Source organism: Streptomyces sp. 7-21, assembly GCF_016741785.1.
In the GTDB taxonomy this organism is placed as follows: Bacteria; Actinomycetota; Actinomycetes; order Streptomycetales; family Streptomycetaceae; genus Streptomyces.
The window spans coordinates 1-93755 of record NZ_JAERRL010000019.1 but is presented as its reverse complement, the minus strand read 5'-3'; the positions used below and the strand labels follow the sequence as shown (position 1 = coordinate 93755).

Annotated in this window: 93 protein-coding genes and 3 pseudogenes; 48 read left to right on the top strand and 48 right to left on the bottom strand. The window is 72.4% G+C overall.

The window, feature by feature from the left end; genetic code table 11:
* The first annotated feature begins 692 nt into the window (after window positions 1-692).
* From JK356_RS20335 to JK356_RS20320, 4 genes are all read left to right on the top strand, one after another.
* The gene (locus tag JK356_RS20335; RefSeq protein ID WP_093841768.1) at window positions 693-902 is read left to right on the top strand and encodes a helix-turn-helix domain-containing protein; all 210 of its coding nucleotides are present in this window, start codon (window positions 693-695) and stop codon (window positions 900-902) included.
* A gap of 132 nt (window positions 903-1034) precedes the next feature.
* Window positions 1035-1133, top strand: coding sequence for a 30S ribosomal protein bS22 (locus JK356_RS20330; protein WP_003948845.1), 99 nt, complete (start codon window positions 1035-1037; stop codon window positions 1131-1133).
* Between the two features lie 72 nt (window positions 1134-1205).
* Window positions 1206-2237, top strand: coding sequence for an NAD-dependent epimerase/dehydratase family protein (locus JK356_RS20325; protein WP_201870125.1), 1032 nt, complete (start codon window positions 1206-1208; stop codon window positions 2235-2237).
* Window positions 2230-3231, top strand: coding sequence for a lysophospholipid acyltransferase family protein (locus tag JK356_RS20320; RefSeq protein ID WP_201870124.1), 1002 nt, complete (start codon window positions 2230-2232; stop codon window positions 3229-3231). Before JK356_RS20325 ends, JK356_RS20320 begins: the two co-directional genes overlap by 8 nt.
* 46 nt (window positions 3232-3277) lie before the next feature.
* On the opposite strand, the gene JK356_RS20315 is transcribed toward JK356_RS20320, so the two are convergent.
* From JK356_RS20315 to JK356_RS20305, 3 genes are all read right to left on the bottom strand, one after another.
* Complete coding sequence (locus JK356_RS20315) at window positions 3278-4570, bottom strand: DUF5667 domain-containing protein (RefSeq protein WP_201870123.1); 1293 nt, start codon at window positions 4568-4570, stop codon at window positions 3278-3280.
* A gap of 204 nt (window positions 4571-4774) precedes the next feature.
* Entirely contained in the window at window positions 4775-5569 is a 795-nt protein-coding gene (locus JK356_RS20310) for an ECF subfamily RNA polymerase sigma factor, BldN family (protein WP_201870122.1), read from the bottom strand.
* 317 nt (window positions 5570-5886) lie between these two features.
* Entirely contained in the window at window positions 5887-6822 is a 936-nt protein-coding gene (locus JK356_RS20305; protein WP_201870121.1) for an HAD family phosphatase, read from the bottom strand.
* Window positions 6823-6904: 82 nt separating this feature from the next.
* Between JK356_RS20305 and JK356_RS20300 the strand changes: the two genes are divergently transcribed.
* From JK356_RS20300 to JK356_RS20260, 9 genes are all read left to right on the top strand, one after another.
* Window positions 6905-7186, top strand: a complete 282-nt coding sequence (locus JK356_RS20300) for a glutaredoxin family protein (protein ID WP_201870120.1) — start codon at window positions 6905-6907, stop codon at window positions 7184-7186.
* A gap of 240 nt (window positions 7187-7426) precedes the next feature.
* Entirely contained in the window at window positions 7427-8323 is an 897-nt protein-coding gene (locus JK356_RS20295; protein WP_201870119.1) for a redox-sensing transcriptional repressor Rex, read from the top strand.
* The gene (locus JK356_RS20290; protein WP_201870118.1) at window positions 8320-9840 is read left to right on the top strand and encodes a glutamyl-tRNA reductase; all 1521 of its coding nucleotides are present in this window, start codon (window positions 8320-8322) and stop codon (window positions 9838-9840) included. Before JK356_RS20295 ends, JK356_RS20290 begins: the two co-directional genes overlap by 4 nt.
* A complete protein-coding gene (hemC, locus tag JK356_RS20285; RefSeq protein WP_201870117.1) occupies window positions 9837-10820 on the top strand; it encodes a hydroxymethylbilane synthase in 984 nt (327 codons plus the stop codon). Before JK356_RS20290 ends, hemC begins: the two co-directional genes overlap by 4 nt.
* On the top strand, window positions 10817-12505 hold the full coding sequence (locus JK356_RS20280; protein WP_201870116.1) for a bifunctional uroporphyrinogen-III C-methyltransferase/uroporphyrinogen-III synthase: 1689 nt from the start codon (window positions 10817-10819) through the stop codon (window positions 12503-12505). The genes hemC and JK356_RS20280 overlap by 4 nt, the downstream gene beginning before the upstream one ends.
* Window positions 12502-13518: a porphobilinogen synthase gene (hemB, locus tag JK356_RS20275; protein ID WP_201870115.1), complete on the top strand. Its 1017-nt coding sequence runs from the start codon at window positions 12502-12504 to the stop codon at window positions 13516-13518. The genes JK356_RS20280 and hemB overlap by 4 nt, the downstream gene beginning before the upstream one ends.
* A gap of 7 nt (window positions 13519-13525) precedes the next feature.
* On the top strand, window positions 13526-13855 hold the full coding sequence (locus JK356_RS20270; RefSeq protein WP_201870114.1) for a YnfA family protein: 330 nt from the start codon (window positions 13526-13528) through the stop codon (window positions 13853-13855).
* Between the two features lie 100 nt (window positions 13856-13955).
* Window positions 13956-14732 (top strand): SDR family NAD(P)-dependent oxidoreductase, encoded by a 777-nt coding sequence (locus JK356_RS20265; RefSeq protein ID WP_201870113.1) that lies wholly within the window; start codon window positions 13956-13958, stop codon window positions 14730-14732.
* The gene (locus tag JK356_RS20260; RefSeq protein ID WP_201870112.1) at window positions 14716-15828 is read left to right on the top strand and encodes a serine hydrolase; all 1113 of its coding nucleotides are present in this window, start codon (window positions 14716-14718) and stop codon (window positions 15826-15828) included. Before JK356_RS20265 ends, JK356_RS20260 begins: the two co-directional genes overlap by 17 nt.
* Here the strand turns inward: JK356_RS20260 and argS are convergent.
* A complete protein-coding gene (argS, locus tag JK356_RS20255; RefSeq protein ID WP_201870111.1) occupies window positions 15825-17609 on the bottom strand; it encodes an arginine--tRNA ligase in 1785 nt (594 codons plus the stop codon). The genes JK356_RS20260 and argS overlap by 4 nt on opposite strands.
* Window positions 17610-17723: 114 nt before the next feature.
* Here argS and lysS point away from each other — a divergent pair, with 114 nt between their 5' ends.
* A complete protein-coding gene (gene lysS, locus JK356_RS20250) occupies window positions 17724-19451 on the top strand; it encodes a lysine--tRNA ligase (protein WP_307815792.1) in 1728 nt (575 codons plus the stop codon).
* Between the two features lie 87 nt (window positions 19452-19538).
* On the opposite strand, the pseudogene JK356_RS20245 reads toward lysS, so the two are convergent.
* Together JK356_RS20245 and JK356_RS20240 are read right to left on the bottom strand one after the other, a co-directional pair.
* Window positions 19539-19676, bottom strand: a pseudogene (locus JK356_RS20245) (SDR family oxidoreductase); the annotation flags it as partial.
* 6 nt (window positions 19677-19682) lie between these two features.
* Window positions 19683-20531: an SDR family NAD(P)-dependent oxidoreductase gene (locus JK356_RS20240; protein ID WP_201870109.1), complete on the bottom strand. Its 849-nt coding sequence runs from the start codon at window positions 20529-20531 to the stop codon at window positions 19683-19685.
* A 326-nt stretch (window positions 20532-20857) separates the two neighbouring features.
* On the opposite strand from JK356_RS20240, the gene JK356_RS20235 reads away from it, so the two are divergent.
* Both JK356_RS20235 and JK356_RS20230 read left to right on the top strand, forming a co-directional pair.
* Window positions 20858-21265, top strand: coding sequence for a hypothetical protein (locus JK356_RS20235; protein ID WP_201870108.1), 408 nt, complete (start codon window positions 20858-20860; stop codon window positions 21263-21265).
* Window positions 21262-23403: a hypothetical protein gene (locus tag JK356_RS20230; RefSeq protein ID WP_201870107.1), complete on the top strand. Its 2142-nt coding sequence runs from the start codon at window positions 21262-21264 to the stop codon at window positions 23401-23403. Before JK356_RS20235 ends, JK356_RS20230 begins: the two co-directional genes overlap by 4 nt.
* Window positions 23404-23629: 226 nt before the next feature.
* Here the strand turns inward: JK356_RS20230 and JK356_RS20225 are convergent, their stop codons facing one another.
* The 3 genes from JK356_RS20225 to JK356_RS20215 form a co-directional block, all read right to left on the bottom strand.
* Window positions 23630-24481, bottom strand: a complete 852-nt coding sequence (locus tag JK356_RS20225; RefSeq protein WP_201870106.1) for a hypothetical protein — start codon at window positions 24479-24481, stop codon at window positions 23630-23632.
* A 98-nt stretch (window positions 24482-24579) separates the two neighbouring features.
* Window positions 24580-25266, bottom strand: a complete 687-nt coding sequence (locus JK356_RS20220; RefSeq protein WP_201870105.1) for a DUF3558 domain-containing protein — start codon at window positions 25264-25266, stop codon at window positions 24580-24582.
* A gap of 80 nt (window positions 25267-25346) precedes the next feature.
* Window positions 25347-25919: a hypothetical protein gene (locus tag JK356_RS20215; RefSeq protein WP_201870104.1), complete on the bottom strand. Its 573-nt coding sequence runs from the start codon at window positions 25917-25919 to the stop codon at window positions 25347-25349.
* Window positions 25920-26070: 151 nt separating this feature from the next.
* On the opposite strand from JK356_RS20215, the gene hemL reads away from it, so the two are divergent.
* The 6 genes from hemL (at window position 26071) to ccsB (ending at window position 32622) form a co-directional block, all read left to right on the top strand.
* A complete protein-coding gene (hemL, locus tag JK356_RS20210) occupies window positions 26071-27396 on the top strand; it encodes a glutamate-1-semialdehyde 2,1-aminomutase (protein WP_307815790.1) in 1326 nt (441 codons plus the stop codon).
* Between the two features lie 74 nt (window positions 27397-27470).
* On the top strand, window positions 27471-28115 hold the full coding sequence (locus tag JK356_RS20205) for a histidine phosphatase family protein (RefSeq protein ID WP_201870102.1): 645 nt from the start codon (window positions 27471-27473) through the stop codon (window positions 28113-28115).
* Window positions 28116-28258: 143 nt separating this feature from the next.
* The gene (locus JK356_RS20200; protein WP_201870101.1) at window positions 28259-28852 is read left to right on the top strand and encodes a TlpA disulfide reductase family protein; all 594 of its coding nucleotides are present in this window, start codon (window positions 28259-28261) and stop codon (window positions 28850-28852) included.
* A 52-nt stretch (window positions 28853-28904) separates the two neighbouring features.
* The gene (locus JK356_RS20195; RefSeq protein WP_201870134.1) at window positions 28905-29615 is read left to right on the top strand and encodes a cytochrome c biogenesis CcdA family protein; all 711 of its coding nucleotides are present in this window, start codon (window positions 28905-28907) and stop codon (window positions 29613-29615) included.
* Window positions 29616-29620: 5 nt separating this feature from the next.
* Window positions 29621-31492 carry a cytochrome c biogenesis protein ResB gene (locus JK356_RS20190; protein ID WP_374100689.1) on the top strand — a complete coding sequence of 624 codons (1872 nt, stop codon included), beginning with the start codon at window positions 29621-29623 and terminating at the stop codon, window positions 31490-31492.
* Window positions 31489-32622: a c-type cytochrome biogenesis protein CcsB gene (gene ccsB / locus JK356_RS20185; protein ID WP_201870099.1), complete on the top strand. Its 1134-nt coding sequence runs from the start codon at window positions 31489-31491 to the stop codon at window positions 32620-32622. The genes JK356_RS20190 and ccsB overlap by 4 nt, the downstream gene beginning before the upstream one ends.
* A gap of 216 nt (window positions 32623-32838) precedes the next feature.
* Here the strand turns inward: ccsB and JK356_RS20180 are convergent, their stop codons facing one another.
* Window positions 32839-33312: a PLD nuclease N-terminal domain-containing protein gene (locus JK356_RS20180; protein WP_236671641.1), complete on the bottom strand. Its 474-nt coding sequence runs from the start codon at window positions 33310-33312 to the stop codon at window positions 32839-32841.
* Between the two features lie 50 nt (window positions 33313-33362).
* Here JK356_RS20180 and JK356_RS20175 point away from each other — a divergent pair, with 50 nt between their 5' ends.
* Window positions 33363-34814: a menaquinone biosynthesis decarboxylase gene (locus JK356_RS20175; protein WP_201870098.1), complete on the top strand. Its 1452-nt coding sequence runs from the start codon at window positions 33363-33365 to the stop codon at window positions 34812-34814.
* Window positions 34811-35734, top strand: a complete 924-nt coding sequence (gene mqnP / locus JK356_RS20170; protein ID WP_374100688.1) for a menaquinone biosynthesis prenyltransferase MqnP — start codon at window positions 34811-34813, stop codon at window positions 35732-35734. Before JK356_RS20175 ends, mqnP begins: the two co-directional genes overlap by 4 nt.
* Before the next feature lie 16 nt (window positions 35735-35750).
* On the opposite strand, the gene JK356_RS20165 is transcribed toward mqnP, so the two are convergent.
* Together JK356_RS20165 and JK356_RS20160 are read right to left on the bottom strand one after the other, a co-directional pair.
* On the bottom strand, window positions 35751-35981 hold the full coding sequence (locus JK356_RS20165) for a DUF397 domain-containing protein (RefSeq protein WP_201870096.1): 231 nt from the start codon (window positions 35979-35981) through the stop codon (window positions 35751-35753).
* Window positions 35982-36055: 74 nt separating this feature from the next.
* A complete protein-coding gene (locus tag JK356_RS20160; RefSeq protein ID WP_236671640.1) occupies window positions 36056-36709 on the bottom strand; it encodes a sensor domain-containing protein in 654 nt (217 codons plus the stop codon).
* Between the two features lie 264 nt (window positions 36710-36973).
* Between JK356_RS20160 and JK356_RS20155 the strand changes: the two genes are divergently transcribed.
* Together JK356_RS20155 and JK356_RS20150 are read left to right on the top strand one after the other, a co-directional pair.
* Window positions 36974-37144 (top strand): hypothetical protein, encoded by a 171-nt coding sequence (locus tag JK356_RS20155; RefSeq protein WP_201870095.1) that lies wholly within the window; start codon window positions 36974-36976, stop codon window positions 37142-37144.
* A gap of 57 nt (window positions 37145-37201) precedes the next feature.
* Complete coding sequence (locus tag JK356_RS20150; protein WP_201870094.1) at window positions 37202-37489, top strand: hypothetical protein; 288 nt, start codon at window positions 37202-37204, stop codon at window positions 37487-37489.
* 70 nt (window positions 37490-37559) lie between these two features.
* On the opposite strand, the gene JK356_RS20145 is transcribed toward JK356_RS20150, so the two are convergent.
* The 7 genes from JK356_RS20145 to JK356_RS20115 all read right to left on the bottom strand — a co-directional run bounded on the left by JK356_RS20145 (window position 37560) and on the right by JK356_RS20115 (window position 41358).
* Window positions 37560-37679: an SDR family oxidoreductase gene (locus JK356_RS20145; RefSeq protein ID WP_374100690.1), complete on the bottom strand. Its 120-nt coding sequence runs from the start codon at window positions 37677-37679 to the stop codon at window positions 37560-37562.
* 14 nt (window positions 37680-37693) lie between these two features.
* Complete coding sequence (locus JK356_RS20140; protein ID WP_201870093.1) at window positions 37694-38326, bottom strand: GyrI-like domain-containing protein; 633 nt, start codon at window positions 38324-38326, stop codon at window positions 37694-37696.
* Between the two features lie 38 nt (window positions 38327-38364).
* Window positions 38365-39291: a sorbosone dehydrogenase family protein gene (locus JK356_RS20135; RefSeq protein WP_201870092.1), complete on the bottom strand. Its 927-nt coding sequence runs from the start codon at window positions 39289-39291 to the stop codon at window positions 38365-38367.
* Window positions 39292-39597: 306 nt separating this feature from the next.
* On the bottom strand, window positions 39598-39918 hold the full coding sequence (locus JK356_RS20130) for a hypothetical protein (protein WP_201870091.1): 321 nt from the start codon (window positions 39916-39918) through the stop codon (window positions 39598-39600).
* Window positions 39919-40006: 88 nt separating this feature from the next.
* Window positions 40007-40204: a DUF397 domain-containing protein gene (locus JK356_RS20125; protein ID WP_201870090.1), complete on the bottom strand. Its 198-nt coding sequence runs from the start codon at window positions 40202-40204 to the stop codon at window positions 40007-40009.
* Window positions 40205-40250: 46 nt separating this feature from the next.
* On the bottom strand, window positions 40251-40445 hold the full coding sequence (locus JK356_RS20120) for a DUF397 domain-containing protein (RefSeq protein WP_307815788.1): 195 nt from the start codon (window positions 40443-40445) through the stop codon (window positions 40251-40253).
* Window positions 40446-40458: 13 nt separating this feature from the next.
* A complete protein-coding gene (locus tag JK356_RS20115; protein WP_201870131.1) occupies window positions 40459-41358 on the bottom strand; it encodes a helix-turn-helix transcriptional regulator in 900 nt (299 codons plus the stop codon).
* Window positions 41359-41470: 112 nt separating this feature from the next.
* Between JK356_RS20115 and JK356_RS20110 the strand changes: the two genes are divergently transcribed.
* Both JK356_RS20110 and JK356_RS20105 read left to right on the top strand, forming a co-directional pair.
* Window positions 41471-41908: an ATP-binding protein gene (locus JK356_RS20110; protein WP_236671651.1), complete on the top strand. Its 438-nt coding sequence runs from the start codon at window positions 41471-41473 to the stop codon at window positions 41906-41908.
* A 74-nt stretch (window positions 41909-41982) separates the two neighbouring features.
* Window positions 41983-42927, top strand: a complete 945-nt coding sequence (locus JK356_RS20105) for a sorbosone dehydrogenase family protein (RefSeq protein ID WP_201870087.1) — start codon at window positions 41983-41985, stop codon at window positions 42925-42927.
* Between the two features lie 22 nt (window positions 42928-42949).
* On the opposite strand, the gene JK356_RS20100 is transcribed toward JK356_RS20105, so the two are convergent.
* On the bottom strand, window positions 42950-47365 hold the full coding sequence (locus JK356_RS20100) for an ATP-binding protein (protein ID WP_201870086.1): 4416 nt from the start codon (window positions 47363-47365) through the stop codon (window positions 42950-42952).
* Complete coding sequence (locus JK356_RS20095; protein ID WP_201870085.1) at window positions 47362-48582, bottom strand: hypothetical protein; 1221 nt, start codon at window positions 48580-48582, stop codon at window positions 47362-47364. The genes JK356_RS20100 and JK356_RS20095 overlap by 4 nt, the downstream gene beginning before the upstream one ends.
* 136 nt (window positions 48583-48718) lie before the next feature.
* Here JK356_RS20095 and JK356_RS20090 point away from each other — a divergent pair, with 136 nt between their 5' ends.
* A complete protein-coding gene (locus JK356_RS20090; RefSeq protein ID WP_201870084.1) occupies window positions 48719-49720 on the top strand; it encodes a bifunctional lytic transglycosylase/C40 family peptidase in 1002 nt (333 codons plus the stop codon).
* A 57-nt stretch (window positions 49721-49777) separates the two neighbouring features.
* Window positions 49778-50680: an alpha/beta fold hydrolase gene (locus JK356_RS20085; RefSeq protein WP_201870083.1), complete on the top strand. Its 903-nt coding sequence runs from the start codon at window positions 49778-49780 to the stop codon at window positions 50678-50680.
* Between the two features lie 14 nt (window positions 50681-50694).
* On the opposite strand, the gene JK356_RS20080 is transcribed toward JK356_RS20085, so the two are convergent.
* Together JK356_RS20080 and JK356_RS20075 are read right to left on the bottom strand one after the other, a co-directional pair.
* Window positions 50695-51618 carry a serine hydrolase gene (locus tag JK356_RS20080; protein ID WP_201870082.1) on the bottom strand — a complete coding sequence of 308 codons (924 nt, stop codon included), beginning with the start codon at window positions 51616-51618 and terminating at the stop codon, window positions 50695-50697.
* On the bottom strand, window positions 51615-52514 hold the full coding sequence (locus JK356_RS20075) for a LysR family transcriptional regulator (RefSeq protein ID WP_201870081.1): 900 nt from the start codon (window positions 52512-52514) through the stop codon (window positions 51615-51617). The genes JK356_RS20080 and JK356_RS20075 overlap by 4 nt, the downstream gene beginning before the upstream one ends.
* A gap of 124 nt (window positions 52515-52638) precedes the next feature.
* Between JK356_RS20075 and JK356_RS20070 the strand changes: the two genes are divergently transcribed.
* On the top strand, window positions 52639-54522 hold the full coding sequence (locus JK356_RS20070; RefSeq protein WP_201870080.1) for a penicillin-binding transpeptidase domain-containing protein: 1884 nt from the start codon (window positions 52639-52641) through the stop codon (window positions 54520-54522).
* A gap of 97 nt (window positions 54523-54619) precedes the next feature.
* Here the strand turns inward: JK356_RS20070 and JK356_RS20065 are convergent, their stop codons facing one another.
* The gene (locus tag JK356_RS20065) at window positions 54620-54802 is read right to left on the bottom strand and encodes a hypothetical protein (protein WP_201870079.1); all 183 of its coding nucleotides are present in this window, start codon (window positions 54800-54802) and stop codon (window positions 54620-54622) included.
* 137 nt (window positions 54803-54939) lie between these two features.
* Between JK356_RS20065 and JK356_RS20060 the strand changes: the two genes are divergently transcribed.
* Window positions 54940-55683 (top strand): phosphatase PAP2 family protein, encoded by a 744-nt coding sequence (locus JK356_RS20060; protein WP_201870078.1) that lies wholly within the window; start codon window positions 54940-54942, stop codon window positions 55681-55683.
* A 25-nt stretch (window positions 55684-55708) separates the two neighbouring features.
* Here the strand turns inward: JK356_RS20060 and JK356_RS20055 are convergent, their stop codons facing one another.
* The gene (locus JK356_RS20055) at window positions 55709-55909 is read right to left on the bottom strand and encodes a hypothetical protein (RefSeq protein WP_201870136.1); all 201 of its coding nucleotides are present in this window, start codon (window positions 55907-55909) and stop codon (window positions 55709-55711) included.
* A 111-nt stretch (window positions 55910-56020) separates the two neighbouring features.
* Between JK356_RS20055 and JK356_RS20050 the strand changes: the two genes are divergently transcribed.
* Window positions 56021-56872, top strand: a complete 852-nt coding sequence (locus JK356_RS20050) for a hypothetical protein (RefSeq protein WP_201870077.1) — start codon at window positions 56021-56023, stop codon at window positions 56870-56872.
* Window positions 56873-56885: 13 nt separating this feature from the next.
* Here JK356_RS20050 and JK356_RS20045 read toward each other — a convergent pair whose 3' ends face one another.
* Entirely contained in the window at window positions 56886-57266 is a 381-nt protein-coding gene (locus JK356_RS20045; RefSeq protein WP_201870076.1) for a metal-sensitive transcriptional regulator, read from the bottom strand.
* A 190-nt stretch (window positions 57267-57456) separates the two neighbouring features.
* Here JK356_RS20045 and pstS point away from each other — a divergent pair, with 190 nt between their 5' ends.
* From pstS to pstB, 4 genes are read left to right on the top strand one after another with little or no spacing between them, the layout of a single operon-like run.
* Entirely contained in the window at window positions 57457-58575 is a 1119-nt protein-coding gene (gene pstS / locus JK356_RS20040) for a phosphate ABC transporter substrate-binding protein PstS (RefSeq protein WP_201870075.1), read from the top strand.
* 26 nt (window positions 58576-58601) lie between these two features.
* Window positions 58602-59579: a phosphate ABC transporter permease subunit PstC gene (gene pstC / locus JK356_RS20035; RefSeq protein WP_201870130.1), complete on the top strand. Its 978-nt coding sequence runs from the start codon at window positions 58602-58604 to the stop codon at window positions 59577-59579.
* Window positions 59576-60664, top strand: coding sequence for a phosphate ABC transporter permease PstA (gene pstA / locus JK356_RS20030; RefSeq protein ID WP_201870074.1), 1089 nt, complete (start codon window positions 59576-59578; stop codon window positions 60662-60664). The genes pstC and pstA overlap by 4 nt, the downstream gene beginning before the upstream one ends.
* A gap of 24 nt (window positions 60665-60688) precedes the next feature.
* Window positions 60689-61468: a phosphate ABC transporter ATP-binding protein PstB gene (pstB, locus tag JK356_RS20025; protein ID WP_201870073.1), complete on the top strand. Its 780-nt coding sequence runs from the start codon at window positions 60689-60691 to the stop codon at window positions 61466-61468.
* Window positions 61469-61525: 57 nt separating this feature from the next.
* On the opposite strand, the gene JK356_RS20020 is transcribed toward pstB, so the two are convergent.
* From JK356_RS20020 to JK356_RS19995, 6 genes are all read right to left on the bottom strand, one after another.
* Window positions 61526-62521 (bottom strand): inorganic phosphate transporter, encoded by a 996-nt coding sequence (locus tag JK356_RS20020; protein WP_201870072.1) that lies wholly within the window; start codon window positions 62519-62521, stop codon window positions 61526-61528.
* 7 nt (window positions 62522-62528) lie between these two features.
* Window positions 62529-63149 carry a DUF47 domain-containing protein gene (locus tag JK356_RS20015; protein WP_201870071.1) on the bottom strand — a complete coding sequence of 207 codons (621 nt, stop codon included), beginning with the start codon at window positions 63147-63149 and terminating at the stop codon, window positions 62529-62531.
* 103 nt (window positions 63150-63252) lie between these two features.
* Window positions 63253-63588, bottom strand: a complete 336-nt coding sequence (locus tag JK356_RS20010; protein ID WP_201870070.1) for a DUF2516 family protein — start codon at window positions 63586-63588, stop codon at window positions 63253-63255.
* Between the two features lie 86 nt (window positions 63589-63674).
* Entirely contained in the window at window positions 63675-64289 is a 615-nt protein-coding gene (locus tag JK356_RS20005) for a hypothetical protein (RefSeq protein WP_201870069.1), read from the bottom strand.
* Complete coding sequence (locus JK356_RS20000; protein WP_201870068.1) at window positions 64273-64701, bottom strand: helix-turn-helix domain-containing protein; 429 nt, start codon at window positions 64699-64701, stop codon at window positions 64273-64275. The genes JK356_RS20005 and JK356_RS20000 overlap by 17 nt, the downstream gene beginning before the upstream one ends.
* Before the next feature lie 65 nt (window positions 64702-64766).
* Window positions 64767-65348 (bottom strand): hypothetical protein, encoded by a 582-nt coding sequence (locus JK356_RS19995; RefSeq protein WP_201870067.1) that lies wholly within the window; start codon window positions 65346-65348, stop codon window positions 64767-64769.
* Window positions 65349-65549: 201 nt separating this feature from the next.
* On the opposite strand from JK356_RS19995, the gene JK356_RS19990 reads away from it, so the two are divergent.
* The 5 genes and pseudogenes from JK356_RS19990 to JK356_RS19970 all read left to right on the top strand — a co-directional run bounded on the left by JK356_RS19990 (window position 65550) and on the right by JK356_RS19970 (window position 70300).
* The gene (locus JK356_RS19990) at window positions 65550-66182 is read left to right on the top strand and encodes a TetR/AcrR family transcriptional regulator (protein ID WP_201870066.1); all 633 of its coding nucleotides are present in this window, start codon (window positions 65550-65552) and stop codon (window positions 66180-66182) included.
* Window positions 66179-67379: pseudogene (locus JK356_RS19985) on the top strand (GDSL-type esterase/lipase family protein). Before JK356_RS19990 ends, JK356_RS19985 begins: the two are co-directional and overlap by 4 nt.
* Before the next feature lie 299 nt (window positions 67380-67678).
* The gene (locus JK356_RS19980; protein WP_201870065.1) at window positions 67679-68599 is read left to right on the top strand and encodes a hypothetical protein; all 921 of its coding nucleotides are present in this window, start codon (window positions 67679-67681) and stop codon (window positions 68597-68599) included.
* A gap of 43 nt (window positions 68600-68642) precedes the next feature.
* Entirely contained in the window at window positions 68643-69080 is a 438-nt protein-coding gene (locus tag JK356_RS19975) for an Rrf2 family transcriptional regulator (protein ID WP_201870064.1), read from the top strand.
* 2 nt (window positions 69081-69082) lie between these two features.
* Window positions 69083-70300: a globin domain-containing protein gene (locus JK356_RS19970; protein ID WP_201870063.1), complete on the top strand. Its 1218-nt coding sequence runs from the start codon at window positions 69083-69085 to the stop codon at window positions 70298-70300.
* A gap of 7 nt (window positions 70301-70307) precedes the next feature.
* Here JK356_RS19970 and JK356_RS19965 read toward each other — a convergent pair whose 3' ends face one another.
* From JK356_RS19965 to JK356_RS19940, 6 genes are all read right to left on the bottom strand, one after another.
* The gene (locus JK356_RS19965; protein ID WP_201870062.1) at window positions 70308-71798 is read right to left on the bottom strand and encodes a hypothetical protein; all 1491 of its coding nucleotides are present in this window, start codon (window positions 71796-71798) and stop codon (window positions 70308-70310) included.
* Entirely contained in the window at window positions 71795-72469 is a 675-nt protein-coding gene (locus JK356_RS19960) for an ABC transporter ATP-binding protein (RefSeq protein WP_201870061.1), read from the bottom strand. The genes JK356_RS19965 and JK356_RS19960 overlap by 4 nt, the downstream gene beginning before the upstream one ends.
* A 72-nt stretch (window positions 72470-72541) precedes the next feature.
* Window positions 72542-73735, bottom strand: a complete 1194-nt coding sequence (locus JK356_RS19955) for an MFS transporter (RefSeq protein ID WP_201870060.1) — start codon at window positions 73733-73735, stop codon at window positions 72542-72544.
* Window positions 73736-73796: 61 nt separating this feature from the next.
* On the bottom strand, window positions 73797-74270 hold the full coding sequence (locus JK356_RS19950) for an Rrf2 family transcriptional regulator (protein WP_201870059.1): 474 nt from the start codon (window positions 74268-74270) through the stop codon (window positions 73797-73799).
* A gap of 81 nt (window positions 74271-74351) precedes the next feature.
* Window positions 74352-75038 carry a DUF4328 domain-containing protein gene (locus tag JK356_RS19945; RefSeq protein WP_201870058.1) on the bottom strand — a complete coding sequence of 229 codons (687 nt, stop codon included), beginning with the start codon at window positions 75036-75038 and terminating at the stop codon, window positions 74352-74354.
* 390 nt (window positions 75039-75428) lie between these two features.
* Window positions 75429-76010 (bottom strand): TetR/AcrR family transcriptional regulator, encoded by a 582-nt coding sequence (locus JK356_RS19940; RefSeq protein WP_201870129.1) that lies wholly within the window; start codon window positions 76008-76010, stop codon window positions 75429-75431.
* A 100-nt stretch (window positions 76011-76110) separates the two neighbouring features.
* Here JK356_RS19940 and JK356_RS19935 point away from each other — a divergent pair, with 100 nt between their 5' ends.
* Entirely contained in the window at window positions 76111-77757 is a 1647-nt protein-coding gene (locus JK356_RS19935; RefSeq protein ID WP_201870057.1) for an MDR family MFS transporter, read from the top strand.
* A gap of 38 nt (window positions 77758-77795) precedes the next feature.
* A pseudogene (locus JK356_RS19930) lies at window positions 77796-78247 on the top strand (RNA-binding S4 domain-containing protein); the annotation flags it as partial.
* Here JK356_RS19930 and JK356_RS19925 read toward each other — a convergent pair.
* From JK356_RS19925 to JK356_RS19915, 3 genes are read right to left on the bottom strand one after another with little or no spacing between them, the layout of a single operon-like run.
* Entirely contained in the window at window positions 78214-78630 is a 417-nt protein-coding gene (locus tag JK356_RS19925; protein ID WP_201870055.1) for a hypothetical protein, read from the bottom strand. The pseudogene JK356_RS19930 and the gene JK356_RS19925 sit on opposite strands and share 34 nt — an antisense overlap.
* On the bottom strand, window positions 78627-78929 hold the full coding sequence (locus JK356_RS19920; RefSeq protein WP_201870054.1) for a hypothetical protein: 303 nt from the start codon (window positions 78927-78929) through the stop codon (window positions 78627-78629). Before JK356_RS19920 ends, JK356_RS19925 begins: the two co-directional genes overlap by 4 nt.
* Before the next feature lie 45 nt (window positions 78930-78974).
* On the bottom strand, window positions 78975-79448 hold the full coding sequence (locus tag JK356_RS19915) for an ankyrin repeat domain-containing protein (RefSeq protein ID WP_201870053.1): 474 nt from the start codon (window positions 79446-79448) through the stop codon (window positions 78975-78977).
* A 90-nt stretch (window positions 79449-79538) separates the two neighbouring features.
* Here JK356_RS19915 and JK356_RS19910 point away from each other — a divergent pair, with 90 nt between their 5' ends.
* Window positions 79539-80771 carry a sensor histidine kinase gene (locus JK356_RS19910; RefSeq protein WP_236671638.1) on the top strand — a complete coding sequence of 411 codons (1233 nt, stop codon included), beginning with the start codon at window positions 79539-79541 and terminating at the stop codon, window positions 80769-80771.
* A gap of 40 nt (window positions 80772-80811) precedes the next feature.
* Here JK356_RS19910 and JK356_RS19905 read toward each other — a convergent pair whose 3' ends face one another.
* From JK356_RS19905 to JK356_RS22455, 4 genes are all read right to left on the bottom strand, one after another.
* On the bottom strand, window positions 80812-83550 hold the full coding sequence (locus tag JK356_RS19905; protein WP_307815782.1) for a KGGVGR-motif variant AAA ATPase: 2739 nt from the start codon (window positions 83548-83550) through the stop codon (window positions 80812-80814).
* 10 nt (window positions 83551-83560) lie between these two features.
* A complete protein-coding gene (locus JK356_RS19900) occupies window positions 83561-83962 on the bottom strand; it encodes a hypothetical protein (RefSeq protein WP_201870052.1) in 402 nt (133 codons plus the stop codon).
* A gap of 182 nt (window positions 83963-84144) precedes the next feature.
* Window positions 84145-85209: an aldo/keto reductase gene (locus tag JK356_RS19895; protein ID WP_201870051.1), complete on the bottom strand. Its 1065-nt coding sequence runs from the start codon at window positions 85207-85209 to the stop codon at window positions 84145-84147.
* 50 nt (window positions 85210-85259) lie between these two features.
* Complete coding sequence (locus JK356_RS22455; protein ID WP_307815781.1) at window positions 85260-86810, bottom strand: aldo/keto reductase; 1551 nt, start codon at window positions 86808-86810, stop codon at window positions 85260-85262.
* A gap of 315 nt (window positions 86811-87125) precedes the next feature.
* Between JK356_RS22455 and JK356_RS19885 the strand changes: the two genes are divergently transcribed.
* The 3 genes from JK356_RS19885 to JK356_RS19875 all read left to right on the top strand — a co-directional run bounded on the left by JK356_RS19885 (window position 87126) and on the right by JK356_RS19875 (window position 89799).
* Complete coding sequence (locus tag JK356_RS19885) at window positions 87126-87803, top strand: response regulator transcription factor (protein WP_201870050.1); 678 nt, start codon at window positions 87126-87128, stop codon at window positions 87801-87803.
* 89 nt (window positions 87804-87892) lie between these two features.
* Entirely contained in the window at window positions 87893-88840 is a 948-nt protein-coding gene (locus JK356_RS19880; RefSeq protein WP_201870049.1) for a hypothetical protein, read from the top strand.
* Window positions 88837-89799, top strand: a complete 963-nt coding sequence (locus JK356_RS19875) for a hypothetical protein (protein WP_201870048.1) — start codon at window positions 88837-88839, stop codon at window positions 89797-89799. The genes JK356_RS19880 and JK356_RS19875 overlap by 4 nt, the downstream gene beginning before the upstream one ends.
* A gap of 586 nt (window positions 89800-90385) precedes the next feature.
* Here the strand turns inward: JK356_RS19875 and JK356_RS19870 are convergent.
* The 3 genes from JK356_RS19870 to JK356_RS19860 form a co-directional block, all read right to left on the bottom strand.
* A complete protein-coding gene (locus JK356_RS19870; RefSeq protein ID WP_201870047.1) occupies window positions 90386-91057 on the bottom strand; it encodes a hypothetical protein in 672 nt (223 codons plus the stop codon).
* Complete coding sequence (locus JK356_RS19865) at window positions 91054-93183, bottom strand: DUF6571 family protein (RefSeq protein ID WP_201870046.1); 2130 nt, start codon at window positions 93181-93183, stop codon at window positions 91054-91056. The genes JK356_RS19870 and JK356_RS19865 overlap by 4 nt, the downstream gene beginning before the upstream one ends.
* A 129-nt stretch (window positions 93184-93312) precedes the next feature.
* Window positions 93313-93755 (bottom strand): hypothetical protein (locus tag JK356_RS19860; RefSeq protein WP_236671637.1); only part of this gene is annotated, 443 nt, incomplete at its 5' end.

The window sequence follows — 93755 nt, the reverse complement described above, 5'->3', positions numbered from 1 at the left end:
CTATTTCGTGCTGTCTGGAAACGCCGTCACGCTGGGCGGACCTCTCCGGTCGGCCACCCGCGGCCGGCGCCCCGGTCTGGGCGGTGCCGGAGGGGGCCCAGAGCCCAGGAAGCCGTCCAGGAGGTGAGGCAGCCGTGCGGTGCCGCCCCGAGGCGGGGAGATCTGTCGACTTAGCGACGAGATTCGGCCGAGTTTCACGCACCGTGGCGTCGTCGTTGCGGCGGGGCGAGAGGCTGTCCCTCCGTGCCGCTGACGTCGCGTCTCAGCCCGGCCGGCCGCCAGCCCGCCAGCCCGCACGGCCGGCTGACCGTGCCTCAACGCTCCGCCGGGCGCGGTAGATTTCCTGTTCGGACGGCCCTTGCGGTATTGGCGCCCAGGTCACCTGGGTATGCAGTCCTGTGCAGACCGATGCGCGTGAGCTTGTGGTGCCCTCCGGGCTGGCAAGTGGGCAGAGGTTTGCCGTGACGCCGAGTGCTGACGTTGCGCGGTAGCGCGGCTACAGATGGCGCATGTTCGATGTCCTCAAACCACCTTCTCTGTCACCGTAAATGGCTGATTGTAGTGAAATGGTGGTTGGGGCACCTCTTCCCCACTCGCACCACCCGCCCCTAACCTGGAGAGGAGCGCACATGCGAGAGGGAGTCACCGGAGGGGAAGCCGGTGTCCGACATGTGCGGAAGGTCAGGTGTGACATGGCTGCTGGTGAACGGCTTCTAAGCGAGGCCAAGTTCCTGACCGTGGCGGAAGTCGCCGCGGTGATGCGCGTCTCCAAGATGACGGTGTACCGACTGGTGCACGCTGGACATCTGCCTGCGATCCGGGTGGGAAGGTCCTTCCGGGTACCGGAGCAGGCCGTCCACGAGTACCTCCGAGAGTCCTTCGTCGGGGCCGAAAGCGCCTGACGGCAGGACGGATGACAGGGTTAAGGCGCCCTCGGTTCACTCGTCCCACCCGGTGCCCGGTAGTCTGGTGCCATGTAGGTCGTGTGGGCTCGGACGCCCCGCACCGAGTAATCGAAGTAAGCGAGGGTAGTCGTGGGCTCTGTCATCAAGAAGCGGCGGAAGCGGATGGCGAAGAAGAAGCACCGTAAGCTGCTGAAGCGCACTCGCGTCCAGCGCCGCAACAAGAAGTGACTGAGCGGCACTGACCGGCCCTCCCGTCCGCGTGGCGGGAGGGCCGTCGTATCGGTGCCGCATGGGGGTAGCGTGGGGAGGACCGTTCTCGTCACCGGCGCCGCCCGCCAGCTGGGAGGGCGGTTCGCGCGCCACCTCGGGCGGGCGCCCGAGGCGAGCCGCGTCGTGGCCGTGGACACCCGGCGTCCCGCGTCCCCGCTGCGGGGCGCGGAGTTCGTGCGCGCCGACATCCGCGGCCCGGACCTCCTCGGCCTGCTGGTGGAGTACGGCGTGGACACGGTCGTCCACCTGGACGTGCACGGCACCCCGGCGGCGCCGGGTGCCGGACGGGCCGCGGTCAAGGAGAGGAACGTCCTCGGCACGCTGCAACTGCTCGGCGCCTGCCAGCGGCTGCCCGGCCTGCGCCGCGTGGTGGTGCGCTCCAGCACGCGGATCTACGGCGGGTCCGCCCGCGGCCCCGCCGTGTTCGGCGAGGACGCGCCGCCCGCGTCCCCCGCGAGCGGCTTCACCCGGGATCTCGCCGAAATCGAGGAGTACGTCCGCGGTTTCGCCCGCCGCCGGCCCGACGTGGCCGTGACGGTGCTGCGCTTCGCCGACGTGCTCTCGCCCGCCGCGGGCTCGTTCCTCGCCTCCTACTTCCGGCTGCCCGTGCTGCCGACCGTGCTCGGCTACGACCCGCGGCTCCAGGTCGTGCACGAGGACGACGCCCTGGACGTGCTGCTGCGGGCCGTGCGGGAGGAGGGCCCGGGGGCCGTGCCGGACGGCACGTTCAATGTCGCCGCAGCGGGCGTGCTGACGCTCTCGCAGGCGGCCCGGCGGCTGGGGAGGCCGACGGTGCCCGTGCCGGGCCGGCTGGCGCCCTGGCTGGGCTCGGGCCTCGCCGCCCTGCGGCTGCCGGGCGTCTCCGCCGAGCAGCTGCGGTCGCTGACGCACGGGCGGGTGGTGCGGACCGACCGGCTGCGTGAGGTCATGGGCGGGCCGCTGGAGTACACCACGGCCGAGACGTTCGCCGACTTCGCTGCGGCCGTCGGGGCCGGCCCGCTGCCGCCCGAGGCGGTCTCCCGCGCCGTGGACCGTCTCGAGAGGCTGGTGCGCCGTGGCTGACGCCAAGGTCATACCGTTCGAGGATCCGCGCCCGCACGGCCGGGACGGCGGTGGGGATGGCGGTGGGGACAGCCAGGGCTTGCCGCGGCAGCGGGCGGTACGGCCCGGGGCGCCGCAGCCGACGGGGCGGGGCGGGCCCGCGCCCCGCGAGGACGAAGGGCTGGACCAGGCCCTGGCGCGCGTCCTGGCGTTCCTGCGGCGGCGTCTCACCGGCGAGTACGACGTCGACGACTTCGGCTACGACCCCGAGCTGACCGACGAGGTGCTGCTGCGGCTGCTGCGGCCGGTCTTCGAGAAGTACTTCCGGGTCGAGGTGCGCGGCATCGACAACATACCGGCGACGGGCGGTGCGCTGATCGTCGCGAACCACTCGGGGACGCTGCCGTGGGACGCGCTGATGCTCCAGGTCGCGGTGCGGGACCGGCACCCGGCCCGCCGCCATCTGCGCATGCTGGCCGCCGACCTGGTGTTCCGGCTGCCGGTCGTGGGCGAGCTGGCGCGCAAGGCGGGGCACACGCTGGCGTGCGCGCAGGACGCGCGGGAGCTGCTGGAGCGCGGCGAACTCGTCGGCGTCATGCCGGAGGGCTTCAAGGGCATCGGGAAGCCGTTCTCGCAGCGGTACCGGCTTCAGCGCTTCGGGCGCGGTGGCTTCGTGGCGACGGCGCTGCGGGCGGGCGTGCCGATCGTGCCGTGCTCGATCGTGGGGGCGGAGGAGATCTACCCGATGATCGCCAACTCGCGGGTGCTGGCGCGGCTGCTGGGGCTGCCGTACTTCCCGATCACGCCGACGTTCCCGCTGCTGGGGGCGCTGGGGGCGGTGCCGCTGCCGACCAAGTGGACGATCGAGTTCGCTGAGCCCGTCGAGACGGCGGGGCAGCCGCCGGAGGCGGCGGAAGACCCCGTGCTGATGTTCCAGCTCACCGACCAGGTGCGGGAGACCATCCAGCACACGCTGTACAAGCTGCTGGTCTCCCGCCGGTCGGTCTTCTTTTAAACGACCCGCAGCGAAGGCGGCCGCCCGGCCCGGGGCCGGGCGGCGGTCACTGGTCCGTGCCGGAGCCGTCGAGCCCGAGGCCGGGGAGCAGCTCCTCGACGAGGGGCGGGATGGTGATCTCCGGCTGGGGGAGCGAGGTCCCCGGCGGGGCCGTCTCCGCGTCGGCGGCGCCGCCGGACGGCTGGTCGCTCGCCGGGGGGTCGAGCAGCCCGGTGCCGCCGAGCAGGCCCTCGTCGTCCTCGCTGGGTGCGGGGCTGGCCGGGCCGGGGGCCGTGCCGCTCGGGGCTTGCGGCTGGTCCTCGTCCGGCGAGGCCGGCTCGGCGGGCTCGGGGCTGTCGCCCGGGGTCCGGGGGCGCTCGCCAGCCGTGTCGTCCGACGAGGCGGACGTGCGCGGCTCGGTGGGCAGCAGTGGCGCGAGCGGGGCGATCTCGTCCTCTATGGCGTCGAAGACCTCGGTCACCTGGGCGCCGACGTCGACCAGCTCCGGCGGCAGCTGGTCGCGCAGCCGCGACCAGGCCTCGCGGTGGTTGACAGAGAAGACCGAGAGCGACTCCAGCGGTGCCATGGAGCCGTCCGCCTCGTGCGCCTGGGTAAGCAGGCGGTGCCCCTCGGCGGCGTCGTCCCGCATGCTCGCCAGGGCGGCGCGGATGTCGTCGAGGTCTTCCTCGGCGAGCTGGCCCGACCTGCCGCGTTCCATGAGGCGGCGGGCCTCGTTGAGCCGCGTGGCGGCGTGGTCGAGGTAGAGCCTGCCCCGGTCGGCGTCACCGCTGGCGAAGTCGAGGCGCAGGTCCTCCATGCCTCGCTTGATGCCGTAGAGGGTGTCGCCGGGCAGGGCGTCGGAGCTGGCGGCGGCGATGCCGCCGAGCGCACCGGCCGCCACGCCCACGGTCAGGCCGCTCGCGGCGAGGCCCTTGCTCAGGCGGGACCGGGGCCGCAGCCGGTTGAGCGCGTTCGCCGGGGTGGCGCGGTGTGCCCCCCGGCCGGGTCTGTGCCGCCGCTGCTCGGGCACCCGCAGGGCGCCGGGAGCGGCGGCCTCCATGGCGGCGACGAGCCGTGCGCGCTGCTCGGCCTTGGCGTCCGCGCTGAGCGACGGCCGGGGCAGGGCGGCCAGGCGGCGCGCCACCGCGGCCAGGGCCGCCTGACCGCCCTCGGCCGCCGCGGCGCTGGACCCGGCGGCGGGTGCGGCCGGGGCGGCCGCACCCGCCGGGGTGGCCGTGGTGTCCGCGGTGTCCGCCTCTTCCCCGCCGGGCACGCCAGGCCGCTGCTCCTCCAGCCGGGTGTCGTCGAGGAGCTGGGCGAAGGCGTTGGCCCGGCGGCTCGTGGGCACGGATCCGATCACGGGCGGCACCTCCTCTCATCAGCACGATGGACTTCCCGGTACGGACCGCTGGTTTCCGATCCTGGCCGCTCTTCATGCGGATGAGTGAGGAGACGACCGGGCTCTTGACCGTAGGAAGCCTGCGACCTCGACAACGAGTGGGCAGGCACTCGGGTTACGGCTGGCTGATTATGTGACTGATTTGCGGCGGTCGCGTGCGGACGGTCACCGGGCGTCGTCCGGGAGGAGACGGGCCAGGGTGCGCACGGCGCGGTACTGGAGCGTCTTGATCGCGCCCTCGTTCTTGCCCATCACGCGGGCCGTCTCCGCCACGGACAGCCCCTGGAGGAACCGGAGCGTGACGCATTCCTGCTGCTGGGGGTTGAGCTTGCGGACGGCTTCCAGGAGGGCGGAATTGGCCAGGGATTCCAGCACGGACTCCTCCGGGCTCCGCTCGACCTCGTTGGCGTCCAGCATCTCCCCGGTGGTGACCTCAAGACGGAAGCGGCTCGACTTGAAGTGATCGGCGACCAGGTTGCGGGCGATGGTGACCAGCCATGCCCCGAAGTCCCGGCCCTGCCAGGTGAACGTGCCGATGCGGCGGAGCGCCCGCAGGAAGGTCTCGCTGGTGAGGTCCTCGGCCGTGGCCCGGCCGCCGACCCGGTAGTAGATGTACCGGTAGACGGTGTCGGAGTAGTGGTCGTACAGGCGGCCGAATGCCTCGGCTTCTCCGCTCTGGGCGCGCTCGACGAGGTCCATCATGCGGCGGCTGTCGCTGGTGGCGGACGACGACGAGCGGGCGGCGGAGGACCCGGCGGCGCCGGAGCGGGCTCGTCTGCCCACCGCCGAGCCACGCGTGGTGGTGCCGTCGGCGAGGGTGTAGGCAGGGGCTGCGGGGACAGGTGCGGCGAGGGTGGGGGCTGCGGCGTACGCGGTGGGGACGAGGGTGCGCAGGCCGTCGGAGACGGTCGTGCGCAGCGTAGCCAGGCCCGAGGCGTCAACCCCGACGTGTGGGTACACGGGACTCCCAGAGGCAGAGCTTCCAACACGTGCAGTGGCGGGCCCTTCGTCCGTCACCTGGCTGGAGACGGGGGGACCGTGAATCGCGTCTGAGGAGAATAACGCTTCGTGCTGAGAGTGCTACGCGTAGTTGCGGAAATTGCCGATTCGGTTTGATCGGTTACGCGTTGTGTTCGTCGCGCCAGGCTTACGCCAGGGGGTAAGCGATCGCCAAGCGATCGGATATGTCTATGTTTTGACCGAGTGGCGTCGGAAGGGCTCTGACGAGGCGCGGCGCGTCTGAGTGACGCCTCGGTGGGGTAACGGATGCTGAATGGTCAGCGGCGGCGGCGGTGCAGCGCCAGGGCGGCCGCGGCGCCGCCGACGAGGGCCCCGGCCCCGGCAGCGGCGGGAACCCCGATGCGGGCCGCCCGCCGGCCGGTGCGGTAGTCGCGCAGCCGCCAGCCGTGCTTCTTGGCGTGCGCCCGCAGCGCAGAGTCGGGATTGATCGCGTACGGGTAGCCGACCAGCGACAGCATCGGGATGTCATTGGCCGAGTCGCTGTAGGCGGCGCACAGCGACAGATCCAGCCCCTCGGCCTCCGCCAGCGCGCGCACCGCGACCGCCTTGGCCGGGCCGTGCAGCACCTCGCCCACCAGGCGGCCGGTGTACACGCCGTCGACCGACTCGGCGACCGTGCCCAGGGCGCCGGTCAGCCCCAGCCGGCGGGCGATGATCGTCGCCATCTCCACCGGGGCGGCCGTCACCAGCCACACCCGCTGCCCGGCGTCCAGGTGCGCCTGGGCGAGCGCGCGGGTGCCCGGCCAGATGCGCTTGGCGAGGTACTCGTCGTAGATCTCCTCGCCCATGGCCATCAGCTCGCTGACCCGGTGGCCCCGCACGATCGACAGGGCGCTGTCGCGCACCTCGTGCATGTGGCCGCGGTGTTCAACGCCCGCGAGGCGGAAGTACGCCTGCTGCCAGGCGAAGCGTGCCAGCTCCCGCTTGCTGAAGAACTTCCGCTTGTACAGTCCGCGCCCGAAGTGGAACAGGGCGGCGCCCTGCATCACCGTGTTGTCCAGATCGAAGAACGCGGCCGCCCTGGGCTCGCCGGGCGCCGGGAACTCCGGCTCCGGCTCGGCCTGCTGCCGCGCCGCCTCGGCGCTGGCACGGCCCGCCAGCTCCTGCTCGGGAGCCGCCGCCGCGGCGCGTCCGCGCCGGGTGAGGCGGCCCAGGCGGGAGCCCGCCGCGAGCGGATTTCTGGCGCTTGCCATGGCGTCGAGCATAGTCACGGGTGTGGACAAGCGGTTGCGCGGGCATGTCCCCGCGATGGCCGTGCGCGGCACAATGAGGGCTATGAGACCGCTGACGCGTCTGGCCCGCCGCGGCAAGAAGCCCTCCGAGCGACTGGTGACCCTGATCGGCAAGCCCGGCTGTCATCTGTGCGATGACGCCAGGGCGGTCGTCCGTGAGGTGTGCGAGCGGACGGGCGCGTCCTTCGAGGAGAAGGACATCACCCAGGACGAGGAGCTGTTCCGGGCGTATGCCGAGCAGATCCCGGTGGTGCTCGTCGACGGCGAGCAGCACGATTTCTGGCGGGTCGACCGGGGGCGGCTTCTGCGCGCTTTGGGGGCGTGAGCAGGTTTCGATTACCATTCGAGTCGTTTTGCCGCGCAGAGGTGGGAACGTAAGGAGTGTGGCCGGGTGTCCTCGTGGGCGAATGTGGCACCGGTCACTGTGGCCGGACAAAGCGGACAGTATCTTTGTGCACGCGTTCACAAAGACATAGCCTGGGCGGGACAGAGCGGTCGCGGCGCACGGATCTGGCGCCGCGTGGCGCACGGCCGCTCTCCACTTGGCTCGACCGGCAGGAGCACCGTGGCAACTGGCCGAAACCACCGACCGGCGACCCGTAGCCGGGGAATTCCCGAGGCGACTGTCGCCCGGCTTCCGCTGTACCTGCGGGCGCTCACGGCGCTGTCGGAACGCTCGGTCCCCACAGTTTCCTCGGAGGAACTGGCCAGCGCCGCGGGCGTGAACTCCGCGAAGCTCCGCAAGGACTTCTCCTACCTGGGGAGCTACGGCACCCGGGGCGTCGGTTACGACGTCGAGTATCTCGTGTACCAGATCTCGCGTGAACTCGGGCTCACCCAGGACTGGCCCGTGGTGATCGTCGGCATCGGTAACCTCGGCGCCGCGCTCGCGAACTACGGCGGCTTCGCCTCCCGGGGCTTCCGCGTCGCCGCGCTGATCGACGCCGACGCGAGCATGACCGGCAAGCAGGTCGCGGGGATCGCGGTGCAGCACGTGGACGACCTGGAGACCATCATCCGCGAGAACGACGTGTCCATCGGTGTGATCACGACGCCGGGCGGCGCGGCCCAGCAGGTCTGCGACCGGCTCGTCGCCGCCGGGGTCACGTCCATCCTGAACTTCGCCCCGACCGTGCTGTCGGTGCCTGAGGGCGTCGACGTGCGCAAGGTCGACCTGTCGATCGAACTCCAGATCCTGGCGTTCCACGAGCAGCGCAAGGCGGCCGACGCGCTGGCCCGCGGGGTGGCGGAAGGCGCGCCGGGCGATGGCCCGGGCAAGGGCCGCGGCGTCGCCGGGGCGCGGGAGTCCTCCGCCCCGACGTCTGCGTCTTCTGCGTCGCCGTCTTCGTCGTCGTCTTCGTCTTCATCTTCATCGTCGTCGTCTGCGTCGAGGCCGCCCTCGTCGTCGAAGAGCGGCGAGGACGGTCCGGAAGACGGTGTCCCGGCGGTGATGCCCGCATGACTCTTCTCGTTGTCGGCGTGAGTCACCGCAGCGCGCCGGTCAGCCTGCTGGAGCGCGTCGCGCTGCCGCCCGAGGGGCGCGCCGCGCTCCTGCATGACGCTGTCGCGTCCGGGCCGGTGACCGCCGCCGCCGTGCTGTCCACGTGCAACCGCACCGAGCTGTACGCGGACGCCGAGTCGTTCCACGACGGCCTGGCCGCGCTGTCCGGGCTGCTGACCGCGCGCACCGGCGTCGCCCGCGAGGAGCTGGCGCCGTACCTGTACGCGCACGCCGGGGAGCGTGCCGCCGAGCACCTGTTCAATGTCGCCTGCGGCCTGGACTCGATGGTCGTGGGCGAGGGCCAGATCCTCGGCCAGGTCAAGGAGGCGCTGGCGCTGGCGCAGGACGAGCAGACGGCGGGGCGGCTGCTGAACGAGCTGTTCCAGCAGGCGCTGCGCGTCGGCAAGCGGGCGCACAGCGAGACCGGCATCGACCGGGCCGGGCAGTCGCTGGTCACCTTCGGTCTGGAGCGGCTCGCCGCGCGGATGCGCGACGGCGGCGCCGCTGACGCGCCGGGCGCCGGATGGCTGCGCGGTAAGCGCGCGCTGGTCATCGGGGCCGGTTCGATGTCGTCGCTGGCCGCGTCGGTGCTTGCCAGGGCCGGTGTGGCCGAACTGGTGATCGCTAACCGGACGCTGGAGCGCGCGGAGCGGCTCGCGACGGCGCTCGACGGCTCGGGCGAGGCGGCCGCGCCCCGCGCCCGCGCCGTGCCGATCAACGCGATCTCCGTCGCCGCCGAGCTGGCGCTGGCCGATGTCGTGCTGTCCTGCACCGGCTCGCCCGGCGTGATGCTGGGCGCGGACGCCGTCGCTTCCGCGTTGCGGGAGCGCGCGAGCCTGGGCCGCAGGCCCCGGCCGCTGGCCATGCTCGACCTGGCCATGCCGCGCGATGTGGACGCGGCCGTGCATGGCCTGTCCGGCGTGCGGCTGGTAGATATCGAGTCGCTCGCCGAGGCGTCGGCCGACGCGCCGATGGCGGCGGACGTGGAGGCGGTGCGGCAGATCGTGGCCGAGGAGGTCGCGGTCTTCGAGGCGGCCCAGCAGGCCGCGCAGATCGCGCCGACCGTCGTCGCGCTGCGCTCGATGGCCTCGGAGGTCGTCGCGAGCGAGCTGGCGCGGCTGCACGGCAGGCTGCCGGACCTGGGCGAGCGGGAGCGCGCGGAGATCACGCGCACCGTGCGGCGGGTGGTGGACAAGCTGCTGCACGCGCCGACCGTCCGGGTCAAGGAGCTGGCGGGGGAGCCGGGCGGGGCCGACTACGCGGCGGCGCTGCGTGAGCTGTTCGACCTGGACGCGCGCTCCGGGCCGGCGCCCGCGGCCTCCGCCGCGGCGCCCTCGCCCCGGCGGTCCGAACCGGGTACGGCCAGCACGGCTACCGCGGCCAGCACGGCCAGTACGACAACCAGTACAGCTACGACGACCAGTACCACCACGGCGGCCCCGGCCGCCCCCCGCACGTCGGAACAGGAGTCCTCATGAACGCCCCGCGCCCCCTGCGTCTTGGAACCCGGCGCAGTCAGCTCGCGGTGGCGCAGTCCTCGGGCGTCGCGGAGCAGGTGAGGCGGCTGACCGGCCGCGAGGTCGAGCTGGTCGAGATCACCACCTACGGCGACGTCTCCCGTGAGGAGCTGGCGCGCATCGGCGGCACTGGCGTGTTCGTCTCCGCGCTGCGCGACGCCCTGCTCGCCGGGGAGATCGACTTCGCCGTCCACTCGCTGAAGGACCTGCCGACCCAGCAGCCACCGAATCTGACGCTTGCCGCCGTGCCGCGCCGCGCCGACGTGCGCGACGCGCTCATCGCGCGCGGCGGCGTGACGTTCGAACGCCTGGCGACCGCGCCGGGGCGCGCCCGCGTGGGCACCGGTTCGCCGCGCCGCATGGCGCAGCTGAACGCCTGGGCGCGCGCTCTTGGTTGCGAGATCGACACGGTCCCGATCCGGGGGAATGTTGACACCCGGATCGGGTACGTGCGTGCTGGCGAGCTTGACGCTGTCGTGCTCGCCTCAGCCGGGCTGCACCGAATCGGGCGGGAAGCGGAGGTGTCCGAGTTCCTGCCGCCCGACCTCGTTCTGCCCGCCCCCGGCCAGGGGGCACTGGCGGTCGAGTGCGCCGCACACGCGCGTGACCTCGCCGCCCAGCTCGCCGGGCTCGACGACCCGCACACCCGGGTCGCCGTGACCGCCGAGCGAACCCTGCTCGCCGCGCTGGAGGCCGGTTGCAGCGCACCTGTCGGTGCCGTGGCCGACCTGCTCGACGACGGGCAGGGTGCCACCGAATTGCGCCTGCGCGGCGTCGTCGGCACCACCGACGGCGCCACGCTGGTGCAGCTGTCCACCACCGGCCACGTTCCGGCGTCACTCCGGGAGGCGCTGGCCCAGGCGGAGCACCTGGGCCGCACGCTCGCGGAGGAGATGCTCGCTAAGGGCGCGGCCGGTCTGATGGGGGAGCGAGCACTTTGAGCCCCACCACCGCACGCACAACGCGCGCCCGTCCCGCGGGCGCGACAGCTGGCACCGCCGGACACGTCACCTTCCTCGGCGCCGGACCCGGAGACCCCGGCCTGCTGACCTTGCGCGCCGTCCAGGCTTTGGGGCAGGCCGACGTCCTGGTCGCCGACCAGGAGGTCTACGACGTGGTGCGCGAGCACCTGCGTCCCGGCACGGTGACCCCCTTGCAGCGCGCTCACGACGAGCACGACGAGGGGGACGGGGAGTCGTCCGCCGGATCCGACGACCCAGCAGATCTTGTCATGCGGGCCGCGCGCGGCGGCAAGCGGGTGGTCCGTGCCGTCGCTGGTGACCCTGGGATGGACACGGACGCCACCGCCGACATGCTGGCGCTGGCCGCCGAGGGCATCACGTTCGAGGTGGTGCCCGGTGTCGCGCAGGCCGTCGGCGTCGCCGCCTATGCGGGCGTGCCGCTGCGCGACTCCGAGGGTGCCGACGTGCGGTTCGTCGACGCCGCCACGGCCGACGAGCGCTGCTGGACGGAGATCGGGGCGAGCGACGCGACCGTCGTCATGTCCCTGAAGCTGGAGGACACCGCCGCGACGGCCTCCCGCCTGGTCGCCAGCGGGCGCAAGCCGGACACGCCGGTGTCGGTGACCATCAGCGGCACCACGACGCGGCAGCGGACCTGGTCCGCGACGCTCGGCACGATCGAGCGGACCCTGAAGTCCGCCAAGGTGCTGCCGACGCCGGACGCCGCCAAGCCGGCGATAGCGGTCGTCGGCGAGCGCAGCGCGCCCGCGCACCGGGAACAGCTGGCGTGGTTCGAGTCCAAGCCGCTGTTCGGCTGGAAGGTGCTGGTGCCGCGCACCAAGGAGCAGGCCGCGTCGCTGTCGGAGCAGCTGCGCTCCTACGGCGCGGTGCCGAGTGAGGTGCCGACGATCGCGGTCGAGCCGCCGCGCACGCCGCAGCAGATGGACCGGGCCGTCAAGGGCCTGGTGACCGGCAGGTACGAGTGGATTGCGTTCACCTCGGTCAACGCGGTGAAGGCGATCCGGGAGAAGTTCGAGGAGTACGGCCTCGACGCGCGGGCGTTCGCCGGGATCAAGGTGGCCGCCGTCGGGGAGCAGACCGCCAAGGCGCTGGTGGCGTTCGGCGTGCGGCCCGACCTGGTGCCGAGCGGCGAGCAGTCGGCCGCCGGGCTGCTGGCGGACTGGCCGCCGTACGACCCGGTCTTCGACCCGATCGACCGGGTGTTCCTGCCGCGCGCCGACATCGCCACGGAGACGCTGTCCGCCGGCCTGGTCGAGCTGGGCTGGGAGGTGGACGACGTGACCGCGTACCGGACGGTGCGGGCCTCGCCGCCGCCGGCCGCGACGCGGGAGGCCATCAAGGGCGGCGGCTTCGACGCCGTGCTGTTCACCTCCTCGTCCACGGTGCGGAACCTCGTCGGCATCGCCGGCAAGCCGCACCACGTGACGGTGATCGCCTGCATCGGCCCGGCGACCGCGCGGACTGCTGAGGAGCACGGGCTGCGCGTGGACGTGATGGCGCCGGAGCCGTCGGTGCACCGGCTGGCCGAGGCGCTGGCGCAGTTCGGCGCCGAGCGGCGGGCCGCGGCGCTGGAGGCGGGCGAGGTGCTGAAGCGGCCCAGCGAGAAGCGGGCCCAGCGCAGGAGGGCACGGACGACGTCATGACCGAGGGGCGGCTGGGCGGCGGCGTGCCGCCCTTCCCCGCGGCGCGGCCGCGGCGGCTGCGGACGACGGCGGCGATGCGGCGCATGGTCGCGGAGCACCGGCTGCACCCGGCGGACCTGGTGCTGCCCGCGTTCGTGCGGGAGGGCATCAGCGAGCCGGTGCCGCTGGGGTCCATGCCGGGCGTGGTGCAGCACACGCTGGACTCGGTGCGCGCGGCCGCCGCCGAGGCGGCCGAGGCCGGGGTCGCGGGCATCATGCTGTTCGGCGTGCCCGAGGAGGAGAAGAAGGACGGTGCCGGCACGCCCGGCACCGATCCGGACGGCATCCTGCAGCGGGCGCTGCGCGCGGTGCGGGCCGAGACCGGCGACGCGCTGGTGGTGATGTCGGACGTGTGCCTGGACGAGGTCACCGACCACGGCCACTGCGGGGTGCTGGACGCCGAGGGCCGCGTGGACAACGACGCGACGCTGGAGCGGTACGCGGAGATGGCCGTGGTCCAGGCCGAGGCCGGGGCGCACGTGCTGGCGCCCAGCGGCATGATGGACGGCCAGGTGGCGCGGATCCGGCGGGCGCTGGAGGAGGCGGGCCACCGGGACACGGCGGTGCTGGCGTACACCGCGAAGTACGCGTCGGCGTTCTACGGCCCGTTCCGCGAGGCGGTGAACTCCTCGCTGCGCGGCGACCGCAAGACGTACCAGCAGGACCCGCCGAACGCGCGGGAGGCGCTGCGGGAGCTGGCGCTCGACCTGGCCGAGGGCGCCGACATGGTGATGGTCAAGCCGGGGCTGCCGTACCTGGACGTGCTGCGGTCGGTGGCGGACGCGTCGGACGTGCCGGTGGCCGCGTACCAGATCTCCGGCGAGTACGCGATGGTCGAGGCCGCCGCCGAGCGCGGCTGGATCGAGCGGGAGCGGGCCATCGACGAGACGCTGCTGGCATTCAAGCGGGCCGGGGCCGACCTGGTGCTGACGTACTGGGCGACCGAGGTGGCCCAGCGGCTGCGGCGGGCGTGAGCGCCGGGTGACCACCCTCCGCTCGGTCGCCCTGTTCGCGCTGGCGGCGCTCTGCGAGATCGGCGGGGCGTGGCTGGTGTGGCAGGGGGTGCGGGAGCACCGGGGCTGGGCGTGGATGGGCGCCGGGGTGCTGGCGCTCGGGGTGTACGGCTTCGTGGCGACGCTCCAGCCGGACTCGCACTTCGGGCGGGTGCTCGCGGCGTACGGCGGGGTGTTCGTCGCCGGGTCGCTGGTCTGGGCGATGGCGCTCGACGGGTTCCGCCCGGACCGGTGGGACGTGCTGGGGGCGCTGATCTGCCTGGCGGGCGTCGCCGTCATCATGTACGTGCCGCGCTGAACGAGCGTGGGAAGGTACGTACAGCCGCGGGACAAGCGTCAAGATTCGCTGAGACGGCGCCAACACAGCGCCCGACAGCGCCGAGACGAAGGAGTACGCCATGACCACGCCTGTCGCCGTCGTCACGGGAGCGAGCAGCGGCATCGGTGCCGCCACCGCCCGGAAGCTGGCCGAGGCCGGGTACCGGGTGGTGCTGGCGGCGCGCCGCGCGGAGCGGATCGGGGCGCTGGCCGAGGAGCTGAAGCGCGCCGGGCACGAGGCGGAGCCGGCGGTGCTGGACGTCACGGACCGGGCGGCCGTGGACGCGTTCGCGGCGGGGCTCGACCGCTGCGACGTGCTGGTGAACAACGCGGGCGGTGCCCTGGGCCTGGACCCGGTGGCCTCCGGGGATCCGGAGGAGTGGCGCCGGATGTACGACGTGAACGTGCTGGGCGTGCTGCACATGACGCAGGCGCTGCTGCCCGCGCTGATCGCCTCGGGCGCCGGGACGGTCCTGGTGGTCTCCTCGACCGCCGGGCACGGCACGTACGAGGGCGGCGCCGGGTACGTGGCGGCCAAGCACGGGGCGCACGTGCTGGCCGAGACGCTGCGGCAGGAGATCGTCGGCAACCCGGTGCGGGTCATCGAGATCGCGCCCGGCATGGTGAAGACCGAGGAGTTCTCGCTGGTCCGCTTCCGCGGCGACAAGGAGCGGGCCGACAAGGTCTACGAGGGCGTGGAGCGGCCGCTGACCGCCGAGGACGTGGCGGAGACCATCACCTGGGCGGTGACGCGGCCGCCGCACGTCAACGTGGACCTGCTGGTGCTGCGCCCCCGGGAGCAGGCGTCGAACACCAAGGTCCACCGGGGGCCCGTGCCCGGTGCTGCGGACCGGTAGCCCGCGCGAGGCGGGCCTGCGGGAAGAGCACGTGGCCCGCCTGGTGCCGGTAGCCGAGGAGCGGCTGGGGCGCGACTACCCCGGCTTCGTGCTGCTGGCGGCGCGGGACGGCGTGATCGTGACGCACGCGGCGCGCGGCTGGGCCGTGCGCTGGCGTGGGGAGCGCGTGCCCATGCGCCCGGACACGGTCTTTGACATCGCGTCGCTGACGAAGCTGTTCACGGCGGTGGTGGTGGCGCGGCTGGCCGAGCGGGGCGTGCTGGACCTCGACGCGCCGGTGGGGCGCTACCTGCCGGGCTTCCGGCCGGTGGTGCCGGTGTGGCGGCTGCTGACGCACACGGCCGGGCTGCCGCCGTGGGCGGACCTGGGGCCGTATCCGGACAACGCGGCGCGGCTCGCGGCGATCGGCGAGGCGGACCTGGCGTACCCGCCGGGCACCGGCTACGCCTACTCCGACCTGGGCCTGATCGCGGCCGGCGCGGTCGCCGAGGCGGCGGCGGGCCGGCCGCTGGACGAGCTGGTCGCGGCGCACGTGACGCGGCCGCTGGGCCTGGCCGACACCGGTTTCACGCCACCGCCCGCGCTGCTGCCGCGGATCGCCGCGACCGAGTACCAGCCGGGGACGGGGCGCGGCCTGGTGCGCGGCGAGGTGCACGACGAGAACGCGTACTACCTGGGCGGGGTGGCGGGCCATGCCGGGATCTTCTCCACCGCCGCCGACCTGGCCGCGCTGGCGCAGGCGATGCTCAACGGCGGCCGGCTGGGTGAGCGGCGGCTGCTGAGCGAGGAGTGGACGCGGCGCGTGCTGACCAACCACAACGCCGGGCTGGGCCCGGCGGCGGCGCGCGGGCTGGGCTGGCAGCTGGACCAGCCGTGGTACATGGACGCGCTGGCCTCGCCCGGTTCGTTCGGCCACACCGGCTTCACCGGCACCAGCCTGGTGGCCGATCCGCGCACGGGCAGCCTGCTGGTGCTGCTGACCAACCGGGTCCACCCGTCGCGGGAGCGGGGCACGGACAGCGCCTACCGCCGTGCCCCGGCCCGCGTGCTGGCGCGCGCCGCCGGCCTGCCGGTGCCGCGCGGGGAGGACCCCTAGAGGCGCTCCGGCGTCTCGATGCCGAGCAGCGCCATGCCCTGGCGCAGCGTGCGGGCGGTCAGCTCGCACAGGAACAGCCGGTTGGCGACGGTGTCCGGGTCGTCGGCGCTGAGCACCGGGCAGTGCTCGTAGAACGCGCTGTACTGCGTGGCCAGCCCGTAGAGGTAGGCGGCCAGCTTGTGCGGCTCGTACGTCTCGGCGACCGCGTCGAGGGTCTCGGCGAAGGCGTCCAGGTGCAGCCCCAGGGCCCGCTCGGCGGGCTCGAGCGCCAGGCCGGGCCGGGCCTCGGCGCGCGCCGACTCGGGGGCGCGCCGCAGGATCGACTGGATCCGGGCGTAGGCGTACTGGAGGTACACGCTGGTGTCGCCGTTGAGCGAGACCATGCGGTCCAGGTCGAAGACGTAGTCGCGGGAGCGGGAGGTGGACAGGTCGGCGTACTTCACGGCGCCGATGCCGACCTGCTCGGCGCGCTCGGCGACCTCGGCGTCGCTGAGGTCCGGCGCCTTCTCCCGCACCACGGCGGCGGCGCGCTCGACGGCCTCGTCCAGCAGGTCCATCAGCCGCACGACCTCGCCGGAGCGGGTCTTGAACGGCTTGCCGTCGGTGCCGAGCACGGTGCCGAACGGCAGGTGGTGCGCGGCGCCTTCGGGCAGCCAGCCGGCGCGGCGGGCGGTCTCGAAGACCATCTTGAAGTGCAGCGCCTGCCGGGCGTCCACGACGTACAGCATGGTGTCGGCGCGCAGGGTGCCGATGCGGTTGCGGACGGCGGCCAGGTCGGTGGCGGCGTAGCCGAAGCCGCCGTCGGCCTTCTGCACGATCAGCGGCACGGGCTTGCCGTCGGGGCCCTTGACGTCGTCGAAGAACACGCACAGCGCGCCCTCGGAGCGGACGGCGACGCCGGAGTCCTCCAGCTCCTTGGCCAGCGTGGGCAGGTCGTCGTTGTAGGCGGACTCGCCGACGAGGTCATCGTCGTTCAGCAGCACGCCCAGGCGCCGGTAGACGGCGTTGAAGTAGATCTTGGACTCGTCGACGATGCGCTGCCAGTGCGCGCGGGTCTCGGGGTCGCCCGCCTGGAGCTCGACGACGCGGCGCCGGGCGCGGTTCTTGAACTCCTCGTCGGAGTCGAACAGGGCGCGGGAGTCCCGGTACAGCCGCATCAGGCGGGACATCGCGGCGTTGCCGCTCTGCTTGCCGGTGCCGGTGCTGTCCTGCTCGCTGTCCTGCTCGTGGTCCAGCTCGTGCGGGTGCTCGATCAGGTACTGGATGAGCATGCCGAACTGGGTGCCCCAGTCGCCGATGTGGTTGCGCCGGATCACCGTCTCGCCGCGGAATTCCATGATCCGCACGAGTGCGTCACCGATGACCGTGGACCGCAGGTGGCCGACGTGCATCTCCTTGGCGACGTTCGGCTGCGAGTACTCGATGATCATCCGCCGGGGCTCGGCGGTGACGGGCACGCCGAGGCGGTCGTCGGCGGCGCGGGCGGCCAGGGTGGTGAGGATCGCCTCGTCGGTGACGTTGATGTTGAGGAAGCCGGGGCCGGAGACCTCGATGTCCCGGATAAGGTCCCCGGTGGTGACGGCCGCGGCGACCTCGGCGGCGAGTTCCCTGGGGTTGCCGCGCAGCCGCTTGGCCAGCGCCAGCATGCCGTTGGCCTGGAGGTCCGCCCGGTCGCTTCGTCGCAGCAGCGGGTCGGCGCCGGCGGCGTCGGGCCGGGCCGCCGCGAGGGCGTCGGCGAGGCGCTGGTTGACTGCTGCGGTGAGGGACGGAACGGGACTCATGCCTGGCAGTATCCCACGCGTGTGCCCTGCGCCCCCGGGCGTCCCGCCCCCCGTTGCCCGGGTGGGAGAATGGGCGCACCACAGGCAGGAACACTGAAGGAGACGTGGCTCACCGTGGCCCAGACCACCCCGGAGACCGACTGGGTCTCCCGACTCGCGGACGAGGTCATCGCCGAGGCGGAGCGCCGCGCGCCGGGCAAACCCGTGGTCTGTGCCTCGGGTGTGAGCCCGTCCGGGCCGATCCACCTGGGGAACCTGCGGGAGATCATGGTCCCGCACCTGGTGGCCGACGAGATCAAGCGGCGCGGCATCGACTGCGTGCACCTCTTGTCCTGGGACGACTACGACCGGTTCCGCAAGGTGCCGGCGGGCGTGGACGGCGTGGACGAGTCGTGGCGCGAGCACGTCGGCAAGCCGCTGACGTCCGTGCCCGCCCCGCCCGGCTCGCCGCACGCCAACTGGGCGGAGCACTTCAAGGCTCCGATGCTGGCCGCCCTGGCGGAGCTGGGTGTCGAGGTGCGGGCCATCAGCCAGACCGCGCAGTACACCGCGGGCGCCTACCGCGACCAGATCCTGTTCGCGATGCGGGAGCGGCGGCGCATCGACGAGGTGCTCGCCCGTTACCGCACCAAGCAGAAGGAAGCGGCGCCGAAGCCGGAGGACGCCGCCGACGAGGCGGAGCGGCAGGCGCTGGAGGGTTCCGGCGCGGCCGGTGAGGACGACGGCAGCGGCGGCAGCGGCGAGTACTACCCGTACAAGCCGTACTGCACCTCCTGCGAGCGGGACACCACGACGGTGACGTCGTACGACGACGACACCACCGAGCTGCGGTACACCTGCGCCTCGTGCGGGCACGCCGAGACGGTGCGGCTGTCGGAGTTCCACCACGGCAAGCTGGTGTGGAAGGTCGACTGGCCGATGCGCTGGGTGTACGAGGGCGTGGTGTTCGAGCCGGCCGGTGTCGACCACCACTCGCCGGGGTCGTCGTGGGTCGTCGGCGGGCAGCTGGTGTCGGAGATCTTCGGCGGCGAGCGGCCGATCGGGCCGATGTACGCGTTCGTCGGCATCAGCGGGATGTCGAAGATGTCCAGTTCCAAGGGCCGGGTGCCGATCGCGGCGGACGCGCTGGAGATCATGGAGGCGCCGCTGCTGCGCTGGCTGTACGCGCGGCGCCGCCCCAACCAGTCGTTCAAGATCGCCTTCGACGGGGAGATCCAGCGCACCTACGACGAGTGGGACGCGCTGTCGCGGAAGGTCGCCGCGGGCACGGCGCAGCCGGCGGACGCGGCGGCGTACGCGCGGGCGGTGGGCACGGCCGCCGGGCCGCTGCCGACGACGCCCCGGCCGCTGCCGTTCCGCATGCTGGCGTCGGTGGTGGACATCACCACCGGGGATGACGCGCAGACGCTGCGGATCCTGCGGGAGGTCGATCCGGAGAACCCGGTGCGGTCGCTGGACGAGACGCGGCCCCGGCTGGACCGGGCGGCGCGGTGGGTGGAGACGCAGATGCCCGCCGAGCAGCGGACCCGGGTGCGTGAGGAGCCGGACCGGGAGCTGCTGGACTCCCTCGGCGAGCGGGAGCGGGAGTCGCTGCGGCTGCTGCTGGACGGGCTGGCCGACCACTGGTCGCTGGAAGGGCTGACGACGCTGGTGTACGGCGTGCCGAAGCTCCAGGCGGGGCTGGACGTGGATGCCAAGCCGACGCCCGAACTGAAGAAGGCGCAGCGGGAGTTCTTCGCCCTGCTGTACCGGCTGCTGGTCGGCGGCGACACCGGGCCGCGGCTGCCGACGCTGCTGCTGGCGGTGGGCGAGGAGCGGGTGCGCCGGCTGCTGGGCGCCTGACCGGCGCGGGCTGGGCCGCCGCGTGTGCCGCCGCGGGGCGGCGGCGGGCTCCCGCGCGGGGGCCGGCCGCCGCCTGCCGCGGTGCGGTCAGACCATGACGGCGTGGAGGCCGCCGTCGACGTGGAGGACCTCGCCGGTGGTGGCGGGCAGCCAGTCCGACAGCAGGACCGCGCAGGCCCGTGCCGCCGGCTCGGCGTCGTGGACGTCCCAGGCCAGGGGCGGCCGCAGCGCTCACCAGCGGGCGGTGGGGTTTTCCAGCGGCGCGACCAGGGTGTCGGTGAGGTCGGCGAGACGATGCTGCGTCTTCGGGTCGTAGACGCCGCGGTGGGCCCTGGAGCGCCGCGTCTGGTCGAAGTACTGCCCGGTCTCCCCGTTGCGGCCGGCGTCGATGGTGTGGAGCACGCTGGCAGTGCCCTCGGCCACGGACGACCAGGGGCGCACGCCCGCCTGACGCACCATGGTGGTGTCCATGTAGTTGGCGGGGTGGACGCAGTTGACCGCGATCTTGTCGCGCCAGTAGTCCTCGGCGATGGTCATGGTGAACGCCGCCAGCGCGAACTTGCTGCGCGTGTACGCCTCCATGCCGTGGTAGCCCTTGGTGAACTGCGGGTCGTCCATGTCCACCGGGCTCTGCCCGATCGAGCCGACGTTGACGACCTGGGCGCCCGAGGCCGCCCGCAGCGGTGCCCGCAGGGAGCGGGTGAGCACCACGGGTGCCAGGTAGTTGACGGCCAGGCGCAGCTCGTAGCCGTCCTCGCTCAGCTCCCGCCGGTGCGGGTCGCGGCCCGCACCGACGCCCGCGTTGTTCACCAGCAGCCCTAGCGAAGGGTGTTCGGCGGCGATGCGGCGGCCCAGCGCGGCCGTCTCACGCAGCGAGGCGAGGTTGGCGAGGTACGGGTACGCCACGCCGCCCGCGTCGCGGAGCTCGGCGACGGTCTCGTCGCAGCGGCGCTGGTCCCGGCCGTGGATTAGCACCGTCCAGCCCTGGGCCGCGAGTTCCCTGGCGACGGCGCGGCCGAGCCCGGAGGTGGCGCCCGTGACGAGGGCGGGTGCGGTGCTGGGGGTCTCACGCGGGCTCACGGCCTGCCCTCCTTCTTCGTTGGTCCTGTTGTCGTTGATCCGGTCGTTCTGGTTGTGCTGAGGGCCAAAGCCGGCTGGGGCTGCGCGAGCGTGACTCGGCCGAGCTTCCGGGCGTGGGGGACGTTGCCCCTGCTCCAACGTACTGCCGGCAGACTGAGGTCATCCGGACGTCAGACATCAGCGCTCTCTTGCAGGCTTGCGTCACGTAGTCGCCATAACTGGGTCTGTTCAAGACAACCTCGGCTGAACCGCCACGCGGCGCTGCCGGACTTGCGATCTTGTCTCGTGCTTCCCATCGGCATGCGGGTTCCAAGGAGGTGCAAACGATGGTGGACGGTGAGATCCCATTAGCTGCTGTGGCCACGGCTGCTTCGGGTGCTCTTGTGGCTGAGATGACGAAGGCTGGGTGGGGCAGTGTGAGGCGTCTGGCCGCCCGGATATTCCGTCGTGCTGGCGAGGAAGAGGAGGCGCGACAGCTGAGGCGGCTGGACGCTGATCAGGCCCAGATCGACTCCCTGGACCAGGGTGAGGTCGAGGAGCGATGGCGGCGGCGGCTGCTGACGCTGGCTGAGGATTACCCCGAGGTACTTGATGACCTGAAGCAGCTGGCAAGCCGCACTCCGGCGGACCGGCAGGGCGGCGTGACACAGTCCGCGACGGGAAACAGCGGGCCGGTCATCCAGGTAGGGCGCGACAACTTCGGCGAGTTGCACACGGGGGAGGGCCGCTCGTGAGCACGAGCTCGCACGAATCGGGTGTGTCCCAGTCGGTCTCTGGCCATTCCTCTCAGGTGGTGCAGGTGGCCGGGTCCAATACCGGGACTATCAGCATCGTCAAGCGGCCGAAGGTGCCCTCGTTCGAGGTGCCGAAACAGAAGCGCGAGGCGGCCAGAGAGCCGCTGTGGGTGCATACCGCTACGCCGCAGCACGCCGCCAGCGTGCTGTCGGCCGACGGCGCAGCGGTGATCGCGGGTGATCCGGGAACGGGCCGAGACATTTCCGCGGTGCGTGCTCTCGAACTCATCCTGGGCGATGGGCCCCAGCCGGCAGAGCTGCGCTACATCACACAGGACTGGGATGATGATGAGACGCCGGAAGAGGAGATTCTTCCTGAACCCGTGGCGGGCCGGGGATACGTTTTCGACGCCACTAACCGGCCATTGTCACTAAGCGCCGCGCAGTCCCTGTGCTCCTGGGCGGCGAAGCTCGCCGCCGTCGGCAGCGGTCTCGTGATCATTTGCGGAACCCACCAGTGGCCAGGAGACGCCCGGTACGTCGTGCCGGCGGAGCGCCCGGATGCGGTGCAGGTTGCCAGGAAACACCTCGAGCACCGGTTGTCCGTCCCGGAGCGGGCGGCATTGCTCGCGGACGACTCCCAGCGAAGAAGCTGGTCCTTCGGTAACGGAGGATCAAGCGCGGAGGCCGGCGTCTTCTCAGGACTGATTCATCCGAATGTCAGTCCTGATGATGCTGTCGCGATGGCTGAAAGGCTGTCCCGCATCCCCAGCGATCGCCTCAACCGGGCGATGCAACGAGCGCGTGGCAAGCAGGATCCTGAGTCCGGTATTCAGGAGCTGCGGGACATACGTGACGAGATCCGCGAGTGGTCTGGATTTCTCGATGATGTGCTGGTTGAGGGAGTAACTCGTGGCCAGGACCGCGTCATGCTGCTGGCTGCCGCGTACCTGGAAGGCGCCCCTCTGGAGACATGCATCAAGGCTGCTTTCCGCTTCGGTGGTAACAGTGAGCCGCCTGCGCGCCGTTATCGTGAGGGGCGCAGTCCACGCCGCAGGATGCAAGGTGTGGGCGTTGACGTCACCGACGATGACCGGGCGGTCTTCGAGAAACGCCCAGGGCTGGCCATGTCGGCCATTCGCACGGACTGGCGTCACTGGATTAGTGAACGAGCTGTCACCCGTGCCTGGCTCGTCGACATCACTGCTCCAGGAGGAGTCGCTGCCGCGTGGGCGAGGCAAGTAGGCGAACGATTGCTGGAGTTGTCTCGCACGGCTGCTGAGGGGCCCTTCTTTCCAGTGATGGAGGAATGGGCGAAGCTGGCCGACGGCGACCGCATCGCGATAGTCGCTGAGTTGCTGACCAAGGCGGCCAGCGTTCCCGAACTCGCGCGGCGAGCGCATCAGGTGCTGTTAGATGCGGCGCAGTCCCCGGTGACCAGTCGGCGGTCCGTTGTCGCGCACGTCTGCCAGGGACGGTACCGTGACACCTGGCCGCATCGCGCGTTCACCAGGATTCGCCATCTGTTGAAGTACGACGACGAACCAGCGAGGATTGCGGCCCAGGCACTGGTCGCTCATGCGGGGCGTGGGGATCGTGAACTGGCCCGCGTGGTCAACAGCGTTGACGCCTGGCTGAACCGTTTCCCGAAGAGTGCCAGTAGCAGCCGCGGTTTCCTCGCCCTGGTCGACCCCTCGTGGCCCTCGAGTGTCTTTCCGACGTTGATGAGGTTGGCGCAGTCACAACCGCAGTACCGGGATTTCCTCGTCGAGGGCTGGCAGGCCACGCTCTCGCAGCCCGAGGTGCGGGACCAGGCTTACGGTGTGCTCCTGGCTTGGGCGCAAGCAGCCCATGAGAACAAGGCGGACCGGGCCTTCACGTACCAACTGCTCACCGAGGTGCGCGACGCGCACACCCCCCTGGACGCGATGTCCCGCTTCCTCTACGGCAACCCGGAGCAGGAAGATCCGGCTCTCGTGAGCGCTCGCCTGGCACTGGCCAGCCTTCCGGGCCGTGAGCCGACCCGGTGTCCTCGCCCGGACTGTCCTCTCACGGCTTCGGAGCGGGAGCCCACAGAGCAGGCTGAAACCAGCCAGGACGAGAAATCCGTGGGACACCGTGATCAAGAGCACGGGTAGTGCACGTTAAGGCACGGGAGAAAGCCGGAGCCCGCACCCTTCGCAGGTGCGGGCTCTCGTCTGTGCGCGGCGGTCGCCCGAGGCGACGGCTGAGCCTCCACGGCCGCTCAGGTCTGTGGGCAGGTGCGGTGTACCGAGGCGGTGAGAGGACGGCGGCCCCATGCCGATCGCATCGGCGCGACGGTGGGCAGCTCGGCCGTGAGAGAGGGGGTGGGGCTGGGGAAGCTCAGGAGCGTGACTTGCCGTTCCCGCCGTCGTCGGCTTCGCCGGAGTCGTCGGAGTCGCCGTCGTCGTCCGAGTCGCCGGAGCCGCCCTTGCCGCCCGAGCCGCCGTTCCCCCCGCCGTTGCCGGAGCCCTGCTCGCCGTCCTCCTCGGCCGAGGCGTCCACGGCGCTGACCGCCTCCCGGGCGGCCGTCTCCGCCGCCTCGCGCACGCCGCGGGCGCCCGGCGTGTCGGCCTCCTCGAAGCCAGCGCCCGAGTAGTCCACGGTCACCACGACATTGCCGGTGCGCACCACGACGCGCTGCTGCTGGTACTCCTCTTCCTCGTCGTCGTCCTCGCGGGTGACGCGGTAGGAGATCGACGTGGCGGCGTCGCCGGTCTCCGCCAGCTGCTCCTCGGAGACGTCCTCGTTGGCGTCGTCGCCGGTGATCTCCTCCACCAGCCGCGTGCGGTACTCCTCGGCGCGCTCGTCGCCGCTGCCGATCGCTGGGTCGGACTCGAAGCGGCGCAGCGAGACGGTCAGCGAGCGGAAGTCGTAGTCGTCCAGGCCCGACCACAGGCAGGCGCCCGAGGTGGAGGTGTCGCTGGAGCTGAGCGTCTCACCGGACTGTGGATCGGCGTTGGGCACGACCTCCTCGATCGTGTCCTCGTCGAGCAGCGAGCAGGGCTCGGGCAGTGTGGTGAACCGCACAGGCTCCGGCTCCGGCGGGGCCGTGGTGCGCGGCCGCTGCTCGCTGGCGGAGCCGTCGTCCCCGGAGTCCGACCCGGAGCACCCGGCGACCAGCAGCACGGGCACGGTGGCCAGGGCCATCACCCGTGCGGCGACGGCGGTTCGCGGGGCGGTACGTCGGTCCATGGTCTGGGCTCCCGTAGCTGTCCTGTCGGTCTGCTCGGGGTGCACGGTAACCGGGCGGCGGCTGGCGCGGGAAACGGAGCGGCGCGGCCGCGGGGCTCTCAGCCGTCCAGTCCGCCGGCGATCTGCCGGGCCGCGGCACGGGCCCCCGCCTGGAGCCCGGCGCTGTCCGGCGGGTCGTCGGCGCGCGTCGTGGCGACGGTGTACGTCACGGTGACGATCACGTTGGCGCTGCGGAAGGCGACCGTGACCTCGCGGCCGGCGCCGGTGTCGCCGGGGGTGGGCTGGTCGACCAGGTAGGCGGCGTGGCCGACGTCGTCCACGGCGGCGGCGGTGACGTCCTCCCCGGGCTGCGTGACGGTGGCGGTGGCCGTGTCGTCCAGCGCGACGCCCGCTTCGGCGGCCATCGCCGCGAAGTCCAGCTCCGCCTGGTCGTCGTCGCTGATCCCGGGGTCGTACGACAGCACCCGCTGGAAGTCGACCGTCAGCCGGCGGGCCGTCGTCTCCTGCGGCACGTTCCACTCGCAGCCGACGCGCCGCCCGGTGTCGTACGTCGCCGTCGGCTCGCCCTCGTACGCCGCCGGCTCGCCGCCGGGCAGCAGCTCGTGCAGGGTGTCCTCATCGACGGTGCCGCAGGGTTCGGGGAGCGCCGAGTAGCGGCCGGGCTCGGCGGTGGCGCTGCGGGAGCCGGTCAGGCCGGAGCCGGACGCGCCGTCGTCGCCGAGGTCCGTGCTGCACCCCGCTGCCAGGCCCGCCACGGCCAGGGCCGCCGCGGCGCCTCGCGTCACACGCCGGAACACACTGCTCCCTTCCGCCGGCTGGCACCGGTGCCCCGCTGGGCGGGGCCTCCGGGCAGCATAGCGGCGGCCTATGGCCACACCAGGCAGTACGGCTGGTGGCCCGCCTCGTGCAGGCGGCGGGAGAAGTCCTGCCACTCGTGGAGCAGCTTGTAGATGCCGTAGGCGTCGCTCGGGCCGCTGCGGTCGGGAACCGTGGACCAGATGAACGCCGCGGCGCCCATGCTCTCCTCGCCGACGCCGCGCAGCGGGTCCACCGCCATCGTCGGCAGCTTCACCACGGCGTAGTCCGGGTGCAGCACGACGAGTTCGAGCGGGGGCACGCGGTGCAGCGGTATCCCCTCGATGCCGGTGAGGACCATCGCGGCCATCGTCTCCGGCTTGATCCGCGTGAACATGCCCTGGCCCAGCTCGTCGCCGCCGAGCTCTTCGGGGCGCATGGACAGCGGCACCCGTGCCGCCGTGGCGCCGTCAGGGGCGCCAAAGTACTTGTACGTTACGGCCATCCGGCCGCTCCGCCCGCGCAGCTCTCCCTCGGCGCCGTCCATCGCCCTGCGGCGGTGGCGGCCCCGGCGGGCACGCGCGCGCGGCTCTGGCCCGAGGTCACCGGTACCCTCGCCCAGTCCGCCGCCACCGCGCTGCATGTCACCACCCGACTATTCGCGTCCCCCACCGCGCGGCCCTCGCGGCCAGCGCGGTCTGTAACCCGATCATCGTCTCAGAGACCTCCCCCGCCACGCGCCCCTGAAACGCCCCGGAGGCGATGCCTTCGGTCTCTCTGCCACCATGGAGCGCGTGACCGAATCCACCGCATCCTTCGACGCTCCAGTCTCGCAGACGCTCTTCGCGCGCGCCGCCGAGGTGACCCCGGGAGGGGTGAACTCCCCGGTCCGGGCGTTCGGCGCCGTGGGCGGTACGCCCCTGTTCATGACGTCCGGCTCGGGTCCCTACGTTACCGACGCCGACGGCCGTGAGTACGTGGACCTGGTGTGCTCGTGGGGGCCGATGATCCTGGGCCACGCGCACCCGGAGGTGATCGAGGCGGTCCAGGCGGCGGTCGCGCGCGGCACGTCGTTCGGCACGCCCACGCGGGGCGAGGTGGAGCTGGCCGAGGAGATCGTGGCGCGCGTCGATCCGGTGGAGCGGGTGCGCCTGGTGTCCTCGGGCACGGAGGCGACGATGTCGGCGATCCGGCTGGCGCGCGGGTTCACCGGCCGGGCCAAGGTGATCAAGTTCGCCGGCTGCTACCACGGCCACGTCGACGCGCTGCTCGCCTCGGCCGGCTCGGGGGTGGCGACGTTCGGGCTGCCCGACACCCCGGGCGTGACGGGCGCGCAGGCCGGGGAGACGCTGGTGCTGCCGTACAACGATCTCGCGGCCGTGCGCGCCGCGTTCGCCGAGCACGGCGACGAGATTGCGTGCGTGATCACCGAGGCGGTCCCGGGGAACATGGGCGTGGTGCCGCCGAAGGAGGGCTTCAACCAGGGCCTGGCCGACCTGTGCCGGGAGCACGGCGCGCTGCTGATCTCCGACGAGGTCATGACGGGCTTCCGGGTCAGCCGCCAGGGCTGGTACGGCATCGAGGGCGTGCGCCCCGACCTGATCACCTTCGGCAAGGTGATGGGCGGCGGCTTCCCCGCCGCGGCCTTCGGCGGGCGGGCCGACGTGATGGAGCGGCTCGCGCCGGCCGGGCCGGTCTACCAGGCGGGCACGCTGTCGGGGAACCCGGTGGCCACGGCGGCCGGTCTCGCCCAGCTGCGGCTGCTCGACGACGCGGCGTACGCGCGGCTGGACGCCACGGCGGCCCAGCTGCGGTCGATGGTGGCCGAGGCGCTGGCCAAGGAGGGCGTGGCGCACGTCATCGGGCAGGCGGGGAACATGTTCTCGGTGTTCTTCACCGAGCCCGGGGTCAGCGAGATCACCGACTTCGAGGGGGCGCAGGCCCAGCAGTCGTTCCGGTTCCGGGCGTTCTTCCACGAGATGCTGCGGCAGGGCGTGTACCTGCCGCCCTCGGGGTTCGAGGTGTGGTTCGTGTCGACCGCGCACGACGACCGGGCGCTGGAACGGGTGGCCGAGGCGCTGCCCGCCGCTGCCCGGGCCGCGGCGGCGGCCACCGCGTGACCGCGCTTCTTTGAGCAGTTTTTGCCGGGCGGCGTACATTTCACGTCGGTAGGGCCACTGAAAATGAGAGACATATGAACGGAAACGATCAGACGGTCGTTCACCTGATGCGTCACGGCGAGGTGGACAACCCCTCGGGCGTGCTGTACGGCCGCCTCCCCGGTTACCACCTCTCCGAACTCGGGCGCCGCATGGCCGAACGCGTCGCCGAGCACCTCGCGGAACGGGACATCGCCCACGTGGTCGCGTCCCCGCTGGAGCGCGCGCAGGAGACCGCCGAGCCCATCGCCAAGGCGCACGGCCTGGTCACGGCCACCGACCCCCGGCTGATCGAGGCGGCCAACGTCTTCCAGGGCAAGCGGTTCGGCGTCGGCGACGGCGCCCTGCGCCACCCGAAGAACTGGCGCCACCTGTACAACCCGTTCAAACCCTCCTGGGGCGAGCCCTACATCGACCAGGTCGTGCGGATGATGGCCGCGCTCAACGCCGCCCGCGACGCCGCGCGCGGCCGCGAGGCCGTCTGCGTCAGCCACCAGCTGCCGGTGTGGACCGTCCGCAGCTACGTAGAGCGCCGCCGGCTGTGGCACGACCCGCGCAAGCGGCAGTGCTCGCTGGCCTCCCTGACCACCTTCACGTTCCGCGGCGACGAGATCGTCTCGGTCGGCTACTCCGAACCCGCCCGCGACCTGCTGCCCGGCCGCCAGGGCTTCGGCGCCTGACGCGCCGCGCCCGGCGGGGCGGCGGGCCCTTCTTCCGGCACGGCCCCCGCACGGTCCCCCAGCACGGCCCCGCTGAGCAGGGCCTCAATTGAGGACAAGGGGGGCGCGGAAGATCGCCTAGGGGCGCATGGGAAACTTTTCACATGATCCAGTTCCGTGCCGTCACCAAGTCCGCGGCGCTCGCCGCGGTGATCGGGGCGCTGACGCTTACCGCCTGCTCCGGGGACCAGGCGGGCACCTCGGGCGGCGACACCAACTTCGTCCAGGGCACGGGCGAGATCACCCAGGTCGCGGCCAGCGAGCGGGAGCAGGCGCCGGACATCTCGGGTGAGACGCTCCAGGGCGAGCAGCTCAGCCTCAGCGACTACCGGGGTGACGTGGTCGTGCTGAACGTGTGGGGCTCCTGGTGCGCCCCCTGCCGCGCCGAGGCGCCCCACCTGGTGGAGGTCGCCGAGGAGACCGCCGACCAGGGCGTGTCCTTCCTCGGGATCAACACCCGGGACCGGGACCGAGCCCCCGCTGAAGCGTTCGAGCGCCGCTTCGACGTGCCGTACCCCAGCCTGTACGACCCCAGCGGCCAGCTGATCCTCCAGTTCCCCAACGGCAGCCTCAACCCGCAGGCCATCCCGTCCACGCTGATCATCGACCGCGAGGGCAACATCGCCGCCCGCGCCCTGAAGCCGCTGTCGGCCGACGAACTGCGCGACGCCCTGCAGCCAGTGCTGGACGAGGAGTGAGCGTGCGGTGGATGCCAGCGAGACAGTACTGAGCGGCGCGCTGCTGCTGGCCATGCCGGTGGCCCTGCTCGCCGGGCTGGTGTCATTCTTCTCCCCCTGCGTGCTGCCGCTCGTCCCCGGCTACCTGTCGTACGTCACGGGCGTCAGCGGCGCCGACCTGGCGGAGGCCAGGCGCGGCCGCATGCTGCTGGGGGCCTCGCTGTTCGTCCTCGGCTTCACCGCCGTCTTCGTCTCCGGCGGTGCGCTCTTCGGCGGCTTCGGTGCGCGGCTGCTGGAGCACCAGGAGACACTCTCCCGCGTCTTCGGCGTGCTGACGATCATCCTCGGGCTGCTCTTCACCGGCCTGTTCTCGCGGGTGCTGCCGCTGTTCACGCAGCGGGAGTTCCGCCTCCACCTCAAGCCCGGGATGGGCCTGGCGGGCGCGCCCATGCTGGGCGTGGTCTTCGGCATCGGCTGGACCCCGTGCGTCGGCCCGACCCTGGGCGCCGTCTACACGCTGGCCTTCACCGAGGCGACCGCCGGGCGCGGCGCGCTGCTGATGGTGGTGTACTGCGCGGGGCTCGGCCTGCCGTTCCTCGTCATGGCGGTGGCGTTCCGGCGTACGCTCGGCGCGTTCGGCTGGGTCAAGCGCCACTACCCGCTGGTCATGCGGCTCGGCGGTGCCATGCTCGTGGTCACGGGCCTGCTGCTGGTGACGGGCCTGTGGAACGACATGGTGTACGAGATGCAGCTGTGGACGGCCGACTTCGACGTGTGGATGTGAGGGACGTGACAGCCGCCGACGACGACGAGACCCGCGGCACCCGCGCCGCGGGCGGCGAGGCCGGCCCGACCGCCGAACCGGACGCTGACGCCGGGGCCGGTGCCGGGGCCGACGCCGAGGCCGCCGCGGGGCTGACCACCGCGCCCGCCGAGGAGCCCGGGGACACCGGGCACCAGAGCACCGTCGCGGGCGCCGGCTCGTTCGGCGGCGCGCGCGCCCCCGGCGCGGCGGGTGCCCTGGCCTGGACGGCGCGCGAGCTGCTGGGCTGGGCGCGCTGGTCGTGGCGGCAGCTCACCTCGATGCGGGTCGCGCTGATCCTGCTGTTCCTGCTCGCGCTGGCCGCCATCCCCGGCTCGGTCATCCCGCAGAACAGCGTCGACGCGCTGGCCGTCGAGAACTTCCGCCGCGAGAACGAGGGCCTCGCCGAGATCTACGACCGGCTCCAGCTCTTCGACGTCTACTCGTCGGTGTGGTTCTCGGCGGTCTACATCCTGCTGTTCATCTCGCTCATCGGCTGCATCGTGCCGCGGGCGTGGCAGTTCGCCGGCCAGCTGCGCGGCCGCCCGCCGCGCGCCCCCCGCCGCCTGGACCGGATGCCCGCCTCCACCTCGTGGCACACCGGCTCCGCCCCCGACGCCGTGCTCGCCGACGCCCGCCGCCTGCTGCGGCGCAGGCGGTTCCGCACCGACCAGGGCACGGCACACGGCTCCGGCTACGTCGCCGCCGAGAAGGGCTACCTGCGGGAGGCGGGCAACCTCGTCTTCCACTTCGCCCTGATCGTGATGCTGGTCGCCTTCGCCTACGGCCGGCTCTACTACTCCGAGGGCGGCACCCTCGTCGTGCAGGGCAGCTCCGGGTTCTCCAACACCCTCACCCAGTACGACGACTTCTCCTCCGGCACGCTCTTCGACGTCGACGACCTGGACCGGTTCGGCTTCCGGCTGGACGAGTTCCACTACGCGTTCGCCCGCACGGGCCCCGACACCGGTACCGCGACCGAGTTCACCGCCGAGGTGACGTACTGGACCGGCGACGACCCGGACACCGAGCACCAGGCGAGCATCGACCCCAACCACCCGCTGGAGATCGGCGGCTCCAAGGTGTACCTGCTCGGCCACGGCTACGCCCCGGTCGTCACCGTCACCGACGCGCGCGGCGACGTCGCGTTCAGCGGCCCGGTGCCGTTCCTGCCGCAGGACAGCGCCCTGTCGTCCACCGGCGTGATCAAGGTCCCGGACTTCGTCGACGAGAACGGCGAGCCCACCCAGCTCGGCTTCCAGGGCTTCTTCAACCCGACCTACAACGTCGACGAGGTGCGCGGCCCGCACTCGACGTTCCCCGAACCCGACCTGCCGGTGCTGACCCTCACCGCCTACGAGGGCGACCTCGGCGTCGACTCCGGCCTGCCGCAGAACGTCTACCAGCTCGACACCAGCAACATGGAGCAGCTGACGGACGGCAACGGCGAGCCGTTCCGCTTCGACCTGCTGCCCGGCGAGTCGGTCGAGCTGCCCGGCGGCAAGGGCACCCTCACCTTCGACCGCCTGGAGAACTGGGCCACGTTCCAGGTCAGCTCCAAGGCGGGCACCGGCTGGGCGCTGACCGGCGCGCTCGCCGCCGTCGCCGGCCTGGCCGCCTCGCTGCTGCTCCAGCGCCGCCGCGTGTGGGTGCGCGCCCGACCCGGCGGCGACGGCGGCACGCTGGTGGAGATGGCCGCGCTCGGCCGCACCGAGTCCGCCAAGGTGCCCGAGGAGCTCGCCGATCTCGCGGAGGCCCTGGCCGCCGCCCATCCGCCACCGGACGACGACGGCGCCCGTGCCGACGCGGGCGCCGGTGACGAGCCGGTTACCGAAACCGCCCAAGGAGCACGGACATGAATCTCGTGACTCTCGCCGCCAACGAGAACCTCGCCGACGCGAGCAACATGCTCATCTACTCGGCGATGGCGGTCTACGCGCTGGCGTTCCTCGCCCACATCGCCGAGTGGGTCCTCGGCAGCCGCAGCAAGGTCGCCCGCACCTCGGCGGCGCTCGGCAGGGAAGAGACCGGCACGGAGCCCGCAGCGGGCGACGAGGCCGCCGCCGCTGCGCCCGCCGTGACCGTGCGCAGCGGCGGCACAACGGCCGTGCTGGAGCGCCCGCGCCAGCGGTCGGGGCCGAAGGTCGTCACCCGCTCCGGCCCGGCCGGCCGCCCCGAGGTGCCCGACGGGCCGGGGGCCGCGGGCGGCGACGAGCGCGGCGACATGTACGGCCGGATCGCTGTCTCGCTGACGGTGCTGGCGTTCCTGCTGCACGCGGGCTGTGTCCTGGTCCGCGCCATCGCCGTGGGGCGGGCGCCGTGGGCCAACATGTACGAGTTCTCGACCACCTTCTCGATGGTCGTGGTCGCCGGGTACCTCGGCTTCCTGCTGGCGAAGAAGAACGTCCGCTGGCTGGGCCTGCCGCTGGTCACCACGGTCCTGCTCGACCTGGGCCTGGCCGTGACCGTGCTCTACAACGACAGCACGCAGCTGGTTCCGGCGCTCGACTCCTACTGGCTGTACATCCACGTCTCGCTGGCGATCACGGTCGGCGCGCTGTTCTACCTCGGCGCGGTCGCCACCGTGCTGTACCTGCTGCGCGACCGGCACGAGACGAAGCTGGCGGCCGGCCGCCAGCCCGGGAAGCTCGCCTCGTCGGTGCTGGAGCGGCTGCCGTCGTCGGTGTCGCTCGACAAGTTTGCCTACCGGATCAACGCGGCGGTCTTCCCGCTGTGGACCTTCACGATCATCGCGGGCGCCATCTGGGCGGAGTCGGCGTGGGGCCGCTACTGGGGCTGGGACCCCAAGGAGGTGTGGTCGTTCATCACCTGGGTGTTCTACGCCGCCTACCTCCACGCCCGGTCCACGGCCGGGTGGAAGGGCCGCAAGGCGGCCTACCTGGCGATCGCCGCGTTCGCGTGCTGGATCTTCAACTACTACTTCGTGAACATCTTCTTCGAGGGCCTGCACTCCTACGGCGGCGTCTGAGCCGTAACCCGCCCCGCACCGCTCCCGTGCCCCGCCGGACGCCGCGCCCGGCGGGGCACCGGCGATCCGCAGCACCGGGAAGAACCCGGGACCCGGAAACGGGGACAACGGGAAGAAGCGCGAAGAAACTCGAAGAAACTCGAAGAAGCGCGAAGGAGCGGGAAGCAGCAGCAGGCCGGTAAAGGGGCAGGCCCCCGCCGGGCGGGGGCCGGAGGATCAGCTCTTGGCCGGCGGGTCCGCGGGACCGGCCCCCTCGTCGCCGTCGCGGCCGTCGCGCTGCGGCAGCTCCTCGTCCGGCTGGCCGGCGCCGGAACCGTCACCGGCGTCCGGCTCCGCGGCCCGGCGCCGCCGCTCCTCCTCGCGGCGCTGCCGCTCCAGCGAGCGCAGGAACTCGGGGTTGTCATCCGGCGCGACCCAGCCTCCCCGGCCGCGCCCGCCGGGCCCGCCCGCGGTGGCGACGCGCCACGGGAACGCCCGGTCACGCCCCACGGCGATCCAGGCCAGCGGCCCGATGAGCCACGCGACGACGATCAGCAGGATCCAGACGAGCTTCGGCAGATGCTTGACTTCTTCGTCCTTGGAGCTGATGCAATCCACGAGGGCGTAGACGGCCAGCGCGATCGGGACCAGGAACAGCAGCACCCTGAGCATCGGTAGTTCCCCCAGGTGGTTGTGGGCCGGGCCGCGCATGATGGCCCCCTGACACGGCCCAGGGTAATGGTTCCGGAATACTGGGGCGTATGGCGTACGACGACCTCCGTTCCCTGCTGAAGGCCCTCGAGCGCGACGGAGACCTCAAGCGGGTGACTGCGGAGGTCGATCCGCACCTGGAAGTGGGCGAAATCACGGACCGGGTGAACAAGGCGGGCGGTCCGGCGCTCCTGTTCGAGAACGTCAAGGGGTCCGACCTGCCGCTGGCGATGAACGTCTACGGCACCGACCGCCGGCTGCTGAAGGCGCTCGGCCTGTCCTCCTTCGACGAGATCGGCGACAAGATCGCGGGCCTGCTCAAGCCCGAGCTGCCGCACGGCTTCGTCGGCGTCCGCGAGGCGTTCGGCAAGCTCGCCTCGATGACGCACGTGCCGCCCAAGAAGGTGAAGAACGCGCCGGTGCAGGAGGTCGTCATCAAGGGTGACGACGTCGATCTGGAGCGGCTTCCGGCGCTGTTCACCTGGCCCCGCGACGGCGGCTCGTTCTTCAACCTCGGCCTGACCCACACCAAGGACCCCGAGACCGGCGTGCGCAACCTCGGCCTGTACCGGTTGCAGCGGCACGACCGGCGCACCATCGGCATGCACTGGCAGATCCACAAGGACAGCCGCAACCACTACCAGGTCGCGGCGCGGCGCGGCGAGCGGCTGCCGGTGGCGATCGCGTTCGGCTGCCCCCCGGCCGTCACCTACGCCTCGACCGCGCCGCTGCCCGGCGACATCGACGAGTACCTCTTCGCCGGTTTCCTCCAGGGCAAGCGCGTGGAGCTGGTGGACTGCCTGACCGTGCCGCTCCAGGTCCCGGCGCACGCCGAGGTCGTCCTGGAGGGCTGGCTGGAGCCGGGGCGGATGCTGCCGGAGGGGCCGTTCGGCGACCACACCGGCTTCTACACGCCGCAGGAGCCGTTCCCGGCGCTGACGATCGACTGCGTCACGATGCGGAAGAAGCCGCTGTTCCAGTCGATCGTCGTGGGCCGCCCGCCGACCGAGGACGGGCCGCTGGGGCGGGCGACGGAGCGGTTCTTCCTGCCGCTGCTGAAGATCATCGTGCCCGACATCGTGGACTACCACCTGCCCGAGGCGGGCGGTTTCCACAACTGCGCGATCATCTCCATCGACAAGAAGTACCCCAAGCACGCGCAGAAGGTCATGTCCGCGGTCTGGGGCGCCCACATGATGTCGCTGACGAAGCTGGTGATCATCGTGGACGCCGACTGTGACGTGCACGACCTGCACGAGGTCGCCTGGCGCGCGCTGGGCAACGTCGACTACTCCCGCGACGTGCTGCTCACCGAAGGCCCGGTCGATCACCTCGACCACGCCTCGTACCAGCAGTTCTGGGGCGGCAAGGCGGGCATCGACGCGACCGCGAAGTGGCCCGAGGAGGGCTACACCCGCGACGGCGGCTGGCCGGAGATGATCGTCTCCGATCCGGACGTCGCCGCACGTGTCACCCGCAGATGGAAGGAGTACGGCTTGTGACGGTAGCGGCGGCCGAACCCAGCCCTGGCCCGGTCAAGGCGTTCCTCCGGCTGGTGATGATCGAGCACTCGGTCTTCGCCCTGCCGTTCGCGTACATCGCCACGCTGACCGCGATGTTCCTCGACGGCGACGGCGAGGGGGAAGCGGGCGGGGGCGTTGTCGACTGGTGGACGCTGCTGCTCGTCACCCTCGCCATGGTCGGGCTGCGCACGTTCGCGATGGCCGCGAACCGCATCATCGACCGCGAGATCGACGCCCGTAACCCGCGCACCGCCCAGCGCGAACTCGTCACCGGCGCGGTGTCCGTGCGCACCGCCTGGACCGGCGCGCTGGTCGCCCTCGCCGTCTTCCTCGGCTGCGCCGCGCTGCTGAACCCGCTGTGCCTGGCCCTGGCGCCGGTGGCGGTGGTGCCGATGGTCGTCTACCCCTATGGCAAGCGGTTCACGGACTTCCCGCACGCCATTCTCGGGCTGGCGCAGGCCATGGGCCCGGTCGGCGGCTGGCTGGCGGTGACCGGGGAGTGGTCCTGGGACGCCGTGCTGCTGGGCCTGGCCGTGGGGCTGTGGATCGGCGGCTTCGACCTGATCTACGCCTGCCAGGACGTGGAGTCGGACCGCCGCAACGGCGTCCGGTCCGTGCCGGCGCGCTTCGGCGTCGCGGGCGCGCTGTACGGGGCGCGGGCCTGCCACGCCGTCACGATGGGGCTGTTCGTCTGGTTCGCGGTGGCCACCGGTGGCGGCGTGCTGCTGTGGCTGGGCCTGGCCGTGGTCGCCGGGGCGTTCGTCTACGAGCACTCCCTGGTACGTCCCACGGACCTGTCCCGCCTCAACCGGGCCTTCTTCACGGTCAACGGCTTCGTCGGCATCAGCCTGTTCGTCTTCGCCCTCGCCGACCTCGCCGTGCGGGGCCTGGGCGTCTGAGCGGCGGCGGGGACGCTCAGGCGTCCTCGACGAAGTGGTCGAACTCGTTGTTCTGCACGCCCAGGACGAACGCCTGCCACTTGGCGCGCGTGGTGGTGACGATCTTCTCCGGCTCGTCGGTCTGCCGGATGTGGATCAGGTCGCCTTCTCCGGCGGCGACTTCAAAGCAGTGCTCGTCGCTGCCGTCCTCCACCTCGGCCCTGATCCACTCCAGCTTCGCCGCCTGCTCCGGCGTGATCCGCGACATGCCCGGCTGCCCTGCCTTCCGCGTGCGCTCGGTCGTTGCGTCGGTCCCGGCGACCACCGTACCGGCGCGGCGGCTCAGCGGGGCTCGGAGCGCAGCAGCACGCGGGCCAGACCGGCCTGGGTGGTGACCAGGCCCCGGATGACGGGCTTCGCGGTGGCCAGCAGGACGGCGCCGGTCGCGGTGTGGAACAGGATGTCCAGGAAACGGGAGTCGTTGCCGGTGATCAGCTCGAACAGCCCGTTCACGTCACCCTCGGGCAGCGCCCACGACCACACGCCGTACAGCAGTTCCCCGGCGCCGCCGGCCAGCCACGCCACCGTGAGGCTGAACGTCACCACCCGCAGCGGGAACGCCAGGACGCTGTGCACCAGATCCCGCCACGCCTGCGCGTCCCGGAGCAGCGCCAGCGGGCCCGAGCCGGTGCGCGGCTCGCGCGGCGGCAGCGGGCGGCCGGTGACGTACGCCACCTGCGCGGCCTCGACGCGGGCGAGGTAGCGCGCCACCGACAGCGCCCACGCCAGCACGAAAAAGCCGATCCAGATCACCAGGGTGCTCACGCCGAGCGTGAACCCGGTGATGCCGAGCGTGAAGGCCGCGGTTCCCAGGGGCAGACCGGCCAGCAGGTAGCCCACCTCGCGGCCGAACTGCCCCGGGCGCCGGGCCGCCCGGCCCGCGCCTGCCGTCATCACCGCTGCCGTGGTGCCGCTGAGTGTCATCGTCTCCGCCATGCCGTCCATGGTCACGGCCCGGGCGGCGGCGGCCCATCCGTCTATCCGGCGTATCGGTGGTGGGGTTAACCCCCCACCGGCCGTTCAGTCACCCCCGGTGGTGGCCGGCGGGCTGGTCGCCGTGGCGCTGGTAACGGCAGCGTGGCGGCGCTGACGTATGCGTGCCGTGCTCTGGTCGATGCGAGACCGTGATGTTAGGACGGCGGGAAGCGGGCAGGCGAGGAGGGAAGGATCCGGGACAGCGAGGAGAAGGCAGGCGGGGCGATGGGCGGGGAATCTCCGGCGACGTGGCTGGTGCTGCTGCTGGCCGTGTCGGTGCTGGTGTCGCTGGTGCTGCGGGCGCCGCGCGTCGACCGGCGCCGCAGGAGCCGCGGCGCGGGCGGTGTCCTGACCAGTCTTGTCAGCGGCGGCCTGGGCGGCGGAAGCCGGGACTGACGGCGCCGGGGCGCGCACGGGGGAACACCCGGGGGAGACGGAGAGGCAGGCAAGGCCATGGTGCTTGTGATCGCTACGGTGCTGTTCGCCCTCCTTGTTCTGGTCGTGATGCTCGTCGTGATCGCGCGGGTGGCCAAGGCGCAGCTGGGAGGAGGACGCCGACGGGGCGCGGCCAACGGCGGCGGGGGTTACTTCTCGTACGCCGATGGCGGCGGTGACGGGGGCGGGAACTCCGACAGCGGCGGCGGAGACAGCGGTGGCTCCGACAGCGGTTCCGGCGGCGGCTCCGACGGCGGCGGGGGAGGCTTCGACGGCGGGGGAGACGCCGGCGGGGGCAGTTTCTAGTCAGGCCCGCCGGGAAGCGCCGTCCTCCTGACCCGTCCCGCAGGCCACCCCGCGCCGCGCGCCACCGCCGTCAGATCTGGTTCATACCGCCGTCGACGTACAGGTTCGCCCCCGTGACGAAGCTGCTCTGCCCGGAGGCGAGCCAGGCCACGGCGGCAGCGATCTCCTCTGGCCACCGGTGTAAGGCCAGCGCCGTGTGCGCCGCTAGTTGGCCGCCGCGACGGGCTGGCGGAGCACGGTTCTGAGCCGCTCGGGCGCGGTGCGACGGGGGTCGCTGAGGTAGACCTCGTGGTGGTGCCCGGTCGGCCGCAGACCCTCGGCGGGCAGGAACTCGTGGTGCAGCCGGGCGAGGCTGGGGCCCTCGTCGTCGTACGGCCCGACGTGCAGCCGCTGCGCGCACAGCCCTTCGTGCAGGGAGACGGGGCGGACGCCGTCGATCGCGGGGAGCTTCTTCTTGGCGAGCGCGGCCTGCCGGGATTCCTCGATCAGGTCACCGGTGATCCACTCGGGCACGCTGATGAGCATCCGCCAGTGCCACTCGTCCTTGGCGCGGTCGACGAATGCCTCCCACCGGTCGGCCCACCACAGCCCTTCCAGCGGCCCGACCACGAAGTCCCGTCCCAGCTCCCGCTTGCTGGTGAACTTGATCGTGTAGGCGACGGAGTACAGCGCCTCGACGACGCGGGCGTAGTCCTCGCTGGTGTTCGGGTCGCCGTGCCCGTCGGCGGCGAGGAACCGCTGGGCGGGGATCTCGACCAGCTGCCAGTCGGAGTTGGCCGGCGCGTAGCACTGCCGGAGGTCCCGCTTGATGTCGTACTTCGCGCCGGTGCTGGGCAACGCTTCCCCCGTATCTGTGGTGGTGGACCGGTGGTGTGTCAGCTGACGGCGACCCGGAACAGCCCGCCGCTGGCCGTGAGGACCAGCACCTCGCCGTCGTCGGTGCCGGGTATCACCGCACGCGACTGGGCGAGTTGGCCGTCGTCCAGCAGAGCCGGGTCGGCGACGAGGGTGACGTCCTCGCCGTTCAGCGGGACGCGCCACAGGCCGCCGTCGGTGGCCGAGGCCATCCAGAACGAGCGGGACGCGGGCGCGTAGGCCAGCCCGGCGGGCTCGGCTCCCGCGTCGGCCCAGTCGTACACCGGCTCCTGCTGCTCGGCGTAGTCCCCGCCGGGCGCGATGGCGTTCAGCTCGGTACCGTCCACGGCCCACAGCCGCTCGGCCCCGTCCCAGGCCAGGCCGCGCACGTCGGTGTGGCCCGAGGAGTAGACGTGCGAGCCGGGGAACGGGTTGTCCGCGGGCACCCCGCCGGAGCCCGGGTCGATCCGCAGGATCTTGCCCGCCAGCGACTCCGGGTCACTCGCCGCCGCGTCGCCCTGCCCGGCCTGGCCGGTCCCGGCGTAAAGCATCCCGTCCGGCCCGAACGCCAGCGCCCCGCCGTTGGCCGCGGCCCCGAGCGGGATGTCATCGACGAGGGTCGTCTCGGCACCGCCCCACGGGGACTGCCCGGGAGGCGGATCTGTCACATACCGGTAGCTGCTGACGCGGCTGGCAGTGCCGCCGGATACGAAGACGTAGACAATGATGACGCCGTCGCCTTCGGCTGCCGAGGGGCGGGCCGCCAGGCCAAGCAGTCCGCCCTCAGCATCCGGCAGCGTGCCCACTTCCGTGAGCTGTCCGTCTGCGGACAGAAGGTGAATCGTGCTGGTTCCGGCGTCGCCGACAAGGACGTCACCGCTGGGCAAGGCGGCAACACAGCATGGGGTGGTCAGTCCGTCGAGGCTCTCGGTCAGCGCCTCGGTCACCTCGGCCGAACCTTCCGCCTCGGCGGGCTCCGGCGGCTGGACCGGGGGCGGGGACTCCTCTGGCTCCGGGTCGTTCTCTTCCCACCAGTCAGAGCCCGGCTGCTCGTCGTCCGGGGACTCCTCTCGCCCGCCCGTGTGTCCGGCAGGGGCGACATTTTCGGCACGGTTGGCGGCGGGGCCGACCGTGCAACCGGCACCGATCGCTGCAAGCAGTACGGCGGCCACTGCGCCGCTCGCCGTCCGTCGCGCACGGCTGCCTCGGCGCATCGTTCGGTGCCTCTCCTCGCGTGTTCGTCGTCGACCGGGCTAGATGGCCATGCCGTAGACGATGGTGAACAGGGTGCCCAGAGACCCGATGATGAAGATGCCGGTCAAGCCCGCCACGATGAGCCCCTTGCCCTGTTCCGCGCTGAACGAGTCGCGCAGAGCGGTGGATCCGATGCGCTGCTTGGCAGCACCCCAGACAGCGATGCCCATGCAGATGAGGATGGCAAGAGCCATGATCACCTGGATCATGGTGCGGGCCTGGTCGCCCACAGCGGCGAACGGGCCCCAGTTGGGTGCGATCCCCCCAATGATGCGGTTGATGTCGTCCTCGTTCTGCTGCGCCAGCTGCGCCAGGAACATCACAACTCACCACCCAACTGCTCTGTCTGTTCCTCAGTCGGATTGTGCCACGCCCCACCGACAGAAGTGCGGTGTCAGTGCGAAAGGTTCAGGCCACCGGCCAGTGACTCCGCGCCAGCTCAAGAAGCCCGGCCAGACGAGCGGGACTGGTGGTGAGGACGGTGTCCGGCTTGTCTGACTCGCGGAGAGCGATCCGGTCGTCTGGAAGGTGCGCCAGTTCGAGACAGGCACTCCCCTCGCTGCTGTAGGAGGACTTCTGCCAGGCAGTGCGGTCGGACGGGGACATGGTCGGTGCCTCCTAGTCAGGTCTTGAACGGCGCACCAGTCCGGCGTCAGCGTGGCTCGTGCTGGCGCGCCAGCTTCAGGAGGGCTGCCAGCCGAGTGCGGCTGGTGCTGAGGATGATCCCCGGGTCATCTGACTCGCGAAGGGCAATCTGGTCGGCGGCGACGCGTGCCAGTTCGAGGCAGTTGTTTCCCGCACTGCTGTAGGAGGACTTCTGCCAGACGGTGCGGTCGGTGGGGCGCATAGTCATTGCCTCCTCATAGGGCCCTGGCGATACTGCGGATGAATTTCCGTGAGTCATCTGGATCGAGCGCGATCTGTTCGAAACGTCGCATCGACGTGCGGTAGTTGGCCAACTGGACGTCGGCGAAGAGCTGCACGGCCCCATGTTCGGTGTCCAGCTGCACGGTGTCTAGTTGCGGAACGGCTCCCTCTGCGTAGAGGACCGTCTGGCCTGAGCCCGGAAACGCTCCAGCAGCGAATGGCACAACCCGGACGGTGATGTTGTCGTGCTCAGACATGTCAGCCAGGTGGTTGAGCTGGTGCTTGGTGACCTCATTGCCGCCGAAAAGCATGCGGAGCGCCGCCTCATGGATGACGGCCTGGTACGGCTTGGGGTTGTCACCGAGGAAGATCTGCTGGCGCTTGATCCGGTGGGATGTCCGGTACTCAAGCAGTGGGGGTGGCAGCTCCGGGATGTGCTGATGGAAGACGCAGCGAGCGTAGTCGACTGTCTGCAGAAGCCCTGGCAGGTGCGAGACCTGCGTCGTCCGGATCGCCGTGGCGTGATACTCGAGTTCGGCGAGGTCGAGCATGTCGGCGGGAAGCACACCCCGGTACTCCTCCCACCAGTAGCGTCGGCGTCCTCTGGTCATGGCCGCCAGCGCATCGATGAGAGCTTTGTCCGCGCAGCCATAGTGGCTCGCGAACGTGCGCACGCGCTCCTCGCTCACTCCATAGCGCCCGCCCTCAATGGCGCTCAAACGTGACGGGGTGATGTTCAGCTGTCGGGCTGCCTCGGTAGACGAGAGTCCGGCACGTTCGCGGAGTTTCCGCAGTTCAGCGCCGAGCCGACGCTGTCTCGCTGTGGGCGTGCTCCGGGGCGGCACCGTTCCCTCCCTCTGCGCCAGAACGGGCGTTCGTAGGTAATCGCCCATTCGTTGCGTAGTCATATGACTGCGTTTCCTCCTACTGTGTGTGCCAAGTCAACCACCGTGCGTGGAGCGCTGTTCCTGCTGCCCCTCAAAGGAGGCCGTTGCCGTGCCTGTGATGACGATTCCGCCGCGACTCGATCCGTGTCTTCAGGACTGGGAGGTCAGCGCCCACCTGCACGCCGACGCGCACGCGCCGCGCCTGTGCCGCAGAGCGGTGACCGGGGTGGTGCGCGAGTACGGGGTGCCCGGCGTGGCGGAGGACGGCGCGCTGGTGGCGGGGGAGTTGATGACCAACGCCGTCCAGCACGGCCTCGGCCCCGTAGCGTTCCGGGTGGCCTGGTACGCCGTGCGGGCCCGGCTGCGGCTCACCGTGTGGGACGAGGGCAAGGGCCGCGCGCCGGTGCGGCCGCGGGAGCCCGGGCCCGACGCCGAGCACGGACGCGGCCTGCTCATCGTCTCGGCCCTGGCCGCCGACTGGGGCCAGTACTCCACGCCGAGCGGCGGCAAGGCCGTCTGGGCCGAACTGGCGCCGTGCGGCGACGGCTTCTGCTGACGGCGTGCCTGACGGGAGCCTGCGCAGCGGCGTCAGGCGGCTGTTCCTTCGGACCGGCGGCCAACCGGGGCGGCGTGCCCGCCTCTCCGCCCGCTGCCGGGGAGCCGCCGCAGGAGAGCACACCGGCGCCGCCCCCGTCGCCCGCGCCCGCGCGCGGTGCGGCCGTCGTCGCCGAGGTGATCGACGTCCGTGCCCCGGGTCCGGCCGAGCCGGGCGCGCTGGCCGCCGCCCCCGGCGGCGACGGCTTCCTGGCGGGGGCGCGGGACGGGACCGTGCTCCACGTCTCGGCGGCTGGCGAGACGCGCCACGTCGGCGTCGTCTGGGAGGTCTCGCTCGGGCCCGCGAACGCGCTGCTCGGCCTCGCGGCCCAGCCCGGCTGGCTGTACGCCAGTTACGTCACCGCCGCCTCCGGCCTGACCCTCGCGCGTCACTCCTGGGATGCCAGCGGGCTGGGGCACTACCCGCACACGTTCCTCACCGGCGTCCCGGCGGCGGGGGCCCGCCGCGGCGGCGCCCTGGCGTTCGGGCCGGACGGGCTGCTGTACGCCGGAACCGGCGACGCGGGCCAGCCCGCGCTGGCCCGTGACCCCGCCTCCCCGGCGGGCAAGGTGCTGCGGATGACGTCGCTGGGCCGGGTACCGGACGGCAATCCCGACCCGGGCTCGTTCCGCTACGCGGACGGGCACGGGGACGTGCGCGGGCTGGCGTGGGACGCCGCGGGCCGCCCGTGGGTGGCCGACGCCGGCACGGTCGCGGCGCCCGGCGGCGCGGCCTCGCCGCTGTGGTCCGGCGGCGAGCAGACCGGGCCCGGACTGGCATGCGCCGCCGGGGCGTTGTGGCTGCCGGGCGCCGGGAGCGGCCTGTGGCGGCTGCCGCTGGACGGCCGGGGCGGGCTGGTGGCTCCGCCGCAGCTTCACCTGGCCGGGCAGCTGGCCGGTGCGGTGGGCCTGGTCGCGGTGGCGGGCGAGCTGTGGGTGCTGGCGGGCGGGTGGCGGCTGACGCGGCTGCGGGTGCGGTGAGCGGCGGCCGGGCCCGGCCACCTCACGCGCGGCCGTCGGCGCCGCCACCTGGCGGGTCCGCTGGCGGCGCCCCCGCCAGCGCCGCCGACACCTCCGGGAAGGCGTGGTGCCCGGGGCCGTTGGCGGTGAGCCAGGCTTGCGCGTGACGGCGGGCGGCGGCGGCTTCCGTCCCGGTCAGCTCCGGCGTGCGCAGCAGCACGGCCAGCACCCAGCCCGCTGACGGCTGCTGGGCGCGGTCCGCCAGCCACGCCACCGTCCGCTGCACCAGGTCCCCCCGCCAGGGCGCCAGCGCCGGATTGCGCAGCAGCGTCGCCAGGACCAGGGCGATCGCCGACGTGTCCCACCGGCCAGCCAGCCAGTCACGTGCCAGCCCGGTGGCGCGCTTGGCCCGGGCCCCGGTGAGGTCGGGCTGGGCGAGGAGATGCCGCAGCAGCACGCCCCCCTGTGTCCCGCCGCCCAGGACCGGCAGCTGGTCCATGACGTGGTCGAGCAGGTCGCCGCGCCGCTCGGCGTCCGGCGGCAGGCCGTGGAGCAGGCCGATCAGCACGCCCCGTGCCACCTGCGCCGGGCTGACGCGGATGCCCGCCGTCTCGCCGTCGCCCAGCACCAGCGCGGTGAGCGCCGGGGCGTGCACGGCCCCCGGGCCGGGCTTGCGGCACACCGCGTGCAGCAGTTTCCGCGTCATCGGGTGCCGCGGGTTCGCCTCGAACCAGACCAGCGCGTCGCGGGTCACGGCCTCCCGCTGATCCAGCCCGAGGTCGTCGCGCGCCAGCAGCGCCATCATCACGTGGACCGCGCCCGGTTCCGGCGCGTGCCGCTGCGTCCAGGCGGCCGCGCCGTCGAGCAGCATGGCGGTGAGCGGCTGGCCCAGGTTCTGGTGGGCGAGCAGCGGCTGGAGCACGAACCGGGCGCTGTCCTCGTCGGCGTGCTTCGCCAGCCACAGCACGCTGCCGTTGACGACCTCTCCCGCCCGGTCCCCCAGCAGCGGCAGGTCGCGCAGGAGCCACCGCAGCAGGTAGCTCGCCCGGGGGTGGGTGGCGCGGCCCTGGAGCCACGCGAGGGAGCGGCGCACGCCCTCCTCGTGGCCGGGCGACCGCTGCAAGACCGGGTCCAGCAGGTGGGTGGCGTTCTCATCGCCGGGGTGCGCGTCCAGCCACTGGCACGCCAGGTCCACGGCGTCCGAGCGGTGCGCCTCGGTCCGCGCGGCCTGGAGCACGACCGTCAGCAGGGTGGCGTCCGGCTCCGGGCCGAACAGCCGCTGCCAGTCCAGCGCGCGGTCGATGATCTCGTTGATCAGGTCCCGCGGCAGGTCGGTGCGGGTCAGCAGCGCCCGCATCAGGTACTGGTCGCGCTCGGCCAGCGGCTCCTTCTTCAGCTCCTGCCACGCCTCGGTGGCGAACGGCTCGATCGCCGTCAGCGGCACGTTCGGGCGCAGCAGCAGCGCGCTGAGCACGAAGTCGCGGGTGGGGGCGCTGGAGCGCTCATTCAGCCAGTCGCGGGCGTAACTGACCGCCCGCGCCTCCTCCCGCTGCGACAGCCGGGGCTGGACCAGCAGGGGACGCAGCACGAACGAGGCCTCCGGGCAGGTCTTGTGCTGGTGCAGCCAGGCCAGGGCCAGGCCGATGGCGCGGTCGCGCTGCGGTGCGGCCAGGCCGGGGCGGCGCAGCAGCCGCCGCAGCACGAAGCTGGCGTCGAGGCTGGGGATGTGGCGGCCGACCCAGGTCAGGGCGTCCCCGATGACGCCGTCGGCGCGCTCGCCCAGGTCGTCGCGGGTGAGCAGGGCCTCGATCTCGACGGAGAGCGCCGCCCGGCCGGTGTGGTCGCCCACCCAGTCCGCCGCCTGTTTCACCGCCTGCCGCGCGGCCTTGGGCGGCAGGTCGCCGCGCATCAGCAGGGCGCCGGAGAGGTAGACGGCGCGGTTGTCGCTCCGGCGGCGCGCGAGCCACGCCAGCGCCCGGTCGGCGAGCCAGGCGGCGGTTCCAGCGTCCTCGCCGTCCTCGCCGCCGATGCCGTCGGCGCGCAGCAGAGACAGCAGCAGGTCGCCGGCGGCGGTGTGGTCCTCGGGCAGGCCGCGCAGGCAGTCCAGCGCGCTGGCGAGCAGCCGCGCGGGCAGCGGGCCCGTGGCCGCGCGGACGGTCGTGGACAGCTCGCCCGGCAGCTCGTCCGGGCGTTCCCGGCGGACGCGCTCCAGCCACGGCTCGACCAGCTCGTCCCACAGCTCAAGCGTGCCCGCCTGCCACGGCTGGTTCGCCAGCAGCCGGGAGACCAGCGGCGAGACCTGGTCCAGCTCGCCGCGCAGCAGCCCGGCGACGTGCGCGGCGTTGGCCCGCAGCCAGCGGGCGCAGGACTCGGCGGTCTCCCGCTGCCACTCCTCGGACTGGTCGGCGGACCAGCGCGTCAGGTGCCGCACCGCCCGGGCCAGGGAGGTGGCGCTCCCCGCCGCCGCGTCGAGCAGCTCGGTCAGTGTGCCGCCCCGCACGGTCGTCTGGTCCGGGACCAGGGCGGTGCCCAGCAGGTCGTCCACGACGATGTCGTGGACCGTGTCGACGCTGTCGCCGGACGTCACCAGCCAGCCGAGCCGGCACAGGTGCGTCACCACGCCCGGCCCGTCGTGGGCGAACTCCCGGTCGCCGCGCGCCGCCAGCGCCCGGCTCACGGCCTCGCCGACCGCCTGGCGGTCCTGCTCGCAGGCGAGCATCGCCGTCACGGAGGCCAGCAGCCAGGTGTGGGGCCGCGACGGGCCCGCGCCGAGGTCGGCGCTGGTCGGCAGCCCGAAGTCGGCGGCCAGCCGCCGCCGCAGCCACCGCATCAGCTCGCCGGGCCGCAGCTCCGACAGGTCCGGCGTGCGCCGGCCCGCCTCCACCTGCTGCTCCAGCACGCGGGCCAGCAGCAGCGCGAAGACCGGGCGTTCGCTGCACACCTCGATCAGCCGCGGATCGCCCCACGCCTTGCGGGCGCCGGGGGCGACGGTCTCGAAGATGCGCCGGGCGATGTCGGCGCGGTGCTCGCGGTCCTGCTCCCGGTGGGCCGGATCGTCCCTGCCGAGGTCGGCCACCCGGAACAGGTGGCCCAGCGCGTTCTCGTCGAACCGGGCCCGGGCGCCCGGCCGCGCCGAGGCCAGCAGCGCGATCCGGCAGCCGGGGTCGTGCGCCTGGAGCTGCTCGTCGAGGTCCCGCAGGTGCAGGCCGGTGTAGCTGTCCAGGTAGTCGAGCACCAGCAGGACGCGGCGGGCACCGCGGCTGGCACCGTCGCGGGAGGGCTGCCGGTCCGCCTGCGCCAGCGCCGCCGTGACGAGGTCCCGCGCCGAGACGCCCGAGCCGGGGACGAGGTGCAGCACGAGCCAGCCGGCGCGGTCGGCCCGCGAGGCGACCTCGAAGCAGGTGCGGGTCTTGCCCGCGCCGGCCACGCCGATCACCAGCACGCCGCGCCCGCTGCCGGCGCCGGTGCCGCGGGCCAGCTGGCTCAGCAGCCGGTCCGGCGCCGCCTCGTGGCCGGGGCGGGGGCTGACGAACGGCAGCCGGTCGTCGGTGAGGTACCGCTCCTCGCTCCGCAGGCGCCGCAGCGTCTCGGCGTGCGTGCGCAGGTACGGCGGTGGCGGCGGCGCGGGCGCGTGGACGTGGACGTCGCCGTCGCGCCACCGGGTCCGCAGGTGCGGCAGCTGGCCGTCGCCGCTGCGGGCCATCGCGGCCCGGGCGCGTGCGAACGCTGCGCGCAGCGGCGGCGGCCAGGCCGGCTCGGCGCCCAGCTCGGGCAGGAAGACGGAGGTGAACAGGCCCGCGCGGCTCTCGCCGAGGTTGGCCGCGGCGGCGCCGTCCTGGGTGGCGCAGACGCACTCCACCAGGCCGGGGGCCGCCGCCCTGGCCAGGACGCGGCCGAGCCGGCGCACCGGCAGCGCGGCGGCGCCGCCGAAACGGGTGCGGCAGGCGTCGATGACGCAGATCTTCCGGGCCAGGCCCGCGTACCGGGCGTCCTCGGCGAACGCGGCCTCCAGGTCGGCGGCGTCGAGGTTGGCGGGGGCGCCGCCGCCGGAGTCGGCGTAAAACAGCCGCTGGTGGCCCTCGTGGTCCAGCAGGCCGTGCCCGCTCCAGGCGAACCACAGCAGGTCGCCCCGGGCGGCGGGGAGTTCCTCGGTGAGCACCCGCCACACCTCGTGCTCGGTGGCCTCGCGCGGCGTCAGGCCCAGCCGGGCGGCGGCCGCCGCCACCTCGTCACGGGAGGCGGGGCCGGGGGAGACCAGCAGCCGGATGCGGTCGGCGGGCACGCCGCGTTCCCGCAGCCAGGCGGCGTAGCGGCAGGCGTCCAGGGCGGGGCCGTCGAGCGGCGCCAGCGCGGCGTCGCCGTAGGTGTCGACGCCGACGAGCACCGCGTGCGTGCGCTCCGGGTCGGCCCGGTCCGCCGCCTCACCTGTCGCGTCCGCCGCCGTGCCGTCCGCCGTCACCCGCGCCCTCGCAGCAGGTCGGCGAGCAGGGCGTGCACCGGCGGGTGCGTGAAGTAGCCGCTGTGCGCGGCCAGCAGCGGTTTGCCCGAGGTCACGTCCACGTCGTCGGCGCGGCCGGGGAAGACCGGTCCGGCGAGGAACGCCAGCGGGTCGCGCCGGTCGTACAGGTTGGTCCAGGGCGGGAAGTACAGCGGCAGCGGCTCGCCCGCGGCCAGGCTCGGCAGGGCGTCCACGGCGTAGAGCTGCGGCGCCTGCGAGCCCATCGTCACCAGCCGGGCCACGCCCGGCAGCGGGCGGCTCGCCAGCAGGTCGACCGCCGCGATGCCGCCGAGGCTGTGCGCGAGCAGCACCACCGGGCCCTCCTCGGCGGCCACGGTGGCCACCCGCTCGGCGATGAACTCCCGCAGCCCCTGCCCGCGCACCAGGTACCGCAGCACGTCCCCGAGCTGCGGCGCCGCCCCGTCCAGCCAGCCGGCGCGCCGCTTCTCCAGCACCCGCACCAGGCCCAGCTTGTCGGCCAGCAGCAGGCCCGCGCCGGCCAGGCCCCGGTCCTGTGCCCCCAGCGCCTGCGTCAGCAGCCGCACCGCCTCGTCGCGCTGCCCGACGTCCCACAGCACGGGGTCGCCCGCGGCCTCGGCGTCGGACAGCAGCCGCGCGACGGCCGCGACGGCCAGCGCCCGCGCGGTGTCGGCGCCGGACGCCGGGCCGTCGAGCGCGGCCTTGCACGCGGGGGAGCCGAGCACGGCGGAGAGCGCGGCGGTGAACGCCTCCTCGCGCCCGTCCGCCGCCAGCAGCGCGGCCAGTTCGGGCGGCGGCCCGGCCAGCACGGCCCTGGCGCGGCGGGCGACCTCCGCGCCGGAGCGGTCGCCCAGCACTAACCGGCCGTCATCGTCGGCGAGTTCACCCAGCAGCCGCAGCGGGGCCAGCGGGTCTGTGTACAGCACGTTCCACAGCAGCGGGGCTTCGTCTTCCGGGTCCTCCGGGGCCTCCGGCCGGGCCGCGGGCGGCGGTTCGGCGGTCCGGGCGCGGGGGCGCCGCACGGGCGGGACGGCCGCCGTGGCGGCCCCGGCCGGCGCGCCGTGGGCGTCGCCCCAGTAGCAGTCGTGGACGCGGGCCCCGGGCAGCAGCGCGCCGACGCCCTCGCGCAGCAGCGCGAGCGTCCGGTCGTACGCGGGCCTGCGCACTCCCGTGCCGTGCACGAACACCAGGGCGGCCATGGCTTCCCCCCGGGGCCTGAGTGGGCGTCGACAACAGCGTCCCAACATACTTGCCGTCAGCACCGACCGCGAGACACCTGCGCGGACAGCTCGCTGACGGTACGTCAGCCAACGGCACGTGCGGCACAGTAGTGTCATGCGGCGGATCCTGCTCGTGGTGTGCGCTGGCTTCGGGGCGATGCTGTGCTTCGTGGCACTGCTCGTCGTCGGCGTGTACAGCGCGGCGGCCGGGCTGTTCGGCAGCGGCGCCCCCGGCACCACCGGCGACGGCCGCCTCGCCCGCAACACGGTGCCCGCCGAGTACGCCGCGCTCATCGAGGAGTGGGGCAACTACTGCCCGACGCTCTCCCCGGCGCTGCTGGCCGCCCAGCTGAACCAGGAGAGCGGCTTCCAGCCGAACGTGCAGAGCCACGCCGCCGCCCAGGGCATCGCCCAGTTCATCCCCAGCACGTGGGCGGTGCACGGCTTCGACGCCAACGGCGACGGCCAGGCCAACGTCTGGGACCCGGAGGACGCCATCCCGTCCGCCGCGCGGTACGACTGCACCCTGGCCCGGTACGTCGAGGACGTCCCCGGCGACCCGGTGGACAACATGCTGGCCGCCTACAACGCCGGTGCCTACGCCGTGATCCGGTACGGCGGCGTCCCGCCCTACGCGGAGACGCAGAACTACGTGCGCGTCATCCGCGAGGCCGAGGCCAGCTTCGCCGCCCTGGAGACGGACGAGGACGGCCAGGAGGCGCGCCTGGACCCCTCGCGGGCGGCGGCGGGCGCCGTCAACTTCGCGCAGGACCAGCTGGGCACCCCCTACCGCTGGGGCGGCGAGGGCGGGCCCGAGGACAACGGCGAGTTCGACTGCTCCGGGCTGACGCAGGCCGCGTACGCCTCGGTCGGCATCGACCTGCCGCGCGTCGCCAATGACCAGTGGAACGCCGGGCCCCACCCCGGCCGCGACGAACTCCTCCCCGGCGACCTGGTGTTCTTCGCGCACGACCTGACCGACCCGCGCAGCATCTACCACGTCGGCATCTACGTCGGCGGCGGCTACATGATCGACGCGCCCTACACCGGCGCCGTCGTCCGCTTCGACCCCATCGACTCCGCCGACTACTACGGCGCCACCCGCCCCACGGGCTGAGCGGCACCAAACGGCCCGCACCGATGAGTTCCGCGCGCGGCGCGGGTCTACCCGGGTATGGCGAACCCGAATACGCACCCGACCGCGGATGCGAACACGACCACGCACACGCTCCGCACCGCCGGCGCCGACCTGGTGTACGACGTGCAGGGCCCGCTGCCCGCCGCCGGCGGCCGCCCGCCGCTGCTGATGATCGGGCAGCCCATGGACGCCAGCGGATTCCGCACCCTGGCCGGGCTGTTCCCCGAGCGGACCGTCGTCACTTACGACCCGCGGGGGCTCGGCCGCAGCACGCGCCGGGACGGCCGCACCGACCACGACCCGGTGACCCAGGCCGGTGACGTGCACGCGCTGATCGAGGCGCTCGGCGCCGGGCCGGTCGAGATGTTCGCCAGCAGCGGCGGCGCCGTGACCGCGCTCGCCCTGGTGGCGGCGCACCCTGGCGACGTGTCCGTGCTCGTGGCGCACGAGCCGCCGCTGCTGCCGCTGCTCCCCGATGCCGGGGCCGCCGCGCGCGCCGAGGCCGCCGTGCGGGAGACCTACCAGGCCAAGGGCTTCGGCCACGGCATGGCCGCGTTCTTGGCCATGTCCTCCTGGCAGGGCGAGTTCACCAGCGCGTACTTCGACCAGCCCGCGCCGGACCCGGCGGCGTTCGGCCTGCCCGCCGAGGACGACGGCAGCCGCGACGACCCGCTGCTGGCCGCCTCCGCGAAGGTCACCGCCTACCGGCCGGACGCGGCGGCGCTGACCGCCGCGCCGACACGGATCGTCATCGCCGTGGGCGAGGAGACCGGCAGCGTCCTGACCGGGCGCGCCGCCGAGGCCACGGCCCGGCTGCTGGGCCAGCGGGCGGCGGTGTTCCCCAGCCACCACGGCGGCTTCCTCGGCCCGGAGTCCGGCTTCCCCGGCCAGCCCGAGGCGTTCGCCCGCCGGCTCCGCGAGGTCCTCGACGGCGCCTGAGCGGACCGTTGCCGTTATGCCGTCGCCGCCCGGAGGTGGTCGCGCAGCCGCCGGGCGACCTGGCCCATGAGGGCCTCGGCGCCCGGCTGGCTGCTGGCCGCCACCCGCGACTCGGTCAGCACGGCGACGGCGTAGGCGCGCCCGTCGGCGTGCTCGACGACCCCGGCCTCGTGCCGCAGGTTCAGCAGGGTGCCGGTCTTGGACCACCACAGCGAAGAGTCGGAGGCGAAGTCCGGGGCCAGGCGGTGGCGCAGCAGGTTCGCCGCCATCAGCGAGCGCAGCCGCGCCGCCACGTCCGCGTGGACGGGCGACGGCAGGCCGCGGGCGGGCGCCCAGATCGCTTGCAGCAGGCCGGCGAACGCGCGCGCGGTGCCGGTGTTGGCGCGCGAGACGTCGAGCTGCGGAATCCGGTGGCCGTGCCCGGCGGTGGCCGCGTCGATGGCGAGGGCCTGGGCGAGATGCGTGCCGTCGCCGCCCAGCCTCTCCGCCGGGGTATCCATCAGTTCCGCCATGGTGTGGCGCACCGTCAGCCCGCGCAGTCCGGCCTGCCGCAGCTCGGCCGCGACCTGGCGCGGCGGGGTGAGGCGGAACAGCGCGTCGGCCGCCACGCTGTCGCTGACGCACACGCTCAGGTACACCAGGTCCTCGACGGCGATGCGCGCCGGGTGACGGAACCGCCCCAGGCCCGTCGGCCCCGGCGTCGTCACCTGCCCCGGCTCCACCTCTATCCCGGCGGCGCCGTCGATCTCGCCCCGCCGGATGCGGTCCAGCGTCACCAGCGCCAGCGGGATCTTCACCAGCGAGGCTACGGGCAGTTCGAGATCCGGGTCGATGCCGATCTCGTCACCGGTCTCCAGGTCCCGCACCAGGAAGGAGCCATGGAGCCCGCCGTCGCGCAGCTCCCGGCGCAGCCCGGCGACCAGCCGGTCGGCGTTCACGCCGCGGCCTCCGTTCCGGCGCCCAGGCAGCGGGCGAGCCACCGCTCGCACTCCCGCCCCACGCGCGTGGCCTCGGCGTCCGCCTCGTCGGCCACGACCAGGTCGTAGCCCCGCGCCAGGCCGGCCTCCAGCTCGCCCACCGGCCGCCAGTGCAGCCGCAGTCCGGCGGCCTGCGCGGGCGAGCACAGCAGCACGTCGTCGTGGCTGAGCACGGCCGCCGCCGCGGCGGCCACGGTGCCGGCGACGGCGAGCTGCGCCGGGCGCAGCCCGACCGCGTCCCGCAGCCGCGTCAGCGGGTCGCGGACGTGCGGCACGTCGTCCTCCTGTTGCAGCCATACCCGCCGGGGCGGCCGGTCGCGGTCGGCGCGGCTGGGGCGCAGGGTGTCCAGGTAGAGGGGCCCGCCGCCGGGGTCGGCCGCGACCGCCAGGCCCAGCGGCACGCGCCATGCCGCGTCGGACGGCGGCACGGCCAGCAGCGCCGCCCGCACCTGCCCGGTCCGCACCAGGCGGGCGCGCTCCTCCGGGCCGGCCGGGCGCGGGTCGAGCACGACGCCGTGGCGCTGGGCCCCGGCGATGAGGCGGGCCAGGGCATCCGCCGGGCAGGTGGCGGGGACGGCAAGCCGCAGCGGCCGGTCCAGCGCGGCCTGGGCCTCGTGCTCCAGCCGGTCGGCGGCCCGCACCAGCTCCCTGGCCAGCGGCAGCAGGTCGCGGCCGAACGGCGTCAGCGTCGCCGCACGCGAGGAGCGGTCCAGCAGCCGGTCGCCCAGGTGCCGTTCCAGCGCGGCGATGCGGCGGCTGGCGACGGGCTGCGCCACCCGCGCCGCCGCCGCGCCGACTGTGAAGCTGCCGCGCTCGCTGACGTGCACGAATGCCCGGCAGGCCGCCACCAGATCCATGGGCTCACTATGCCAAAAGTGCATGAGTGTGCACGGGGGTGTCTTGGCGGCGGCTGCCCGGGGCCGGAAGGCTGGGCCCGGCAAGGGTGTGGTGACCGGGAAGCGCAGCGGATCGGAGGAACCGATGACACGTCCCGCAGGGAGACGGAACAACGCCCGCATCGCCGGGCTCCTCGCGCTCGTCGTCATCGTCGTGGCGGCGGCCGTGGTGTGGGCCGTGCGCCGGGACGACGGCGACGGCCGGGCCGAGGAGGCGGCGGGCGAGGCCCGCCGGTTCCTCGACGCCTGGGCGGCGGGGGAGCTGGAGCGCGCCGCCTCGCTGACCGACGACCCGGAGGCGGCGCAGTCGCTGCTGGAGTCCGTGACCACCAACATGCACCCCGAGAGCGTCGAGTTCGCCCCCGCCGGCCGGGCCGAGGAGCCCGGCGAGGAGGCGCCGGAGGACGCCCTGGCCGTGCCGTTCACCGCCACGTTCACCCTCCAGGGCATAGGGGAGTGGTCGTACGACTCGACGGCCCTGATGGTGCCCGGCGGTGACGGCTGGCGCGTCGCCTGGGAGTCGGCGCTGGTCCACCCCCAGCTCGCCGAGGGCCAGACGCTGGTGCTCACCGTCGACGCGCCGGAGCGCGCCCCCATCCTCGCCGCCGACGGCAGCGAGCTGGCGGGCCCCGCGACCGTATACGACATCAGCATCTGGCCCGAGCGGCTGACCGATCCGGAGGCGGCCTGGGAGGCGCTGGACGGACTGGACGCCGGCATCGACACCGAGGCGCTCGCCGAGCGGGTGGAGCAGGCCGCGCCGGACCAGGCCGTGGCCGTGGTGACGCTGCGGGAGGAGGACTACCGGGAGCACGAGGCCGAGCTGACCGCCGTGCCGGGAATCCAGTCGGCGCAGGGCACCCGCACCCTGCCGCACGCCGCGCGGCCGGTCACGGGCACCGTCGACCCGGACACCGGCGAGGGCGTCTCCGGGCTCCAGGAGCGCTACGAGGAGCAGCTGGCGGGCACCGCCACCGCGGCCGTGGTGATCGCCGACCGCGAGTCGGGCGACGCGGTGGAGACGCTGCACGAGCGGGAGGGCGGCGAGCCGGGCACCCCGGTGGAGACCACGATCGATCCCGAGGTGCAGCGGGCCGCCGAAGCGGCGCTGGCGGAGGCGGGACGCGAGGGGGCGATCGCCGCCATCGAGCCGTCCACCGGCAACGTGCTGGCCGCCGCGGACTGGCCCGCGGACGGCTTCAACCGGTCCCTGCTGGGGCAGCTGGCGCCCGGCTCGACGTTCAAGGTGGTCACCGCGGCGGCCCTGCTGGAGAGCGGCGCGACGCCCGACGAGGTGCTCGGCTGCCCCCGGACCGTCACTGTCGGCGGCCAGTCCTTCGAGAACCAGGACGAGTTCGAGCTCGGCCCGGACACCACGCTGCGGGAGGCGATAGCCGCGTCCTGCAACACCGCGCTCATCGGCAACCTCGACCGGTTCGAGGCCGACAGCCTCAGCCGCACCGCCGAGGCGTTCGGCATCGGCGCCGAGTGGACCGTCGGCGCCGCCACGTTCGACGGCAGCGTGCCCGTGGCGGAGAGCGACAACGAGCTGGCGGCCTCCCTGATCGGCCAGGGCCGGATCCAGACCAGCCCGCTGGTGATGGCCTCGGTCGCCGCGACGGTCGCCGACGGCACGTTCCACCAGCCCTTGCTGGTGCCCGGCGCCGTCGACGAGCCGCACCAGGCCGCGTCCAGCCTCAGCCCGGAGACCATCGAGGGCCTGCGGTCGATGATGCGGGAAACCGTGACGGACGGTTCGGCCTCCGCCCTGGCGGGCCTCCCCGGTCAGCCGCACGGTAAGACCGGCACCGCCGAGTTCGAGAACGGCGAGGGCGAACTGTCCACCCACGCCTGGATGATCGGATTCCTCGGCGAGGGCGACCTGGCCTTCGCCGTGGTGCTGGAGGACGGCGGCTCCGGCGGCAGCGACGCGGGCCCGGTCGCCGCCGACTTCCTGTCCCGCCTGTGACGCGGCGGCAGGCGGGGCACGGCGGCGGACGGCGCGCGGGCGCGTCCCGGCCGCGCGCCGTCCGCTGACGGACCGTGACCGGTCCGGCCGCGTGCCCTCAGCGGTTGACGATCTTGTGGCGGATGTACATGGAGAGCAGGGTTACGATCACGATGATCCCGAGGGCGATGGCGAACTTCACGTCACTGGTCCTTGCGTTGTCGTGCGATGGCCGCTGCGAGAGTACCCGCATGTGCCGCTGGCAGGCGCAGGACGAGTGAGGGGTCAGTTGCTGTTCCATAACGCTGTGGTCATCGCCGGTCGCCCCGGGGCACTCCTGGAGACGGACATGGCGTTACCTGTACCGGAACAGGGGCTCCTTGAGCCCGCCAGCCCCGGCGGGCTTCCCCCCCACACACCGAAGGGGCCGCAACGGTCATGGTTGGGATTGACGACCGCGATATGGACGTGGAGATCCTCCGCGATGTCAACGGGCTGGCTGCCCGGATGCCCGGGTGGGCGCGTGACGTCGTGGCATTCACCGGGGAGTACCTGCTCCCCTTGTCGCTGATCGCGCTGGTGGCGGTCGCCTGGCTCGTCGTCCGGCGGCGCCCCGGGAACGTGACGGCCGTGGCCCAGGTGCTCTGGGCGCTGCCCGCCGCGGCGCTGGCGTACCTGGTGAACGCGCCGATCCGTGACTTCGTGGCCCGGCCGCGCCCGGCGATCGGGCGGCCGGAGCTGGACCTGACGGTGCTCCTCGACAAGGACGGCTACTCGTTCGTCAGCGACCACGCCAGCTGCGCCATGGCCATCGCCGTCGCCCTGTTCCTGGTGCACCGCTGGCTGGGCGCGCTGGCCTGCGCGGCCGCGCTGCTGACCGGGTTCGGCAGGCTGCTGATCGGTGTCCACTACCCGTCGGACGTCATCGGCGGGTACGCGCTCGGCGCCGCCGTGGCGCTGCTGCTGGCGCCGCTGGCGATGGCCACGCTCACGCCGCTGGTGCGCCGGGCGGCGGGGACGCGCTGGCTGGGCTGGCTCGTCCCGGCCAGCGCCGAAGCGGCCGGGGAGGCGGGGGACGCCGAGGAGAAGCGGGCGGACCACCCGGGCAGCCAGGCGGGCCGGGAGGGCGCCTCCGGCCAGCAGGACCGGCCGGCGCCGCTGGCCCGCGACGTCGCCGTGTGACGGAGCCGCGCCGCGGCGCCCGGCTTCAGCCGGCCAGCGACTGAAGGTGAGCGGCGGCCTCCGACCGCGCCAGCGGCCGGGACCGCCGCGCCGGGCCGTACCAGCCGCAGCTGCACGCGGGAGCCAGGAACGGCCCGCGCTCACGCAGGGTGATCTGGTGTGACGGCGGCGACGGCGGCTGTGCGCCCGCCGCCCCGGAACCCTCGTTCTCCGTGCGCTCGTGCACCCCACCACCGTATCGGGCCATGCGGAGCAGCGGCCCGTGACGGCCCCTTACAGGTCTCGTTAGGCGCTACGGGTCCGACGGGTTCTTCACAGCACGGGGGTACCGGCAGGCATGGCGAGCGGGCGGCGGCGCGGCACGCGCACACGCGTCACGGTCTCGGCGGGCTGCGCGGGACTGCTCGCCGTGCTGGCCCTGCTCTGCGGCTGTTCCCGCACCGACGCCGCCGCCGAAGGCCGGCAGCAGACACCTGTCGAGGTGCTGCGGCGGGCGCCGGACGCGCTCGCCGTCGCGGGCAGCTCGGCCGTCCGCACGGCCATGGAGATGGACTCCGGCGGCACGCGCATCACCGTCACCGGTGAGGGCGGCTTCGACTACGTGACCGGCATGGGTGAGCTGATGCTGACGCTGCCCGTGCGCCAGGAGGAGGACACCGGCCTGCCGGTCACCGAGGTCTTCGCGCCGGGTGAGCTGTACATGAAGAACCGGGGGGCGGGCGTGCCCCCCGACAAGTGGGTCCGCATCGACGTGACGACGGTCGCCGACGGCAACCTCGTGACCGGCGGCGCCACCGACCCGCTGCTGGCGGCGGAGCTGCTGCGCGGGGTGACCAGCGCCAGCGAGGTGAACCGGGAGGAGATGAACGGCAAGCCCGTGACGCACTTCCGTGGCGTCACGGACCTCGGGGCCGCGGCCCGGGCGGCCTCCGGCGCGGTGGCCGAGCAGCTGCGCGCGGCGGTGGCGGGCGACCGCTTCCCGGACCCGGAGGTCGAGTTCGACGCGTACGTGGACGAGGACGGGCTGCTGCGCCGGGTCAGCCATCACTTCGGCTTCGCGGGACAGCTCTCGGGCGGTGACGAGGCGCTGGTCCAGGTGGCCTCGACCGTGGACCTGTACGCGTTCGGCCGGCCGGTCGACGTCGAGCTCCCGGGGGATGACGAGGTGTACGCGGGCAGGGTGGCCTGACCGTACGCCCGGGTCAGGTCCGCAGCATGCGGGCGATCGCGGCGGTCGCCTCCTCTACCTTGGCGTCGATCTCCGGGCCGCCCTCCCGCGCGGCGTGGGCGACGCAGTGACGCAGGTGCTCCTCGAGAAGCTGGAGGGCGAAGGACTGGAGCGCCTTGGTGGAGGCGGAGACCTGGGTGAGTATGTCGATGCAGTACACGTCCTCCTCGACCATGCGCTGGAGCCCTCTGATCTGGCCCTCGATGCGGCGCAGGCGCTTGAGGTGCGCGTCCTTGTCCTTGCTGTACCCGTGCGGGCCCGCGGCACCGGGGTGCTCGTGCGACCCGGCTGCCGCGGCTGCCGGGGCGGCCTCGCCGGAGCTCCCGGACGTCACGGAGGTCTGGGAAGCGGTCATATCGGTCCTCCCGGGATCATATACCCCTGCTGGGTATAGCGTACCGAAGTGACGTCCGGCCGCGCTGTGCAGCGGCACCTTCCGGCCCCGCTCGGTTCATTTTCTATTCACTTTCGACCTCTCTTCACTTCACCTGATCAACCTAGCTTCGGGTCGGCATGGCGGCCTGACGGGAAGGAACTCGACGACTGTGAAGCTCCGGCGCGCGGTCCTGGTCTCCGGGGCCCTGGCTTGCACGGCCTCGCTCGCCGCTACCCTCACCGCCTGCGGCAGTGACGACAACTCCGGTCTTCCCGGCGCCGTGGACTTCTCGGCGGAGACGCTGCGGTGCGGCCCCGGCGGCACCTTGCTGGCCTCCGGTTCGAGCGCCCAGGCCAACGCGATGGAGGTCTGGGTGAACACTTACCAGGCCAACTGTGACGGCAGTCAGATCAACTACAAGGCCACCGGCTCCGGCGCGGGCATCCAGGAGTTCCTCCAGGGCACCACGGCCTACGGCGGCTCCGACTCGCTGCTGACCGAGAGCGAGAGGGCGCAGTCGCGCTCCGTGTGCCGCGACGGCGGCCAGGCCATTCACCTGCCGCTGGTCGCCGGTCCCATTGCCGTGGGCTACAACCTCCCCGGCGTCGACGACCTCGTCCTCGACGCGCGGACCCTCGCGGGGATCTTCGACTCCCGCATCACGCGCTGGGACGACCCCGCCATCGCCGCCCTCAACCCGGACACCGACCTGCCCGACCTGCCGATCACGCCCTTCCACCGCTCCGACGGCTCGGGCACCACCGACAACTTCACCTCCTACCTGCACGCCGCCGCCCCCGACGCCTGGCCCCACGAGCCGGGCAAGAACTGGCGCGGCAGGGGCGGCCAGGCCGCCGACGGCTCCTCCGGCCTGGTCGGCATGGTGCAGCAGAACGAGGGCGCCATCTCCTACTTCGAGCTGTCCTACGCGCACCAGAACGACATCGACACCGTCCGCGTCGACACCGGTGCCGCCGAGCCGGTCGCGGCCACCGTGGAGAACGCCTCGGCGGCCATCGGCGAGGCCGAGGTCGTCGGCACCGACGGGGACCTCGCACTCGAACTCGACTACACGACGCGCGAGGAAGGCGCGTACCCGATCGTTCTCATCACCTACGAGATCGTTTGCGACAAAGGTAATAATCCGGACACCCTCGGGCTGACGAAGGCGTTCCTGCGCTACGCCGCCAGCGACGAGGGTCAGCAGGACCTCGCCGAGATCGACTACGCGCCGGTCTCCGGCGACATCATCCGCCAGGTCCGCGAGCGGATCGAGGACATGTCGTGACGCCGAAGGACACCCCCCACACCCCCATGGCCAGCCCCGACACCCCCGGCACCGCGCCGGAACGCCCTGCCGCACGGCCCGCCTCCCGCCTCGGCGACCGCGTCTTCAGCGGCCTGTCCAAGGGATCAGGCATCATCCTGCTGCTGATCATGGCGGCCATCGCGGTCTTCCTCTCCGTCCGCGCCGCCGTCGCCATCAGCAGCAACGAGGGCAACTTCCTCACCACGTTCGAGTGGAACGCCAACGGCGACCCGCCCTACTTCGGCATCGCCGTCCTCCTCTTCGGCACGGTCGTCAGCTCCGTCATCGCGATGGTGCTGGCCGTGCCCGTCGCCGTCGGCATCGCGCTGTTCCTCTCCCACTACGCGCCGCGCCGCCTGGCCGCCCCCATCGGCTACCTCGTCGACCTCCTCGCCGCCGTGCCGAGCATCATCTACGGCCTGTGGGGCGCCCTGTACCTGGTGCCGCGCCTGACCGGCCTGTACGAGTGGCTCGACGACTACTTCGGCTGGACCGGCATCCTCGCCTACGACGGCACGCCCGCCCGCTCGCTGATGACCGCCGGCATCCTGCTCGCGATCATGATCCTGCCGATCATCACCAGCGTGACCCGCGAGGTGTTCCGCCAGGCGCCCGCCGCCCACCAGGAGGCCGCCCTGGCGCTGGGCGCCACCCGCTGGGAGGTCATCCGCATGACCGTGCTGCCGTTCGGCCGCTCCGGTGTGATCAGCGCGTCGATGCTCGGGCTCGGCCGCGCCCTGGGCGAGACGATGGCCGTCGCCACCGTGCTGTCCCCCAGCTTCCTGATCAACGCCAGCCTGCTGGAGTCCGGCGGCGGCACCTTCGCGCAGAACATCGCCAGCCAGTTCAAGGAGGCCGGGGCCATGGGCCGCGACGCGCTCATCGCCTCCGGCCTCGTCCTCTTCGTCCTCACCCTGCTCGTCAACGGCGCCGCCCGGCTGATCATCGCGCGCCGGCGTGAGTACTCAGGAGCCGCCGCATGACGCCTCCGACCCAGGCCCCGGCCGCCAGCGCGGCCACCGCCGCCCCCGTCCCGCCCGCCCCCACGCTGCGTCCGCCGCGGCTGCCGCGCTGGTCGATGGGAGCGCTGCTGACCGGTTCGCTGGCCGTCGGCACCGCCGCGGGACTGCTGCTGCACCTCAGCAGCCGCTTGCAGTGGGGCCTGATCGCTGCCCTCGTCTTCGTCGCGGCCACCTTCGGCCTCACCGCGCGCGTCGAGGGCAGGCGCCGCGCCGTCGACCGGCTGGCGTCGCTGCTGGTGTGGGCCAGCTTCGCGGTGGCCGTGCTGCCGCTCGCCTCGCTCGTGTGGGAGACGGTGACGCGGGGTATCCCCGGCGTGAGCTGGTACTTCCTGACGCACTCGATGAACGGCGTCCTCAGCTGGCAGGACGGCGGCGGCATCTACCACGCCATCCTCGGCACCGTCCAGCAGGTGCTGCTGGCCAGCGTCATCGCCATCCCCATCGGGCTGCTCACCGCCGTCTACCTCGTCGAGTACGGCCGGGGCAGGCTGGCGAAGGCCGTGACGTTCTTCGTGGACGTCATGACCGGCATCCCGTCCATCGTCGCGGGCCTGTTCATCCTCAGCCTGTGGATCATGATGCTGGACCTGGGGTACTCGGGCTTCGCCGGCGCCCTGGCGCTGGCCATCCTGATGATGCCGATCGTGGTCCGCTCCACAGAGGAGATGCTCAAGCTCGTGCCGAACGAGCTGCGCGAGGCGTCGCTCGCCCTGGGGGTGCCGAAGTGGCGCACCATCCTCAAGGTCGTGCTGCCGACGGCGATCGGCGGCATCACGACGGGCGTCATGCTCGCGCTCGCCCGGATCGCCGGCGAGACGGCCCCCATCATCCTGCTCGTCTTCGGCAACCAGATGATCAACGCCAACCCGTTCGAGGGCGCGCAGTCCTCGCTGCCGCTCTTCGTCTACGAGCAGTGGGCCTACGGCACGGAGCCGGCGTACGACCGGGCCTGGGCGGCGGCGCTGGTGCTGATCGCCTTCGTGATGGTCCTCAATCTCGCCGCGCGCGCCATCGCCCGGTGGAAGGCCCCCAAGACGGGCCGCTGACCTGCTAGGAGCACTGGAAACACCATGGCCAAGCGCATCGACGTCTCGTCGCTGTCCGCCTACTACGGCAACCACAAGGCGATCGACGACATCAGCATGCACATCGAGCCGAAGTCGGTGACGGCGTTCATCGGCCCGTCCGGCTGCGGCAAGTCCACCTTCCTGCGCACCCTCAACCGCATGCACGAGGTCACCCCCGGCGGCCGGGTCGAGGGCAAGGTGATGCTGGACGACGAGGACCTCTACGGGCCGGACGTGGACCCGGTGATGGTCCGCAGGACCGTCGGCATGGTCTTCCAGCGGCCGAACCCGTTCCCCACCATGTCGATCTACGACAACGTCGCCGCCGGGCTGCGGCTGAACGGCGTCCGCTACAAGAAGTCCGAGCTCGACGACATCGTGGAGAAGAACCTGCGCGGCGCCAACCTCTGGAACGAGGTCAAGGACCGCCTGCACCGGCCCGGCTCCGGCCTGTCCGGCGGCCAGCAGCAGCGGCTGTGCATCGCCCGCGCCACGGCCGTCGAGCCGGACGTGCTGCTGATGGACGAGCCGTGCTCCGCGCTCGACCCGATCTCGACGCTGGCGGTCGAGGATCTCATCGAGCAGATGAAGTCGCGCTTCACGATCGTCATCGTCACCCACAACATGGGCCAGGCGGCGCGGGTGTCGGACCGGACGGCGTTCTTCAACCTCTCGGGCGTGGGGCAGCCGGGGAAGCTCATCGAGATCGACGAGACCGAGAAGATCTTCTCCAACCCCAGCGTGAAGGCCACCGAGGACTACATCTCCGGCCGCTTCGGCTGACGGAGCACCCGGACCCCAGGCGGGTCCAGACCGACGTCGGAGGACGCCAGAGGAACGTCAGACGACGAAGTCCACGGCCCAGAACGTGAGCGCGGCGACCGCGGCGGCGGCCGGCATGGTGATGAACCAGCCGTTGACGATGCCCCGGGCGACGCCCCACCGCACGGCGCTCAGCCGCCGCGTCGCGCCCGCGCCCATGATTGCCGACGTGATCACGTGCGTCGTGGAGATCGGCGCGTGGAACAGGTACGACGCCGCGTACAGCACGGTCGCCGACGTGCTCTCGGCGGCGAAGCCGCTCGGCGGGTTCAGCTCGATGATGCGCCGCCCCAGGGTCCGCATGATGCGCCACCCGCCCACGTAGGTACCCAGGGACAGCATCAGCGCGCAGACGACCTTCACCCACACCGGGATGCCGTCGTCCGCCTCCTGCACGTCGGCGATCACCAGCGCCATCACCACCACGCCCATGGCCTTCTGGGCGTCCTGAAGCCCGTGCCCCAGGGCCATGGCGGCGGCCGAGACCGTCTGCGCTATGCGGAAGCCGTGCTGCGCCCGGCGCGGGTTGGCCCGGCGGAACAGCCACAGGATGCCGACCATCACGGCGTAGCCGAGGACGAGCCCGATCAGCGGCGAGATCACCATCGGCAGCACGATCTTGCTGAACACGCCGCCCCAGTACACGGTGGACGCCCCGGCGAGCGCCGCGCCGACCAGGCCGCCGAACAGCGCGTGGGACGAGGAGGACGGCAGCCCGAAGTACCAGGAGATCAGGTTCCAGACGGTCGCTCCGAGCAGGGCGGCGAAGAGGATGGTCATCCCCTGGTCGCCGGTGGGGGTCGCGATCAGGTCCTCGCTGATCGTCTCCGCCACGCCGCTGCCCAGGAATGCTCCGGCCATGTTCATGACCGCTGCCATGCCCAGCGCGACGCGGGGGGTGAGCGCCCGGGTCGAGATGGACGTGGCGATGGCGTTGGCGGAGTCGTGGAAGCCGTTGGTGTAGGTGAAGAACAGGGCGGTCGCGATGACCACGACGAGGGCGAACGTGTCCACGGGAGTCTCAGGACTCCTTGACCACGATGGACTCGACGGTGTTGGCGACCGCCTCGAACGCGTCGGCCGCCTCCTCCAGGACGTCCACCACCTGCTTGAGCTTCATCACCTCGATGGCCTCGTAACCGCCGTTGAAGAGGTGGGCAAGCAGCTTCCGGTGGATGCGGTCGGCCTGGTTCTCCAGGCGGTTCACCTCAATCCAGTACTCGTTGAGGCTGTCCATCGTCCGGAGGTTCGGCATGGCCTCGGCCGTCAGCTCCGCGGCCCTGCCCAGCACCTCGATCTGCTGGTCAACGCCCGGAGGAAGCTCGTCGATCTCGTAAAGCACGACGAGATCGACGGCCTCCTCCATGAAATCCATCACGTCGTCCAGACACGCCGCGAGGCGGTAGATGTCCTCGCGGTCGAATGGGGTGACGAATGAGGAATTCAGCTGGTGGAAGATCGCGTGGGTCGCGTCGTCACCCGCGTGTTCCGTCGCGCGCATGCGCTCGCCGATCTCGACGCGCGTAGCGGGCGGGGCGCCGAGGAGCTCCATGAGCAGCTTCGAGCCAGTCAGGAGGTTGTCGGCTGCGGTGGCGAACAGGTCGTAGAAGCTCGTCTCCTGGGGCGTCAGGCGGAAGCGCACTGGAGTTCCTCTGGCGTTCATCATGCGGGTGTCCCCGCTGATGCTAAGGGCAGAAACCGGCCACGGCTAACCCCCCCGGGGGAAACCCGGCGGCGGCCGGACGTCAGCGCCCGCCGTTGTAGGGGCCGTACGGCCCGTCGCTGCTGCTCCAGCCGCCGCCCCGGCGCCGGCCGGTGACCTGCTGCAACGCCGGGCGCACGTCCACCAGGTACACGATGGTGGCGATGGTGCCGGCCAGGATGAGCAGGATCATCGGCACGAACAGGTGGACCGCCACCGTGAGGCCGAGGATGAGCAGCCAGAACGGCTTCGTCTGCTTGTCCGCCGCGCGGAACGCGTCCTCCCGCTGGAAGACCGCGTGCCCGAGCGCGAACAGGCTCAGGCACGCCAGGCCCAAGAAGATAAGCGTTACCAGATTGTTGAAGCCCTGCAGGAGCATTCCGTCACCACCGCCCTGTCCGATCGCTGACCGTCGCCCTCCACGCTACCGGCCGTTTCCGGCAGGCGTAATGGCGCGCTTTTCCGTTACTGCGCGGGCGGCGTCTTCTTCGGGGCGGCCTTCTTGCGCGCGGCCGTCTTCCGGGCCGCCCTGCTGGACGCCTCCCGCGGGCCGTCCCCGGCGCTGTCCTTGGCGCTGTCTCCGGCACTGTCCTTGGCGCTGTCCTTGGCGCTGTCCTGCGGCTCCTGCGGGCCGTCACCGGGCTCCCGGCCGCCGTCCGCCGCGGCGGCGGCCTGCCCGGCCGCGGGCACGGCCGTCTCCTCCGCCTCGGGCGCCGCGGGCTCCGGTTCGGTCACCACGTGCTCGACCGTGACTTTTGTCTCCTGGTCCGGGGCGGTCGTCCCGGCCTCCTCGCCGCGCCAGGTCGCCACGACGGTCTTGCCGCGCTCGGCGAGCCCGTCGTAGGTCTCCCGGGCCTTCACCGCGTACTCCAGCGCCAGCCCGACCCCCTGGAGCGCCAGCGCCTGCGCGCGCTCGCGGAACTCCGGCAGCCGCTCGCGGAACTCCGGCAGCCGCTCGCGCAGCTCAGGCAGCTCGCGCAGCTTCTGGGCGGCCAGGTCGGCCGTGCCCGCGGCGACGTAGAACGGCGTGGAGCTGGTCAGTGCCTTCTGTACCTGCCGGATGTCATCCGTGATCGCCATGACGGTCCCTCCCGTGATCGTTGCGCTGGCGGTTCTCATTCACGAACGAGCGGTAGACCTGGAGCAGCGCCTGCTTCTGCGGCTCGGTGAGTGCCTCGTCGGCGGCCACCGCCTCCGCCACCCCGCACGGCGCCGTCGCGGACCCGGCGCCGGCCCCCGCCTCGCCGCGTGCCCGCTCGTGCCGCTCGTCCAGGATTCCGGCCTGCACGTACAGCGTCTCCGCCGAGATCCGCAGGCCCTTGGCGATCTGCTGGAGGATCTCGGCGCTCGGCTTGCGCAGCCCGCGCTCGATCTGGCTCAGGTACGGATTCGACACCCCGGCCGCCTCCGCGAGCTGCCGCAGCGACAGCTTGGCCTGCCGCCGCTGCTCCCGCAGGAACGCACCGAGATCGCCGACTCCGAGTGAGGCCATGGGCTCCAGCGTGCCGGAGGGTGCTAACTATCGCAAGCACCCTGCTTGCAGCAGCATGCTCCGGGTCATCCGGGGGTCTCGAGCCAGCGCGCGTACAGGCCGAGGAGTATCAGCAGGCCGAGGCCGCCGATCACGCCGTACAGGCCGGTCTTCCAGGTGACGGTCTCCAGGGCCGTCGGCTCCGTCTTGTCATAGCCGTTCTCCCGGCCGATCTCCTCGGCCAGCCGCTCCACCTGCGCCTGGTCGGCGCCGGTCAGGCCATCGGCGTCGGACGCCAGGCGCTGGGCGAGGCTGGTGACCCGGGCAACCTCGTCCGCGGCGAACGGGCCCCGGGGCTCGGTCCGGCCGGGAGAGCCGGGAACCGGCAGGACGGAGCAGCGCAGCAGCTCGCCGGTCTCCTCATCGAGGACGAGATCGGCGTCCTCGGGGTCCTCCGCCTCCGGGTCGATGCCGCAGGCCGCGCCCGGCTTCGCGAACTCCACGACGTACGGGGACGGCGGCGACGTGACCGCAAAGTGCACCACGAGGCTCACGGCGCCGCCGGCCACCCCCAGCAGCGCCGCCAGGCAGCCGAGCAGCGCGAACCGGGGGGCGCCCGTCCCGTTCCCGCCGGAGCGCGATCCCGGCCCGGTGCCTGCGCCCGTCATGGTTCCCCCTCGTCGCCCTCGCCCTCGTCCGCACTGCCGGTGGCGGCGGCCGCCGGGTCCATCATCGCCGCGCCCGCCGGGCCGGGACAGGGGCTACGGGACGGGGGCTACGGGGCAGGGGATAACGCCGTTTGACCCTATGGTGCATAGCTTCATGCCTATAGTCTTTAGGAAGATGCCATAGCGTTCTAGGAGGTGGCCATGGCACGCGCGGGGCTGACCGCAGAACGCCTGACGCGGGCGGGCGCGGAGCTCGCCGACGAGGCCGGCTTCGAGCACGTGACCGTCTCTGCGCTCGCCCGCCGGTTCGGCGTCAAGGCCGCGAGCCTGTACGCGCACCTGCGCGGCACCCACGACCTGAAGACCCGGATCGCCCTGTTCGCGCTGGCGGAGCTGGCCGACCGGGGCGCCGACGCGCTGGCCGGCCGGGCGGGCAAAGACGCGCTCGCCGCCCTGGCGCACGTCTACCGCGACTACGCCAGGGAGCACCCCGGCCGCTATGCCGCCACCCGGTACCCCCTGGACCACGAGACCGCCGTCACCAGCGCGGGCGTGCGGCACGCCCGGATGACGCGGGCCATCCTGCGCGGCTACCACCTGGCAGAACCCGACGAGACGCACGCCGTCCGGCTGCTGGGCAGCGTCTTCCACGGCTACATCAGCCTCGAACTCAGCGGCGGCTTCAGCCACAGCGAGCCCAGCTCCGACGAGACCTGGGCCCGGATCCTCGACATCCTCGACGCCCTGCTGCGCTCCTGGCCTGCCGCACCACCGGACGGCGCCGCCCTCACCCTCCCCCGGCACCCCGCACCCCCGGAACAGGACTTCCCATGAGCAGCACCACCGCCGACCGCCCCGAGCTGACGGTCACCACCCCCCTCACCGCCGGCCTGCTGCGCGGCGCGCTCGAGGTGGAGCACACCGAGCGCGGCCTGCTGCCGCACCGGCTGCCGGCCTGGGCCCGCGCCCAGTGCGCCGACGGCCAGCTGGCCATGGCGGAATCGCAGCCCTCCGGCGTACGGCTAGCCTTCCGCACCCGGGCGACGGCCGTCGAGCTGGAGACCGTGCCGGTCAAGCGGGCCTACGCCGGCCTCGCGCCCCGCCCGGACGGCGTGTACGACCTGTTCGTCGACGGCCGCCCGGCCGGGGCAGGGCAGCGTCGCCGGCGGTGACGTCCTCGCCATCGACCCGGCCGCGGGCACCGCCGAGCACCGGCCCGGGCCGCCGGGCACTGTCCGGTTCGACGGTCTGCCGGCGCGCGAGAAGGACGTCGAGATCTGGCTGCCGCACACCGAGACGACCACCCTCGTCGCCCTGCGCACCGACGCGCCCGTCGCGCCCGCGCCGGACCCGGACCGCCCGGTGTGGCTGCACCACGGCAGCTCGCTCAGCCACGGCTCGGACGCCGCCAGTCCCGCCACCACCTGGCCCGCGCTCGCCGCGGCCGCCGGCGGCGTGGAACTGGTCAACCTCGGCTTCGGCGGCGGCGCCATGCTGGATCCCTTCACCGCGCGGGCGATGCGGGACACCCCCGCCGACCTGATCAGCGTCAAGATCGGCATCAACCTCGTCAACGCCGACCTGATGCGCCTGCGCGCCTTCGGCCCGGCCGTCCACGGCTTCCTCGACACCCTCCGCGAGGGCCACCCCACCACGCCGCTGCTGGTCGTCTCACCGCTGTACTGCCCGGTCCACGAGGACACCCCCGGGCCGGCCGCCTTCGACCCCGAGGCGCTGCGGGCCGGCACGCCGCGGTTCCGCGCCACCGGCGACCCCGCGGAACGGGCCGCCGGGAAGCTGACGCTGACGGTCATCCGCGAGGAACTGGCCCGCATCACCGCGCAGCGGGCGGCCAGCGACCCGCACCTGCGGTACCTCGACGGCCGTGAGCTGTACGGCGCGGACGACTACGCCGAACTGCCGCTGCCCGACGGGCTGCACCCCGACGCCGAGGCCCACCGCCGCATCGGGGCGCGCTTCGCCGCGCTGGCCTTCGCTGACGGCGGCCTCCTCGCCGCCCGCGCGCGCTGACGCCGCGCCCATGACAGCGGGGAGAAAGCGTGACCCCGCAGGCTCACCTCAACGGGGAGACACCAGCGCCGGACAGCCACCGGCCTGGCCCCGCGGGGGAAAGCCGGACCGGTTGCGCCGCACGGCGCCGCAACCGGTCCGGCGCAGACTCCTCCGTCCAGCGGCCCCAGCCGCCGCAGCCCTGCGGCAACCGGCCGGCCGGGGACGGCGCACGGCCGTACCCTGCGCGCCTCGCTCATCAGGGTGAAGCGTCCCGGGAGCGGAGGGAACGGCCGCGCCCGGCGGTTACGGTCGCGATCATGGTCAGTTCGTCTCATGAGGCGGCTCATCGGATCTTCCAGGACCGGCCCGAGCTGCTCGCGCCGGTGTTCGGCATCCTCGGGGTGCCGCTGCCGCGCAAGGCGGCGGTGGAGGTGCTCACCCCCGACGCCACGGAGATCCGGCCGGTCGAACGGCGCGTCGACAGCGTGCTGCGGGTGCGTCCGCCAGACGGCGAGGGCTTTCTGCTCGCTATTGAGGCGCAGGGGCGGCGCGACCCGGACAAGGCGGTGAGCTGGGCGTACTACCTGTCCTTCCTCACGGCGAAGCACGGCTGCCAGGCCCTGCTGCTCGTGGTCTGCCAGGACAAGACCACGGCGGACTGGGCGGCCGGGCCGTTCCCGCTGGGGCCGGAGGGCTGGACGGCGCTGACGGTCCATCCGCTGGTCCTCGGGCCGGGGAACGTGCCGGTGATCACCGACCGGGAGGAGGCCGCCCGGGACCTGACGCTGGCGACGTTCTCCGCTCTGACGCATGGGCGGGCCCGCGACGTGGGGGAAATACTGGAGGCACTGGCCCTCGCCCTGGGGGCCGCCGACCCGGATTCCGTCGCGTACTACTCGGAACTGCTGGAGGTCGGCCTGGGGGCCACTCCGGCCAGAGAGATCTGGAGGAAGCTCATGCCGCGCACCTACTTCCCGGGACGGGGCACCCTGATCGAGCAGACCTGGCGGGAGGGCGAGGCCGAGGGGCGGGCCAAGGGCGAGGCCGAGGGGCGGGCCAAGGAGCGGGCGATGATGGTCCTGCGGGTGCTGGAGAACCGGGGCATTCCCACCCTGTCGGCGACCCGGGACCGCGTCACCGCCTGCACGGACCTGGAGACGCTCGGCCGGTGGCTCGACCGGGCGTTCGTCGTCGACACGGCGGAGGAGATCTTCGGCAGGGAGACGCCCCGCGGTTGAGCATAAATTGCGGCTCAGATGCCAATTTAGTTAGCCTGCGCGCATGCGGCTGACCCGGTTCACCGACCTCGCGCTGCGCGTGCTCATGCTCCTGGCCGCCCAGCCGGAGGGGGAGCGGTGCACCACGCGCGGCATCGCGGAGGCGGTGAACGCCCCCTACGCCCACGTCGCCAAGGCCGTGTCCCGGTTGCAGCACCTCGGCCTGGTCGGGACGCGGCGCGGGCGCGGCGGCGGGCTGGCGCTGACGAGCCAGGGGCGCGACGCCTCCGTAGGCCACGCCGTGCGCGCGCTGGAGGGCGACGGCGAGGTCGTCGACTGCGACGGCACGGATCCCTGCCCGCTGCGCCCCGCCTGCCGCCTGCGCGGCGAACTGCGCCGCGCCCAGGAGGCGTTCTACGCGGCGCTCGACCCGGTCACCGTCCGCGACCTGGTGGCCGAGCCCGCCGGGCGGGTTCTGCTCGGCCTGCCGGGGAGGGGGTAGCGGTGCTGCCGGAACGCTCCGCCGCCCTCGTCCGCGCGACGCTGCCCGCGCTCCGGGACGCCATGACGGCGTTCACCGAGCGCTTCTACGGGCGGCTCTTCGCGGCGCACCCGTCGCTGCTGCGCGACCTGTTCAACCGCGGCAACCACGCGGCGGGCACCCAGCGCCAGGCGCTCGCCGCCTCGTTCCTCGCCTACGCCACCGCCCTCACCAGGCCGGGCAGCGGCGGTGAGGACGCGCACGCGGCCCTGCTGCGGCGCGTCGCGCACAAGCACGCCTCCGTCGGCGTCACCGCCGCGCAGTACACCGTCGTCCACACGCACCTGCGGGCCGCGCTCGCCGAGACGCTCGGCGCGGCCGCCACGCCCGCGGTGCTCTCCGCCTGGGACGAGGTGTACTGGCAGATGGCCAACGACCTGATCGGCACGGAGCGCAGGCTCTACGCCGAACGCGGCGTGCTGCTCGGCGACACCTGGCGCGAGTGGACCGTCACCGGCCGGACGGCGGAGACCGAGGACGTCATCACGCTCCGGCTGCGCCCGGCCGACGGCCGCCCCGCCCCCGCGTTCCGGCCCGGCCAGTACGTCTCCGTCCGCGTCCAGCTCCCCGACGGGGCACGGCAGATCCGGCAGTACAGCCTGTCGTCCCCGCCCGGCCCGGAGGAACGGGCCATCACGGTCAAGCGGGTGCGGGGCGGCGAGGGCCCGGACGGCGAGGTGTCCGGGCACCTCCACGCCCACGCGTGGCCCGGAAGCCGGCTCACGCTGTCCGCCCCGTTCGGCGACTTCGTGCTCGGCGACACGCTCACCGCGCGGCGCACGCCCCTGCTGTTCGCCACCGCCGGGATCGGGTGCACGCCCGTGCTGCCGATGCTCGCGCAGCTCGTCACGCACGCCTACCCGGCGCCCGTCCTCGTCGTCCACGCCGACCGTTCCCCCGCCACGCACGCCCTGCGCGCCGAGCAGCGGCGCCTCGTCGGCGAACTGCCCCGCGGCGAGGCGTACTTCTGGTACGAGCGGCCGGATCCCGGCTGGCCCGCCGACCGCACCGGCCGCGCCGACCTCACCGCGCTGGCGCTGCCGGACGGGCTGCACGCCTACCTGTGCGGGCCGCTGCCGTTCCTGCGCGCCGTCCGCGGCCAGCTGCTCGCGGCGGGGGTGCCGGCCTCGGCCCTGCACTACGAGGTGTTCGGGCCGGACCCGTGGGCCGCGGCGGGCTGACCGGCCCTCAGCGGGCCGAGGCCGCCGTGTACCGGGTCCACGCCAGCGCGGCGGCACCGGCCGCCAGCGTCCACGCCACCGCCGCCGCCGTCCCCATGCCGCCGAACCGTGCCAGCGGCGGCACGGCCAGCGCGCCCAGCACCACCAGCGGCCCCCGCAGCTGCCAGGCGAGCGCCTGGAGCGGGCCGGTGTTGCCCAGCGGGCTCTCCGAGCCGACGAGCAGCCGCGCCGGTACCACCCCGCGGAACGCGCTGAACAGCGCCGCCGCCACCAGCGCCGGAACGGCCGCGAGCAGCGTCGCCGTCCCCCTGCCGTCCCACCACACCGCCGCCGGGGCGCCCGCCGCCAGCAGCAGCGCCGCCGGGAGCAGCGCGTGGCGCAGGGCCAGCGCGCCGGGCGGCCAGGGCAGGGGCGCGGCGCGCCGCGCGTCGTCACCGTCCAGCCGCGCCGGCTCGGCCAGCGAGGCCGCGGCGAGATAGCCGGCCACGAGCGCGGCGAGCATGCCGTAGCCCACGCCGTCCGACCAGCCGCCCAGCGCCAGCGCGGCCAGCCACCAGCAGGCCGCCCAGCCGAGGTGGGACGGCGCCCGCAGCAGCGCGGTGGCGTCCCGCCACGGCACCAGCAGCCAGCGGCGGCGCGGGGGAGGCAGCCGCCAGCGGCTGCTGCGCCCGCCGGCACCGCGCACCACCAGCCGCGCCAGCCGCATGTCGAACGCGTACAGCGCCGCCGTCAGCCGCAGCGCCGCCGTCGCCTGCCGGCGCAGCACCCGCGCCGGTATCGCGGGCGCCGTGCGCCACGTCCGCATGGCGAGCGCGGCCGTGCCCGCCGCCACCACGGCGGTAGCCCCGGCGCCGAGCCAGGCTGGCACCCGCCCGGCGGCGGCCAGCAGCGGGCACGCGGCGAGCGCGGCCAGCGGCAGCGGCGCCGCCAGGGCGCGCGCGACCCGGCCGTGGCGCTGCACCGCCGTGCCGGCGGCCACCCCGAGCACCGCCGCGGCACCGCCCGCCCCCGCGCCCGCCGCCACGGCCGCCGCGAGCCGGCCGGCGCCGAGCGCGTGCACGACCAGCCCGCCCACCGCCCCGGCGGCCACGCCGGCCGCGCCCGCCAGCGCGGCGGCACGGGCCAGCCGGGGCCGCAGCACCGCCGCGCGCCCCACCGGCAGCGGCAGCAGCCAGTGCGCGGTCGCCACGTCCAGCAGCACGGGCCCGCGCCACCGGGCCCGCGAGGCGGCCGCGACCACGGCCACCACCAGCGCGGCGGGCGCCGCCAGCGGCAGGTACGCCAGCACGCGGTCGGCGGTCTCGCCGTGCCAGTCGCCGCCACTGGCCGCCCGCACGACGGCGGTCAGGTACGGCACGCCCCAGATGCCGCCGAGCAGCAGCACGCAGTACGCGGTGTAGGCGGTGCGCCGCAGCTGGGCCCGGCGGTGGCCGGCGCGCAGGGCCCGCAGGTAGGCGAGCGCCGCGGTGTCGTCCGTCGCCGCGGCCGTGCGCCTCACGGCGCGCGCTCCCCGGCGAGAACGAGGGGGCAGGACACGAGCCGGCCGCCGTCCACGGTGAAGGCGCGGTCGCCGACCTCGGTGGCCAGGTCCCGGTCGTGCGTGGCCAGCAGCACGGCCGTGCCCTCGGCCGCCGCCACGAGCAGCCGCCCGGCCAGCTCGACGCGGGCACGGGTGTCGAGGTGCTGCTCGGGCTCGTCGAGGATCAGCGCCGTGCGGGGGCGCACCCAGGCGGAGGCGAGCGCGAGCAGCTGCGCCTGCCCGGCGGACAGCCGGGAGGCGCGCGCGTCGGCGCGGTGGGTGAGGCGGTGGTCCTCCAGCGCCCGCGCCACCGCGTCGTCGGCGGCGTCGCCGAGGCCGTGTGCCAGGGCCACCAGCGTCAGGTGCTCCCGGACGGTGAGGTCCGGGTAGCACGAGCCGGCCTCCAGCACGGTCGCGACGTTCTCGCGGAACGCCCGGGAGTTCTCGTCGGCCGGCCGGCCCAGGAAGAGCGCCTCGCCGGACGTGGGGCGTTCGCGGCCAGCGGCGACGCGCAGCAGCGTGGACTTGCCGGTGCCGTTCTCGCCGAGCAGCACGAGGCATTCGCCGGCGGCCACGGTCAGGGACACGCCGGCGAGCACGGGGCCGTCGCCGTAGTCATGGCGCACGTCGGTGAGGCGCAGGACTTCCATGGGTCCATGGAAGCAAACGGTTGCGGCGACGGACCCCGTGCGGTGGGAGGTCCCCGGGCGGCTGGCGGGTGGCTATCCGCCGTGCCGCCGGGTGGCCGCGAGACAGAGCAGGCTCAGCGCGGCGAGCCCGGCGCAGGCGGCGAGGGCCGCCCAGGCTCCGGCCGGGAGCAGCAGCCCGCCCAGCCCTGTCCCGAGCGCGATCCCGGTGTACAGCGCGGAGGCGTTGAGCCCGACCACCACCGCCGTCTCCTCCGGCGCGGCGGCGATGAGCCGCACCTGCTGGGCCGGTGTCTGGAACCACGTGCTGGCGCCCCACGCCGCCATCAGCAGGGCGGTGAGCGGCAGCCAGTGCGTGCCGGCGCCCGCCGCCCAGGCGAAGGCGCCGAGCGTGACCGTCAGCGCCGTGAAGCCGGCCGCCAGCACCCGCACCGGCCCGTACCGGTCGGCCGCCGCCCCCGCCGCCAGGTTGCCGGCGATGGCGCCGAGCCCGTACAGGAACAGCAGCCACATCTCGGCGGACCGGCCGGCGCCCAGCGCCCGCATGACCGGCACCGCGTAGGCGTACAGCCCGTACCCGGCGGCCATGCCGACGACCGTCAGCGGCAGTACGGCGACCACGCCCGGCCGCCGCAGCACCGCCAGCCGCTGCCGCAGCGGCACCCGCTGCCCGCCCGGCAGCTGCGGCATGACCGCGCGCACCGACACGGCGCCGATCGCGCACAGCGCGGCGACCAGGCCGAGCGCTACGCGCCAGCTGAGGGTCCGTTCGGCGAGATTGCCCAGCGGCACGCCCAGCGCCGTGGCGACCGTGAGGCCGCCGACCACCACGGCCAGGGCGCGGGCGCGCAGCTCCTGCGGGACGAGGGAGGCGGCGACGGCGCCCGCGTTCGGTGTGAACGCGGCGGCGCCGACGGCCGCGAGCACGCGCCCGGCCATCAGCAGCGGGAACGTGGGGGCGAGCGCCGTCAGCAGGTTGGCGGCCGTCAGGACGGCGAGCGCGGACACCAGCAGCGTCCGGCGTTCGACCCGTGCCGCGAGCGTGGCCAGCACGGGCGAGCAGACCGCGTACGTCAGGGCGAACACGGTGGCCGACTGCCCGGCCGTGCTCTCGGAGACGTCCAGCGAGCCGGCCATGGCGGGCAGGAATCCGGCGACCACGTAGGCGTCCGTGCCCACGGCGAACGTGCCGAGCGCCAGCACGAACGTGGCGCGCAGGCCGCGTTCCGGCCGCGGGGGCGCGGCTGCCGTTTTAGGGATATGAGACATCCCCTTTTCCTTCCTGCGAATGTCCTGGGAGCGCCCGCCTGCGCCGGCGGCCGTGCGGCCGTCAGCGCAGGCGGGCGTAGTTGCGACGGGTGCGGGCGGCCCCCTGCGGGGAGGCCGCCATGAGGTCGGCGATGGTCTGGGCGGCGAGCTCGCGCCGCCAGGCGAGTTCGGCCCGGCGCATCGCGGCGGCGATCCCGCACGGGTGCGCGAACTCCTCGCCGCCGCCCTCACCGCCCGCGCCGCGCTGCCGGATCTCGGTGCAGCGGAACGGGTCGAGGGGGCCCTCCATGGCGGTGACCACGTCCATCAGCGTGATGCGCTCCGGCGGCCTGGCCAGTGCGAAGCCGCCCCTGGCGCCTGGCGCGGAGGTGAGGATGCCCGCGCGCGTCAGCGCCTGGAGCCGCTTCTTGAGGTACTCCTGCGGCAGGCCGAACCACGCCGCGAGCTTGCGGATCGACACCGGCGCCTCATCGGCGAGCCAGCCGAGCGTCACGCAGCAGTGCAGGCCCCATTCGACGCCCTCGCCCATGTGCATACAGGGATGTTACACATCCCGGTTCCCGGGAAAGACGCGGCCGGTGCGCGCCGCGAGGGCGCGGCACCGGCCGGCCGGCGGTCAGTAGGCCCCGGGCACGCCCGGCGCGTACGGGGCTGCGCCCTGCGGGTTGGGGCCCTGGTACCACTTGGCGAGCTGCCGGTCCGACAGCTTGCGGATGAACAGGAGCGCCAGGATCGAGGCGGCGACCATCGCCAGGCCGGCGGCCGTGGTCATGCTGGCCTCGCGCTGCATGTCATCGAGATCGTTCTCATCGGCCGGGAAACTCAGCACGTTGAGCACCCAGCTGATGATCCACAGCGTCCACCAGGCGGTGACCGCTCCCAGGCCCGGGTTGGCCCCGTACGGGGTGCTCGCGCGCCAGATGTCGTTGGCGATCTGCTTGGGGAACCACAGGTTGACCACGGGGACGAACCACGCGCCGATGGACCAGCCGCGCGACAGCCGGTGCCCGGCGGGGGCGAAGACCTCGGCGTTGACACGCACCCGGTGGAACCAGACGAGAAGCACGATGGCCGTCGGCAGGAACACCACGCTGTAGATGGCCCGGGCGGAGTCCCACATGTCGTCGGCGTTCTCAGCCCTCGACCTGGAGATCACCTTGCCGTTCTCGAAGTCGTTGAGAAGGCTCGTCATGTTGCCCGCCGCCACGGCCATGTAGAGCGAGGCCGCGGCGCAGATGATCAGCAGCACGGTCAGGGCGGTGGCCAGCCCTTTCGGGCTGGCGAATACCGCGGGCGGCGACATGCCCGGCCCTGCCGGTCCCTGTGGGTACGGGCCCTGGGGACCCGGCGGCTGTCCCGGCGGCGGAGCGTACGGCCCGGCGGCGGGCGCGCCCGGGGGCGGGTACGGCGACGCGCCCTGCGGCTGTCCCGGCGGCGGACCCGGCTGCGGCGGCGGACCCGGCTGCGGCGGCGGACCCGGCTGCTGGGGTGCCGTCTGGGTGGGCAGATCCTGCGGCGGGCCGCCTTTGCCCGCGCACGTCCCGCACCGGCCATCCGATGTGGCCGCTGGCTGACGCTGGCAGCTCCAGCACAGCGCGCTCATCCCTGTCTCCCCCTCAGATAGGTGGCGTCGCGCGCACCTCACGGCGGCGCGGAAATCAGACCGTAGCAGGAATACGCCAGGGGGAGCCGGTCAGGTCTGCTCGCGGTGTGCCCCCGCGAGCAGCTCCAGGCCCACGGCCAGCGCGGCCCGCCGCTTCTCCTCCGGGTCGCCCTCGATGTGGCGCATCGCGAAGGCGTTGGTGTTGACGGTGATGAGCGCGGACAGGCAGCGGATCTGGTCCTCCAGGCAGGCGCCCTCCCCCGCCATCAGCCGCACCAGCTGGAGGGTCCGCTCCTTGAGGATGTTGCCGACGCTCAGCAGGCGGACCTCGGCCTGGTTGTCGTGGAAGAAGCGGAACAGCCGGTCCGCGTGCGCGATCGCGCGGCTGTACCGGCGCAGCAGCTCCTGCTTGGTCTCAAGCGTCGGCGGCTGCTGGCTGGCCCATTCGAGCAGCTCCGTAAGCGGGCGGGTCCGGTCCTGGACGAGGGAGATGACGATGTCCTCCTTCGTCTTGAAGTGGTAGTACAGCGCGGCCTTGGTGACCCCCAGCCGCTCGGCGATCTCCCGCAGGGACGTCTTCTCGTACCCCTGCTCCGCGAACAGGTCGAGAGCGACCTCCTGGATGCGTTCGCGCGTGTCCGACCGGCGCGACGGCTGGCGTGTGCGACTCATCATGACCCCTGTGCTTACTTGACGACCGGCTAGGAGCGGCTCTACCGTCCCCAGCGTACTCACTAGCCGGTCGGCAAGTAAGGATGAAGGGTGGGCCACCGTGGCACAGCACGTGGCGGCACAGGAGGAAGCACCAGGCGGACAGCGCAGCCTGCGCCTGGTGCTCTCCGCGCTCTGCATCGCGATCATGCTCGCGATGCTCGACAACATGATCATCGGCACGGCGATGCCCACGATCGTCGGCGAGCTGGGCGGCGTCAGCCACCTGTCGTGGGTGGTCACCGCCTACACGCTGACGACCGCCGTGTCCACGCCGGTCTGGGGCAAGCTCGGCGACATGTACGGCAGGAAGGGCGTCTTCCTCGCCTCCATCGCCGTCTTCGTCGCCGGGTCGGCGCTCTGCGGACTCGCCCAGGACATGGGGCAGCTCATCGCGTTCCGCGCGGTCCAGGGCCTCGGCGCGGGCGGGCTGATGGTCGGCGTCATGGCCCTCGTCGGCGACCTGGTGCCGCCGCGGGAGCGCGGCCGCTACCAGGGCATGATCGCCGCCACCATGGCCATCGCCATGATCGGCGGCCCGTCGGTGGGCGGCGTCATCACCGACCACCTGGGCTGGCGCTGGACGTTCTCCATCAACGTCCCGCTCGGCATCCTCGCGCTCGCGATGGTCGCCACGCTGCTGCGGCTGCCGGGGAAGCGGCCCGCCGGCGCGCGGATCGACGTCCTCGGTGCGGCCCTGCTGGCCACCGGCATCACCGCGGTCGTGCTGGTGACCACCTGGGGCGGCACCGAGTACGACTGGGACTCCGGCGTCATCCTGGGCCTCGCCGCGACGGGCCTGGCGGCGCTGGCGGCGTTCGTCTGGGCCGAGACCCGCGCGGCCGAGCCGGTGATGCCGCTGCATCTCTTCCGCAGCCGCAACTTCGCGCTGATGACCGGCCTCGGCTTCAGCGTGGGCTTCATGATGTTCGGCGCGGTCCTCTACCTGCCGGTGTTCCAGCAGGCCGTGCAGAACGCCTCGGCCACCAACTCCGGTCTGCTGCTGCTGCCGATGCTGCTGGCGATGATGGTCACCTCCGCACTGGCCGGGCGGCTGACCACCCAGACCGGCCGGTACAAGGCGCTGCCCATCGCCGGCTGCGGCCTGCTGGTGGCCGGGATGCTGCTGCTCGCCCAGATGGACACCGGCACCTCCCGGCTCACCACCGGCGTGTTCATGGCCCTCGTGGGCGCGGGCGTGGGCCTGCTGATGCAGACCACGATGCTGGTCGCGCAGAACAGCGTCGAGGCGCGCGACATGGGTGTGGCCTCGTCGACGAACACGCTGTTCCGCACCGTCGGCCAGTCCTTCGGCGTCGCGCTGATGGGCGCGGTCTTCACCGCCCGCGTCGAGGACGAGACCGGCGCGCTGGGCGGCGGCACGGCCGAGCCGGCGCCCGCCGAGTCCGCGCAGCTGACCGCCGACGCCCTGGCCGGGCTGCCGGACGCGGCGCGCGAGGCGTACCAGTCGGCGGTGGCCGCGGGCACCAGCGGGGCGTTCTGGCTCGCCGCGGCGGTGGCGGCCGCGGGCTTCGTGCTGGCCCTGTTCGTCCGCGAGGTCCCGCTGCGCGGCGGCACCGGCGGCAGTGCGGGCGGTGCCGGCGGTGCCGGAGACCGGAGTGCCGGGGCCGGGCGGGCAGGCCGGGCGGCCGTCGCCTCCCCGGCACCGGCGGGGCGTTCCGGCCCGCCGCGGCGGCCGGCCGGCTGAGTACAGTCAGTGGCATGGCGGTGAACGGAGACGAGACGGGCGGCACCGTCCGGGTCGATGCCTGGATCTGGGCGGTGCGGCTGACGAAGACGCGTTCCCTGGCTGCCACCGCCTGCAAGGGCGGCCACGTCCGGGTCAACGGCACGCGCGTCAAGCCCGCCCACCCGGTCAAGCCCGGGGACGAGATCCGGCTGCGCCACGCCGGGCGGGAGCGGATCGTGGTCGTCAAGCGCCTGGTGCGCAAGCGCGTCGGCGCGCCCGTCGCCGTCCAGTGCTACGAGGACCACAGCCCGCCGCCCCCGCCGCGCGAGGCCGTGGCCCCCGCGGGCGTCCGCGACCGCGGCGCGGGGCGCCCCACCAAGCGCGACCGGCGCGAGCTGGAGCGCCTGCGCGGGCTGCGCTGACGCCGTCGCCGCTGGCCGGGCCCCGCCCCGGCCCGCCCGGCCCGGCGTACCGTCACGGCAGCGTCTCGATCTCGATGTCCGGATAGAGGCGGCGCAGCGGCCCGGGGTCGGCGGTGATGACGGGCCAGCGGCGGGCGGCGGCCAGGTAGGCGACGTGGCCCTCGGTCGTGCCGGCGGGGGAGTGGGCGGAACGCAGGATCCCGGAGCCGGTGGCCTGGTGCTCGTCGAGCGCGGCCAGCGTCACCAGCGGGAAGCGCAGTATCGCGGTCAGCGCCTCGCGCCCGTGCGGGTGCAGGCCGGCCGCGGCGTCCGCCACGCACGTGGCCGGCGCGAGCAGCGGGATCACGCGGGCGTGCGACAGGCTGAACAGCGCCTGCATGTGCAGGCTGCCGCGCGCCGCCGTGACCAGCGCGGAGGTGTCGAGGATCAGCCCGCCGATGCCGTCGCCGGTGTCCGGTGCGGCCGTCACGCCGCGGTGTCGCTGGCGGTGCCGCTGGCGTCGTCGTCACCGGCGCCGCTGCCGTCCAGCCGCAGCACGCGCCGGGCCCACGCCTCGTGCGCCGGGCCCGGCCGGTCCGCACCGAAGAGCCGGCGGAGTGTGGCCTCCACGTCGGCCGCCTCCCGCTCCCGCTGGATCAGCTGCTGGATGTGCCCCGACACGCTGCCGTGCCCGGCACGCTCGGCGGCCTTGAGGTAGTCGAGCTGCTCGGGCGGAAGGCTGATGGCGATCTTCGCGGCCCGTCGCGACGAGGAGTGCGAGGGAGTCATACCGCAGTTATACCCACGCGTAGCGGCGCCGGGCAACGGGGCCGGTCACCCGCCGGTTCCGGCATCCCCCGCATCCCCCGCATCCCCCGCGTTCCCGGCGGTGCCGAACAGCTCCAGCAGCTCCGTCCGGCCGAACATCTGCGCCGTGTCGATCGCCGACGGCTGCCCCGCCGCCGGATCGGCCCCGGCCTCCAGCAGCACGCGGACGACCTCCGTCTCGCCCTTGAAGACCGCGCCCGCGATCGGCGTCTGCCCCCGGTCGTTGGCCCGGGAGGCGTCGGCGCCCCGGTCCAGCAGCGTGCGCACCGTCTCCGGGTGGCCGTGGTAGGCGGCGAGCATCAGCAGCGTGTCGCCCTTCTCGTTGCTGAGATTGGGCGGCACCCCGGCGTCCACGTAGGCCGCGACCGTATCGCTGTCCCCCTGCCTGGCCAGATCGAAGATCTTCGCGGCGAGCTGGAGCACCTCGGGGTCGTGCGCGGGCTCGTTGCTCTCCGGAGCGGGTCCGGTCGTGCCGGTCATGGGGACGTCACTCCTAGGGTTCCAGGTCGGGCGGTGCGGCATCGGGAGCGGACCGCACCGTCTTCGCACCAGCCTACGTAGTCTGGCGGCATGCCCGCCCCCTCACCGTTCGCGGCCGCCGTCCGCGCGCTGCGCGCCGACCGGGTGCTGCTGCTCGTCGTGTGCGTCTGCATACCCGTGGACATCCTGGTGGCGCTGTTCGACAGCCAGGAGGACAGTGTCATCCAGGGCCCGGTCAGCCACGTGGCGAGCTGGACCCTGACGCTCGCCGCCTGCGCCATGCTCGCCGCCCGCCACCGCTGGCCGGTCGCGGCGGGCGTGCTGACGCTCCTGATCGCGGGTGCCTACTTCCCGCTCAGCAGCGTCGACGGGTCGGTGCCGATCTCCGCGTTCATCGTCTGCCTCTACGGCCTGGCCCGGTCCGGCCAGCTCACGGCCGCCCTCACACTGACCGTGGTCAGCATGCTGGCCCTGGGCTACACCGAACTCGTCCATTTCGGCAGCGGCGAGCGGCACATCGACGCCGCCTCGGTGATCCTGCTCGGCGGCTGGCTGCTGAGCGTCATCGCCTTCGGCCACGCCATGCAGGTCAGGGCCGCCTACCAGCACGAGGCCGAGCAGCGCGCCCTGGCGGCCGAGCGGGAGCGGGACGCGCGCGCCCGTTCGGCCGCCACCGAAGAACGCCTGCGGATCGCCCGCGAGCTGCACGACGTGCTCGGCCACAACATCTCGCTCATCAGCGTCCAGGCCGCCGCCGCCCTCCACCGCAGCGCCAAGCGGCCCGGCGAGACGGCCGAACTGCTCCAGGCGCTGACGTTCGTCCGCGACACCAGCAAGGAGGCGCTGCGGGAACTGCGGGCCACCCTCGGCGTGCTGCGGCAGGTAGACGAGGAGCCACCGACCGCCCCGGCCGCCGGCCTCGACCGGCTCGGTGAGCTCGCCGACCGCGCCCGCGCCACCGGCCTGGACGTCACGGTCGAGGTCACCGGCGAGCCCGTCGCGCTGCCGCCGCAGGTCTCGCTGGCCGCCTACCGGATCGTGCAGGAGTCCCTGACGAACGTCACCCGCCACGCCCCCGGCGCCACGCGTGCCGATGTCACCGTGGCCTACGGCCCCGGCGAGCTGTGCCTGACGGTCGAGGACGACGGCCGCGCGGGCCGCAGCGGCGCCGGCGGCGGGGACGTGGCTGACACCGCCACCGACGGCGCGGGCAGCGGCATCGGCGGCATGCGGGAACGCGCCCGCGCTCTCGGCGGCCACCTCACCGCCGCCCCCACTCCCACCGGCTACCGCGTCCACGCCCGCCTGCCGCTGCCCGAGTGACGCGGCACGGCAGCGGCGCTGTTCACTTATCGCGCTGGCCTCAGCGGTGCCACAGGACTTTGGCCCGGCGTTCGGTGCCGAACCCGAGTCCGTGACGGTAGATCTCCGCGACGAAATACCTGCCGTCTTTTCCTCGGGCAAAAACCCCTGAATCTACGAGGGAATCAGCTTCGCTCACGCTGAGTCCGACCTCGTCCAGTTCGAATGGAACGGTGACTTGCTGCCGCACCTGCTGGAGAGCCTTGAGCAGGTCACCGACCTCCTGGTTCTCCGACTGGATCGCTTCGATCTTGATTTCGCTGCACCGCAGAAGAGCGTTGCGCATGGCGCTCGGTGCGAGCACACGGTCCTTCCAGCTGGCCTGCCCAATGGACTTCTGCGCAGCTTCGGACAAGAAGACGATGACGTCACGTGCCTGCACCTGGTCATTGAAGTCTCCCAAGGCGGCGGGCACCCACAAGTGAGAACGCGCCTCCTTCGATTTTTCGGTGCCCATCTTCCGTCCCCACACCTGCATGAGTTTTTTCACGAGATCGTCGTACGGAATCTCGGTGATCTGCGATTCGTCCAGCGGCTCGGGGAGTGCGTCGGCGTGCGCTGCGGCCCACAAGGCAAGACGCAGTGCTTCTTCCTTGTTCCAGCGCAGGGCGAAGGATTCGTAACGTGCCAATAGCTGGCCACTATTCTGACGGACTGCCCATCTCACGAGGTCCTGCCGAACGAATACCACAAGCCCGAGTGGGCGGCCTCGGAGAGAACGCAGCCAGGTAAGCACGTCGACGAGCAACACGCGCAGCGCGGTACGCTTCGCCTCGCTGTCCAGGGACTGCATCAGGTCTTCGAGGCCGTCGATGACGAAGACCGCCTTGGTGCGCCTGCCGAGTTCGGCGAGAGCTGCCTCGACGCCGCTCCCGTCTTCCGGCAGAGAGAGGCCGGCGGCCATCATCAGGCACTCGAGCCACAGCCGCCGCCAGGCGGTATCGTCCCGGGGATCCAGAGCGAGCAGTCCGTTCGTCAAGTGATCTCGGATCGCCTGGGCGCCGGTTCCCATGGCCTGTCCCTCGCCGTGCGAAGCGGCGAAGGCCTCCCGCAGATCCTGTGGCGTGAGGTCCCGGTACTCCAGATGTGTCGACTCGAGCACGGGAACGATGGGTGCGCTGATCCGCACGTCCTCCATGCCGGACCGCTGCGCGAATCTGTCCCACGTGCGCGCCGCGCACATCTTGGCGTACATGAAGGTCTTGCCCGCGCCCTTGGCGCCAACGACGAGTGCGATCGGTGGCTCCGTCCTGTGGCTGCCGAGGAGTCTGCGCAAGGGGTCGGTGACGAGGAAGCCGCTGGCAGAGGAGAGCCCTTCCTTCTCCGCGTAGATGAAGCGGCGCGTTGTCTCCGCGAGCCGTCGGCGCAGCTCGACGTAGTCCGGCCCTTCGGCGTCGCCCTCGGCGCGCGGCTGGGTGTCCGCCGGTGCGGGCAGCAGCGGCTCGAGCGCTTGCGCGATCTGGCAGTTCCTGAGGACGCCGAGGACCGCGTCCCAGGAGGACGGGAGAGCGAGCAGCTCCTCGCGGAAGGGGCTGCGGACGGGGTCCGAGAGCACCTGGGTATCGATGCTTCCGGTGGCGCCGTCCTGCCCGGTGTTCTGATCGGGCAGGCGGAGTGACGACGAGAGGGCGTCGCTCAGTTGTTGCACTGCCCGCTCGGCCTGTTCCCTGTGCACGTCGTTGCGGAACTGCGTGATGACGACAGAACTGGCTGGGTCCTGGCCCTGCAGAGCGGGGGCCCGCTGTCCGAGCTGTTTGACGAGATGCTCGGTGCCAACAAGGGACTGATGGCTCAGCGTGGTGACGAAGACTCTCTGCACCCGTGGGTCGAGCAGGACCGGAGCAGACAGCTCCGTAGCTCCTGCCCTCAGATCGATCACCACCGTGCTGGCGCCGATTCTGGCGGCGAGTGCTGCGAGTGCTTCCGTGAGGAAGTAGGGGTCGCGGCCAGGCGTGAGCAGATCAGCGGGTTCGATGCTGGGTGGTTTGAGCGCGACCCGCCTGGTAACGGGCAGCAGCGTGAGGCTTCCCGCGCCCGGGTACTGGCCGACCTGCTGATTGGGTAGATAAGCGGCGGCGATATCTACCGCGGACGAATAGTCAGAGCCCTCGATGCCGTGCAGCAAGGCGAGGAAATCCTCATAGGCGATACCGCATTGACCTCCTTGAGCTCGGTGCATCCATGTGATGCCCGGTGCTTCGAGATCCGCGTCGATCAGCAGAACGCGGGAGCCGCGTCGTGCGGCAGCGTCAGCGGCAGCGACGGCGTGCACGGTTCGGCCGCATCCTCCCTTGAAGGAGTGAAAAGCGAGAATCTGGATATCGTCGGAAAAGCGCGGCGTGCGAGGGCGTGCCAACGGTTGGGACAGGTGGGAAGTGATGTGCTTCTCGCGCAGCAAGGGCACGCGGCGCGGCTCTTCCGGGGCTGCTTCCACGGTGATCACCACGGGAAGGCCGGTGAACTCAGTGGTGCGGGGGTCATCCAGCCTCAGCATGAGGGAGCCGTCGCGCCATGCCGTCGAGCCCCGGCCGAAAACCTCCTCCAGCCACTGGGCCACCTGATCCGCCGTCGTTCCGGGAGCGACCACAAGTTCGAGGGCGTCCCACCACCCGTCAGCCGCAGCGAGCCAGTCTGGCCACTCATCGGCGGTCGCCAGCAGCGCAAGGTGCTCGTCGGCATCCACCCAGGTGAACAGATGTTCCGGTGGAGTCACGCCGTCGAGTTCCGAGAGTCCAGCCACCGTTCTCCCCTCACATGTCCTGTTCGCACCAGGTGATCAGAGCGCGGAGCGCCGATTGAGCCCGCTCTTCATCAGTCGTGTCCAGTTTCGCGCCGTATCTCCATGCCTGGTGCAGCTCCGGGAGAGGGACGCTGCCCCGTTTCGCGGGATCGAGTCGGCAGGTGTGAAGCCGGTCCAGCTGGTCACCTATGGAGCCGGGAAGCCGCAGCAGCTTAGCTAGCTTCCGGAGATCGTGCGTGGCCTCGACGACTGACGTGTCGCGGCCGTTGCATCTGCGTATGAGCCGCTCCTTGAGGCCGCACTCAGCGGCATAGAACAGCAGCAGATAAGCGGTCGACGGATCATTGGCCAATAATTTATCGGCGCTCGCCCGCAGTTGATCACGTCTGCGACGCAGCGACCGCGCACTCACGTGGAGGACCATAGTGGCGAAACGGCCATCACATCCCGTCTGTGGTGGCAAGTGGGCTGGAAGAGCGCGCCAGACCGCGGACGAAACGGCATGGCGAGCAGGCGTTGGCCACGGAGTCCCGCGGCAGTGACATCAGACGGGATCGGTGGCATGCGGGAACGCGCCCGCCTGCCGCTGCCCGGCTAGCCGGCCAGGGAGCGGCGGCAGGTGGTGCGGCGGTCGTCGATCTCGCGCCAGCGGGGGCCGTAGACGGCGTTCCGGACGGCCTCCTCGTTGAGGAAGTCGTGCGGGAAGCCGAGCGGGACGCGGCTGACCTCGTCCAGCCGGGCCAGCTGCTCCGCGTCCAGCCGCACGCCGGCCGCGCCCAGCACGTCCGTCACCTGCCGCTCGCTGGTCGCCCCGAACAGCGGGATCACCGTGCCGGGGCGGTGCAGCAGCCAGGCCACCGCCACCTGCGCCGGCGTCCAGCCGCCCTCGCGCGCGATCTCAACGACCGTGCGCACCACGGCGTCCTCCCGTTTCCGGTGGCTGTCCTCCCCGCCGTCCCCGCCCGGCTGGCTCAGGCGGCCGGACTCGCCGCGCAGGTACTTGCCGGTCAGCTTGCCCCCCGCCAGCGGGGACCAGGCGAGGACCGGCAGGTCGAAGGACTCGGCCATGGGCAGCAGGTCGCGCTCGGCGTCGCGGTCCAGCAGGCTGTAGCGGATCTGGAGCCCGGCGAACGGCGACCAGCCCCGCAGCTGGGCGAGGGTATTGGCCTGCGAGACCTCCCAGGCGGGCCAGTCGGAGACGGCGACGTAGTGGACCTTGCCGGCCGTGACCTGGTCGTCGAGGGCCCGCATGACCTCCTCCACGGGCGTGAAGACATCGCGGGCGTGGACCCACAGCACGTCGACGTAGTCGGTGCGCAGCCGCCGCAGGCTGGCGTCGAGCGACGCGACCAGCTTCCTGCGGTGGTTGCCCGCGGCGTTCGGCCCGCCGGGGCCCGTCGCCAGAGTGAACTTCGTCGCCAGGACGAACTCGTCGCGCCGGCCCGCCAGCAGCTCGCCCAGCAGGGTCTCGGACTGGCCGCCCGTGTAGACGTCGGCCGTGTCGATGATGTTGCCGCCCGCCTCGGCGTAGGCGTCAAGGATGCGCGCGCACGCATTCTTCGACACCCCCCAGCCGCTGTCCTCGCCACCGAATGTCATCGTGCCCAGGGCGATCTCCGAGACGCGCAGGCCGGTCCGTCCGAACAGGGTGTACCGCATCGTGTGCTTCCTTATCCGCGGCGGGGCCGGTCCCCGCCGCCAGCGGAACGCTAGAGGCTGGAGTTTCCTCCAGCGCAAGCCGGGGGAGCGGATCCGCTGGCGAGCAACCGGTGGCAGCCGGTGCGGTGGCCGCCGGTTCCCCGCCCGCGGGAGCCGTACCCGGCGTCCCGGACCGGTTCCCGCGCGAGACAGCCGTGCGGTACCCGGCTGGCCTCGTCCAGCCGGGCCAGCTGCTCCGCGTCCAGCCGCACGCCGGCCGCGCCCAGCAGGTCCGTCACGTGCCGCTCGCTGGTGGCGCAGACGAGCGGGATCACCGCGCCCGGCTGGTGCAGCAGCCAGGCCACCGCCACCTGCGCCGGCGTCCAGCCGCCCTCGCGCGCGATCGCAGCGACCGTGCGCACCACGGCGTCCTCCCAGTTCTCGCCACGGCAGCCGTCCTCACCCGGACGTCCCAGCCGGCCGGGTCCGCCGCGCGGATACCTGCCGGCCAGCCTGCCCGCCGCCAGCGGGGACCAGGCGAGGACCGGCAGGTCGAACGACTCGGCCATGGGCAGCAGCTCCCGTTCCGCCGTGCGGTCCAGCAGGCTGTAGCGCGCCTGGAGCCCGGCGAACGGCGACCAGCCCCGCAGCCGGGCCAGGGTATTGGCCTCCGCCACCTCCCACGCGGGCCAGTCCGAAACCGCCACGTACAGTGCCTTGCCCGCTGTGACCTGGTCGTCGAGGGCGCGCATGACCTCGTCGACGGGCGTGAACGCGTCGCGGGCGTGGACCCACAGCACGTCGATGTAGTCGGTGCGCAGCCGCCGCAGGCTGGCGTCCAGGGCGGCCACCAGGTTCCTGCGGTGGCTGCCCGCGGCGTTCAGCCCGCCGGCCGCCGAAACCGAGGAGAACGTCGTCGCCAGCACGAACTCGTCCCGCCGGCCCGCCAGCAGCTCTCCCAGCACGGTCTCCGACCGGCCGCCTGACAGGGCGTCGGCGGTGTCGATGAAGTTGCCGCCCGCCTCGGCGTAGGCATCGAGAATGCGCGCGGCGACCTTCTTCGGCACCCCGCAGCCGCTGTCCTCGCCGTCGAACGTCAGGGCGCCCAGGGCGATTTCCGACACGCGTAGACCGGTGCTGCCGAAAAGGGTGTACCGCATCGTGCGCCTCCTTTCCGGGCGGCCCGCTGCCGCCGTGGACGCTAGGCACCGGGCGGCGCCCCCCCGCTGGGCGGCCCGCCGCCCCTCCTCGACCAGCTGGGCATAGCGCCACGCGTACGCATGCGAGTGGCCGGATGCCTGCTGGATACCGAAGTACTCCTCGAAATCCTCGGGCATGCCGAGGCAATGGTCGACGCTCGTTCTCGCTCTGCCCGCGGCAGCCATGATCATCCGGTGCTTGCGGATGTTGTCGAACTCGATGCGCTCCACCTCCCGCTCGTCGTAGTCCCGGCCCGTCATGCCGGCCTGGGCGGCGTACCGCTCGGTCTGGCCGCTGCGAGCCCTCTCGTCCAGGGCCGCCAGACGGGACCTGGCCGCGGCGCTGAGAAGCTCGAAGACGGCGGTCGCGAGCAGGCGGTCGCGCTTCCCCCGCACCTCCTCGTGGCCGGGATGCAGCGTCACCGGGCCGCTGCCCGCCCGGGGGATGCTCCGGCGCTCTTGTCCTCTCGCGCGTGCATGCCCGCCTTTCCCGGAGAAGGAGGAAGGAACGTGGGGGTGCTGCGGAGGGGAGACACAAGGCGACCGGCGCAGCCCGCGGACACCGGGCCACTGGCCGTGGTGACACGCTACGCCGCGGCCCCGGGCCGCGCAGGAGCCGTCCGTGCAGTGCGCTGGGCCGTCCGGGCAGCGTGGTTGCCCTGGGCACGCACCGCGACACCAGTCGTGACCGCCGGGACACGCCAGCCGGTCCCCGGCGGACGCTTCTAGGCTGAACCCATGACCGCCCAGCCCGTACGCGTCCTGCTCGCCGACGACCAGCACCTGGTGCGGGCGGGATTCCGTTCCATCCTGGAGGACGAAGAGGACATCGAGGTCGTCGGCGAGGCCTCGACCGGCACCGAGGCCGTGCGGCTCGCCCGGCAGCTGCGGCCCGACGTCGTCCTCATGGACATCCGCATGCCCGAGCTGGACGGGCTCGCCGCGACAAAGGAGATCACCGGCGACGAACGCCTCGACGGCGTGCGCGTGGTGATCCTGACGACCTTCGACGCGGACGACTACGTCTACGGCGCGCTGCGCGCCGGCGCCTCCGGTTTCCTGCTGAAGGACACCGAGCCGATGGAGCTTCTCCACGGCATCCGGGTCTGCGCCCGCGGCGACGCCCTGATCGCCCCGGCCGTCACCCGCCGCCTGATCGAGGAGTTCGCCGGCCGGGCCCGGCAGCCCGACCCCAGCCCGCGCCTGAACGCCCTCACCGAACGCGAACGCGAGGTGATGGGCCTGGTCGGCGCCGGGCTGACCAACGACGAGATCGCCCAGCGCCTCGTCGTCAGCCCGGCGACCGCCAAAACGCATGTCAGCCGGGTCATGACCAAGCTCGGCGTCCGGGACCGCGCCCAACTCGTCATCCTGGCCTACGAGACGGGCCTGATCACGCCCGGCTGGATGAGCTGACGGCCAAAGCGGGGTGACGGCGCGGGCACACCGCGTGTAGACTCCCTCGGGATCGCACGACGTGTCACATCCGACAGGGGAGCCGGAGGATGCGTGTGGGGGGAGTACGGCGCAGGCTGCCGCGCCGTCTGCCGCTCGTACTGGCGCTCGTGGTGGTGGCCGCGGGGTTATCGGTCTGGGCATGGCGGGCGCGTGCCGCGGAGCCGTTCTGCTGGGGCGCCTGGGAGGAGCGCGACAACGGCCCCTGGGTGGTGGGCGGTGACATCGACAGCCGGTCCGTAACGGAGACCGCGCCGACGCCGGAAGACCCGCACGGCTCGTGCGTGGTCACAGGGGAGGACGAAGACAGGCACTACCAGGCCGAGCTGTCCTACGGGCCCGTGCCGGCCGAACCGGACACACTGACGTCCTGGATCGGCGTGTTCCTCAACGGGGACGCCGTGCCGCTGCCGGAAGGTCTGCCGGGCACCATCACCCGGGACGGCGGCATGCTGCTCCTGCCGCCGGAGTGCGACCTGGACGGGCGGCCCACCGCCGTCACACTCACCGGGGTCGGCAGCGGCGAGCGCTACACCAACGTGTGGAGCAAGGGCCAGCTCCTCACCGAAGCGGCCCGCCACGGCATGGCGGCGGCGGGCTGCGACGCCGAACCGCCGTCGTTCACCGCGCCTTTCACCTCACTGTCGCCAGAACAGAGGCACTGGAACGCCTCGCCGCCCGTGTGCGGTATCCAGAGACTCGGCCCGGCGGAGGTGGGTGCTTACGCCTGGGGCGGCACGCGCGACGACTTCCAGGCGTGCGGCCGGAACGATGCTGAGTTCCAGCTGGTGATGGCGGGGCGCCCGCAGCTGACGGAGGTATTCGAACCGCTGCTGGGCACGGAGGCCCTCGTCGCCGAGGCCGACTGCGACGGCAGGCGCACCCTGTACTACGGGCGCGCGGCCGAGGAGGAGTTCCCCGTCTTCATCCGGGCCGTGGCGCAGCGGCTGGGGTGCGAGCCGCCGGTGTCTGCTGCGGACGAGGGAGGTACGGCGTGAGCGAAGCGGACGCGTTCACCCGCTGGCTGCGGGGCGAGGGCCCGAACCCGAAATCTGCTCCCGGGTACCAGCCGCCACCGCCACGCCCGCCCTGGTGGCGCCGCCGCTGGTGGCGCTACCGGCCCGGCCGCCGTGCGCGGCTGGCCGGGCTTGTTCTGGCGGGCGCCGTCCTCGGCTGGTGCGGCACGGCCGTGGCCGTGGACGCCCCGCCGTTCACCGGGGCCGGACCGGATGCCTGCTGGGACACGCTGAGCCAGGACGAACTCGACGCGCTCGGGGCGGAGGAAGCCGAGGAGGTGGCGCCCCTGAGGGCCGACGGGGAGTGGCTCAACGGCTACTGCCGTCTGGTGGGGGAGCGTTCTTCCAGCCAGGAAACCCTCTGGCACGTGACGGTGCACTCGCTCACCGCGGGCCTGCGGCAGGACGGGGACCTACAGTGGGCCGAGGACTTCCTCGGCTCGCACATGACCCCGCTGGGCGGGGAGCTGCTGGGGATGGCCTCCCACTACCACGCGTGGGTGGCCCTGCCTCCGAACTGTGTTCCCGGCCTCGACGATCACAGGTTCGATCCCCCCGTCGTCGTGGACATCCGGCACCAAGCCGCCGGAAGCCTCATGGGAACGCCTCCCCGCGAGGACCGGCGCGGCGATCTCGGGAGAGTGGTCGTTGACCTGGCCAACGGCGTCATGCGGGAGCTGGGCTGCCGCGGCGTCCTGCCGGGCCCCGGCGAACTGCCCCCAGAGGCCGAGTTCAGCGCGCGGGGGACTGACGAGGAGCTGTGCGGGGTCCCCGGGTTGAGCGCTCGCGACCTCGGGTGGGGAGAGGACGACCCTGCCTACGAACGTGTGACGCCGGGTGACGGGCCTATCCGGGCATGCGACCTGGGCTCGTGGCGTCCCGGGACTGAAGTACGGCTGCTGACAATCACGGACCAGCGCCTGACGCGCCTCTACCAATAGGTGGGCGCAGGAACCCTGACTGCCGGCAACACCAACGTGGCTCCGCCCACCCGTAGCGATCTCGCGGCCTACCAGGCGTGGTGCCAGACCGGAGTAGTCGTCTTCGTGGCGCAGGACTTTTTCCCGTCCCACTCGCCGGGTGAGGAGGACCGGGCGGTCAGGCTGGTCCATGCTTGGATCACGTCGGAAGCCGAACGCCTCGGCTGCGCTCCGCTCGAACTGCCCCCGGCAAGCTGAGCACCGTCAGCCGTTACGCACCTCGGGGGGAGCGAACGAGCAGGAGCTCGCGTGGGTCATCGCTCGTCCCGCGAGCCACCACCGGAGCGCTCCTGCGCGCACACCTCGCTGGCTTCCAACGGTTAATCGGGATAAGGGATCGCTGGCAGGGGCCTCACTCCGAGCTGAGCACGAAGTCGCGAGGGCAAGAGAAGGGATAATCACAGATTCCTTACGCTGGCGAAACAATGCGAGCCATGTTCAGCCCTTAGCGTGTCTCATGGTTACCCGTCAGTACCGGACGCGCCCTCGCTTCGTTCAGGTTGCCGCGCACCGAAGACAGCTGCCTGTGCCTGCTTCCAGTGTGCGGCTATTCTTGCTGTTCGTTCTCTGGCGAAATTGGTTCCGGGGTGCTTTCGCTGATATTCGCGCTTTCGAGGCAGCCGAGTTCTTCAGTCATCGTCCTGGCGGCAGAATTGATCACAATCATGTACTTTTCGGCCATGGTGGAGTCACCGCCATGCACGCTGGCGACGCCGTGATACCCATCTGGGGCTACCTCAGGGCATTCGAACAAGATGGACGCGTATTGTGGAGTCGCGTAACCCCAAATGCCGGTATCGTACACCTGGTGCTCTATGCTTTCGGGGTCTTCAATAGGTGCCGGTGACCACCGGAACTTGAGGCTGGCGACGGGATGGAAGTATTCATCGATGTAGATATCACAGAAGGTCATTTCGTAATCATTCTCTCGGAGGCCTGCGGCATATTCAGAGACGTTGATTTCTCTGTCAGAATGCCGATATCTGCCGCCCCAGATATCAGAAAACCTGTCGGTGCCGGCGAGGGCCTCCAGTGCGTCTGCGGCTTCCCGGTCGAGAATTCCGCCGCACACCTCCTCGCCCGTTAGCGTATTGTCAACTTCTATGACTTCGTCTTCGTTAGCATTCCCCGAACATGCCGTTATAAGCGCAATGGTTGACAATAAAGCCAAAGTACTTTTCCTCAGGTGGCATCGTTGCGGCAATGCGCTCCCCGTCATTGAAGCCTCACTTCTCCTTCTTTCTGGTAATGATTCGAACCTTCGTGGTATGCCTGTTCGACCCTAAGGGAGTAGTTGTCAAGATCGGAATCCGGGACTGGTTGATTGGCGAGGTAGTTATCCCAGTATGAAATAATCCGATCAGATCCGTCTCTCCTGATCTCGACGTCTTCGTCAGAATCGCTATTCCCGTTTCCAGGATCTTCGGGCGGACTCATAAGTTGATCGGTTACGCCTGATACTACTTCTCCTCCGACTCCGGCAGCAAGCGGTACCACCACGGCAGCTGGCCCGGTAGCACCGGTGATGGCGAGTGATACATAAGCGACGCCTCCGGCGATGGCCGAGTCCTTGGCTATTCCGAGCCAGCTCATCAAAGATTGTTCCGCTTCTTCGCGTGAAGCTTCCTCGTACTCTAGCTGGTCGATCCGGGCTTCATCGAGTATTCCCAATGACTTTCCGGCTGCCTCGAGGGAAATGGAGGCAGACCTAAAATTCTCTGCGGAATACTCGCCGTCAACGGTGGCGGGATAGGCGTCTAGAGCGCTTGCGGTGTAGATGTGCTGAGCGGCTGTGACTATGCTGTGAGATGTCTCGTTATGGCCTAGGACTCCAAGGAAATCGAGAATTTCATCCGTATTGTTACGAAGGTGTCCTTCGTAAGGCGGATTGAAGATGTCTTCATTCCTCTGTCGCCCCTCCTCGGACTCAGTGGCCACCCAGTAATTAATGTCGTCGATATAGGCACCGGTCATCGTCGCAATGCTCGACGCAAGCTGTGGCTGATTGCGAAGCAGGTCCTCTTCCTCGTTGCCGAAGAGATCGATGACCTGCTCCATGACCCGCGCGGTTTCTGCGGTGCGAAGGTCCCTCACTTGATCAGCGTCCGGATCGCCGAGGGAGTCATAAGGCTGGCCAGTAGTCGCCGAAATGAGGGCGTTGCCAAGGGAGGGGGAAACAGTGCCCACATCACCGTGTACCGGGCGCCACTCGCGTTCGAGTGCCAGGTACTCAAGGGCCTCGTTGAGGTTGCTTCCATCCTCATTGGGGCGGAAGCCAGAAGGCGGAGCGAAGAACTGGGTGGAGGCATCGGGGTTATGGCCGAGAGCTTCGAGGAAACCGTTCAAAGGGTCGTAGCCGAAGTCGTTCTCCGTGGTGTAGTTCAGCGGGTGGTAGGGGTCGTCCTGCCAGGCAAGGGGAGTTGCCTCCATGTACTCCCGGTCGTGTTCGACGAGTGCGTCGCCGTATTGCAGCAGGAAGTCGCTGTCATAACGGCCGGTGTACATCAGAGAACTCATGACCTGGAAGCCCTTGACGTTCTCCGCATCGCCTACCCAGGAGTCACCGAGGCCGACCATCTCGTGCTCCCAGCGCACCATGTCTGCGGAGTCTGATTGTGTCGCCAGAGCCAGCGTGCGGCTGAAAGCGCGCTGAAGTCCCGCCATCGTCTCCCACTCGGGGCTGCCGGGCGCGAGGTTGCGGTTGCTCGTGGCGTCCGCCCAGAAGTCGAGAGCGCCCTCGGCGCCGAGCCCCAAAGCGACGTTCTCCGCGAATGCGGGGTCGCCCGCGTGCTCCCGCAGGATTTCCCACATGCGCTGGTAATCTTCGTCCTCGAGTTCTCCAGGACGCTCCGCATAGCGGATGTATTCCTGTGCGTCCTCGTACGCCTGCTGCGCCTCACGCAGCGATGCGTACTGCACGGGATTGAAGTGGGAAACGTCGTCGCCCGCGATATCGCGAAGCGCCTGGGCGATGGCAGCATCCGCCTCGGCCGCACGCTCCAGGATAGAGTTTATCTCTTCCTGGGTAGCCGCCACGTCCTCCGCGTGGGATTCGTAATCCTCGTTGAGGCCAGGGTGGGACCAGGGCGAGGAGACAGTGCCATCGCTCGCGACACTCAGGCCTCTCTCCTCTGCCTCGGCAACGACTGTTTCCAGGTCGGTCTTGCAGGTTCGCAGGCGCTGGTAGCCGTCCTCGCAGATTTCCGCGAGGCTTCTCGCCTGCCGGAGGGCCGCCGTGAACTGGCGTGCCTGCTCAATCACGTACGGACGGGTAACGTTGGCGTTTTCCCCTTCCCAGTCCGCCTGCCGGGCCTTGTTGGCCATGGCATCGGCCAGTTCCTTCATGTTCTCCAGGCGCCGTACCTGCGTACGCCACTCCTCCGCGGTTTCACCGAAGGGTTGCAGGCGAACGCTGAGCAGTGCCTCGCAGGTCAGCTGAGTTTCCCCCGCCATATGTTCGTTTCCCCCCTGTTCTCAGATGTTCAGGATGTCCGGATTCAGGGCAATCGATTGCCCTTGGGTACCGAGCTGACTCATGACCTGCTGCTCATGAGCATCGTGCGACTGGACGGTGTACTTCAGGTGGGAACTGATGGTGAAGCACTTCGTGCGCAGGGAGTCCTCCTGCCTCGTCCAGGTAGTGGCGACGTGCGTGAGGGCTGAGCCTGTCTGGAAGCCATTGCTGGTCAACGGCGCAGCTGCCTGATGAGTCGGCTCGACGGCGATGCGCCCGTTCTCCTCAAGCTGGGAGACGAGGTCCTCGGCGTCCTGGCCGATGGGCATCATCTCGTCGTCACGTACAACGAGATCTTCGTTCTCTGCCGGAGCCGTGGGATAGCCGGAATCGGGCGCTAGCTGGTTCAGCTGTGTGCGTGTGGTGTCCACTGTGGTGCACCTAACCCTGTCGTCGTGCTCGT

Bases quoted from the DNA above. Each gene is read 5' to 3' on its own strand.
- JK356_RS19865 (WP_201870046.1), bottom strand. From the start codon at position 93,183: ATGAAGGAACTGGCCGATGCCATGGCCAACAAGGCCCGGCAGGCGGAC.
- JK356_RS20200 (WP_201870101.1), top strand. From the start codon at position 28,259: ATGATCCAGTTCCGTGCCGTCACCAAGTCCGCGGCGCTCGCCGCGGTG.
- JK356_RS20165 (WP_201870096.1), bottom strand. From the start codon at position 35,981: ATGTCGCGGATCACGCCGGAGCAGGCGGCGAAGCTGGAGTGGATCAGG.
- JK356_RS19960 (WP_201870061.1), bottom strand. From the start codon at position 72,469: ATGGAAGTCCTGCGCCTCACCGACGTGCGCCATGACTACGGCGACGGC.
- JK356_RS19945 (WP_201870058.1), bottom strand. From the start codon at position 75,038: ATGTCGCCGCCCGCGGTATTCGCCAGCCCGAAAGGGCTGGCCACCGCC.
- JK356_RS19950 (WP_201870059.1), bottom strand. From the start codon at position 74,270: ATGCACATGGGCGAGGGCGTCGAATGGGGCCTGCACTGCTGCGTGACG.
- JK356_RS20090 (WP_201870084.1), top strand. From the start codon at position 48,719: ATGCGGCGGATCCTGCTCGTGGTGTGCGCTGGCTTCGGGGCGATGCTG.
- JK356_RS19895 (WP_201870051.1), bottom strand. From the start codon at position 85,209: ATGCGGTACACCCTGTTCGGACGGACCGGCCTGCGCGTCTCGGAGATC.
- pstA (WP_201870074.1), top strand. From the start codon at position 59,576: ATGACGCCTCCGACCCAGGCCCCGGCCGCCAGCGCGGCCACCGCCGCC.
- JK356_RS19870 (WP_201870047.1), bottom strand. From the start codon at position 91,057: ATGACGGGGAGCGCATTGCCGCAACGATGCCACCTGAGGAAAAGTACT.
- JK356_RS20115 (WP_201870131.1), bottom strand. From the start codon at position 41,358: ATGGGCGATTACCTACGAACGCCCGTTCTGGCGCAGAGGGAGGGAACG.
- JK356_RS20120 (WP_307815788.1), bottom strand. From the start codon at position 40,445: ATGCGCCCCACCGACCGCACCGTCTGGCAGAAGTCCTCCTACAGCAGT.
- JK356_RS20290 (WP_201870118.1), top strand. From the start codon at position 8,320: ATGACTCTTCTCGTTGTCGGCGTGAGTCACCGCAGCGCGCCGGTCAGC.
- pstB (WP_201870073.1), top strand. From the start codon at position 60,689: ATGGCCAAGCGCATCGACGTCTCGTCGCTGTCCGCCTACTACGGCAAC.
- JK356_RS20045 (WP_201870076.1), bottom strand. From the start codon at position 57,266: ATGACCGCTTCCCAGACCTCCGTGACGTCCGGGAGCTCCGGCGAGGCC.
- JK356_RS20180 (WP_236671641.1), bottom strand. From the start codon at position 33,312: ATGCGCGGCCCGGCCCACAACCACCTGGGGGAACTACCGATGCTCAGG.
- JK356_RS19975 (WP_201870064.1), top strand. From the start codon at position 68,643: ATGCGGCTGACCCGGTTCACCGACCTCGCGCTGCGCGTGCTCATGCTC.
- JK356_RS20095 (WP_201870085.1), bottom strand. From the start codon at position 48,582: ATGGCCGCCCTGGTGTTCGTGCACGGCACGGGAGTGCGCAGGCCCGCG.
- JK356_RS19920 (WP_201870054.1), bottom strand. From the start codon at position 78,929: ATGACTCCCTCGCACTCCTCGTCGCGACGGGCCGCGAAGATCGCCATC.
- JK356_RS20205 (WP_201870102.1), top strand. From the start codon at position 27,471: ATGAACGGAAACGATCAGACGGTCGTTCACCTGATGCGTCACGGCGAG.
- JK356_RS20060 (WP_201870078.1), top strand. From the start codon at position 54,940: ATGGTTGGGATTGACGACCGCGATATGGACGTGGAGATCCTCCGCGAT.
- JK356_RS20235 (WP_201870108.1), top strand. From the start codon at position 20,858: ATGGTGGACGGTGAGATCCCATTAGCTGCTGTGGCCACGGCTGCTTCG.
- JK356_RS20070 (WP_201870080.1), top strand. From the start codon at position 52,639: ATGACACGTCCCGCAGGGAGACGGAACAACGCCCGCATCGCCGGGCTC.
- JK356_RS20110 (WP_236671651.1), top strand. From the start codon at position 41,471: ATGACGATTCCGCCGCGACTCGATCCGTGTCTTCAGGACTGGGAGGTC.
- JK356_RS20175 (WP_201870098.1), top strand. From the start codon at position 33,363: ATGGCGTACGACGACCTCCGTTCCCTGCTGAAGGCCCTCGAGCGCGAC.
- JK356_RS20335 (WP_093841768.1), top strand. From the start codon at position 693: ATGGCTGCTGGTGAACGGCTTCTAAGCGAGGCCAAGTTCCTGACCGTG.
- JK356_RS20010 (WP_201870070.1), bottom strand. From the start codon at position 63,588: ATGCTCCTGCAGGGCTTCAACAATCTGGTAACGCTTATCTTCTTGGGC.
- JK356_RS19955 (WP_201870060.1), bottom strand. From the start codon at position 73,735: ATGTCTCATATCCCTAAAACGGCAGCCGCGCCCCCGCGGCCGGAACGC.
- ccsB (WP_201870099.1), top strand. From the start codon at position 31,489: ATGAATCTCGTGACTCTCGCCGCCAACGAGAACCTCGCCGACGCGAGC.
- JK356_RS20005 (WP_201870069.1), bottom strand. From the start codon at position 64,289: ATGGCGATCACGGATGACATCCGGCAGGTACAGAAGGCACTGACCAGC.
- JK356_RS20050 (WP_201870077.1), top strand. From the start codon at position 56,021: ATGGCGAGCGGGCGGCGGCGCGGCACGCGCACACGCGTCACGGTCTCG.
- pstC (WP_201870130.1), top strand. From the start codon at position 58,602: ATGGCCAGCCCCGACACCCCCGGCACCGCGCCGGAACGCCCTGCCGCA.
- JK356_RS20225 (WP_201870106.1), bottom strand. From the start codon at position 24,481: ATGGACCGACGTACCGCCCCGCGAACCGCCGTCGCCGCACGGGTGATG.
- JK356_RS19910 (WP_236671638.1), top strand. From the start codon at position 79,539: ATGCCCGCCCCCTCACCGTTCGCGGCCGCCGTCCGCGCGCTGCGCGCC.
- JK356_RS19915 (WP_201870053.1), bottom strand. From the start codon at position 79,448: ATGACCGGCACGACCGGACCCGCTCCGGAGAGCAACGAGCCCGCGCAC.
- JK356_RS20155 (WP_201870095.1), top strand. From the start codon at position 36,974: ATGGGCGGGGAATCTCCGGCGACGTGGCTGGTGCTGCTGCTGGCCGTG.
- JK356_RS19885 (WP_201870050.1), top strand. From the start codon at position 87,126: ATGACCGCCCAGCCCGTACGCGTCCTGCTCGCCGACGACCAGCACCTG.
- JK356_RS20150 (WP_201870094.1), top strand. From the start codon at position 37,202: ATGGTGCTTGTGATCGCTACGGTGCTGTTCGCCCTCCTTGTTCTGGTC.
- hemC (WP_201870117.1), top strand. From the start codon at position 9,837: ATGAACGCCCCGCGCCCCCTGCGTCTTGGAACCCGGCGCAGTCAGCTC.
- JK356_RS20065 (WP_201870079.1), bottom strand. From the start codon at position 54,802: ATGGAACAGCAACTGACCCCTCACTCGTCCTGCGCCTGCCAGCGGCAC.
- JK356_RS19880 (WP_201870049.1), top strand. From the start codon at position 87,893: ATGCGTGTGGGGGGAGTACGGCGCAGGCTGCCGCGCCGTCTGCCGCTC.
- JK356_RS19995 (WP_201870067.1), bottom strand. From the start codon at position 65,348: ATGACGGGCGCAGGCACCGGGCCGGGATCGCGCTCCGGCGGGAACGGG.
- JK356_RS20265 (WP_201870113.1), top strand. From the start codon at position 13,956: ATGACCACGCCTGTCGCCGTCGTCACGGGAGCGAGCAGCGGCATCGGT.
- JK356_RS20160 (WP_236671640.1), bottom strand. From the start codon at position 36,709: ATGGCGGAGACGATGACACTCAGCGGCACCACGGCAGCGGTGATGACG.
- JK356_RS20085 (WP_201870083.1), top strand. From the start codon at position 49,778: ATGGCGAACCCGAATACGCACCCGACCGCGGATGCGAACACGACCACG.
- JK356_RS20075 (WP_201870081.1), bottom strand. From the start codon at position 52,514: ATGGATCTGGTGGCGGCCTGCCGGGCATTCGTGCACGTCAGCGAGCGC.
- JK356_RS20130 (WP_201870091.1), bottom strand. From the start codon at position 39,918: ATGTTCCTGGCGCAGCTGGCGCAGCAGAACGAGGACGACATCAACCGC.
- JK356_RS19990 (WP_201870066.1), top strand. From the start codon at position 65,550: ATGGCACGCGCGGGGCTGACCGCAGAACGCCTGACGCGGGCGGGCGCG.
- JK356_RS19940 (WP_201870129.1), bottom strand. From the start codon at position 76,010: ATGAGTCGCACACGCCAGCCGTCGCGCCGGTCGGACACGCGCGAACGC.
- JK356_RS19980 (WP_201870065.1), top strand. From the start codon at position 67,679: ATGGTCAGTTCGTCTCATGAGGCGGCTCATCGGATCTTCCAGGACCGG.
- JK356_RS20305 (WP_201870121.1), bottom strand. From the start codon at position 6,822: ATGGCAAGCGCCAGAAATCCGCTCGCGGCGGGCTCCCGCCTGGGCCGC.
- hemB (WP_201870115.1), top strand. From the start codon at position 12,502: ATGACCGAGGGGCGGCTGGGCGGCGGCGTGCCGCCCTTCCCCGCGGCG.
- argS (WP_201870111.1), bottom strand. From the start codon at position 17,609: ATGAGTCCCGTTCCGTCCCTCACCGCAGCAGTCAACCAGCGCCTCGCC.
- JK356_RS20300 (WP_201870120.1), top strand. From the start codon at position 6,905: ATGAGACCGCTGACGCGTCTGGCCCGCCGCGGCAAGAAGCCCTCCGAG.
- JK356_RS20125 (WP_201870090.1), bottom strand. From the start codon at position 40,204: ATGTCCCCGTCCGACCGCACTGCCTGGCAGAAGTCCTCCTACAGCAGC.
- JK356_RS20195 (WP_201870134.1), top strand. From the start codon at position 28,905: ATGCCGGTGGCCCTGCTCGCCGGGCTGGTGTCATTCTTCTCCCCCTGC.
- JK356_RS20000 (WP_201870068.1), bottom strand. From the start codon at position 64,701: ATGGCCTCACTCGGAGTCGGCGATCTCGGTGCGTTCCTGCGGGAGCAG.
- JK356_RS20215 (WP_201870104.1), bottom strand. From the start codon at position 25,919: ATGCAGCGCGGTGGCGGCGGACTGGGCGAGGGTACCGGTGACCTCGGG.